At 62.3% G+C, this 113,863-nt stretch carries 105 protein-coding genes, 2 tRNA genes and 1 pseudogene (2 of these 108 cut by a window edge); 52 read left to right on the top strand and 56 right to left on the bottom strand.

Annotated features, from left to right (window positions below):
• Positions 1-234, bottom strand: the 5' end (the start) of a protein-coding gene (locus AC6I6L_RS14245) for an NADP-dependent malic enzyme (protein WP_497918430.1). It extends 2,019 nt beyond the left edge of the window; 234 of the gene's 2,253 nt are visible here — the first part of the coding sequence; it begins with the start codon at positions 232-234; its stop codon lies beyond the left edge, outside the window.
• A 156-nt stretch (positions 235-390) separates the two neighbouring features.
• Between AC6I6L_RS14245 and AC6I6L_RS14240 the strand changes: the two genes are divergently transcribed.
• The gene (locus tag AC6I6L_RS14240; protein ID WP_497918429.1) at positions 391-888 is read left to right on the top strand and encodes a Mov34/MPN/PAD-1 family protein; all 498 of its coding nucleotides are present in this window, start codon (positions 391-393) and stop codon (positions 886-888) included.
• Positions 885-1,316 (top strand): FAD synthase family protein, encoded by a 432-nt coding sequence (locus AC6I6L_RS14235; protein ID WP_497918428.1) that lies wholly within the window; start codon positions 885-887, stop codon positions 1,314-1,316. Before AC6I6L_RS14240 ends, AC6I6L_RS14235 begins: the two co-directional genes overlap by 4 nt.
• A gap of 509 nt (positions 1,317-1,825) precedes the next feature.
• On the opposite strand, the gene AC6I6L_RS14230 is transcribed toward AC6I6L_RS14235, so the two are convergent.
• Complete coding sequence (locus AC6I6L_RS14230; RefSeq protein ID WP_497918427.1) at positions 1,826-2,584, bottom strand: cohesin domain-containing protein; 759 nt, start codon at positions 2,582-2,584, stop codon at positions 1,826-1,828.
• Position 2,585: 1 nt separating this feature from the next.
• Positions 2,586-3,839 (bottom strand): DUF7350 domain-containing protein, encoded by a 1,254-nt coding sequence (locus tag AC6I6L_RS14225; RefSeq protein WP_497918426.1) that lies wholly within the window; start codon positions 3,837-3,839, stop codon positions 2,586-2,588.
• Positions 3,840-4,254: 415 nt separating this feature from the next.
• Here AC6I6L_RS14225 and AC6I6L_RS14220 point away from each other — a divergent pair, with 415 nt between their 5' ends.
• Entirely contained in the window at positions 4,255-5,505 is a 1,251-nt protein-coding gene (locus tag AC6I6L_RS14220; RefSeq protein WP_497918425.1) for a hypothetical protein, read from the top strand.
• A gap of 123 nt (positions 5,506-5,628) precedes the next feature.
• On the opposite strand, the gene AC6I6L_RS14215 is transcribed toward AC6I6L_RS14220, so the two are convergent.
• Positions 5,629-5,784, bottom strand: a complete 156-nt coding sequence (locus AC6I6L_RS14215; protein WP_497918424.1) for a hypothetical protein — start codon at positions 5,782-5,784, stop codon at positions 5,629-5,631.
• A 251-nt stretch (positions 5,785-6,035) separates the two neighbouring features.
• On the opposite strand from AC6I6L_RS14215, the gene ilvD reads away from it, so the two are divergent.
• Entirely contained in the window at positions 6,036-7,775 is a 1,740-nt protein-coding gene (gene ilvD, locus AC6I6L_RS14210) for a dihydroxy-acid dehydratase (RefSeq protein ID WP_497918423.1), read from the top strand.
• A gap of 27 nt (positions 7,776-7,802) precedes the next feature.
• Here the strand turns inward: ilvD and AC6I6L_RS14205 are convergent, their stop codons facing one another.
• The 3 genes from AC6I6L_RS14205 to yqeC all read right to left on the bottom strand — a co-directional run bounded on the left by AC6I6L_RS14205 (position 7,803) and on the right by yqeC (position 9,846).
• On the bottom strand, positions 7,803-8,234 hold the full coding sequence (locus AC6I6L_RS14205) for a universal stress protein (RefSeq protein ID WP_497918422.1): 432 nt from the start codon (positions 8,232-8,234) through the stop codon (positions 7,803-7,805).
• A 127-nt stretch (positions 8,235-8,361) separates the two neighbouring features.
• Positions 8,362-9,000 carry a molybdenum cofactor guanylyltransferase gene (mobA, locus tag AC6I6L_RS14200; protein WP_497918421.1) on the bottom strand — a complete coding sequence of 213 codons (639 nt, stop codon included), beginning with the start codon at positions 8,998-9,000 and terminating at the stop codon, positions 8,362-8,364.
• Positions 9,001-9,081: 81 nt separating this feature from the next.
• A complete protein-coding gene (gene yqeC, locus AC6I6L_RS14195) occupies positions 9,082-9,846 on the bottom strand; it encodes a selenium cofactor biosynthesis protein YqeC (RefSeq protein WP_497918420.1) in 765 nt (254 codons plus the stop codon).
• A 222-nt stretch (positions 9,847-10,068) separates the two neighbouring features.
• Here yqeC and AC6I6L_RS14190 point away from each other — a divergent pair, with 222 nt between their 5' ends.
• The gene (locus AC6I6L_RS14190; RefSeq protein WP_497918419.1) at positions 10,069-11,229 is read left to right on the top strand and encodes a glutathione-independent formaldehyde dehydrogenase; all 1,161 of its coding nucleotides are present in this window, start codon (positions 10,069-10,071) and stop codon (positions 11,227-11,229) included.
• 35 nt (positions 11,230-11,264) lie between these two features.
• Here the strand turns inward: AC6I6L_RS14190 and AC6I6L_RS14185 are convergent, their stop codons facing one another.
• Positions 11,265-11,432 (bottom strand): hypothetical protein, encoded by a 168-nt coding sequence (locus AC6I6L_RS14185; RefSeq protein WP_497918418.1) that lies wholly within the window; start codon positions 11,430-11,432, stop codon positions 11,265-11,267.
• A gap of 167 nt (positions 11,433-11,599) precedes the next feature.
• Here AC6I6L_RS14185 and AC6I6L_RS14180 point away from each other — a divergent pair, with 167 nt between their 5' ends.
• A complete protein-coding gene (locus tag AC6I6L_RS14180) occupies positions 11,600-11,755 on the top strand; it encodes a hypothetical protein (RefSeq protein ID WP_497918417.1) in 156 nt (51 codons plus the stop codon).
• A gap of 60 nt (positions 11,756-11,815) precedes the next feature.
• On the opposite strand, the gene AC6I6L_RS14175 is transcribed toward AC6I6L_RS14180, so the two are convergent.
• Entirely contained in the window at positions 11,816-12,979 is a 1,164-nt protein-coding gene (locus AC6I6L_RS14175) for a CobW family GTP-binding protein (protein ID WP_497918416.1), read from the bottom strand.
• 611 nt (positions 12,980-13,590) lie between these two features.
• Here AC6I6L_RS14175 and AC6I6L_RS14170 point away from each other — a divergent pair.
• On the top strand, positions 13,591-14,124 hold the full coding sequence (locus AC6I6L_RS14170) for an Rrf2 family transcriptional regulator (protein WP_497918415.1): 534 nt from the start codon (positions 13,591-13,593) through the stop codon (positions 14,122-14,124).
• A gap of 241 nt (positions 14,125-14,365) precedes the next feature.
• Here the strand turns inward: AC6I6L_RS14170 and gyrA are convergent, their stop codons facing one another.
• The 3 genes from gyrA to AC6I6L_RS14155 form a co-directional block, all read right to left on the bottom strand.
• Positions 14,366-16,918 (bottom strand): DNA gyrase subunit A, encoded by a 2,553-nt coding sequence (gene gyrA, locus AC6I6L_RS14165; protein ID WP_497918414.1) that lies wholly within the window; start codon positions 16,916-16,918, stop codon positions 14,366-14,368.
• Between the two features lie 18 nt (positions 16,919-16,936).
• The gene (gene gyrB / locus AC6I6L_RS14160) at positions 16,937-18,868 is read right to left on the bottom strand and encodes a DNA topoisomerase (ATP-hydrolyzing) subunit B (RefSeq protein WP_497918413.1); all 1,932 of its coding nucleotides are present in this window, start codon (positions 18,866-18,868) and stop codon (positions 16,937-16,939) included.
• A 200-nt stretch (positions 18,869-19,068) separates the two neighbouring features.
• Positions 19,069-20,433, bottom strand: coding sequence for a class-II fumarase/aspartase family protein (locus AC6I6L_RS14155; protein WP_497918412.1), 1,365 nt, complete (start codon positions 20,431-20,433; stop codon positions 19,069-19,071).
• Positions 20,434-20,689: 256 nt separating this feature from the next.
• Between AC6I6L_RS14155 and AC6I6L_RS14150 the strand changes: the two genes are divergently transcribed.
• The 3 genes from AC6I6L_RS14150 to AC6I6L_RS14140 all read left to right on the top strand — a co-directional run bounded on the left by AC6I6L_RS14150 (position 20,690) and on the right by AC6I6L_RS14140 (position 25,420).
• Complete coding sequence (locus AC6I6L_RS14150) at positions 20,690-21,688, top strand: ion channel (RefSeq protein ID WP_497918411.1); 999 nt, start codon at positions 20,690-20,692, stop codon at positions 21,686-21,688.
• A 145-nt stretch (positions 21,689-21,833) separates the two neighbouring features.
• Positions 21,834-24,332: a DNA topoisomerase VI subunit B gene (locus tag AC6I6L_RS14145; protein ID WP_497918410.1), complete on the top strand. Its 2,499-nt coding sequence runs from the start codon at positions 21,834-21,836 to the stop codon at positions 24,330-24,332.
• A complete protein-coding gene (locus AC6I6L_RS14140; RefSeq protein WP_497918409.1) occupies positions 24,329-25,420 on the top strand; it encodes a DNA topoisomerase IV subunit A in 1,092 nt (363 codons plus the stop codon). Before AC6I6L_RS14145 ends, AC6I6L_RS14140 begins: the two co-directional genes overlap by 4 nt.
• Positions 25,421-25,464: 44 nt before the next feature.
• On the opposite strand, the gene AC6I6L_RS14135 is transcribed toward AC6I6L_RS14140, so the two are convergent.
• Positions 25,465-26,163: an MBL fold metallo-hydrolase gene (locus tag AC6I6L_RS14135; protein WP_497918408.1), complete on the bottom strand. Its 699-nt coding sequence runs from the start codon at positions 26,161-26,163 to the stop codon at positions 25,465-25,467.
• A 181-nt stretch (positions 26,164-26,344) separates the two neighbouring features.
• Positions 26,345-27,082, bottom strand: a complete 738-nt coding sequence (locus tag AC6I6L_RS14130) for a fumarylacetoacetate hydrolase family protein (protein WP_497918407.1) — start codon at positions 27,080-27,082, stop codon at positions 26,345-26,347.
• 191 nt (positions 27,083-27,273) lie between these two features.
• Between AC6I6L_RS14130 and AC6I6L_RS14125 the strand changes: the two genes are divergently transcribed.
• Positions 27,274-27,348, top strand: a tRNA-Glu gene (locus tag AC6I6L_RS14125).
• Between the two features lie 151 nt (positions 27,349-27,499).
• Here AC6I6L_RS14125 and AC6I6L_RS14120 read toward each other — a convergent pair.
• The 4 genes from AC6I6L_RS14120 to AC6I6L_RS14105 are packed head-to-tail and all read right to left on the bottom strand — an operon-like array spanning position 27,500 to position 30,672.
• On the bottom strand, positions 27,500-28,204 hold the full coding sequence (locus AC6I6L_RS14120) for a TOBE domain-containing protein (RefSeq protein ID WP_497918406.1): 705 nt from the start codon (positions 28,202-28,204) through the stop codon (positions 27,500-27,502).
• Between the two features lie 40 nt (positions 28,205-28,244).
• Entirely contained in the window at positions 28,245-29,012 is a 768-nt protein-coding gene (locus AC6I6L_RS14115) for an amino acid ABC transporter ATP-binding protein (protein ID WP_497918405.1), read from the bottom strand.
• Positions 29,009-29,725, bottom strand: coding sequence for an ABC transporter permease (locus AC6I6L_RS14110; protein WP_497918404.1), 717 nt, complete (start codon positions 29,723-29,725; stop codon positions 29,009-29,011). Before AC6I6L_RS14110 ends, AC6I6L_RS14115 begins: the two co-directional genes overlap by 4 nt.
• 11 nt (positions 29,726-29,736) lie before the next feature.
• Entirely contained in the window at positions 29,737-30,672 is a 936-nt protein-coding gene (locus AC6I6L_RS14105; RefSeq protein WP_497918403.1) for an ABC transporter substrate-binding protein, read from the bottom strand.
• 375 nt (positions 30,673-31,047) lie between these two features.
• On the opposite strand from AC6I6L_RS14105, the gene AC6I6L_RS14100 reads away from it, so the two are divergent.
• A complete protein-coding gene (locus AC6I6L_RS14100; protein ID WP_497918402.1) occupies positions 31,048-31,842 on the top strand; it encodes a helix-turn-helix transcriptional regulator in 795 nt (264 codons plus the stop codon).
• A gap of 325 nt (positions 31,843-32,167) precedes the next feature.
• Positions 32,168-32,395 (top strand): DUF5795 family protein, encoded by a 228-nt coding sequence (locus AC6I6L_RS14095; RefSeq protein WP_497918401.1) that lies wholly within the window; start codon positions 32,168-32,170, stop codon positions 32,393-32,395.
• 80 nt (positions 32,396-32,475) lie between these two features.
• On the opposite strand, the gene AC6I6L_RS14090 is transcribed toward AC6I6L_RS14095, so the two are convergent.
• The gene (locus AC6I6L_RS14090) at positions 32,476-33,348 is read right to left on the bottom strand and encodes a UbiA family prenyltransferase (protein ID WP_497918400.1); all 873 of its coding nucleotides are present in this window, start codon (positions 33,346-33,348) and stop codon (positions 32,476-32,478) included.
• 337 nt (positions 33,349-33,685) lie between these two features.
• Positions 33,686-33,805: a phosphohydrolase gene (locus AC6I6L_RS14085; protein WP_497918399.1), complete on the bottom strand. Its 120-nt coding sequence runs from the start codon at positions 33,803-33,805 to the stop codon at positions 33,686-33,688.
• Positions 33,806-34,015: 210 nt separating this feature from the next.
• Here AC6I6L_RS14085 and sucC point away from each other — a divergent pair, with 210 nt between their 5' ends.
• Both sucC and sucD read left to right on the top strand, forming a co-directional pair.
• A complete protein-coding gene (gene sucC, locus AC6I6L_RS14080; protein ID WP_497918398.1) occupies positions 34,016-35,167 on the top strand; it encodes an ADP-forming succinate--CoA ligase subunit beta in 1,152 nt (383 codons plus the stop codon).
• Positions 35,164-36,036 carry a succinate--CoA ligase subunit alpha gene (gene sucD / locus AC6I6L_RS14075; RefSeq protein ID WP_497918397.1) on the top strand — a complete coding sequence of 291 codons (873 nt, stop codon included), beginning with the start codon at positions 35,164-35,166 and terminating at the stop codon, positions 36,034-36,036. Before sucC ends, sucD begins: the two co-directional genes overlap by 4 nt.
• A gap of 198 nt (positions 36,037-36,234) precedes the next feature.
• On the opposite strand, the gene AC6I6L_RS14070 is transcribed toward sucD, so the two are convergent.
• Entirely contained in the window at positions 36,235-38,070 is a 1,836-nt protein-coding gene (locus AC6I6L_RS14070; RefSeq protein WP_497918396.1) for a hypothetical protein, read from the bottom strand.
• A gap of 734 nt (positions 38,071-38,804) precedes the next feature.
• Complete coding sequence (locus AC6I6L_RS14065) at positions 38,805-39,494, bottom strand: hypothetical protein (protein ID WP_497918395.1); 690 nt, start codon at positions 39,492-39,494, stop codon at positions 38,805-38,807.
• Between the two features lie 393 nt (positions 39,495-39,887).
• On the opposite strand from AC6I6L_RS14065, the gene bioB reads away from it, so the two are divergent.
• The 4 genes from bioB (at position 39,888) to bioD (ending at position 44,133) form a co-directional block, all read left to right on the top strand.
• Positions 39,888-41,018: a biotin synthase BioB gene (gene bioB / locus AC6I6L_RS14060; RefSeq protein WP_497918394.1), complete on the top strand. Its 1,131-nt coding sequence runs from the start codon at positions 39,888-39,890 to the stop codon at positions 41,016-41,018.
• Between the two features lie 69 nt (positions 41,019-41,087).
• Positions 41,088-42,146 (top strand): (S)-8-amino-7-oxononanoate synthase BioU, encoded by a 1,059-nt coding sequence (bioU, locus tag AC6I6L_RS14055; protein ID WP_497918393.1) that lies wholly within the window; start codon positions 41,088-41,090, stop codon positions 42,144-42,146.
• An 80-nt stretch (positions 42,147-42,226) separates the two neighbouring features.
• Complete coding sequence (locus AC6I6L_RS14050) at positions 42,227-43,441, top strand: aminotransferase class I/II-fold pyridoxal phosphate-dependent enzyme (RefSeq protein ID WP_497918392.1); 1,215 nt, start codon at positions 42,227-42,229, stop codon at positions 43,439-43,441.
• Positions 43,438-44,133: a dethiobiotin synthase gene (gene bioD / locus AC6I6L_RS14045; protein ID WP_497918391.1), complete on the top strand. Its 696-nt coding sequence runs from the start codon at positions 43,438-43,440 to the stop codon at positions 44,131-44,133. Before AC6I6L_RS14050 ends, bioD begins: the two co-directional genes overlap by 4 nt.
• A 6-nt stretch (positions 44,134-44,139) precedes the next feature.
• Here bioD and AC6I6L_RS14040 read toward each other — a convergent pair whose 3' ends face one another.
• The 3 genes from AC6I6L_RS14040 to AC6I6L_RS14030 all read right to left on the bottom strand — a co-directional run bounded on the left by AC6I6L_RS14040 (position 44,140) and on the right by AC6I6L_RS14030 (position 47,220).
• Positions 44,140-44,343, bottom strand: coding sequence for a hypothetical protein (locus tag AC6I6L_RS14040; RefSeq protein ID WP_497918390.1), 204 nt, complete (start codon positions 44,341-44,343; stop codon positions 44,140-44,142).
• A 135-nt stretch (positions 44,344-44,478) separates the two neighbouring features.
• A complete protein-coding gene (locus tag AC6I6L_RS14035) occupies positions 44,479-46,053 on the bottom strand; it encodes a replication factor C large subunit (protein ID WP_497918389.1) in 1,575 nt (524 codons plus the stop codon).
• Between the two features lie 186 nt (positions 46,054-46,239).
• Positions 46,240-47,220 (bottom strand): isocitrate/isopropylmalate dehydrogenase family protein, encoded by a 981-nt coding sequence (locus AC6I6L_RS14030; RefSeq protein ID WP_497918388.1) that lies wholly within the window; start codon positions 47,218-47,220, stop codon positions 46,240-46,242.
• Positions 47,221-47,443: 223 nt separating this feature from the next.
• On the opposite strand from AC6I6L_RS14030, the gene AC6I6L_RS14025 reads away from it, so the two are divergent.
• A complete protein-coding gene (locus tag AC6I6L_RS14025) occupies positions 47,444-47,788 on the top strand; it encodes a CBS domain-containing protein (RefSeq protein WP_497918611.1) in 345 nt (114 codons plus the stop codon).
• Positions 47,789-47,862: 74 nt separating this feature from the next.
• On the opposite strand, the gene AC6I6L_RS14020 is transcribed toward AC6I6L_RS14025, so the two are convergent.
• Together AC6I6L_RS14020 and AC6I6L_RS14015 are read right to left on the bottom strand one after the other, a co-directional pair.
• On the bottom strand, positions 47,863-48,564 hold the full coding sequence (locus AC6I6L_RS14020) for a glycosyltransferase family 2 protein (RefSeq protein ID WP_497918387.1): 702 nt from the start codon (positions 48,562-48,564) through the stop codon (positions 47,863-47,865).
• An 82-nt stretch (positions 48,565-48,646) separates the two neighbouring features.
• Entirely contained in the window at positions 48,647-49,417 is a 771-nt protein-coding gene (locus AC6I6L_RS14015) for a hypothetical protein (protein WP_497918386.1), read from the bottom strand.
• Between the two features lie 130 nt (positions 49,418-49,547).
• Between AC6I6L_RS14015 and AC6I6L_RS14010 the strand changes: the two genes are divergently transcribed.
• The 8 genes from AC6I6L_RS14010 (at position 49,548) to ddfA (ending at position 55,143) form a co-directional block, all read left to right on the top strand.
• On the top strand, positions 49,548-50,534 hold the full coding sequence (locus tag AC6I6L_RS14010; RefSeq protein WP_497918385.1) for a beta-ribofuranosylaminobenzene 5'-phosphate synthase family protein: 987 nt from the start codon (positions 49,548-49,550) through the stop codon (positions 50,532-50,534).
• A 99-nt stretch (positions 50,535-50,633) separates the two neighbouring features.
• Entirely contained in the window at positions 50,634-51,470 is an 837-nt protein-coding gene (locus AC6I6L_RS14005) for an RAD55 family ATPase (protein WP_497918384.1), read from the top strand.
• Between the two features lie 117 nt (positions 51,471-51,587).
• Positions 51,588-52,532 carry a hypothetical protein gene (locus AC6I6L_RS14000; RefSeq protein WP_497918383.1) on the top strand — a complete coding sequence of 315 codons (945 nt, stop codon included), beginning with the start codon at positions 51,588-51,590 and terminating at the stop codon, positions 52,530-52,532.
• Entirely contained in the window at positions 52,529-53,119 is a 591-nt protein-coding gene (locus AC6I6L_RS13995; protein WP_497918382.1) for a DUF8135 domain-containing protein, read from the top strand. Before AC6I6L_RS14000 ends, AC6I6L_RS13995 begins: the two co-directional genes overlap by 4 nt.
• 75 nt (positions 53,120-53,194) lie before the next feature.
• Entirely contained in the window at positions 53,195-53,518 is a 324-nt protein-coding gene (locus AC6I6L_RS13990; RefSeq protein WP_497918381.1) for a transcription factor S, read from the top strand.
• Positions 53,519-53,614: 96 nt separating this feature from the next.
• Positions 53,615-54,121 (top strand): GNAT family N-acetyltransferase, encoded by a 507-nt coding sequence (locus AC6I6L_RS13985; RefSeq protein WP_497918380.1) that lies wholly within the window; start codon positions 53,615-53,617, stop codon positions 54,119-54,121.
• Between the two features lie 12 nt (positions 54,122-54,133).
• Positions 54,134-54,207 (top strand) — tRNA-Thr (locus AC6I6L_RS13980).
• Positions 54,208-54,849: 642 nt separating this feature from the next.
• Entirely contained in the window at positions 54,850-55,143 is a 294-nt protein-coding gene (gene ddfA, locus AC6I6L_RS13975) for a DdfA family disk-determining factor (protein WP_497918379.1), read from the top strand.
• A 61-nt stretch (positions 55,144-55,204) separates the two neighbouring features.
• Here the strand turns inward: ddfA and AC6I6L_RS13970 are convergent, their stop codons facing one another.
• The 4 genes from AC6I6L_RS13970 to AC6I6L_RS13955 form a co-directional block, all read right to left on the bottom strand.
• Positions 55,205-55,603, bottom strand: a complete 399-nt coding sequence (locus AC6I6L_RS13970) for an acyl-CoA thioesterase (protein ID WP_497918378.1) — start codon at positions 55,601-55,603, stop codon at positions 55,205-55,207.
• A gap of 119 nt (positions 55,604-55,722) precedes the next feature.
• Positions 55,723-56,475: a ribonuclease H-like domain-containing protein gene (locus AC6I6L_RS13965; protein ID WP_497918377.1), complete on the bottom strand. Its 753-nt coding sequence runs from the start codon at positions 56,473-56,475 to the stop codon at positions 55,723-55,725.
• A 182-nt stretch (positions 56,476-56,657) separates the two neighbouring features.
• Positions 56,658-58,403 (bottom strand): AAA family ATPase, encoded by a 1,746-nt coding sequence (locus AC6I6L_RS13960; RefSeq protein WP_497918376.1) that lies wholly within the window; start codon positions 58,401-58,403, stop codon positions 56,658-56,660.
• 232 nt (positions 58,404-58,635) lie between these two features.
• On the bottom strand, positions 58,636-59,349 hold the full coding sequence (locus AC6I6L_RS13955) for a DUF7504 family protein (protein WP_497918375.1): 714 nt from the start codon (positions 59,347-59,349) through the stop codon (positions 58,636-58,638).
• 140 nt (positions 59,350-59,489) lie between these two features.
• Here AC6I6L_RS13955 and AC6I6L_RS13950 point away from each other — a divergent pair, with 140 nt between their 5' ends.
• On the top strand, positions 59,490-60,356 hold the full coding sequence (locus AC6I6L_RS13950) for a DUF7547 family protein (RefSeq protein WP_497918374.1): 867 nt from the start codon (positions 59,490-59,492) through the stop codon (positions 60,354-60,356).
• On the opposite strand, the gene AC6I6L_RS13945 is transcribed toward AC6I6L_RS13950, so the two are convergent.
• The 3 genes from AC6I6L_RS13945 to hflX all read right to left on the bottom strand — a co-directional run bounded on the left by AC6I6L_RS13945 (position 60,353) and on the right by hflX (position 63,308).
• Complete coding sequence (locus tag AC6I6L_RS13945) at positions 60,353-60,760, bottom strand: nucleic acid-binding protein (RefSeq protein ID WP_497918373.1); 408 nt, start codon at positions 60,758-60,760, stop codon at positions 60,353-60,355. The two genes, AC6I6L_RS13950 and AC6I6L_RS13945, sit on opposite strands and share 4 nt — an antisense overlap.
• Positions 60,757-61,914 carry a thiolase family protein gene (locus tag AC6I6L_RS13940; RefSeq protein ID WP_497918372.1) on the bottom strand — a complete coding sequence of 386 codons (1,158 nt, stop codon included), beginning with the start codon at positions 61,912-61,914 and terminating at the stop codon, positions 60,757-60,759. Before AC6I6L_RS13940 ends, AC6I6L_RS13945 begins: the two co-directional genes overlap by 4 nt.
• A gap of 92 nt (positions 61,915-62,006) precedes the next feature.
• Positions 62,007-63,308 (bottom strand): GTPase HflX, encoded by a 1,302-nt coding sequence (gene hflX / locus AC6I6L_RS13935; RefSeq protein WP_497918371.1) that lies wholly within the window; start codon positions 63,306-63,308, stop codon positions 62,007-62,009.
• 332 nt (positions 63,309-63,640) lie between these two features.
• Here hflX and AC6I6L_RS13930 point away from each other — a divergent pair, with 332 nt between their 5' ends.
• Positions 63,641-63,955: an FUN14 domain-containing protein gene (locus AC6I6L_RS13930; protein ID WP_497918370.1), complete on the top strand. Its 315-nt coding sequence runs from the start codon at positions 63,641-63,643 to the stop codon at positions 63,953-63,955.
• 39 nt (positions 63,956-63,994) lie between these two features.
• On the opposite strand, the gene AC6I6L_RS13925 is transcribed toward AC6I6L_RS13930, so the two are convergent.
• The 7 genes and pseudogenes from AC6I6L_RS13925 to AC6I6L_RS13895 all read right to left on the bottom strand — a co-directional run bounded on the left by AC6I6L_RS13925 (position 63,995) and on the right by AC6I6L_RS13895 (position 71,310).
• Positions 63,995-64,720, bottom strand: coding sequence for a ribosome assembly factor SBDS (locus AC6I6L_RS13925; protein WP_497918369.1), 726 nt, complete (start codon positions 64,718-64,720; stop codon positions 63,995-63,997).
• A gap of 159 nt (positions 64,721-64,879) precedes the next feature.
• A complete protein-coding gene (psmA, locus tag AC6I6L_RS13920) occupies positions 64,880-65,635 on the bottom strand; it encodes an archaeal proteasome endopeptidase complex subunit alpha (RefSeq protein WP_497918368.1) in 756 nt (251 codons plus the stop codon).
• A 451-nt stretch (positions 65,636-66,086) separates the two neighbouring features.
• Positions 66,087-66,428 (bottom strand): annotated as a pseudogene (locus AC6I6L_RS13915) (Rpp14/Pop5 family protein); the annotation flags it as partial.
• Positions 66,428-67,060, bottom strand: a complete 633-nt coding sequence (locus AC6I6L_RS13910; RefSeq protein WP_497918367.1) for a class I SAM-dependent methyltransferase — start codon at positions 67,058-67,060, stop codon at positions 66,428-66,430. The pseudogene AC6I6L_RS13915 and the gene AC6I6L_RS13910, both read right to left, overlap by 1 nt.
• Complete coding sequence (locus AC6I6L_RS13905) at positions 67,044-67,748, bottom strand: RNase P subunit p30 family protein (protein ID WP_497918366.1); 705 nt, start codon at positions 67,746-67,748, stop codon at positions 67,044-67,046. Before AC6I6L_RS13905 ends, AC6I6L_RS13910 begins: the two co-directional genes overlap by 17 nt.
• 177 nt (positions 67,749-67,925) lie before the next feature.
• Complete coding sequence (gene tbsP / locus AC6I6L_RS13900; protein WP_497918365.1) at positions 67,926-68,744, bottom strand: transcriptional regulator TbsP; 819 nt, start codon at positions 68,742-68,744, stop codon at positions 67,926-67,928.
• 478 nt (positions 68,745-69,222) lie between these two features.
• Positions 69,223-71,310 carry a hypothetical protein gene (locus AC6I6L_RS13895; protein WP_497918364.1) on the bottom strand — a complete coding sequence of 696 codons (2,088 nt, stop codon included), beginning with the start codon at positions 71,308-71,310 and terminating at the stop codon, positions 69,223-69,225.
• A gap of 316 nt (positions 71,311-71,626) precedes the next feature.
• Between AC6I6L_RS13895 and glyA the strand changes: the two genes are divergently transcribed.
• Complete coding sequence (gene glyA / locus AC6I6L_RS13890) at positions 71,627-72,874, top strand: serine hydroxymethyltransferase (RefSeq protein WP_497918363.1); 1,248 nt, start codon at positions 71,627-71,629, stop codon at positions 72,872-72,874.
• A gap of 221 nt (positions 72,875-73,095) precedes the next feature.
• A complete protein-coding gene (locus AC6I6L_RS13885) occupies positions 73,096-73,989 on the top strand; it encodes a bifunctional methylenetetrahydrofolate dehydrogenase/methenyltetrahydrofolate cyclohydrolase (protein WP_497918362.1) in 894 nt (297 codons plus the stop codon).
• 114 nt (positions 73,990-74,103) lie between these two features.
• Here the strand turns inward: AC6I6L_RS13885 and AC6I6L_RS13880 are convergent, their stop codons facing one another.
• Both AC6I6L_RS13880 and AC6I6L_RS13875 read right to left on the bottom strand, forming a co-directional pair.
• The gene (locus AC6I6L_RS13880; RefSeq protein ID WP_497918361.1) at positions 74,104-74,613 is read right to left on the bottom strand and encodes a hypothetical protein; all 510 of its coding nucleotides are present in this window, start codon (positions 74,611-74,613) and stop codon (positions 74,104-74,106) included.
• A 1-nt stretch (position 74,614) separates the two neighbouring features.
• On the bottom strand, positions 74,615-75,337 hold the full coding sequence (locus tag AC6I6L_RS13875) for a DUF7117 family protein (protein WP_497918360.1): 723 nt from the start codon (positions 75,335-75,337) through the stop codon (positions 74,615-74,617).
• A 437-nt stretch (positions 75,338-75,774) separates the two neighbouring features.
• Here AC6I6L_RS13875 and AC6I6L_RS13870 point away from each other — a divergent pair, with 437 nt between their 5' ends.
• The 12 genes from AC6I6L_RS13870 to AC6I6L_RS13815 all read left to right on the top strand — a co-directional run bounded on the left by AC6I6L_RS13870 (position 75,775) and on the right by AC6I6L_RS13815 (position 87,945).
• Entirely contained in the window at positions 75,775-75,921 is a 147-nt protein-coding gene (locus AC6I6L_RS13870; protein ID WP_497918359.1) for a DUF8555 family protein, read from the top strand.
• 447 nt (positions 75,922-76,368) lie between these two features.
• Positions 76,369-76,644, top strand: a complete 276-nt coding sequence (locus AC6I6L_RS13865) for a PadR family transcriptional regulator (RefSeq protein ID WP_008164003.1) — start codon at positions 76,369-76,371, stop codon at positions 76,642-76,644.
• 194 nt (positions 76,645-76,838) lie between these two features.
• Positions 76,839-77,996 (top strand): YihY/virulence factor BrkB family protein, encoded by a 1,158-nt coding sequence (locus AC6I6L_RS13860; protein ID WP_497918358.1) that lies wholly within the window; start codon positions 76,839-76,841, stop codon positions 77,994-77,996.
• A gap of 139 nt (positions 77,997-78,135) precedes the next feature.
• Entirely contained in the window at positions 78,136-78,546 is a 411-nt protein-coding gene (locus AC6I6L_RS13855; protein ID WP_497918357.1) for a DUF7988 family protein, read from the top strand.
• A 71-nt stretch (positions 78,547-78,617) separates the two neighbouring features.
• Positions 78,618-79,094 (top strand): YbaK/EbsC family protein, encoded by a 477-nt coding sequence (locus tag AC6I6L_RS13850; protein ID WP_497918356.1) that lies wholly within the window; start codon positions 78,618-78,620, stop codon positions 79,092-79,094.
• Positions 79,095-79,213: 119 nt separating this feature from the next.
• Positions 79,214-79,954, top strand: coding sequence for a hypothetical protein (locus tag AC6I6L_RS13845; RefSeq protein WP_497918355.1), 741 nt, complete (start codon positions 79,214-79,216; stop codon positions 79,952-79,954).
• 254 nt (positions 79,955-80,208) lie between these two features.
• Positions 80,209-81,150, top strand: a complete 942-nt coding sequence (locus AC6I6L_RS13840) for a metal ABC transporter substrate-binding protein (RefSeq protein ID WP_497918354.1) — start codon at positions 80,209-80,211, stop codon at positions 81,148-81,150.
• 102 nt (positions 81,151-81,252) lie between these two features.
• A complete protein-coding gene (locus tag AC6I6L_RS13835; RefSeq protein ID WP_497918353.1) occupies positions 81,253-81,993 on the top strand; it encodes a metal ABC transporter ATP-binding protein in 741 nt (246 codons plus the stop codon).
• Positions 81,993-83,009 carry a metal ABC transporter permease gene (locus tag AC6I6L_RS13830; protein ID WP_497918352.1) on the top strand — a complete coding sequence of 339 codons (1,017 nt, stop codon included), beginning with the start codon at positions 81,993-81,995 and terminating at the stop codon, positions 83,007-83,009. Before AC6I6L_RS13835 ends, AC6I6L_RS13830 begins: the two co-directional genes overlap by 1 nt.
• A 102-nt stretch (positions 83,010-83,111) precedes the next feature.
• Positions 83,112-85,208: an acetate--CoA ligase family protein gene (locus AC6I6L_RS13825; RefSeq protein ID WP_497918351.1), complete on the top strand. Its 2,097-nt coding sequence runs from the start codon at positions 83,112-83,114 to the stop codon at positions 85,206-85,208.
• Positions 85,205-86,374, top strand: coding sequence for a phosphotransacetylase family protein (locus tag AC6I6L_RS13820; RefSeq protein WP_497918350.1), 1,170 nt, complete (start codon positions 85,205-85,207; stop codon positions 86,372-86,374). The genes AC6I6L_RS13825 and AC6I6L_RS13820 overlap by 4 nt, the downstream gene beginning before the upstream one ends.
• Before the next feature lie 323 nt (positions 86,375-86,697).
• Positions 86,698-87,945 (top strand): carboxylate--amine ligase, encoded by a 1,248-nt coding sequence (locus tag AC6I6L_RS13815; RefSeq protein ID WP_497918349.1) that lies wholly within the window; start codon positions 86,698-86,700, stop codon positions 87,943-87,945.
• Between the two features lie 98 nt (positions 87,946-88,043).
• Here the strand turns inward: AC6I6L_RS13815 and glmS are convergent, their stop codons facing one another.
• Both glmS and AC6I6L_RS13805 read right to left on the bottom strand, forming a co-directional pair.
• Positions 88,044-89,840 carry a glutamine--fructose-6-phosphate transaminase (isomerizing) gene (gene glmS, locus AC6I6L_RS13810; RefSeq protein WP_497918348.1) on the bottom strand — a complete coding sequence of 599 codons (1,797 nt, stop codon included), beginning with the start codon at positions 89,838-89,840 and terminating at the stop codon, positions 88,044-88,046.
• Positions 89,840-91,045, bottom strand: coding sequence for a sugar phosphate nucleotidyltransferase (locus AC6I6L_RS13805; protein WP_497918610.1), 1,206 nt, complete (start codon positions 91,043-91,045; stop codon positions 89,840-89,842). Before AC6I6L_RS13805 ends, glmS begins: the two co-directional genes overlap by 1 nt.
• A 1,193-nt stretch (positions 91,046-92,238) precedes the next feature.
• Here AC6I6L_RS13805 and AC6I6L_RS13800 point away from each other — a divergent pair.
• On the top strand, positions 92,239-93,357 hold the full coding sequence (locus AC6I6L_RS13800; RefSeq protein WP_497918347.1) for a right-handed parallel beta-helix repeat-containing protein: 1,119 nt from the start codon (positions 92,239-92,241) through the stop codon (positions 93,355-93,357).
• A gap of 46 nt (positions 93,358-93,403) precedes the next feature.
• On the opposite strand, the gene AC6I6L_RS13795 is transcribed toward AC6I6L_RS13800, so the two are convergent.
• The 5 genes from AC6I6L_RS13795 to AC6I6L_RS13775 are packed head-to-tail and all read right to left on the bottom strand — an operon-like array spanning position 93,404 to position 98,095.
• Positions 93,404-94,447, bottom strand: a complete 1,044-nt coding sequence (locus AC6I6L_RS13795; protein ID WP_497918346.1) for a glycosyltransferase family 2 protein — start codon at positions 94,445-94,447, stop codon at positions 93,404-93,406.
• Between the two features lies 1 nt (position 94,448).
• Positions 94,449-95,897, bottom strand: a complete 1,449-nt coding sequence (locus AC6I6L_RS13790; RefSeq protein ID WP_497918345.1) for a nucleotide sugar dehydrogenase — start codon at positions 95,895-95,897, stop codon at positions 94,449-94,451.
• Positions 95,894-96,877 carry a Gfo/Idh/MocA family oxidoreductase gene (locus AC6I6L_RS13785; protein ID WP_497918344.1) on the bottom strand — a complete coding sequence of 328 codons (984 nt, stop codon included), beginning with the start codon at positions 96,875-96,877 and terminating at the stop codon, positions 95,894-95,896. The genes AC6I6L_RS13790 and AC6I6L_RS13785 overlap by 4 nt, the downstream gene beginning before the upstream one ends.
• On the bottom strand, positions 96,867-97,940 hold the full coding sequence (locus tag AC6I6L_RS13780; protein WP_497918343.1) for a DegT/DnrJ/EryC1/StrS family aminotransferase: 1,074 nt from the start codon (positions 97,938-97,940) through the stop codon (positions 96,867-96,869). Before AC6I6L_RS13780 ends, AC6I6L_RS13785 begins: the two co-directional genes overlap by 11 nt.
• The gene (locus AC6I6L_RS13775) at positions 97,937-98,095 is read right to left on the bottom strand and encodes a hypothetical protein (RefSeq protein WP_497918342.1); all 159 of its coding nucleotides are present in this window, start codon (positions 98,093-98,095) and stop codon (positions 97,937-97,939) included. Before AC6I6L_RS13775 ends, AC6I6L_RS13780 begins: the two co-directional genes overlap by 4 nt.
• Before the next feature lie 685 nt (positions 98,096-98,780).
• On the opposite strand from AC6I6L_RS13775, the gene AC6I6L_RS13770 reads away from it, so the two are divergent.
• The 3 genes from AC6I6L_RS13770 to AC6I6L_RS13760 all read left to right on the top strand — a co-directional run bounded on the left by AC6I6L_RS13770 (position 98,781) and on the right by AC6I6L_RS13760 (position 102,174).
• The gene (locus tag AC6I6L_RS13770) at positions 98,781-99,656 is read left to right on the top strand and encodes a DUF7982 domain-containing protein (protein WP_497918341.1); all 876 of its coding nucleotides are present in this window, start codon (positions 98,781-98,783) and stop codon (positions 99,654-99,656) included.
• 130 nt (positions 99,657-99,786) lie between these two features.
• Positions 99,787-100,818 carry a GNAT family N-acetyltransferase gene (locus AC6I6L_RS13765; protein WP_497918340.1) on the top strand — a complete coding sequence of 344 codons (1,032 nt, stop codon included), beginning with the start codon at positions 99,787-99,789 and terminating at the stop codon, positions 100,816-100,818.
• Positions 100,819-101,142: 324 nt separating this feature from the next.
• Entirely contained in the window at positions 101,143-102,174 is a 1,032-nt protein-coding gene (locus AC6I6L_RS13760) for a GNAT family N-acetyltransferase (protein ID WP_497918339.1), read from the top strand.
• Between the two features lie 45 nt (positions 102,175-102,219).
• On the opposite strand, the gene AC6I6L_RS13755 is transcribed toward AC6I6L_RS13760, so the two are convergent.
• The 5 genes from AC6I6L_RS13755 to AC6I6L_RS13735 form a co-directional block, all read right to left on the bottom strand.
• Positions 102,220-102,594 carry a hypothetical protein gene (locus tag AC6I6L_RS13755; RefSeq protein ID WP_497918338.1) on the bottom strand — a complete coding sequence of 125 codons (375 nt, stop codon included), beginning with the start codon at positions 102,592-102,594 and terminating at the stop codon, positions 102,220-102,222.
• A gap of 430 nt (positions 102,595-103,024) precedes the next feature.
• Positions 103,025-103,303: a DUF8044 family membrane protein gene (locus tag AC6I6L_RS13750; protein ID WP_497918337.1), complete on the bottom strand. Its 279-nt coding sequence runs from the start codon at positions 103,301-103,303 to the stop codon at positions 103,025-103,027.
• Positions 103,304-103,422: 119 nt separating this feature from the next.
• Positions 103,423-103,959 (bottom strand): metal-dependent hydrolase, encoded by a 537-nt coding sequence (locus tag AC6I6L_RS13745; protein ID WP_497918336.1) that lies wholly within the window; start codon positions 103,957-103,959, stop codon positions 103,423-103,425.
• Between the two features lie 142 nt (positions 103,960-104,101).
• Positions 104,102-105,163 (bottom strand): lipid II:glycine glycyltransferase FemX, encoded by a 1,062-nt coding sequence (locus AC6I6L_RS13740; RefSeq protein WP_497918335.1) that lies wholly within the window; start codon positions 105,161-105,163, stop codon positions 104,102-104,104.
• A gap of 76 nt (positions 105,164-105,239) precedes the next feature.
• Positions 105,240-106,220 (bottom strand): polysaccharide deacetylase family protein, encoded by a 981-nt coding sequence (locus AC6I6L_RS13735; protein ID WP_497918334.1) that lies wholly within the window; start codon positions 106,218-106,220, stop codon positions 105,240-105,242.
• Positions 106,221-106,755: 535 nt separating this feature from the next.
• Here AC6I6L_RS13735 and AC6I6L_RS13730 point away from each other — a divergent pair.
• From AC6I6L_RS13730 to AC6I6L_RS13715, 4 genes are all read left to right on the top strand, one after another.
• Entirely contained in the window at positions 106,756-108,261 is a 1,506-nt protein-coding gene (locus AC6I6L_RS13730) for a right-handed parallel beta-helix repeat-containing protein (protein ID WP_497918333.1), read from the top strand.
• A 355-nt stretch (positions 108,262-108,616) separates the two neighbouring features.
• Positions 108,617-110,365 (top strand): hypothetical protein, encoded by a 1,749-nt coding sequence (locus tag AC6I6L_RS13725; protein ID WP_497918332.1) that lies wholly within the window; start codon positions 108,617-108,619, stop codon positions 110,363-110,365.
• A 150-nt stretch (positions 110,366-110,515) separates the two neighbouring features.
• Positions 110,516-111,595 (top strand): glycosyltransferase, encoded by a 1,080-nt coding sequence (locus AC6I6L_RS13720; RefSeq protein WP_497918331.1) that lies wholly within the window; start codon positions 110,516-110,518, stop codon positions 111,593-111,595.
• Positions 111,596-111,608: 13 nt separating this feature from the next.
• A complete protein-coding gene (locus AC6I6L_RS13715) occupies positions 111,609-113,066 on the top strand; it encodes a flippase (RefSeq protein WP_497918330.1) in 1,458 nt (485 codons plus the stop codon).
• A 22-nt stretch (positions 113,067-113,088) separates the two neighbouring features.
• Here AC6I6L_RS13715 and AC6I6L_RS13710 read toward each other — a convergent pair whose 3' ends face one another.
• A protein-coding gene (locus AC6I6L_RS13710) for a glycosyltransferase (RefSeq protein WP_497918329.1) crosses the window boundary here: on the bottom strand, positions 113,089-113,863 show its 3' portion. The gene runs 350 nt beyond the window's last position; 775 of the gene's 1,125 nt are visible here — the last part of the coding sequence; its start codon lies off the right edge, out of view — the gene reads right to left on this strand; the stop codon is at positions 113,089-113,091.

The following is a 113,863-nucleotide window of genomic DNA, read 5'->3' as shown; positions in this document are numbered from 1 at the left end:
TCCGAGGCCGAGCACGGCGGAGCCGTTCGAGACGACGCCGACGAGATTCCCCTTCGCGGTGTACCGGTAGGCGTCGGTCGGGTCGGCTGCAATCGCCCGACACGGTGCTGCGACGCCCGGCGAGTACGCGAGCGAGAGGTCGCGCTGCGTGCTCGTCGATTTCGTCGTTCTAATTTCGAGTTTTCCCGCTGGATCCTCGCTGTGATACGCCAGCGATTCATCGTCGAGTGACATACCACCCGCTTCACACACCGCCCGCAAAAACGCCTAGCTAGTACAGCTAGAACTGAGCTAAAGTACCACGGGTCGGAAGATCCGTGGCGGCGTGGTGTCCGGCGGTGGAGGGCCCCTTTCGGAACGTTTAGCAACCGCAAGCCCACAGGTAGGGGTATGGGGCTGCTCGACGCGTTGTTTCGCTCGAACGAGATCCTCGGGATCGCCGAGGAGACTCTCCAGTTCGCCCTCGAATCCTCCGACGCCTCCCACCCGAACGAGTACATGGGCTTTCTCCGGGGAACCGAGGCGGATCGACTGGGTCTCGACACAGACGGCCTCGTCATCACGGACGTCCTCGTCGTGCCTGGAACGGAGGCAAACAGCGTCAGCGCGACCGTCAGAACGAGTCAGATTCCGAACGACGTGAAGGCACTCGGGAGCGTCCACTCCCACCCAAACGGCGTCATCCGGCCGAGCAGCGCGGACCTAGAAACGTTCGGACGGGGAAGCGTCCACATCATCATCGGCGCGCCCTACCGCCGAACCGACTGGAAAGCATTCGATTCGCAAGGTCGGCCGACGACCCTGAACGTGATCGACGTCGACCTTCCGGATACCGAGGAGTTCTTCGATTTCACGCAGGCGGACATCGACGAGGATCTCCGACGATGACGCGGACGGTTATCGCCCAGGGGACGTTCGACATTCTCCACCCCGGACACGTCCACTACCTCGAAGAGGCCGCGGCGATGGGCGACGAACTGATCGTCATCGTCGCCCGCAAGGCGAACGTCGATCACAAGGAGACGCCCATCTGCCCGTCGACACAGCGTCGGGACGTCGTCGCCGCACTCGAGGCCGTCGACGACGCCATCCTCGGCCACCAGAAGGATATCTTCGTCCCGATCGAGGAGATCGACCCCGACGTGATCGCGCTGGGCCACGACCAACACCACGACGCCGGGGCGATCGAAGCCGAACTCGATCGTCGCGGGATCGACTGTACGGTCGAACGCGCGAGCGCCCGCGAACCGAGCGACGAGACCGAAATACTCTCGACGCGGCTCATCATCGATCGAATTCTCGAACAGCGCGGGTGATGTGACCGGCTTCGGCTCGATCGATCAGGGGCACCGCCTTCGGTCCGATCGGTCACAGACCACCCGTTGCCAGAAGATAACGATTCTGTGCTATCGAAATCCGTTGGTACGGACGGATACTAACCGGCGAAAACGGGGGATGAGTGCAACACGACGTCGTTGTATGGGTGGAACGCTCAGAATACGTAGTGAGCAATTCCTTCCCAGTTACAGTTCGGACATTCACTCACGTCTTTCTCGAATTTCTCGCCGCAATTTCGACACTCGTACAGCTCTCTACCGCCACCTCTTTGCAAACACTCACGAACTGTCATTTTTCATCCCGTGAATGACCGTTCCAGAGCCAGCTACGTAACGGAATCTACTGACGCGATTTCAGGAGGTGACCTCGGAGCGCTCGGTGAGCGGTTCGCACGACCGACTCGGCATATGTTGATTCAGCGTCGAGCTTTCCCTTCCTGGCACCGACCCGCGTCGTCGACAGATTGCGGCTTTCTGCGTCCCAACCATCAATCGTCCCGGCCCGCGATCGACCTGACGACCGCGAGCGCGACGAGCGCCGCAAGTGCCGCCGGGACCCCGAAACCGGGTATCGGATCGTCCGCTTCCACGGGCGCGTCATCGTCTACCGGCTCGTCCGCTCCGGTTGCGGTCTCCTCGGACGCCGCCTCGGGTTCAGTCGTGTAATCGGGACTTCGGTCGGGTGACGAAGCGCCGACGACGTCCGAACTTCCGTCGACGGAGACGCTGCCGTTGTGCGTAAACGCGTATTGGGGCCAATCGTTGGTCAGGTCCGTTTCGACCGCCGTCAGGTTCACCGGCGACGTTTCGCCGTCGGCATCTTCGGCAACTGAGAACGTGACCGTCGCCGCCCGATCGCTGCCGGCGGCACCGCCTTCGGCCGGGTCACGGTACTGTTCGATCGTGGCGGTACCGGCGTCGTCGTCGACGTCGATCTCGGTGACGATCTCGGTGTCGTCGCCCTGTTCGAGCCACGGGCCGCGGGTGATCTCCTCGACCGTCAGTACGTCGCTGTCGTACTCGATCCCGAAGGCGACTCGTTCGACGCCGACGCCGCCGTAGCCGCCGTCGTTTAACATATCGATCGCGACGTGGATCCGCTCGCCGGGCGGTGCGACGGCGTCTTCGGGCCCGACTTCGAGGATCGTCGCGCTGTCCCCGGCACCCGCGATTCCTACGGCACCGACTGTCGCGACGCTTGCGACCACGACGAAGGCGATCGCGAGAGAGAGTGTCATTCGGGTCATATTACAGGTTTTCGATCTGGATCGACAGGTCGCCGGTCTCCTGGAACGCCGTTTCGTATCCCTGGTGGCGCGAGACTTGCGGCGGCGCGTCCACCGAAACGACGAGTTCGTCGCCCGCCTGTGGCTGCTCGATCGGGGTTCCGTAGTGGAAGTTTAGTTCGTGATCGAGCGTGGCCGCGAGCGGCGACCCGTCGATCGTCTCGCCGTCTCGCAGGAGTTCCATCGAGAGAGACTGCTGTGGGAGGACACAACGGTTGTACGGCGTTCGGGGCGAGACCGCGAGATAGGAGTCCTCGCCGTCCCCGAACCGTGACTCGGAACCGAGAAGCGTCGTCGCATACACGGCGTCAGCGTGGGTCGGTTCGCCCAGAAGCGTTCCGGGAAGATCCGCAGTCGGTGGGAGCGACGAGTACGGCATCACGTGGTCGTGATCGCCGTGACCGTGATGATCGTCGCCGTCCTCGTGATCGTGGTGGTCGTCGCCGTCCTCGTGATCTCCGTTTTCCTCGTGTTCCCCGTGTTCACCGTCTCCGTGATCGTCGTGCTCGCTGTGATCCATCGGGGCCACCGCGCCGCGTTCGCCCCACCGGTCTTCCTCGAAGAACTCGACGCCCTCGACGAGAGACCTGCGCGCAGCGTCGTCGATCTCGAACTCGAACGTCGCCGTTTCGCGGTTCTCGAAGCGTCCCTCGAAGCTCCCCATCAGCCGGACGTCCGCGATCGGGCTGATCGTGATGGTCGCGGTGTAGGTGCCGTTGCCGTCGATCGGGACGTTGTCCCCGAGATGGAACCCCATGTCCTGGGAGATCATCGTCCAGGGGGCGCGCTCGGAGACGAACTCGCCGTCTTTCGATAACTCGATCGTCGATCCGGCGTCGACCGGGAGGACGATTCCGGTTTCCGGGTCCCAGACGGTCGCCATCAGGTGGATGGCGTCGTCCGTCGGCGGATCGACCTCCTCTGGTCCCGGCATGATCCAGAAGAAATGGGGAATCGAGAGCATCGGTGAAACGGCGACGTCGCCGGCTTCGATCGTCTCGAACATCACCATCCCGTCGCGGTGGGACGGGCGGTAGACCGCGTCCGGCGGGTTTTCGACTCGAGGAAGCGCGTCGAACCCGCTGTCTTCGCCGTTCTCCCCGCCCCCGTTCCCGTCATCGCCCTCGGGGTCGCCGTCGTCGCCGCCGAGGCAGCCGGCGGCGCCGGCCGCCGCACCGACCGCAACACTCGAGGCCAAAAATCGTCGACGCTTCATTGGTTTCGTTCCTAACTGGGAGCTACGATCAATTATACCCCGTGATCGCCGCCGAACCTACCGGAAGGCCCGATCGATCGGCTGTGGTCCGGACCGGGTAACGGAAAAACTGCCGTACATCGATTGCGCTCGCTCGGCAGCTCCCAGAGCGTCGTCTTACTCGATGATTTCTCGCTAGACGGTGCTATCGCGCGATCGAGCGTCCTACGTCCTACCCGTCGATCGCGAGGTTCGCGGTGCTAACGGGACGGGCCCGTCGCGTCCGACCGCCAGTTGTGTCATAGGTATCGGCCAGTATTGCACTTATTGCTGACAATTCCAAAAATTGCCGCAATCTACGTCAAATCGCCACATCTGCCAGTCTCACGGCCTCAGAACGAAGGTGTTTTAATCAATTGATCGCCACTTGTTGGACATGACAGAACGAAAAACTCGGCGTCGGTTCCTGCAGACGAGCACCGTTGCCGGTGCGATCGCGCTCGCGGGATGTGCGGGAAGCGATGACGAAGACGGGGAGAACGGCGGCGAGAACGGCGACGAGAACGGTGCGGAAAACGGCGACGAAAACGGCGACGAAAACGGCGACGAAAACGGAGGGGAAGAGCCGGCCTTTGCCAGTGCCAGCCCAGTCTGTCACGATTACTCCCACAGCGGCGAGGCGTGGGTAACGCTCGGACCGGGGTACGGCGACGCCGGATTCCTCGTCTTCGATCCCGACGCGTTCGAGATCGTCGAAGAGTTCCCGGACGTTCCCGCAAACTGCGGAACGATCGCTCACCCCGACGAGAACAAGATGTACTTGAACGGCGGCGTTGCCGACACCGAGGAGACCGATCCCGCCGGCGAGTGGTGGGCCTTCGACACCGAGAGCTACGAGGAACTCGTCAACGAGGACAGTAACGGCTACGATACCCACGGCGTCTGGTTCACCCCAGACACCGAGGAGCTGTGGATGGTCAACCGGGATACCGACGACGCGTTCGTTCTCGACCCCGAAACGGACGAGGTCATCGACGAAATCGACTTCGTCGGCGAGTCGCCCGACATCATGACCATCTCGCCCGACGGCCAGTACGCCTACGTTACGACCCGCGGTCCCGAGCCGCGATCCGGTCCCCACGTCATCGAAGGGAGTACGCCGGGCGTTGCAGTCGTCGACGTCGAGTCGCGCGAACACGTCAAGACGTTCCAGCCCGACGAGGGCAACGACGCGAGCGACTTCCACGGCATCGGCCTCGTCCCCGGCGACAGTGACGACGACTACGAACTGTGGGCGGTCGACCAGGGGACCGCAGTGCTGTACGTCCTCGAACCGACGGGAGACGGCGGGCTCACGATCGCAGAAGAGATCGATCTCGGTGACGGCGAGCAGGAGACCCCGCACATGGTCGACTTCGACTCCGAGTACCAGTACGCCGCGATCCCGAGCACCAGCGGCGGCAAGACGCTGATCCTCCGCGTCGAGGACTACGAGATCGTCGCGGAACTCGACACCGGTGCCGGCTCGCACTTCGCCGGCTTCAACCCCGACGACGAGTCGATCCTCGTCGACGTCATCGGCGGCGAGAAGTTCGTCGAGATCGTCGCGGACCTCGAGAACGAGGAGTTCGAACTCGGCCAGGAACTCGTCCTCTCGGAACTCGACCAGTTCCCCGGCGGCGAGTAAGCGCTTCCGGCCGCACTCGGACCGATCGGCTCTGAAAACGAGGCGCGCTGTGGCTGCCGGTTGCGGCCGGTCCACCGCGTAATCGTCCCGTTCGAGTTGGTCGAGTTGGTGCCAACGAGGGAGTCAGTTTTCGGCAATAACGGGTGGGAGGGGGCGCAGCGAGTCGACCGTGTGCCCCGTTTCGACGAAGTGTTCGATAACCCGTTTCGACACCTCCCGTTCGGTGTACCCGTCGTTCGTGCTGATTTCCCAGCGACACTCCAGACAGTATTTATGCATACGTAGCGCTCGTTTTCAGATCCGTGACCAGCCACCGAAAGCCCCATGCAGGACAGCGAAAGCCACGATCTGTGTGAGATTTGGTCGTTCGAGCAATAGCCCACGACGACGGTTGCCGTGACCAGTCGGGACCGCCAGTCGCAGTCGAAATTGCACCGTGGCCGACAACCCGATGTTGTTCGGTACTGAGTTCATACGGGTCGGCAACGCTATCCGAGGCTTTTAAGCGCCGAGGTTGCGACTCTCCGGATATGAGCCAACAGCCCGACCAGCGATCGGCCGACGGGGGCAAACCCGACGACCTGCCGAGCAACGAGGTCACGGAGGGGACCGAACGGGCCCCCCACCGGGCGATGTTCCGTGCGATGGGATACGACGACGAGGACTTTTCCTCGCCGATGATCGGTCTCGCCAATCCGGCCGCCGACATCACTCCCTGTAACGTGCACCTCGACGATGTCGCCCAGACGGCCTACGACGGGATCGACGAGGCCGGCGGGATGCCGATCGAGTTCGGGACCATCACCATTTCGGACGCGATCTCGATGGGGACCGAGGGGATGAAAGCCTCGCTCATCTCGCGGGAAGTTATCGCAGACTCTGTGGAACTGGTCGCCTTCGGTGAGCGCATGGACGGCCTCGTGACGATCGGCGGCTGTGACAAGAACATGCCCGGAATGATGATGGCCTCGATCCGGACAGATCTGCCGAGCGTCTTCCTCTACGGCGGCTCGATCATGCCCGGCGAGCACGACGGTCGGGAGATCACCATCCAGAACGTCTTCGAGGGCGTCGGAGCCGTCGCTGACGGCGAGATGACCGAAGAGGAACTCGACGAGATGGAGCACAACGCCTGCCCCGGCGCGGGTTCCTGTGGCGGAATGTTCACCGCCAACACGATGGCCTCAGTTGCCGAGGCGCTCGGTTTCTCCCCGCTCGGCGCGGCATCGCCGCCGGCAGAGGACGACTCTCGATACGACGAGGCCCGCCGCGCCGGCGAACTCGCCGTCGAGGCCGTCGAAGCGCGACGCAAACCGTCCGATTTCCTCTCGAAAGAATCCTTCGAGAACGCGATCGCCCTGCAGGTCGCGATCGGCGGTTCGACCAACGCCGTCCTTCACCTGCTCGCGCTGGCCGCCGAAGCGGGTATCGACCTCGAGATCGAGGAGTTCGACGAGATCAGCCGGCACACTCCGAAAATCGCGGATCTTCAGCCAGGCGGCGAACGCGTCATGAACGACCTCCACGAGGTCGGCGGCGTGCCCGTTATCCTGGCCGCCCTCTACGAGGCCGACCTGCTCCACGGCGACGCGCTGACGGTCACGGGCAACACGATCGCCGAGGAACTCGAGCGGATCGACCCGCCGTCGATCGAGGAGTTAGACGAGGACTACCTCTACACCGTCGAGGAGCCAAAAAACGAGCAGGGCGCGATCCGCATCCTGACGGGCAACCTCGCGCCCGGCGGGGCCGTGCTCAAGATCACCGGGGACGACGACCTCCACCACGAGGGGCCCGTCCGCGTCTTCGAGACCGAAGAGAACGCCATGGCCTACGTCCAGGAGGGCCACGTCGATACCGGCGACGTGATCGTCATTCGCAACGAGGGGCCACAGGGAGGGCCAGGGATGCGCGAAATGCTCGGCGTGACTTCGGCTGTCGCCGGCCAGGGCCACTCCGAGGACGTCGCGTTGATCACCGACGGTCGCTTCTCCGGCGCGACGCGGGGGCTTTCGATCGGTCACGTCGCCCCCGAGGCGGCCGTCGACGGTCCGATCGGTGCCATCGAAGACGGCGACACGGTGACGATCGATATCGCGGAACGCGAACTCTCCGTCGACCTCACCGACGAAGAGATCGAACAGCGTCTCGAGGCCCGCGACAAGCCCGACCCGACGTACACGTCGGGCGTGCTGGCGAAGTACGGCGACGCGTTCGGCTCCGCGGCCAACGGTGCCGTGTCGAACCCCGGCGCGAAAAAGAATCAGTAACGCATCCAGTCGCGTTCCTCGGGCGATTCACTTGATAATCGTCACCGGAACCGTCGCCTTGTCGACGACCGATTTTGCCACGCTGCCGACCACCTGTTCGCGCGTCTCCGAGAGGCCGCGATGGCCGACGTAAATGCCGTGAACGTCCGCCGAATCGGCGTACTCCGCGATCGCTTCTGCCGGTCTGCCGGCTAACAGTTCGGTCGTAATCTCGATCGTCTCGCTGCGATCGGCCGCGGTTTCGGCCGCGTGGGCTTTCGCCTGCTGGAGCGTCCGTTCGCCCTGTTCCATCGCCTCCGCTTCCCCGGGGAGGACGAGATTGCCGTCGACGAGTTCCGTCTCGGGTGTCAGGACGTGTACGATCTCGAGGGGAAGATCCCACGCGCCGGCCTCCCGGGTGGCGTATTCGATCGCCGTTTCGCTGACATTGGAGCCATCGGTTGCCACGAGAATCCTCATACGAGACGCTACTCGTGAGACGGCTATATCACTATCAGTCGTTCTTACGTGTTGGGAACTGATCGATTCGAAAATAGTCCGACTGCTGTGAAAATACCGACAGAGAAGACACGTCACGAGAGCCGACTTACTGCTCGAATTCCCGTTCGGCCGCGGCCAGCGCGTCCTGCGTATCGATGCTCTCGAAGGTCGCCGCATCGATATCGTCGAGTTCGGACTCTTCGACGGTGACAACGTCGATTCGGTCGATCGCGGCGACGATTCTCCGGTCGTCCGAATCGAGGGCTGCCTCGCAGGCCTCGGCCATCGCATCTGCCCGGTAGACCGCCTGAGTCGTCTGATACCATCCCTCTTCGAGCTGGACGACCGCCCCGTCGTGGCTCTGCGCTCGCTCGGCCAGATATGCGAGCAGATCCGGGTCGACGAAGGGCATGTCACAGGCCACGACGGCCGCGTACTCGCGATCGACCTTCTCCAGACCGATCTGGATACCCGCGAGTGGTCCCTGATCGGGAATCGGATCGATCGCGAACCGAACGTCGAGCGCACAGTCCGATAGCGCGTCCGCGATCGCTTCGCGCTGGTCGTCCCGACAGTTGATCACGACATCGTCCGCGACCATCCCAAGTCGATCGACCACGTGGTGGACCATCGGCGTGCCGGCGAGGGGGGCGACCGCCTTGTCGGCGTCGCCAAAGCGCGTCGAGTAGCCGCCGGCGAGGACGACGCCGCCGAGCGAATCGATCGCCGTGTCGGTAGCAGTCATATGGACACGGATAGGACGAGACGGTTTATAAGAGTCCGGCGTGGGACACTCGCGAACCACCCAAAAATCCGCTCGACTCGCTCATTCGAGGACGGCTACCAGCGGTTCCTCGGCGATCATACTCGTCAGAACAACTCGGGAGACGCGCCCGTGGGACTTGTCGCTACGATCGAGGATCCGGCGTGCGATCTCCCGCCCCACGGCTAGATCGTCCTCGTCGTCGACCATGTTGAGCAGCGGAACGTACGTCGCGTCGGCGGGCACGTTTTTTAGGCCACCGTCGGGACTCGTCAGCACGGTCGCCACGTCTGCCGACTCGATCGGCTCGCCAGGAGTCCGTCCCGTGACCGCGGCGACGCGGTCGGGCCGGTGGACGACGCGCTCGTCGAGAGGTTCGCCTACGGCGTGGACGCTGGCGATCGCGAGGACGGTATCGGTCGATCGGGGAAGCTGTGGTTCCTGGTCGTCGGGAGCTTTGAGCCATCGCGTTCGCGCTCCGTCGGCTTTAACGAGAACGTGGTCCGGGACGTCCGAGGCCCCAATTTCGTCGACGACTGACGGCTCGTAGCCGACGTACCGATCGTCGCCCTCGCGGTCTGCGACCAGTCCGAGGGGCCACTCCTCGTTCCCGTCGGTACGCCGCTCGGGTGCGGCCAGCGCGCCGACGGGGTCGTCCGTCACGTCGACTGCGGCGACCTGGCGATCGAAAATCGGAATTCGAACGGTGGCCGTGAGAACCGCCCGATCGAGTCGGCCGGCGAGTTCGTACAGCGTCGATTTCTTCCCTCCAGCGCCGACGACGCAAGTGATTCTGGCGTCCGCACCGAGGGCTCGCGAAAGCTCCATAGCCGGTAGTATTCGCCCGTGCTATTTGAATATCCACCGACCCCGCCACGAACGACTTCGCGTTCCGGACCACCGCATGAATTACTCGCTTTTGAGGGGTCTCACGCGTAACTGACCGTCGTCGAAGCCGATAACAATGGCTAGTAATCTCGGGGAAGAAATCCACAACAAGTTTTAAACTAACAATGGTGGTGGAACCCTCTGGTGCGTGACCCAATGTCAATGAACGCTGTCGTATACAAAGGCCCACACGACGTCGCCGTCGAAGAAGTAGACGAACCCGAACTGCAACATCCCAACGACGTCCTCGTCGACATCACGACGTCCTGTATCTGTGGCTCTGACCTCCACATGTACGAAGGACGAACCGCCGCTGATCCGGGGATCGTCTTCGGACACGAGAACATGGGGATCGTCTCCGAAGTGGGTGACGCCGTCACCACGCTCGAGGAGGGCGATCGGGTCGTCATGCCCTTTAACGTCGCCTGTGGCTTCTGTCAGAACTGTGAAGACGGCTATACCGGGTTCTGTACCAACGTCAACCCCGGTTTCGCCGGCGGGGCGTACGGCTACGTCGCGATGGGACCGTACAAGGGTGGACAAGCCGAAAAGCTCCGGGTACCCTACGCCGACTTCAACGCGCTCAAACTGCCGGAAGGTGACCAGCACGAGGACTCGTTCGCGCTGCTCGCGGATATTTTCCCGACGGGCTGGCACGGCACTCGACTCGCCAACCTGCAACCCGGCGAGTCGATCGCCATCTACGGGGCCGGTCCGGTCGGACTGATGGCCGCCTACAGCGCGAAGATCCAGGGTGCCTCCGAGATCTACGTGGTCGATCGCGTCCCCAGCCGTCTCGAAATGGCCGAAGACCACTGTGACGCCCACGCGATCGACTTCGAGGAGGGCGATCCGGTCGACCAGATCGTCGACGAACACGGCGACGAGGTCGACAAGGGCGTCGACGCCGTCGGCTATCAGGCGATCGACCCCGAAACCGATCCGGGCGACGACGCCTACGACCCGGCTCGCGAGAACCCGGCCGTCGTGCTCAATCAGCTAATCCAGACGGTGCGCCCGACCGGCGAAATCGGCGTTCCGGGACTGTACGTCCCCTCCGACCCCGGCGCACCGGACGAGATGTCTGCTCAGGGTCGACTCGGCATCGACTTCGGGAAGCTCTTCGAGAAGGGCCACAAGTTCGGCACCGGCCAGTGTAACGTCAAGCAGTACAATCGACAGCTTCGGGACATGATCATCGAGGGCCGGGCTGACCCGAGCTGGGTCGTCTCCCACCGGGTCGACCTCGAGGAGGCCCCCGAGATGTACGAGCGCTTCGACGATCGCGAGGAGGGCGTCGTCAAGGTGCTGCTCGAGCCCTGAACCGGGACCGATTCGCTTTTTTCCCGCGGTCGATGCTACCGCCGAAGCCACACTTTCGGATGGTCCGCTCGGAGGTGGTCCTGGTATCGCTTGATGAGATCGGGGTAGGTATCGTCGACCGCGTACCAGTCGCAGTGATCGCAGGATCGTTCGACCACGTCTGTCGCACTGCCAACGTACGCGCCGTTTCGTTTCGGGTTCATAATCGTTCTCTCGGTTGTAATCGTCAGTGAGAGCCTTCGACGGGGGACCGTTATGGGTCTGTTGGCCGTCGCAGTCTACCACGCCGACGATCGGGATCGATCGTCTCGAGCGAGCGCGAACGCGGGCGACGGAAAAGCGTATAGTGGCGACGGTGCTACCCGGCGGTATGTGCCAGTACTGCAACTACTCGTTTTCCGACGGCTGGGGACGGCTGCTCGAGTACGACGACGTCTACCAGAACGCCACCGCGCAGGCGACCACCCAGTCGACCCACGGCTTTCACGAGTCCTGGGACGAACTCAGCGACGAACTCGAATCGTAGCCAGCGACGGACGCTGACCGTCGTCCCCACGACTCAGATCGTCGGGGCGACGGACTCGAATCACAGCGGGAACGGCTCCGCCCACTCCTCGTTCTCCTCGGCGGTCTCCGGGTCGACGGTCATCGCCTCGAGTTCTGCTCGGATGCGCTCTTGGTCCATCCCACTGCCGATGAACACCAGTTGTGTCCGTCGATCGTCCTCGGGTCGCCACTCACCGATCGGCCCTGCCTGCACCGACGGTCCTGCCTGACTGACTCCAATTACTGTGTCGTGACCGGCGACGTAACAGACGCCTTTCGCACGGATGATCGAGCCGTCCCACTCTCTGAGCCAGTCGACCAGTTCGGTGGGTCGAAACGGGGCGTCGGACCGAAAGACGAACGACGAGACGCCGTGTATATCTGCGGCCCGCTGTCCGCGATCGTGTGCGTGGCTGTGTTCGTGTCCGTTCCCGTGCTCGCTGTCACGGGTGTCACCGTGGCCGTGCTTGTGGCCCTCGCCCCGGAGTTCGCGTTTCCATCCCTGCGATCGCGTCGCGTCCTCGAAGTCGAACCGGCCGGTGTCGAGGACGAGGTTCGGATCGACCTCGCTGTAGGTCGTTCGGACCCGCTCGGCCCGCGGCTGGAGTCGATCGACGACGGTTTCGATCTCGTCGAGGACATCGTCGGGGACCATATCGGCCTTGTTCAACAGGAGGACGTCACAGAACTCGATGCTCTCGACGAGAACTTCGCTCAGTGGCCGTTGCTCGTCCGGCTGGGCGTGTTCGGGTAGCGACTCGCCGGCGTCGAACTCCTTCCAGAAGCCGTAGGTGTCGAGGACGGTCACCATCGTATCCAGCCGAAACAGCTCCGTCGGGTCGATCTCGCTCGCGTCGGTTCCCTCGGTGAACACCCGTGCGACGGGAATCGGTTCGCTGATACCCGAGGATTCGACCAGCAGGTAATCGAACTCCCGTTGCTCGGCGAGGCGATCGGCCTCCGAGAGCAGATCACCTTGCAGCCGACAGCAGATACAGCCGTTCGAGAGGTCGATGATTCCCTCGTCTTCGTTCTCTCGAGCGATCAGGTCCGCGTCGATGTTCACCTCACCCATATCGTTGACGATGACCGCAATTTCGCGGTCCCTGGGGTTCGACAGGAGGTGATTGACGAGCGTGGTCTTGCCGGCACCGAGATAGCCGCTGACCACCGTCACCGGAATCCGATCGTCGTCTCGTGTCATGCGGTACGGCAGGCCACCACAGGGAGGATAGTAAAGAGCGGGGTCGGCAAGGAACGGGAGAAGTCGACGGGAGTCAATCCGAGAGTAACAGATTAGCCACTGACCGTCACTGTACACCAGATCGTACGACTGGAGCGTGGGCCGGAGTGAGCGAGGACCATGGATACCGACCGGAGAACGCAGTGATCCGTGAGCGGTCGATGCGCGCGGGAATCGCGGACAGTGCGATCAGTGTGCAACTCGTGTCAGTTGTCGCGGTCGTTCGGCGCCCGTCGGCTATAGTTCGGCGGCCCTCGCGGTGAGTACTGACTGCTGTTCGTCGGGCAACGGATCGTAGCGCAGCGGCGTAGCCTTTCCCCGCCCGATTTCGTCGTGGTCAACGTATCTTGGTGAACCGCTTCGGGGGCAAGCCCCGAGGCACTCGGCCTGCTCCGCCTGTAGATTGATCACCGGTGTGGCGGCCGGCAACCGTTCTGACTAGTGAGGGTCACGTTTGGCCGCGAAAACGCGGAAAAAGGAAACTGATTACTATCCGTGGCGCGGTCGTCAACACGAAAGAACTCTCCGGCGTACCCGTCGGGTTTAAGGAAGTCAATTGCGAACAATTCACTATGTCATCCATTGAACTCACACCGAGCCAGAAGAAAATACTTCGTGCGCTGACGAACCTCCACAAGGAGTCCGAGGACGCGATCAAAGGCGAAGATATCGCCGAACAGGTCGATCGAAACCCCGGCACGATTCGCAACCAGATGCAGAGCCTCAAGGCCTTACAGCTGGTAGAGGGGGTTCCCGGACCGAAGGGTGGATATAAACCAACGGCCGCCGCCTACGAGGCCCTCGAAATCCAGCAGATGGACGATCCGGCCTCGGTTCCGCTGACGCACAGGGGCGACCCGGTCGATGACGTCATCGTCGAGGAAATCGACCTCTCGAGCGTTCACCATCCCGAACTCTGTCGAGCGGAGATTCACATCCAGGGATCGCTCGGCGGCATTAGAGAGGGCGACTCCGTCACCGTCGGCCCGACGCCGCTGTCGAAACTCGTCGTCGAAGGAACCCTCGACGGTAAAGACGATACGAACAACATCCTCATTTTGCGTATCGACGATATGATCGCTCCGGCAGAAGAACCCGACCACTAAGTCGATCGATACCTCGGGACAGACGAGACGTACGTGCGACACCGTGTCACTGGAGCAGGTGTCAACGGACGGTCCGTTCACGATTCGAAAACGTGTGCGTTAGCATCGGGCGACGGACTACCCACAGCGGTTTCTGACGTGTGGATATTCGTCGTCTTCTCGCCTGACGACTTCTTTGCCATCGTTCCTCCTTCATCGCTCTCTTCTTACCTCCGTCGGACCCTCGAAAAAGAGAGCGGGCTCAGTTGGCCGCTGACCCGTCGTCTACACCCACCGTCTCGTCGTCCGGGCTCGCTGACTCCTCCGGGTGATCGCCTGAGTTCTCTTCTTCCGGCGTTTCGGCCGTCGCTGCCGGAATCACGTCGACGCTCGCGACCGCGTCGTTGTCTGGGACGTCCATTACGATCACGCCCATCGTGTTGCGTCCGACCGCCGAGATCTCGTCGACGCGGGTACGGACGATCTGGCCGCGTTCGCTCATCATCACGAGTTGGTCGTCGTCCGAAACGGCCATGGCCGCCGTCACGGGACCGTTTCGATCGCCCGTCTTGATGTCGATCAGCCCCTTGCCGTAGCGGGACTGCGTCCGATACTCCGAGAGGCGGGTCCGTTTGCCGTAGCCGTTCCGGGTAACAGTAAGCAGGGCCTGCCCGTCGTCCTCGTCGGTCGCGACGAGGCCCGCGACGGCGTCGTCTTCTTGCAGTTTGATCCCGTTGACGCCGCGAGCGTTTCGCCCCATCGCGCGCACTTCGTCCTCGTCGAATCGAATCGTCATCCCGCCTTCCGTCGCGATGACAAGGTCCTGGGTGCCGTCTGTCACTTCGACGTCGACGAGTTCGTCGCCCTCCTCGAGATCCGCAGCGATGATCCCGGTCGATCGGATGTTGTCGAACTCCTCGCCGGCTGTTCGCTTGACGTAGCCGTTCCGGGTGGCCATCGTCACGAACTCGTCATCGCTGAAGGCGTCGGTGTCGACGATCGCGGTGATGTCCTCGCCGGGATCGAGGTCGAGGATGTTGACCGCCGACTTGCCGCGGGCGGTCCGACCCATCTCGGGGATCTCGTAGGTCTTTAGCTGGTAGACCTTGCCATGGTTAGTGAAACAGAGGAGATAGTCGTGGGTGTTCGCCCGGAACACCGTCGAGACGCGATCGTCCTCCTTGACGTCCGCACCGATGATCCCCTTGCCGCCACGACCCTGGGGGTCGAACTGGTCGATCGGCATCCGCTTGACGTAGTCGTCTTCGGTCATGACGACGAACACCTCCTCCTCGGGGATGAGGTCCTCGTGGGTGACCGTCCCCTGATCCTCGACGATCGAGGTGCGGCGTTCGTCGGCGTATTCGTCTTTGATCTCCCGCAGTTCGTCTTTGATGACGCCGAGCAGTTCGGTCTCGCTGTCGAGAACTTCGGTCAGGCGCTCGATTTCGGCCTGGACCTCCTCGTATTCGTCTTCGATCTCGACGGTTTCCATCGACGTGAGACTGCCCAGTTGCATCCGAACGATGTGTTCGGCTTGCGCCATCGAGAAGTCGTAGGCCTCCTGCAACGCGGCTTTCGCGGCCGATCGGTCCTCGCTGTTGCGAATCAGGTCGACGACGTCCTCGGCGTTCTCGACGGCTTTCAGCCGGCCTTCGAGGATGTGAGCGCGCTCTTCGGCCTCCGTGAGGTCGTACTCGCTGCGGCGGCGGATGACTTCGCGGCGGTGGGAGACGTACTCCTCTAGGGTCTCTCTGAGCGAGAGGACTTGCGGCTGACCGTCGACCAGCGCGAGATTGATCACGCCGAACGTTCGCTCTAAGTGATTTTCGAGCAGTTTGTTCTTCACCACCTCGACGTTGGCTCCGCGTTTGCACTCGACGACGATGCGGACGCCCTCCCGATCGGACTCGTCGCGCAGATCGGAGATGCCTTCGATTTCGCCTTCGGTGACGTCCTCTGCGATTCGCTCGACCAGTCGCGCCTTGTTCGCCTGGTAGGGCAGTTCCGTGATAACGATGCGCTCGCGATCGTTTTTCCACTCCTCGACCTCGAACTCCGCGCGAACGCGGATGCGCCCGCGGCCGGTTTTGTACGCCGAGTAGATAGCGTCGCGGCCGACGATGTTGGCACCGGTCGGAAAGTCGGGACCCTTCACGTGGTCCATTAAGTCCTCGACTGTCGCGTCGGGGTTGTCGATTAGTTCGATCGTCGCGTCGATCACCTCGCCGAGATTGTGCGGCGGGATGTTCGTCGACATTCCGACGGCGATCCCCGAGGAGCCGTTCACGAGAAGGTTCGGGAAGGCTGCGGGGAGTACGTCGGGTTCTTGCAGTCGATCGTCATAGTTCGCTGAGAAGTCTACCGTGTCCTTCTCGATATCCTCGAGCAGTTCTTCGGAGAGGGGAGCCATCCGAGCCTCAGTGTACCGGGGCGCGGCGGCTGGATCGCCATCCATCGAACCGAAGTTCCCCTGGCCGTCGACGAGGGGATACCGCATCGAGAAGTCCTGGGCCATCCGGACCAGCGTGTCGTAGATCGCGCTGTCGCCGTGTGGGTGGTAATCACCCATCGTCTCCCCGACGATCGAGGAGGACTTCCGGTGGCTGCTGCCGGAGGAGACGCCCATCTCGTGCATCGCGTACAGGATGCGCCGGTGGACCGGTTTGAGCCCGTCACGGACGTCTGGGAGGGCACGACCTGCGATAACGCTCATCGCGTAGTCGATGTAGCTCTGTTCCATCTCGTCCTCGATGCGGACGTTCTCTACCGCTCGTGCCGCTACGTCGGTCGGATCGGGTACGTCTGAACTCATGTAGTAACCTCACCTCAACTATATGTCGATCCACTCTGCTTCCGGCGCGTGATCCTTGATGAACTGTTTCCGGGGTTCGACGGCGTCGCCCATCAGCACGGAGAACATCTTGTCGGCTGCAGCCGCGTCCTCGATCGTGATCTGTTTGAGAATGCGGTTGTCGGGGTTCATCGTCGTCTCCCAGAGCTGTTCGGGGTTCATTTCACCGAGTCCCTTGAACCGCTGGACTTGCGTCGGATTGCCGTCGCACTTCTCCGCGACGATCTGATCGCGTTCGGCGTCGGTCATCGCATCGTAGGTTTCACCGCGGTAGCGGATGCGATACAGCGGCGGCTGGGTCGCGTAGACGTAGCCACCTTCGAGCAGCGGGCGCATGTGTCGGTAGAAGAACGTCAGCATGAGCGTCCGGATGTGTGCGCCGTCGACGTCGGCGTCCGTCGCCATGATGATCTTGTTGTACCGGACGTCGTCGACGTCGAACTCGTCGCCGATCCCCGCGCCGATCGCGGTGATCATGTTCCGGATCTCGTCGTTTTCGAGAATGCGATCGAGTCGGTGTTTCTCGACGTTCAGGATCTTCCCCTTGATCGGAAGGACGGCCTGGAACTCGGGGTTACGGGCCTGTTTTGCGCTGCCGCCCGCGGAGTCTCCCTCCGCGATGAACAGTTCGGCCTCGTCGGGATCTTTGGTCTGGCAGTCCGCGAGTTTGCCCGGCAGCGAGGTCGATTCGAGCGCGGACTTGCGGCGGGTCAGTTCCTCCGCCTTCTTGGCCGCCTTGCGCGCTTTGGCCGCCTCGACGGCTTTCGCGACGATCGCTTCCGCAGTGTCGGGGTGTTCCTCGAAGTAGGTTCCGAGTCCTTCGTGCATTGCGCTTTCGACGATACCCCGGACTTCGCTGTTGCCGAGTTTCGTCTTCGTCTGGCCCTCGAACTGCGGATCGGGGTGTTTGATAGAGATAACCGCCGTCAGCCCCTCGCGGATGTCCTCGCCTTTGAGGTTCTCGTCGAGGTCAGACAGCAGATCGTTACTGTCGGCGTAGTCGTTGACGGTGCGCGTGAGCGCGGTCTTGAATCCCGTGAGGTGGGTCCCACCCTCGCGTGTGTTGATGTTGTTCGCGAAGGCGTGGATTGAGCCCTGAAGCTCCTCGGTGGCTTGCATTGCCACCTCGACCTGGATATTCTGGTCTTCGTCTTCGAGGTAGATGATCTCCTCGTGCATCGCCGAACGAGTCTCGTTCAGATACTCGACGAATTCTCGGATCCCGCCCTCGTACTGGTAGGCTTCTACGGCATACTCGCCCTCTTCGTCGGTCTCGCGCTCGTCGCGGAGCGCGATGCGGACGCCGGAGTTGAGGAAGGCGAGTTCCCGAAGCCGATTCGACAGCGTCGAGAAGGCAAAGTCGTCCGTCTCGAAGATGCCGTCGTCGGGCCAGAACCGGATTTCGGTTCCGGTTTCCTCGCCGGGTTCCATATCGCGAACCCGCTCCATGTCACCGACGGGTTCGCCCCGCTCAAAGGCGTGGCGGAAGACGCCACCGTCGCGTTTGACCTCCGCCTCGAGTCGCTTCGAGAGCGCGTTGACCACGCTCACGCCGACGCCGTGGAGTCCGCCGGATACCTGGTAAGACTTGTTGTCGAATTTCCCACCGGCGTGGAGAACGGTGAGAATGACCTCGAGTGCGGGTCGATCGTACTCCTCGTGGGTGTCGACGGGGATCCCGCGTCCGTCGTCGGCGACGCTCACCGACCCGTCGTCGTGGATCGTCACCTCGATTTCGTCACAGTACCCCGCCAGCGCCTCGTCGATCGAGTTGTCCACCACTTCGTAGACGAGATGGTGAAGCCCTCGAGAATCCGTAGAGCCGATATACATCGCCGGCCGCTTTCGGACGGCCTCCAGGCCTTCCAAGACCTGAATCTGCCCGGCACCGTACTCGCTTTCCTGGGACATGTAAAACCTGTTTGTGGGTAGCGCCTGCCGCCCTATAAAGGTTCACGTACGCGCGCGAGCGCGAATCGCAATCATCCGAAAACGGTGATCACAATGACTGAACACGCATCGTAACAATCACGGAACACGTACAGATGGCGGGTCGATGACGGCTTTTGGACGACAAATTAGTTCCCTGATCGAGCGATCACCGGTACCAATTACAACAGACCGTCTGAGACGTCGGTTCCACGCGCATCGAGGACGCGATTCGTAAACTCGGTAGACAGTCCAACGTACGCCATCGGATCGGTCAGGGAGTCGATCGTCGACGCGTCGAGATGAGCCGTGACTCGCGGATCGTCGGCCAGGGACTCCTCGAAGGACTGGGTCCCATCGAGCGCCCTCATCGCAGCCTCGTGAACGATCTCGTGGGCGGTCTGTCGGCCGGTCGTCTCTGCGAGCGCCATCATGACCGCCTCCGACGCGATCAACGGTCCGGAGCGACGGATGTTCCGTTCGATCGCATCGGTGTCGACATCGATTCCCTCCAGATTCTCGCGCGTGTTTACTAACGCACGGTGGAGGTAGCCGGCCGCTTCGGGGATGACGGCGAATTCGACGAACCACGCCGATCGATCCCGCTCGTCGAACGGTTCTAACAGTTGATTCATGACTGCCGCGTGTCCCCGAACCAGCCGCGCGATTCCGAGTGTGTGCTGGGATAGTACCGGATTTCGCTTGTGAGGGTTCGTGCTGCTTCCCAGTTCGTCCTCGGGAACGGTCTCCGCCACCTCTCCGATCTCGGGACGGTTCAACAGCAGCACTTGCTGTGCGATCCGTGCGAGCGTCCCGGCGATCAGCGCAAACAGATTCAGCGTTTCAGCGAACCGATCGCGCGTCGCGGTCCACCCGATCGTCGGCACGCCAAGATCGAGTTCCGCCGCGAATCGCTCTAGAATCTCGATTCCGTCGTCACCGACGGCTGCTAGCGTTCCGGATGCACCGGCGAACTCGACGACGTACAGTCGGTCTTCGAGTTGCTCCAATCGGAGCAGGTGACGCTCGATCTCGTCGAGCCAGGTCGCGAATTTAAATCCAAGAGTGATGGGCGGCGCGTTGACGTGTTGGGTCCGTCCGATCATCGGCGTTTCCCGGTGTTCGACCGCGAGAGACCGGAGACGATCCCGTACGCTGAGGAGGGACTCGCCGATTGCCTCGATCGCATCGCGAAGTTGCAAGACGACGACCGTGTCGGAGATATCCTGCGTCGAGGCACCCCAGTGAACGTACTCTCCCGCACCGCCGAGTTCCTCCTTCCAGGCTTCGATGATACTCATCGAGAACAGTCCGATCTCGTCAACGTACGCCTCGATTCGCGACAATTCGACGCTTTCGAGATCGGCGTTCGAGGTGATCGTGTCGCTGGCCCACTCTGGGATAACGTCTACCGACGCTTCCGCTCGGGCGAGTGCAGCTTCGACCGCCAGAAAACGGGCAATAAACGATCGCTCACTGAAAATATCACGCATCTTTTCGGTTCCGAAAACGTCTCGAAACAGAACCCCGCCCGTGTGGAACGACATACTGCCAACAGTTCTCGAACGATGAATATAAGTGTTGGTCACCGACCCTCGAATTCGGAGTCACGACACTCGGTCACGACACCCTCCGCTCAACTAGACTCCGACTACAGGCGGTGGATTGCGCCTCCCACGGGTACGTCGTGGGCCACCGGTCGGAACGGTTTCAGGCGCGCGAACAGAGTCCTATCCCTATCGTAAAAACCCGTGTCAGTACCCTGGCCACGATTGACGGGCGTCGAGACGATAGAACGAGGAAATGCAACCGCTGTATCTCGCAATCGGAGTCGTCGTACTCGCCGCCGTCGTGGTCGACATCATCTGGACAACGCTCTGGGTCGATGGGGGGTCCGGACCACTGTCCGAGCGGTTGACAACCTGGACCTGGCGCGGGCTTCGGTTCGCGAGTCGGGACGAGTCGTGGGCGCTCAGTATCGCCGGGCCGCTCATCCTGACGCTCACGCTCGCGATGTGGATCGCCCTGCTGTGGCTCGGCTGGACACTCCTGTTCGCCGGCGGCGAGACGGCCCTCGTCAGCGCCCAGACCGGTGCGCCGGCCGACTGGGCCGGTCGGTTCTACTACGTCGCGTACACGATGTTCACGAGCGGAAACGGCGACTACTCCCCGAGAACAGCGACCTGGGAGATCGCCAGTTCGTTCACGACCGCGACGGGAATGGCATTCGTCACGCTGGGGGTCTCCTACATATTGACCGTTCTCGGAGCCGTCTCCGAGAAGCGATCGTTCGCCAGCAGCGTGACAGGACTTGGCGAGCGTAGCGAAGCGTTCGTCAGGATCGGCTGGGCCGGCGACGCGTTCGACGGTCTCGAGCTTCCGATCGAGACGCTGGCAGAACAACTCTCCTTGCTCGCTGACCAGCACAAGGCCTATCCGATTCTCCACTACTACCACAGCGAACAGGCCTCCCGCGCCTCCGCGATCGCCGTCCCGATTTTCGACGAGGCGACCACCATCTTCCGTCACGGCGTCGACGACGACGCCCAACTCGATCCCGCCCTCGTCGAAAACGCCCGATCGGCGACCGAGAGCTACCTCGATACGCTCGAGACGGCGTTTATCGATCCCGCTGAGGAGGTGCCGCCACCGCCAGAACTCGATCGGCTGCGGGCCGACGGCATCCCGACCGTCGACGACGAGGAGTTCGAGGACGCGCTCGCGGCCCGGAGTGAGCGACGCCGAAAGCTGCTTGGGGTGACGCGGGCCGACGCGTGGCACTGGCCGCCGATCGAGGACTGACCCGTCCGCTGGCCGCCGATCGAGGACTGACCCGCCCGTCTGAAATGGTCGGGGTTGTGGCGTGTCATCGAGGGTCTGTCTGCCGTCGTCCACTTTCACTCCGGTAGCACACACCTTTTAGCCTCGCCGTTAGTACAAGGGAACGATGACGTCGTTCCAGTCGACACTCGGTGACGAGCCGGGGATCGCCGAGGAGCTGGCCGAAAACCAGCAGGCGATCTCGATCGCCGAGTTCTTCGAGAAGAACAAGCATATGCTCGGCTTCGACAGCGGTGCTCGGGGCCTCGTCACGGCTGTTAAGGAAGCCGTCGACAACGCCCTGGACGCTGCAGAAGAGGCCAGCATTCTCCCGGATATCTACGTCGAGATTCAGGAAGACGGCGACTACTACCGCCTGATCGTCGAGGACAACGGGCCGGGAATCACGAAAGAATCGCTACCGAAAGTATTCGGAAAACTACTCTATGGCTCTCGCTTTCACGCCCGCGAACAGTCGCGCGGCCAGCAGGGAATCGGCATCTCTGCGGCCGTTCTTTACTCGCAACTGACCAGCGGGAAGCCGGCGAAGATCACCAGCCGAACCCAGGGGGCAAGCGAGGCGGAGTACTTCGAACTGATCGTCGATACTGACTCCAACGAACCCGAGATCAGCGTCGAGGAAACGACCTCGTGGGACCGCCCCCACGGAACGCGCATCGAACTCGAGATGGAAGGAAACATGCGCGCCCGCCAGCAGCTTCACGACTATATCAAACACACGGCGGTCGTCAATCCTCACGCACGACTCGAACTCCGCGAACCCAAGGCCCACTTCAAATTCGAGCGTGCGACCGACCAGCTTCCCGAAGAAACCGAGGAGATTCGACCACACCCACACGGCGTCGAACTCGGCACCGTGATGAAGATGCTTTCTGCGACGGACTCCCAGACGATGTCCGGCTTCCTTCAGGAGGAGTTCACCCGCGTCGGGAAGAAAACCGCGGAGTCGGTCATCGACGCGTTCCGCGATCGCCATTACGGCCGCGAGATGCGCTGGCGGCCGCCACAGGCCCACGAATCGATCGATCTCGAGGCTGCCGTAACGGCCGCGACCGCGAACAAAGGCCAGGACGCGACGGCCGCCTTCGCAAGTCGAATTGCCGAGGCCGTCGAGGAATCCGATCGAATCGCCCACCACGAACTCCTCGCCGTCGTCGACGACGCTGCGGCGGCGGTCGAAGCCGACCACGGAACGACGTTTGGCGACACGGTCCAAGAGAACGCCGTCGACGTGGTCTGGCGCGCGCTGATCGATGCGTCCGAAGGGGATGGGCAGGATACCGACGCCAGCAGCGAGCCGGATGCGGGCAGCGGGCCTGTCGACGAGTCGCGTCTCGTTGCCGACCTCTATGAACTCGCGGACGAGGCGACGAGCACCCGCAAGGACGACGAGATCATCCACGCCTTCGCCGAGCGACTCGGTGGCCGGTTCGTAGACGAAACCGAGGCGGACGACGATCCTCGCCACAGACTCACCCACGATCGACTCAGAGACCACGTCGATCGCGCCGCGGAACTCACCGAGGAGTACGACGACGTCGCGTTCGGGGAGACGGCCCGCGAGAACGTCACGGCGGCGATCTGGGGCGTGATGGCGACCGTTCCCGACGACCCGCCATTGGTGCGAGAACTCGACGACGATCGCGACGCCACGAGCAATCTCGTCGACGGGATGCGTGCAACGGATATTATGGCCCCGCCGACGCGGTGTCTGGCACCGATTACCGACGACCTCATCCAGGCTGGTCTCGAAAAGGAGTTCGACGCCGACTTCTATTCGGCGGCGACCCGTGACGCGGAAGTCTCGGGCGGCGATCCGTTCATCGTCGAGGCCGGCATCGCCTACGGCGGCGAGATCGAAGCTGAGGGGAGCGCGGATGTCCTGCGCTTTGCGAACCGCGTCCCGCTGGTCTACCAGCGCGGTGCGTGTGCGACGACCGACGTGGTCAAGTCGATCGGCTGGCGCAACTACGGTCTCGACCAGCCCGGCGGCTCGGGGCTGCCAAACGGCCCGGCCGTCATCATGGTTCACGTCGCTTCGACGAACGTTCCGTTCACCAGCGAATCGAAAGACGCGGTCGCGAACGTCCCCGAAATCGAAGACGAGATCGAACTCGCCATCCGGGAAGCGGCCCGCGAACTCAAGAGCTACCTGAACAAGCGCCGATCGATGCAACAGCGCCGGAAGAAACAGAACGTCCTCGGGACGATCCTCCCGGAGATGGCCCAGAAGGTCGCCGAGGTGACCGAACGCGAGGAACCCGACATCGACGACGCGATCGCCCGGATTATGAACAACGTCCTCGTCGAGCGCCGTATCGAGGCGAACGGCGACGGACAGGCCGTTTCAGTAGTGGTCGAGAACCACTCGGGAACGACCGAATCGCTCGAAGTAACCGACATCGTCTCGGCGGAGCCACGAAACCTCTCCGATGGTGCCACCGTCGTCGAAATGGACGGCGAGTGGTTCGTCAAGTGGGACACCGACGTCTCGAGCGACGGCGAAGCCGCCCTCGAGTACGAGGTCGACGCCGACGCATCGTTCGATCTCGACGTCAAGGGCGTCGAGAGCGAGAAACTCACCGTAACTGACCCAGACCAATGAGCACGGACACCAACGCAGACGCCAGAGCGCAACTGATCGATCTCGCGGCACAGTTTTACGACCAGTTCGAACTGGGCGAGATCCCCCACATGTCCGTTCCGACGCGGACGAAAGCCAACATCGAGTACGACGAAGACAAGAACGTCTGGGTGTACGGCGATCGGGAATCGACTCGATCGGCCAACTCCGTTCGCGGCGCGCGGAAGCTCCTGAAAGCCGTCTATACGATCGAATTCCTCTCGAACCAACTCGAAGAGGATCGATCGTCGACCCTGCGTGAGTTGTACTACCTTTCGGAAAGCTGGGACAACAAGGAAGCCCAGTTCGGCGATCAGGACGAGTCCAACCAGCTGATCGAGGATCTGGAGATCGTCTCGGGTGTCACCCGCGAGGACTTCCACATGCGCCCCGAGGAGTCGGGGGCGACGATCATGGGACCGTTGTACCTCCGCGAACAGACTCGCCGCGGCGAACGGGAGATTCACTGTCAGGAAGACGTCGGGGAGGGCGGCTACCAGATTCCGAACAACCCCGATACGATCGAGTTTCTCGACAGCGATGCCGACTTCATCCTGGCGGTGGAGACCGGTGGCATGCGCGATCGGCTCGTCGAGAACGGGTTCGACGACGAGTACAACGCCCTGATCGTCCACCTCAAGGGTCAGCCCGCGCGGGCGACACGACGAATCATCAAGCGACTCCATGACGAACTCGACCTGCCAGTGACGGTGTTCGCAGACGGTGACCCGTGGTCGTACCGAATCTACGGCTCGGTCGCCTACGGCTCGATCAAATCTGCCCACCTTTCTGAGTACCTCGCGACGCCGGCGGCCCAGTACATCGGCATCCAGCCCGCGGACATCGTCGAGTACGATCTGCCGACCGACCCGCTCAGCGATTCGGATATCAACGCTCTAGAGAGCGAACTCGAAGACCCTCGCTTCCAGACGGATTACTGGGAGGAACAGATCGAACTCCAACTCGACATCGGGAAGAAATCCGAACAGCAGTCGCTTGCAGCACGTGGACTCGACTTCGTGACGGATACGTATCTGCCAGAGCGTCTCGGTGAGATGGGCGTCCTCTAGGTCCACAACCTGAAATCGCGACTACTTGCGACCCAGAATTGCGATTACTCGTCGAGGGCGACCGGAATCGATCGCCGTGCGACGTCGACGACGAACGCGTCTGCATCCGTTTCGAGCGCCTCAAACGTATTGTAGTGGATCGGTACGACGAGTCCCGGAGCCATGCGTTCGGCCAGCGCCGCGGCTTCCCGGCGGTCCATCGTGAACGAGCCGCCGATCGGCGGCAACAGGAGGTCCACGCCAAGTTCCTCGTGGACGGCGAGCGCGTCGGTATCGCCGGGCCAAAACGCGGTTACCCCGTCGATGGTAACCGCGAACCCACAGCCCTCTCCTTCTGGATGACAGGGACGGCCTTGCCCGTCCGTATACGGACCATCGGGGTCGTTGTACGCCGGCGTCGTACAGAGATCGAGCGGGCCGAGAACGAACGACTCGTCCGCACGAACTCGTTCGATCTCGAATGGGAGGTCCTCGGGCTGTTCGTCGACGCGATCGATTTCGTCGGCGTCGATCGACTCGTGGACGAGGACGATCGCATCGTCGTGGGCGACGCGCCGGATGCCGTCTGGGTCGTAGTGGTGGTCGTGGGAGACGAGGATCAGATCGCCGTCGCGGGCGTCGTACTCGTCGAGGACGCCGTAGCGGCCGGGATCCGTATAGATCACCGTCCCCGTTTCGCCTGCGAGGCGAACAGTCGCATAGCCGAGCCAGTCGACGGTTACCGAATCGAAGCGAACGGTCATGCCTGCCCTTCGGTCGGGGATGTGGAAAATCGTTCGGCTCCGTGCGTAACGACTCCGAGATGCGATCGAGGCGCGTCCGATCGGGTTTCGATTGTGGCAGTTTCGATGCGATCGCTGCCGTATCGATTCGGGCCGCCGTGGATTTGTGCCGCCGTGTCGGTTCGTCGCGCGCCGGTGGCGCTCAGGGCCGACGAATCGAATGCGAGAGCGTCCCGACGCCGTCGATTTCGATGTCGACCTCGTCGCCGTCAGAAAGCGGCCCGACGCCCTCCGGCGTTCCCGTCGCGATCACGTCACCCGGTTCGAGGGTCATGTACGTCGTGATCTCCGCGATCAGTTCCGGAACAGAGAAGATGAGTTGCTCGCGAGAGCCGTCCTGTTTCAGTTCGCCGTTGACCCGACTGCGAACGCCCGCGTCGGCCGGCACCTCGTCGGGCGTCGCGAGCACCGGTCCGATCGGAGCCGCGCCGTCGAAGGCCTTCCCGCGAACCCAGTTCTGTTCCTGGCGCTGGTCGTCTCGGTTCGAGATGTCGTTGACGCACGTGAACCCCTCGACGACGTCCATCGCCGACACCTCGGGAACGTGTCGACACTGCTCGCCGATGACGACGCCGAGTTCGGCTTCGTGGTCGATCCGCTCTTTTCCCGCGGGCGCGGTGACCGTGTCGCCGTGGCTCGCGACCGTGTTCGGTGCCTTCAAAAAGAGCAGCGGGCGATCGGGCACGTCCGAACCCATCTCGTCTGCATGTGCGGCGTAGTTGCGCCCGATACAGACGATTTTCGTCGGGTCACACGGCGCGAGGACGTCGATCGCGTCGTCGTCGATCGCGTAGCTCTCGTTTGCAAAGTGGACGTGGCCGTTCTCGAACTCGCCGCGGCGAACGGCACCTGCCGGATCGCGGAAACGAACGTATTTCATGCGCGACCTGTTGTGACGCGCCGACAAAAGGGTTGAGATGACGGCACTCGATTCGGGTCGAGTCGATCGGGGACCGAGACGGGTGCGAACGAACACAACCTGACGGACAGTTGAGCACGTCAGAACGTACCACTACGGGCACGGAACGGAACGCTTTTTACTAGCCCCCAGCAAGCAGTGAATGCGTGATCGCTCCGTTGGTGTAGTCCGGCCAATCATTTCGGCCTTTCGAGCCGATGACCTGGGTTCAAATCCCAGACGGAGCACTCTTCTGAGGAACGAAGTAACGAAGAAAGAAGCGCACGCTCTGGGAATTGAAGTAGAGAAGTCACAGCCCGCACAGCCGAGTGAACCGAGGCGAGCAGGACCGTCTTCGCGTGGTTTGACTTCCCAGACGGAGCAGTTTGCAAACGGCGGTTACTCCCGCAACTCCGTCTCGATCGGAATCGCTCTCGCGGCCGTCGCTTTGAACGAGGCGGTGATCGGTTGGTCGACCGCGAGGGCCAACCGATCGACGCTGGCGTTCGTAATCAAGGCCTGAACCGTCTCCGTCGGGGTGAGCTGGACGGTGACGCGGGTGATCGCGTCACCGGCGTCGATTCGCGCGATCGTACCGGAAAACTGGTTTCTGAGACTCGTCTCGTTCGCGTGGGGCACGTCGTCGGGATCGGCCAAGACGACGGCGTCCGATCGAACGGCGACCTCGACGTCTTGGGGTCCGTCGGGGACCAGCGCGAGGATCGAACCGATGTCGGTGTCGACGGTGGCGAGTTCACCGGTTCGGTCTCGGACCGTCCCCGCGAAGACGGATTCCGTGACTCGTGCAACGCCATCGAGTTCGGCTTCGTGCCGATCGAACTGCCGGCGGAGTTCGCGGGCGGTCTGGGTGAGATCGGTCCCGCCGCCGCCGCGACCCCCGCGCCGTCGCTCCGTGATCGGGCCGACTGCGTCTTCGATTTCCACGACGCGATTCTGGAGGCGAGCGTACGATCGCCCCAGGGTATCGGCCGCCTTGTGCATCGACCCGTGTCGCTCGATCGCATCGAGCATCTCGATGTCGCGTCGTTCGATGGTCACGTCGTCGACGGCGAGTTTCGTGCTGTAGTCCTTTTCGATCGTCATCGTGAGAATCTCGGGAGACGGGGGCGTTCGTCGTCGTTCGCTAGTATATCAGTTCGCCGGCGATAAATTTCCGGGTTCGATCGTCCCGTGGCTCCTCGAAGACCGTCTCCGTGGGACCGACTTCGATGAGTTCGTTCTGAACCAGTACCGCGACGCGGTCTGCGATCCGTTCGGCCTGGTGCATGTCGTGGGTCGCGATCGCGACGCCGATGCCGCGGTTTTTCGCCTCCAGAACGGCGTCTTCGATCACCGCCGTGTTTCGCGGGTCGAGATCCGACGTCGGCTCGTCGAGGAGCAGTATCTCGGGATCGTACGCCAGTGCACGGGCGAACGCCACGCGCTGGGCTTCCCCGCCGGAGAGCGAGGCGGCGTCCTGGCCGGCCTGTGAACCCATTCCGACGGTGTCGAGGGCGTCGATCGCGTCGCCGGTTCCGTTCGTCTTCCCGACGAGACTCCCGAGTTCGTGGCGAAGCCGATCGGTCCACGACTGGCGAACCCGGAGCCCGTACTCGGCGTTGCGACGAACGCTCGCGTCGAAGAGGCTCGCCTCCTGGAACACCATGCCGATTCGGCGGCGGTACTCGAGTCGCCGGTGTTCGGGCAACTGCCAGACGTTTTCAGCCTCGTAGGTGACCGATCCTCGATCTGGCGCGTCGAAGAGCGCGAGCAGGCGAAGCAGCGTCGATTTGCCGACGCCGGAGGGGCCGATGATCCCGACGACTTCTCCCGGCGACACCGAGAGCGAGACGCCGTCGAACACCGTCTCATCGCCGTAGGCGTGATGGACGTCGGTCGCTTCGAGCGTCATCCGTACCGGCCACCTCCGTTCCCGAGACGGACGACGATCGCATTGACGAGCAAGACGAGGGTGACGAGAATCGCGCCGAGGATCATCGCCGTTTCGAAACGACCCTGGCGGGCCTCGAGTTGGATCGCGGTCGTGAGCGTTCGCGTGACCGAGGTGCCGTCCGAGGCGGCGATGTTTCCGCCGACGATGAGGACTGACCCCACCTCGCTGATCGCTCGCCCGAAGCCCGCGAGGACGGCCGTCGCGATACCGTAGCGGGCTTCTTTGATCGTTACTAACCCCACGTCGAGGTGCGTTCCGCCCATCGCGTATGCGGCGTCCCGAACGTTCTGCTCGACGCTGCTGACCGCGGCGAGGCTCACGCCGGTGATGACCGGCGTGGCGAGAACGAACTGCGACATGATCATCGCCTCGGTCGTGAACACGAGGTTCCACGCGCCGAGGGGCCCCTGATTGGACACCGCAAACAACACGACGAGTCCGACGACGACGCTCGGAAAGCCCATCCCGGTGTTGATGAGCGAGGTGAGCAACGTCTTCCCGCGAAACTCCGTGAATCCGACGACGAGTGCAATGGGCAGACTGAACAGCGTACTCAACCCGACCGCGAGGAAGCTCACGTAGAGGGAGACGCGAATGATACTCCGAACGTAGTTCCACTCGAAGGGAAAGTCGACCAGCACCGGGGCCAGCATATCGGGTTCGAGCGGCATACTATTGGATTTTAATCACCGCTGCTTGAGGATTCCCATCCTTCGGGGACGTACTGCTGAAAGTTCGGGTCCTCAGCGAGTGCTTCGACAAAGAACAGTTGTTCGCCCTCCGAGGTATAGCTCTCGATGATTTCTTGCCCCTCGATGCTCGTGATGAATCCGATATACGCCATCGCAAGGTCGTAGTTTACGTGATCGTGGACGGCGGGGTTGACCGCGACGATCCCGTACGGATTCATGAGCGCTTCGGGACCGTCCTCGACGGGGCCCTGAACGTGAATCTCGAGATCGATCTCGCCTTGCATGGAAATGAACGTCCCGCGATCGGCCAGCGTGTAGGCCTCCTGAAGATTCGCCTGGTTCAAAATCTCCCCCATTCCGCCGCCGCCGTCGATGTACCAGTCGCCGAACGTTTCGACGGTCAGTCCGGCCGTCTCCCAGAGTTCGAGTTCTTTCGTGTGGGTCCCCGAGTTGTCGCCTCGAGAGACGAACGACGATTCCGAGTCCGCGATCGTCGTCAGTGCCGCTTCGATGTCGTCCGCTCCGGAGATTCCAGCGGGATCGTCCGGACTTCCGACGACGACGAAGTCGTTGAACATGAGGTTGCGGCGGTTGACTCCGTAGCCGTCCTCCATGAACTCGTCTTCGAGCGATCGAGCGTGGACCATCACGATGTCGGAATCGCCGTTGCGAGCCGTTTCGAGTGCCGCTCCGGTTCCCTGTGCGACGGTATCGACGGTAACGCCGTACCGATCCTCGAACGGTGCGTTGAGTTCGTCGAGAAGCCCGGTGTCGTCCGTACTCGTGGTCGTCGTCAGTGTCAGTGTTTCTCCCTGAATCTCCGGTCCTGTCTCATCGTCGTCCCCACTGAGTGCTGTACACCCCGAGAGCGAGACGGCGGCACTGCCCGCGATCGCAGCGATCACCGCTCGCCGTTGTATCCCCATAGATACTACGAACGGCGCCGAGACAAAATAGCTTCGGGTCCGATTGCAACGACAACCAGTTACTCCCTGTCGGATATCCTCGTGAAACCCGTTGTCGAACCCGTTCAGAAGCTAGTCGTACAACGGTGGAAACCGAAAGTGGTTACCAACCGATGGTGGCGACGAATACCTGGCCGTCAGGATGGTACACGCACGTAGATCGACCTCGCTTCATTCTCGGACGAGACGACAATTCGTCATTTTGGAACTCAAGACACGGAAACCGAACGTGTTCGTTAGGTTATCAATCCTCTACCGAAACGTACCGGTAGCAAACGACCAACCGGGACCGATATTGTAACAATACTCTAGTTACAACGGGAACCGAGTCCTGGAATGACCGACGAGAATCACGATGCACTCGAGACGATCGAGCACGTCGTCAGGTCGCCCTGTAGAGTCCGTATTCTGAACGTGTTCGACGGGGAACCGCAGGTCACGAAAGAGACGTTGCGCGCGTCCGTCGACGTCGTTCGGACGACGTTCCAGCGAAATCTGGACGGGCTCTGCGAGCGAGGACTCGTTCGCGTGGGCACCGAACCCGACACGTACGAGCGGACGCTATCGGGATCGCTCGTCGCTTCGTCGATCGACGACGCGCTGTCGACCGTGGGCACGGCGATCCGGCTTCGGCCGGTCTTCGAGCAGATCCCCTCGTCGTCGATCGACGTCGACCCGGCGTGGCTCGCGGACGCGACGATCGTTCGGGCGACGACGGCGAATCCCTACGGCCCCGTCGAGCGCCACGAACGACGGATCGCGGAGACCGACCACGCGAGGTTAGTTCTCCCCGCTACCGGGGCGGAACCGCTCGAGAAGTCACGAGAAATGGTCGCCGGTGGTGCGGTTCACGACGTGATCGTGACCCCGTCAGTTGCCGCGGCGCTTCGTTCCGACCCGTCGCTGCGCGAGACGTTCGAGGCGCTCTCGGAGTCCGAGACCGTCTCCGTGTCGGTCACCGAGTCGGCGGTTCCGTTCTATCTCGGAATCCTCGATACGGTCGTCCAGATCGGCGTTCAGGACGATACCGGGTTGCCCACAGCCCTCCTCGAGTCCACGGACAAACACCTCCGCGAGTGGGCAGTCGATCGCTTCGAGTCCTACGCGCGACGGGCCGAGTGCGTCGCCTGAGCACAGATCGATCCAGGCCGACAGCGATCGCTCCACGACCGGCCCGTCCTTACTGTCCCGATCGAAGACGAGGGCGTGCACGCCGTGCACGGTCGTCGAGGAGTACACTGAATACCGTCGGCACCCTCCTCGTGAGACGGTAGGTGGTGTGCATCCGCACGGACCGCCGGGGTTCCAGCGTTCCGTCCGCTATTTTGGGTACCGTTCCAGCGGAGCGGTTTTCGGCCGGACGGGATGTTACGAATGGGGGCGTCCCGACGCCGCGTCGCTCGCGAACCCGACGCGAGCGGAAACCCTTAGGGGAATCGCCACTCGATTTCCGGATATGAGTGAAAATCGTGTCGTTCAGGGTCGGATGGTTACGGCGGCTACACTCGCGGAACTGGTCGAGGGAGAGTCCGTCATGGAAGTGGACTCGATCGACGAGGCGGACAGGGAGTGCCCGGACTGTGGCGGCAACGTCCTCACCGTCGGCTACATGCCGTCGGTCACCGAGTTCGTCACCGGCTTTAAGTGTCAGGACTGCGACTGGAGCGAAACTGATCGAGACTGAAGCGGCCGACGGACCGGGACTGAAGCCGCCGAGGAGGACAGTTCGTCTCCGGTCCGATCGGATTCCGGCGGGAGACTGCCTCACCAGACGAGCCACTCGAGGCCGAGCAGAACCGCCGCCAGAAAGACGTGTTCTCCGTCGACGACGAACCCGTAAAATAGCGGTCCCCGATCGGGCATTGCGAACGGAATGTACGCGCCGACGTAGCCGTTGAACGCGAGCACGGCAAGCCAGGCGGTCGGCAGCGTCCCGGTCGCGACCACCCCCAGAAGGGTCGCCGCGACGAGGACGTTGGCGGCCTGCGAGAGAACGCGGGTCCGTCGAGTACCGAGGGTGTTCGGCACCGTCCGAATGCCCGCCGCCCGATCGCCCTCGATGTCCTTGACGTCGAAAATCACCGCGGCGATCGTGATCATCGCGCCCACGTAGACCGCAAGCGCAAGGACCTCGAGTCGCCAGGGGTGACCGAAGTAGTAGCCGGTCCCGAGCGGGACGAGCGCCCACGCCACCCCGACGAACAGGTTCTTGACGAGGAACAGCCGTTTGACGCCGACCGTCGAGTACAGGACCGCCGCGAGCAACGGCAGGATCATGAACCCGACGCCCGGCACGTCGAGGACGACTGCAAGCGCGATCGCCGCGACGTAGAGGACGGTCCCGGACGCCAGCCAGAGCCAGCCGTAGCGTCTGACGAACGCCGCCCGTCGAGGGACGTTCGTCTCGTCTTCCTCGAGGTCGGTAAACCGGTTGACCGTGTAGACGAACACCGTCACCGCGAAGACGATACCAAACGGCCGCGGATCGGGTGGGAAGTCGGCCAGGACGGTCGTCGTCATGACGACGCTCGATGCGGCGAGCGAAATGAAAACATTACTGTGGACCAGTAGCCGGAGGCCCGCGAGGAGTGGATCGGGCCAGTACTGGCCGGATCTTTCTGCGATCGGGGTTCTCACGTCGACCACGCTCCGCGCGGAGGCAAAGCGCCGCGGCGACACCACAGTACGAACTCTCGGGGGACGTTACGCGCCTCGCTCCCGTCGACACCGTGGTGCACTGCTCGTCGCGAAATTGGAACCCGATGGGTTCAAACGCTTCGGTGGTCGGGCACCGATTCGAGTGTCGGACGGCGACCTCCCTGGTACGCGGTACGCTGGTCTCCAAACCGCGATCGACCCTACGGCTCGAAAGAACGCGAAAGCCCACGGTGAGGTGTCGTGGCCGACAGCGGCGACGGGCCGATTGTCACAGCCAGTGCGATCGGCTCGCCGGGCCCCGGGAAAACCGTCTTGATTAAACCTGCGTTTCTCGCCGAGCCTGGTACATCAGTTCCCAGACCGCGTCTTCGATGGAGTCGTCCGTCTGTGCCTTGAGTTTTTCGTACAGGGAGTCGGAGACCGTGACTTCTGGCATCACCTCTTGATATACCGGCCGGGATAATAAATGTACCCTAATACGAAATTGAGTTAATTTTGTGCTGGCCGGCTCGTCCGTCACGACGATTTCGGCCGCCCGGAATCTGAACAACGAAACAGAATACGGCGGGCTATGCCGGAAACCGATCGCCCCGCGATTCCGAACTGGCAGGATTTAAGCAAGGGCGGAACAGCCCCTAGGGTGGCTATGAAATTACACGAGTACCAGGCGAAGCAGGTCTTCGCCGACGCCGGCATTCCGACGCCGGCCTCTCAACTCGCCTCCGACGTCGACGGTGTCGTCACCGCGGCGGATGAGATCGGGTATCCAGTTGCGATCAAAGCGCAGGTACAGGTCGGCGGCCGGGGCAAAGCCGGCGGGATCAAACTCGTCGACGACGCGGACGAAGCGCGCGACGCGGCCGACGAGATTCTGGGGATGGATCTCAAGGGCTACCACGTCGATCGCGTCCTCGTCGAGGAGGCGGTCGACTTCACCGACGAACTCTACGTCGGGATCACGATGGATCGCGGCGAGGGCAAACCCGTCGCGATGGTCTCGACCCGCGGTGGCGTCAACATCGAGGAAGTTGCCGAGGAAGACCCCGATGCGATCGCTCGCGAGCACATCGACCCCGCGTTCGGGATGCACCCGTATCAGGCCCGCAAAGCGGTCTACGACGCCGGCGTCGACCAGTCGATCGCCCGCGACGTCTCGAGCGTCCTCACCACGCTCTATCAGCTCTGGGACGATCGGGACGGTGCCGACGCAGAGATCAACCCGCTGATGGTCACCGGCGACGACGAGGTCATCGCGGCCGACGCCGTGATGAACATCGACGAGGACGCCCTCTTCCGCCAGCCCGAACTGGCCGAGATGGAAGAAGAGGCCGCTGGCGGCGACGAACTCGAGCAGATGGCCGACGAGTACGACTTCGACTACGTCCGCCTGTCGGGCAACGTCGGCATTATCGGCAACGGTGCCGGTCTCGTCATGACCACGCTCGATCTGGTCGACCACTACGGCGGCAAGCCAGCCAACTTCCTCGACGTCGGCGGTGGCGCGAAGGCGGCCCGCATCGCGAACGCGCTCGATATGGTCTTCTCGGACGACAACGTCGACAGCGTCGTCTTCAATATCTTCGGCGGGATCACCCGCGGCGACGAGGTCGCGAAGGGGATCAACGAGGCGCTCGAGCAGTTCGACGAGATTCCCAAGCCGGTCGTCGTCCGACTCGCCGGCACCAACTGGGAGGAAGGGATGGAAATTCTGAACGAAGACCTCGTGACGGTTGAACAGACCCTCGAGGACGCGGTCCAGCGTGCCGTTTCCTACGCTGACGAGGTGAGCGAACAATGAGCGTACTAGTCGACGACGACACGCGCGTCGTGGTACAGGGCATCACCGGCGGGGAAGGCAAGTTCCACGCCGAACAGATGATGGAGTACGGCACGAACGTCGTCGCCGGTGCGGTCCCCGGAAAGGGCGGCCAGGAAGCCGCCGGCGTCCCCGTCTACAACACGGTCGACGAGGCCGTCGAAGCGGAAAACGCCGACACGTCCGTCATCTTCGTCCCACCGGCGTTCGCGGGCGACGCCATTTTCGAGGCGCTGGACACGGACCTCGACCTCGCCGTCGCCATCACCGAAGGCGTTCCGACCCAGGACATGGCGAAGGTGGCCAAGCGACTCACCGAAACCGACACCCGCCTCATCGGTCCGAACTGTCCCGGCCTCATCACGCCCGGCGAGGCGAAACTCGGCATTCTCCCCGGAAACATCTTCTCGGATGGGAACGTCGGCCTCGTCTCCCGATCGGGCACGCTGACCTACCAGGTCGTCGACAACCTGACCAAACGCGGCATCGGGCAGACCACCGCGATCGGTATCGGCGGCGACCCGATTATCGGCACCGACTTCGTCGACGCCCTCGAACTGTTCGAGAACGACGACGAGACGGACGCGATCGTCATGTGCGGCGAGATCGGCGGCGAAGACGAAGAGGAAGCCGCCGCGTTCATCGACGAGCACGTCGACACGCCCGTCGCCGGCTTCATCGCCGGCCGCACCGCCCCGCCGGGCAAGCGTATGGGCCACGCCGGCGCGATCGTCTCCGGTTCCGGGACGGGAACTGCAGAGAGCAAGATTTCAGCGCTCAACGACGCCGGTGTCCCCGTCGGTGACACCCCCGAAGAAGTCGCAGACCACATCGAAGAGTTCCTCTCGTAAGCCGATCGGACGGCGTTTTTTCTTCGGCCGATATCGTCTCCCCGTCGTTCGGGGCCGAGTCTCGTCGGTCGATCCAGCGGTCGTCAGCGTTCGAGAACCGACGTCGTGAGCGGTTGACACAGCGGCTCCGACCGTTCGAGTATCGCAGTCGCAGACCGCCGATCGAATCGCGAATCGCACCGACGAGATGCCCGTCGGCTATTCGCGGGTGACCGCGTGGGTCACACAGCCCTGATCGATGAACGTGCCGTCCACGAACAACCGGGCACAGTTGCGGATGCCGTCGGAGCCGCCGGGGAACCGATCGACCGGAGCGACCTGCACGGTGAGCGTTAGCACAGGCAGACAACTGCCCGGTGCAAGCCCCGACCCGTTCGGGTGGGTCGCGGTGACGGTTCCGCCTGCCGCCGACGCCGTCCAGCCGCTTCCGGCGGCGGAGACGAACGAGATCCCGTCCGGCAACTCGTCGGTCACGGAGACCTTCCCTTCGCACGGGTGCTCGCCCGCGTTACAGACTTCGATCTCGTAGGTCGCCTGCCCGCCGTAGACGAAGTCACTTCCCGTTCGCTTTCGAATCTCGAGTCCGTCGCAGTCCGTGGTCTCCGGACGGACGGGGACCTGAATGCAGTCGCGGTTGTTGTCCGGGTCGGCGTCGTCGTATTTCAGGCTGACACAGTTACGGATCGCGTCCCCAACTTCGTCGATCGAACCGACGGACACCTCGAGCGTCAGGGTCGGGAGGCAATCGCCCGGTCCGAGACCGTTTGTATTCCCGTGCTCGCAAGTAACAGTTCCACCGGTTTCCGTACAGCTCCAGCCGCTTCCGGAGCCGGAGACGAACGAGACGCCCGCCGGGAGCGGATCGATCGCGGTGACCGGACCGCGACAGAGGTCTTCGCCCACGTTACAGACGTCGATCTCGAAGGTGGTCGTCGACCCCGGAGTGACGAAATCGCCGTCGTGGCGCTTGGTGACCGCGAGGTCACAGCCGCCGTGATCGTCACCGGGCCGAACGGGGACGGTGGCGCAATCGGTCTTGTGACTGGCGCTCTCGTCGCCCTGCCTGACGGTGGCGCAGTTGACGAGTTCGTCGGCGTCGTCCGGCACCGCCGTCACCTCGACGGTGAGCTCGATCGGCGGGAGACAGTCGCCCGAGCCCAGACCGCTGTGTGCGTGCTCGAAGGTGACGGTACCACCACTCTCGGTGGCACTCCAGCCGGTGCCGGACCCTGAGACGTACGCGAATCCGGGTGGGAGTTCGTCGACGACCGTCACGGTCCCGCCGCGACACGACCCGCTTCCGTCGTTGCAGACGGTGATCTCGAACGTCGTCGTCTGTCCGGGCACGAGCGGTTCGTCGGCCTCGCCCGTGTGTTCTTTGCGCACCGAGAGGTCACAGACGTCCTCGACCGGCTCTTCGTCACACTCACAGACGAGTTCGGCGTCCATCAGGAGGCCCGTGATCGAGATCCTGTTGTGGACATCGACACGAAGTGTGTACTGGCCGGGACCGACGGACTGGGTTACCGGACCCTTGAGCGTCGAAAACCCGGAGTCCTGTGCGAGCGTCGTCGTCCCGCCGGGTCCCTCGAGTTCGATCGTGGCGTCGTCGTCGACTGCCCACTGGTTGATCCGGAGTTCGCACTCGTCATCGCTCCAGTTGTCAGGTACCTCGAAGTCGATCTCGTAGACGTAATCGCCCTCGGGGTCGTACGGTGCGGGCCAGCCGCCCGTGCCGTAGGGGTCGATCCAGTTGGCGGTCGTCAGCGTGGCCCACTGGGCGACCGGTTCGATACTTATCGCCTGGCCCGTGGTCCCGTCGGGGGAACTGGCGACCCGCCAGTCGGGATCGGTCGTCCCGAACGTGTCCGGGACGCCGTTCGTGGTGCCCGTACTCAGATCAATCGTGAGGTCGCGACAGGGGTCGTCGGAACCGTTTCCGCCGGTTCCGGTACACCCCGCAACGGAGACGGCACCCCCGACGCCGATCGATCGAAGAAGCCGTCTTCGACTGACCGCGCTCTCGTCAGTCATTCGACCCTCGGTGTTGCATCTCGGTACTGTTCGGAATTCGAAGCGGTAGTGTGTCGACCACCCAGTCGTGAACTACCCCACCACTGCTGGTCCGTCTTGTTGAATGTCACGTCCAATCGCACTTCCGAAGTCGTCACGTGATCGCTACAGTAATGACGTACTTCCAGTTATATGAATGTTCATCGAAGAGTAAATACTTTCTTAGAAATGTCTTACAATAGCTACTTGCATGTCATCGCTTTCGTCGGAAAACAGACGTATAGAGGGACTAAGAAGCCACGTATCGATAGCAGGAGGTCAGAAGCTAATATATTTCACACATAATAAATATATGACAGCTGCTGATTTTTGGATGGTCAGTAGCTACATGACAGCAATCATAGAATCGACGCGATTTTCGAGGGTGTCGTGGGATGACGATCGCGAAACCGGCCGAACCGAATCCGATCGTAGAGTCCAGTGTGCGTTGGACTATCCAAACGCGACCACGATGACAGCCCCTGAGAGTGGGTAGCGGCGTTCTCGGGAGCGGGTGTGTGGTCGGTCAGAACTCTGGCAGCGGGTGTCACGGAGAGTTACAAGCGATCCCGGAGCTGTAAGACTGGTCTCTCAGGATGACGTGGGTACCCGTGGTGGAACGAACAACGAGATCGTATCGGTACGGTCGCGAGTGAGGAAACCGAGGAGACGCAGTGACCGCCCGCCTATCGAGTCCAGAGACAGTTCGGCCGACGCTAGAACAGTTTCCCGAGTTTCGATCGGAGCCAGCCGAGAACCCCGGACGGAGACTCATCGTCGGTCGTCGCGAGGGACTGGTCCTCGTCTTTGAGGACCAGCGAGGTTTCGTCGCCGTCGGGTGCGGCGTCCGAATCGTCGCTCTCGTCGATCGGTTCCGCCTCCTCGATGGGACCCGAAGTTGGCTGAGCCCCGACCGACGCGGCATCTGCGTGATCGTCTCCGTCGGCGATGTTTTCGGAGTCAGAATCGGCGGTCGGTTCGGCCGATGGCTCCGTCACCTCATCGACAGCAGTCGCATCCGTGTGGTCTCCGGCGTCCACCCAGAGGAACTCCTCGTCTTTCGTCCGCCCGGTGAGCAACAGGTCTTCGAGGGCAGTTTCGTCGACAAGCAGTGCGTCGTCGACAGCCGGTTCTTCCTCGGGTTCGTCCGCGCTCGCGATGATGTCCTCCGGACTTTCTTCAGCGAGGACGTCCTCGGTATCGTCGCTGACGTCCGAACGAAGCTGGTTGAACACGTCGGCGGCGGTCTGGTCCTCGATCCGATCGGTCGGCGTCGGCGCGTCGGTTGCGTTTCGATCCGTTGGCTCCCCCTCGAACGACTCCTCGATATCACCGAACAGTTCGTCGGCACTCGGTCCCACGTCGAACCCCTCACTCGCGTTTTTATCTGCGGTACTGTCGGTCATTGCACTCGTTCTCTCATAGTGGATTGTCACACACCTTTAATTTTTGGAATGTTTGCTAGTCATGACGACTGATACAACTGAGATATGAACGTGATGGCCGAGCTACCGCTGTGAGAACGATTCGGGTTGACATTTGTTCACTATCAGGACAGATAATTGGCGATTCAATTACCCACATTCCGTGATGATTCTGTCGATTCTGGACTCCATCGGTGGTCGGCCTGTAGCGGTGGTTCCGGCCTCACGGGTCGACTCGGCATCGACTCCCGCATCGGACGGTACGTGATGGACGGCCGTTCTGGCGAGAAACTGTGGGCTGATCGATCGTTCCGGAGTGTTGGTGGGGATGACCCCTCCACAACAATTATAGGTTCGTCAACCACAAATTGAATCGTGGTTTACGAGACGAACAACGAGACGATCGACGACGCGCTCGAGCGAGTGCTGGCCGGCGAGCGACTCGACCGCACCGACGGGCTCGCACTGATGGCCCAGCCGGTCGAGGCGCTCGCAGAAGCCGGGGCGACCGTGCGCGATCACTTTGGCGACGGCACGGTCGACGCCTGCTCGATCGTCAACGCGAAGGCGGGCAACTGCGCCGAGGACTGCGGGTTCTGTGCGCAGTCGGTCCACTTCGATACCGGCATCGACACCTACGACTTCCTCGGACCGGAGAAGATCCTCGAGGCCGCGAAACGCGCCGAGCGCGACGGTGCACAGCGGTTCGGAATCGTCGTCGCCGAAAAAGGCGTCTCGAAAGAACACCGCCCCGAGGAGTGGGACGAGGTTCTCGAGTCCATCCGCCTCGTTCGCGACGAGTGCGACCTCGAAATCGACGCCTCCCTGGGCATCCTCACCGAGGAGGAAGCCGCAATTCTCGCTGCAGAGGGGATCAACCACTACAATCACAACATCGAAACCTCACCGAACTACTTCCCCGAAATCGTCGGCAGCCACAGGTTCGAGGATCGCGTCGAAACGCTCGAGATCGCCAGGGAGGCCGGCATGGACCTCTGTGCCGGCGTCATCCTCGGGATGGGCGAGACGCCGACCGATCGCGTCGACGCGGCGATCGCCCTCCAGGAGATCGGCATCTCCTCGCTCCCGGTGAACGTGTTGAACCCGGTCGCGGGCACGCCGCTGGCCGAGCAGGGCGCGGCCATCTCGACCGAAGAGATCGTCAAGACGGTCGCGGTGTACAAACTGCTCCACCCCGAGTCCCGGGTCCGCCTGACGGGCGGCCGTGAGGTCAATCTCGCGCCCGAGGAACAGCATCTTCCGCTCGAGGCGGGTGCGGACGGACTCCTTACCGGCGACTACCTCACGACGGAGGGCCAGTCCCCCGGCGAAGATATCGAAATCATCGAACGCGCCGGTCTGGAACCCAACATGGAGACCAACGAGTTCGACCCCGAGACGGTCAAGGCCCGCGCTGACGCAGACGATGTGACCGATGTGGAGGGTGTGGCCGACGCGGGGGGCGAATCGACCGCGAGTACGGGTGCGGAACCGGGCGACGACTGACGATCGACGACCCGAACGCGGAACTGCGCGACAACTGACGAGACGAACCCGAAACGAGAGACGCTACACATGGACGAAACGACGTTTGCGGTACTCGGAACCGGCGGTATCGGACGACGAACGCTCGAAGTCAGCCAGCACAAGGACGGACTCGTACCCGTCGCAGCCTGCGATCGACACGGCACCGCGATCGATTTCGACGGTCTCGACGTCGACGAACTGCTCGCGGCGACGGAGGGGAACATCGACAACGAAGTCGCGACTGACGGCGGCGCGACGACGGCAGAAAGCGAACGCGGCGTCAAACAACACGGCGAGGACAGGGGCGTCGTCGCGTCGAGTCAGGCCCGCCCCAGCGAGGACCCCATCCAGGATATCATCGATCACGGCGATCGGATCGACGCCGTTTTGCTCGCACTGCCGAACTACGAGCACGACTTCATTCCGCGCGTGGCCGATCGGTTCGTCGAGGGCGGCTATTCGGGCGTCCTGATCGACGTGCTCAAGCGATCGCGCGTGATCGAGATGCTCGACGATCGCAGCGAGGAACTCGAAAAACGGGGGATTACGTTCATCTGTGGTGCGGGTGCGACTCCCGGATTCCTCACCGGGGCGGCCGCGCTGGCCGCCCAGTCGTTCGTCGAGGTCGAGGCGGTCGACATCTGGTGGGGCGTCGGACTCAAATCCGGCTACGAGGATAATCGGGGGACGGTCCGTGAGGATATCGCCCACCTCCCCGAGTACGATATCGACACCGCGCGCGACCTGTCGGACGAGGAAATCGAGGCGATCATCGACGACCACGACGGCGTCATCGAGTTCGAGGACATGGAACACGCCGACGACGTGTTGCTCGACCGAGCCGGCGTCTGTGACGCCGAGGACGTCACCGTCGGCGGAATTTTAGACGTCAGCAGCGACGAGAAGCCGACCACGACGACGGTCTCCGTGACGGGGACGACGTTCGACGGCGAGACGGCGACGAACACCTTCCAGCTCGACGACGCGACGAGCATGGAGGCGAACGTCAACGGCCCTGCGCTGGGCTACCTCAAAACCGGCGTGCGACGGAATCGAGCCGGCGAGTACGGTGTCTTCGGCCCGGCGGAACTGATGCCTGGATTCTGACACGCCGGCGTTTCCCCGCAATCCCTCCCGCCGAGCGGAATCGTGAGAGTAAAATCGTGCCACTGACTCCGTACACTCGAATGGACGATCGCGATCGTGGGTTCGACCTCGATGGACGGCTCGACGATCTCGAAGCGGCGGAATTGAAGCGAACCCTGTCACCGGTCGATCGGGTAGCCGAGCGAGGCTACTTCGCGGCCCCTTCGGGCGGCGATCTTCCCGTCCTCGATTCCGAGGAAGCGCTCGTGTTCGCGTCGAACAACTATCTCGGATTGACCGACGACCAGCGCGTACAGGACGCGGCCCGACAGGCGGCCGCGACGGTCGGGACCGGCGCGGGTGCGAGCCGACTGGTCACCGGCGACACACTCGTTCATCAGGATCTCGAACGGGTGCTCGCCGAGACGAAGAGAACTGATCGCGCGCTGACCTTTTCGTCGGGGTACGCGGCGAACGTCGGGACGATCGCGGCGCTCGCGCCCGACGTGATCTTCTCGGACGAGCGCAATCACGCGAGTATCATCGACGGCTGTCGGCTGTCGGGAGCCGAGACCGTCGTCTACGATCACTGCGACGTGACGGACCTCCGATCGAAACTCGCCGGCCGAGCCGGTCGCGCCGACTCCGACGCGCAGTCGTGGCTGATCGTCACCGATTCCGTGTTCAGTATGGACGGCACCGTCGCGCCGCTGTCGGAAATTTGTGATGCAGCCGAAGCCTACGGGGCGTGGGTCATGGTCGACGAAGCCCACGCAACCGGGCTCTACGCAGATGGCGGCGGCATCGTTCAGGCGGAGGGCCTCGCTGATCGCGTCCAGATCCAACTGGGAACGCTGTCGAAGGCGCTGGCCAGCCAGGGTGGCTACGTCGCCGGAAACGAGGCCCTGATCGAGTTGCTGATCAACGACGCCCGATCGTTCGTCTTCTCAACCGGGCTGAACCCGCCGGCCGCCGCCGCCGCCAGCGAGGCGTTACATCTCGCTCGCCACAGCGACGCGCGCGAACGGCTCTGGGAGAACGTCGCCCATCTCCGGGACGGTCTCGAGGCGATGGGCTTTCGAGTGCTCGGAGATTCCCAGATTCTCCCGGTGCTCGTCGGTGATCGAACCACCGCACTCGAGTTGGCCGAGGCGGTCCGGGCCAGAGGCGTCGTCGCACCCGCGATCCGGCCGCCGACGGTCCCCGACGGAGCCAGCCGAATTCGGGTCGTTCCGCTCGCAACCCACGATCAGGCGGACATCGTCACCTGTCTCGAGGCGTTTCAGGCCGCCGGGGAGGCGGTCGGCGTGTTATGACGGGGGACGCCAAAGCGCCAATCGCGATCGTCGGCACGGACACAGGCGTCGGCAAGACCGTCGTGACGGCGGCGCTTACGCGCTGGCTCCGCGAGCGGGGGGTCGACGCGAGAGCGATCAAACCCGCCCAGACCGGCCACCCGCCGGACGACGACGCGAGGTTCGTGGGCAAGGCCTGTGGCGACGACGACGCGGCGACCTGTCTCCGGCATCTCGAACCGCCGCTGGCACCGCGCGTCGCCGCCGCGGAATCCGGCGAGACGCTCTCTTACGACGCCATTTTCGAGGACTGCCGGGATGCTATCGACGCAACCCCGGCCCCAATCATCGAGGGTGTCGGCGGACTCAGAGTGCCACTGGCCGGCGACAGGGAGGTGCTCGATCTCGTGGTCGATTGCGCCCCGGCGGCGATCGTCGTCACGCGATCGGGGCTGGGAACGCTGAACCACACGGCGCTCACGGTCTCGGCGCTCGAGCGTCGCGGCGTCTCCGTTCGCGCAGTCGTCTGCAACGAGTACGAGGGGACGACGGTCGCCGAACGGACGAATCCGGCAGAACTCGAACGCATGACCGACCTCCCGGTCGAAACGGTCCCGCCGCTTCCGGGAACTGAACCGCGGACGCTCGCAGCGGGGGTCTGTGATGCGTTGTCGCAGGCTTTTCTCGACCGGTTCTCGGCGGAAGAAGGATAACCGCGATCAGGCCGGCGGGAGGGGCGGTTCGTCCTCGACGGGTCGGCGATCGTCGTCGGCGCTCGACCCGGTATGGGTGATCGTGTCGTCGAGTCGATCGACGAGGTGCGACACGATATCGGACTTGCGGTGTTCCACTTCGAGATGGACGTGGAGGTCCGTCTCCTCGCCGTACGTGTCCGCACACAGGGGGCAATTGTAGTCGCTCATGGGGGAATTCTCACTGATGAGTACGACACCGCTCACCACCGTAATAGTGTCGATCGTTCTATAGGTTGATACTTTTTGTTCTGTTCCCATCACACGAGAAACCGATACGCGGCAGCGAACGTGGTCGAGAACGGCTTACAGGAAATCCGACAAACCTGATTGATCATCGTCAGGTTCCTCAGTCTGTGGCTCCTCGGTCGACGATTCTTCGGCCGATTCCTCAGCACCGATAGCCACCGATTCGTCGGTCGACCCCTCGGCGTCTGAAGCCGGCTCGGTCGTCGCGGTAAGCGATTGCTGGCCACCGGCAGTTGCTTCACTCGCGTCCGTCTCCGCCGCGTCGCTCTGTGTCGCATCCGACTCCTCCGTTCCACCGTCAGAGCCTTCCACAACCGTCTCGGGCTGGAAAAAGGCGTTTTCGGCGTGGGCGACCGCCTGGTCGGACTGCAACTCGTCGGCGTCCTCGACGATCGACTGGACCTTGTTGGTATCATTGCCGCTGCCGGTGACAAACGAGACGTCCCCCTCGTCGAGGTCGTAGATGGCGGCCATGCGAACCGTCAGGTCGCGGTTCGTACAGTGGTGGGTCATCGCAGCGAGAAACGGCATGATCTCGCGGCGAGCCGTTGCGACGCTCGTCCCCTCGCGCTCAGCAATTCGCTCGGCGATCGAGTCGCGAGTGTTTCGCGTTCCCTTGGTTCTCCCGAGTTTCGACCAGTAACTCGGCGGACCGTACCGGGTCCAGCCGCCTTTCGGCTCGCGGCGCGAGGCAGCGACGCCGGCGGTCATGTTGTCGGTCGCGTATCGCCAGTAGGAGTAGTTCTGCGTCGATCGAACGCGGCCGAGCCAGCGATCGGCGTTCGCGAGATAGCCGTAGGCGTCGGCCAGTTCCGCCCCCTCGTAGTCTTTCGGGACGTTGTCCTCGATCCAGTTTAACAGTTCGTCCGGCGTTTCGTCGACGTCGTAGGACGCCCGAAGCGCCCCTTCGGCGTCTTCCTCTTTGATCAGCGCGTCGAGGTAGTCGAAGATCCCCTCGGTCGTGTCCCGATCGCCCGTGACCACGTCGTCGACGGTCAGCCGCTCGGCCTCTTCGGCGACCGCCTGGAGGTCGTTGACCGCCGATCGGAGGTCGCCGCTCGTGGCTTCGGCAATCTTGGTCAGCGCGTCCTCCTCGTATTCGATTCCCTCCCGGCGGCAAATGTCCCGTAACACGGGGACGATCGATCGCTTCGAGATGTCACGGAACTCGATCGTCTCGCAGGCGCTGCGAAGCGACTGGCTCATGTCGTAGAACTCGTTTGCGAGGAGGACGATCGGCTGGTTGGCGTCTTTGACGACGCGGGTCACCTCCCGCGAACCGCCGTAGTCGGCGTTGCCGTGGAAGTTGTCCGCCTCGTCCAGAATGACCAGCCGGCGGCCGGCCCCACCAGCGGTGAGGGTGCCGCTCTTTGCGGCTTCGCCCGCGATGCGCTCGATGACGTCGGCTCCGCGGCTGTCGCTGGCGTTGAGTTCCATCACGGGCCAGCCCATATCGTTTGCCAGCGCGTGGGCCGCGGAGGTCTTCCCGACGCCGGGGCTCCCGTGAACGATCACCGATTTTCGGTGGTCCTCCCAGCTCCGTGCCCACTCCTCGAGCTGATCACGGGCCTTGTTGTTCCCCCGCACCTCCGACAGCGTCGTCGGGCGGTACGTTTCGGTCCAGTCGCTCATTGCACCGTGATAGGGACGAGTCGCGTTTAGTGGTTGCGGAGCGTCGTTCCTCGTCGACGGATCTACGATAGACGAGACCTGACGCCTTCGTACCTGTGTCCTCAGTCAAGACGAGGGGGTCGCTCGCAGCAACTGCTCTCGTTCTCCATTGGACCAACCCGCCGAAAGCCGTCTTTGAAAACGTGTCTACAGCTGATCGATAATCGCGTCGGTCACGTCGTCGGTCGAGGCGTCGCCGCCCAGGTCCGGCGTTCTGGGACCGTCTGCGAGCGTTTCCTCGACCGCATCGTGGACCGCATCAGCCTCCTCGTCGTAGCCGAGGTGCTCGAGCAACATGGCCGCGGAGATGATCGCCGCGGCCGGGTTCGCGACGCCCTCGCCCGCGATGTCGGGCGCGGTGCCGTGAACCGGCTCGAAGAGGGCGCGATCGGGACCGATGTTCGCGCTGGGGAGTAGTCCGAGGCCGCCGACGAGGCCGGCTGCGAGGTCCGAGAGCACGTCGCCCGCGAGGTTCGGACAGACGACGACATCGAACTGGGTCGGGTCGAGACAGACCCGCGTCGCGAAGGCGTCCATCAGCACTTCGTCGGCGTCGACGCCGTGTTCGGCCGCGACCGCGGCGACCGTATCGCGGAACAGACCGTCAGTCTCGCGCATCACGTTGGCCTTGTGGGCGATCGTAAAGCCGTCGTGAGCGTCGTCGGAAACGTACTCACAGGCGAACTCCGCGAGGTTTCGCGAGGCTGACTCGGTGACGACGCGGGTCAGCGTCGAGACGTCCTCGGTTAGCCGGTTCTCGTGACCCGCGTAGACGCCCTCGGTGTTCTCCCGGAGGAAGACCAGATCGGTCTCGGGGCGGACCGCGTCGATACCCGGATACGCCTTGGCCGGACGAACGTTGACGAACGACTCGACGGCCGATCGGAGCGGGAGGATCACGTCGGCAGCGGTCTCGCCTGCAGCGCCGAACAGCGTCGCGTCGGCCGACGCCGCGAGGTCGTACGTTTCCTGGGGCAGCGCCTCACCCGTTTGCTCTTTCACCGCGTCACCCGCGTCCGCCTCGACGAATTCGAATTCGATATCGAGCGCGCTGAGAACGGCAACCGCAGCGGGTGTCACTTCCTGTCCGATCCCGTCGCCCGGAATGACGGCGATTTCGTGAGTCATACCCTATCTCTCTGCGGCCCCGAAAAGAGCGTATCGATGTGGCGACCCGGGGGCAGGTACTAGGGACGGTCGCCGCCATCCGTTCGGCCTCGCTTCATCCCGTTCCGATGTCTTTAATTGAAAACGGTGAACATAAGCAACCAGAGTATTCCGTACCTCAATATAGTCGACTCTCGTAGCACAATCTATGAGTTCGAACACCAGAACCCGAGTCGACGAAGTAATGTCGACGCCGTTAGAGACGATCTCCACGGACGCGACCGTTCAGGAAGCCGCAACGCGGATGCGCGACAAGGAAATCAACGCGCTGGTCGTCACAACCCACCCGCCGTCGATCGTCACCAGCACCGACGTACTCGCGGTCGCCGCCGACGGCCGCAATCCCGCGGAAGTTCCGGTCACCGACATTATGACGAAGTCCGTCGAAACCGTGCCACAGGACATCTACCTCGAAGAGATCGCCGCGATGATGACCAGTTTCGGGATCAAGCACCTCCCCGTCGTTGACGAGGACGACGAGTACGTCGGCATGGTCTCCTCCAGCGACGTTACTGCACAACTCTCTTAACAGTCGAAACGGTTCGATCGGATTCGGATAAATCAGTTATGACTGTCGCTGATCGGAGCGAATGCGACGGTCGATCAAAAGTACGCTCGTGCCGGCTCAGTTCCGGGCACCACGTACCGGAGATAGCCCACGAGATAGACGAGAAAGAGACCGACGTATCCGTCTCGCTCCTGTCGCCGTGGCGAGGTTACTACCGGGCAGGTTCGGTCGTAGACGACCACCCCCTCTCGCTTGAGCCGCAGCGAGAGATCTGTATCCTCGAGAAACGGAAGCGACTCGTCGAAGCCGCCGATCGACTCGAATGCCGATCGCCGGACGCTGCAGTTCGGTCCCGGTTGCTGGACGAACCCGAGCGGCCAGCTGAGTCGGTACCACCAGTCAGAAAAGACGTGAAACGCGATCCGGTGTCGCCGGTCGTCTGTGCAGGGACCGAGCGGACCGCCGACGCCGACGACTAACGGGGTGGCGTAGTGGCGGTAATGACGTCGAACCCACGTCGGCGGGACGACCGTGTCCGCGTCGGTAAAACAGAGCACCTCGCCGCTGGCGACGGCTGCGCCGCGGTTGCGGGCCGGTCCGGGTCCGTCGCGCCGGTCGTCGACCAGGACGCGATCGGCACAGTCGTGCGTTTCTGCGATCGTCAGCGTCGATCGGTCGCACGCGACGACGAGCACCTCGATCGTGCCCGCAAACTGCTGGTCCGCAAGCGAGTCGAGGGTTCGCTCGAGTCGGTCGTCCTCCTCGCAAGCGGGGATCACAACCGAAACGTCTGCCATCGTTCGGGAGTGTCGGTTCGAGCAGTAAAATGACGCCGATCGTCGGATTCGATCGGACCCCGATCACTGCCCACGTGGGGCATCACGCAGTGGCGACCGTCTCCGCTTGAGGGCCCTCAACGATCGTCGACCGACGGTAGAGGTAGAACAGCCCGACAAGAATGTGAACGAACGGGATGATGAACCCGAACATCCAGAGGCGGGTTCTCGGTGACCACTCCGTGCGGGATCGGACGAACCGCAGATCGCAGTAAGCGACGGTCGGGAGGGCGAGCAGACTGACGAATAGCGCCGACGTGACGTAGACGCTGGGGCCGGTGTCAACGAGCACGAACGCAAGAATCGAGACACCGACCGCACCGATCAGTTCGGATCGCCAACTGTCGACGATCTCCCGTTTGAGAACGGTCGTGAATCCGGTCACCGCCATACCCACGCCGCCGAAGAACGTGGCATAAAAGCCGGTGTGGTATTCGTACACGTTGTTCGCCTCGAGCATTCCGGACTCGAATGCAAAGGCCCACAGCAGGTGACCGACCAGTCCGAGGCTCTCCTCACCGAGTATCGAATCGAAAAACTGCGTCGGGAGCCCCAGCAGTATCGCCCCGCAAAGGAACGCTGCGAGGGCGGTTCGACCGTCCCATGGACGATAATATGCGACCGCGGCGACCACTCCGACGAGCACTAGCACCAGGTTTCCGTGCGTCGTCCCGCTGCCGGAGAAGGTGACGGTATCGATCGTGATCCACGACATGAATACTCCGAGTGCCGCGAGGAGGCCACAGAGAAGGACGATCGTTTCACCGGTCACTGTTTCACGATCCGCCAGTACTGACCACGACGTGTGAGTCATTTCGTTGTCCTTTCGATCCAGAACACATCAACGTACCTGTTACGTATCGTCGACATATTCCGATCGCTGCCACCGCTATTGCCACCGTCGAAACTCCCTTTTGACGTGGTTGCCTACCGCCGACATCTCCATGACGACGGTCACAGTTAGTGCGGGCGCGCGGCTCCACGTTGGATTTCAGAACCTCTCGCTCGCTCGCCAGCGTCTCTACGGGGGGATCGGAATCGGTCTCGCGGAGCCGCGCGTGACTGTCACCGCCCGGCCGGCCGCCGCGATCGAAACTGACGACCCTCTCGTTCGGGAGTACGCCCGCCGCGCCGTCGAGGTACTGGACGTTGCCGGGATCGAGATTTCGGTCGACGAGCGGCTACCCCGCCACGTCGGACTCGGCAGCGGCACGCAACTCGCCCTCTCCGTACTGGAGGCGACCGGGCGCGCCTACGGCCAGTTACCGGCGATCCGTGATCGCGCGCCGGCGATGGGACGAGGTGGCCGCAGCGGCGTCGGCGTCGCGACCTTCGAAGACGGCGGCTTCGTCATCGACGCGGGACACCCGACGAACCGGTTTACTACGGAGCCGCCGGCCGAAGGCGACTGGACGGTCCCGCCGGTCGTCGCTCGCCACGACCTGCCCTCGGAGTGGCGGTTTCTTGTCGTCGTTCCCGACGCGGATCCCGGACGCAGCGGGGACGATGAGGACGCGAGCATGCGCGCCGTCGTCGAACGTGCCGACCCCGCGATCGCGGACGAGATCGCAAGCGTCGTCACCCGGAAACTGCTGCCGGCTGCTGCGGAGGGCCGCCTCGAAGCGTTCGGCGAAGCGATCGCCGAGATCGGACGCAAAAACGGCGCGTGGTACGCGGACGCCCAGGGCGGCGTCTTTCGCCCGCCCGCGGGGATCCTCGTCGAAACCCTCGAGGACTGTCCAGTGCTGACCGGGGTTGGCCAGTCGTCGTGGGGACCCGTCGTCTACGGCGTGACCGACGCGACCCACGCCACTGAGGCGGTGACCGCAGCACAGGATGCGCTCGCGAATCGCTACCTCAATGGCAATATAATACTCGCACGCGCCGCAACGGAGGGCGTACGGGTTCGCGAGGAGTTCTCCGAGGACTAAGCGTGCGCCCGGACCCGGAGGTCGCCTTCGAACTTCGCCGTGGTACCGGCAATCAGACGGTGCCACAACAGGTAAGCGGCCTCGCACGAAGGGGGGCGTATGGAGCGGATGCCCCTCGGCGTATCCCGGCTGGATCAGGTAATGGGCGGCGGGGCACCGGCCGGCAGCGTCGTGTTGCTCGCCGGCGAATCGGGTGCCGGCGCGCGCGAATTTTGCTACACTAGCGCGGTACTGAACGGGATCGCGTCGGCAGATCCGGATCAGTTCGATCTCTACTACGGCGATCTGGATGCGAACGCGACGATGCCGACGGATATCCACTACATTTCCTTCACCGACGAGCGTCGCGCGGTCCGCGACGAGATGGCGTTCGTCCTCGAGGACGACCTCGTCGACGCGGGACTGTCGGCGGTCGAATTCGTCGAATTATCCGAGGAGTATTTCCAGCTGACGCCGGTTCCGACGGCGTGGTACAGCGAGCGAGCGACTGATATTACGGGGCTTGGCAACCAGACCGGTCGAACCGACGTGCTCGAAGCCTTCGGCGACTACCTCACCGACAACGCCGAAAACGGGTTGATCGTCGTCGACTCGGTGACGGACCTGATCGCGGCGTCCGACGATCGATTCGGGTGGCCAGAACTGACCGCCTTGCTCAAGGGACTCGCACGGGCCTCTCACCGCTGGGGCGGCATCATCTTGCTTCTCGTCAACACCGAGGTGTTGACCCCGACGGAACTCGGCCGTCTCAAGGAGGCCGCGGACGGGACCCTTCGCTTCGAGTGGGAAAGCGGCGGCTCGGAGCGCGCCCGGACGCTCGTCGTCGAACAGTTCCGGGGCGTTCTCTCGCGACTCGAAGGCGAGAATATCGTTCGCTTCGAGACCGAGATCCACGACGGCGGCTTCGACGTCAGCAACGTTCGGAAGATTCGGTGACACCCCAGCAACACCGTCCGACTGATCCGGTGAACGCCCGGCGCGTTCGCAGGCATCAGGACTCAGCGACTGAGTCTGCAACAATCCTTATGAGAACATCGTCCGAACGTGGAGTACATGGCGAGCGAGGATCACGACGACGGTGGGGTCTCGTTCGCGCTGCCGGCCGACGTCGACGACTGGGTAACCGACACGGCCGACCGGCGCGACGAGTCGCGCGACGACGTCTGTCGACGCCTCGTAACAGCAGCACACGCGATCGGCAGCGACGAGGGGATCGAGCCGGTCGATCGGGACGACGTCGACGACCTACAGGGGCAACTCGACGCCCAACGCGAGGAGTTCGTCACACTCCTCGAAGACGTTCGATCGCGGGTGATCCAGGTCAAGCGCGAAACGGACGCGAAAGCGCCGGCCGATCACGACCACGACGAGTACGCCACCGACGATCGCCTCGACGCGGTTGCGGACGACGTGGCCGCACTCGACGCCGAACTCGACGCCATCGAAGCGGATCTCACCGACGGGTTCGATAACTTCGAGGACCTTCTCGAACACCTTCTCGACCGCACTGACGACCTCGACGATCGGTCGACGGTTCTCGCGAAGGCGATCCTCGACCTCAGGGACCGACGCGACGCGAGCGCCGAACGCGAACGACGACGGGCAGAAGCCGATCGGTTGAAACTTGCGGCGAACCGGCTCGGCGTTCGCAAGGCGGGCTGCGATGCGTGTGGTTCCGGCGTCGACCTCGCGTTGCTGACCGAACCGGAGTGTCCCCACTGCGGGACCCCGATCGCAGACGTCAGTGCCAAGTCGTCTATATTCGGCTCGCACACGCTGGAGACCGGTGAACCGCCGGCGCTCGAGGGACACGTCGAAACCGTCGTCGAGTCGACACCCGACGAGGTTTTCGAGGCGGTCGAAGCAGACGCCGATGGGGACGCCGACGCAGATCGGAACGCCGACGCCAACGCAGACACCGAGGGGACGGGAGACGGCGAACGCGACGGGCCGGAATCGAATCGAACCAGCAGGAAGAAGACGGAGGCGAGTCGATGACGGATCCCGACGATGTGGCCGACGACTCGGAGCCAACGTCCCGAACCGACGATCCAAGTTCACCCTCGACGAAGTCACCCGCCGTCTGGTCAGCCTCCGACGCCAGTAAACCGACGGCCGGCAAGTCCGATAGCGATCGCGAGGATGCCACCGACAACGGCGACGACGCCGACGGCCCGCGGATTGTTCGGTACGACGAGCGCGACAACGAGTCGACAGATTCCGGCCGAACCGGGCCACTCAGCGATCTTGCCGCGGAAATCGACGCCGATCGGGAGCGATCGGGTGAGCGAGAATTTGGTGACTTATTTGAGCAAGAAGACGTGGCCGAAATCGATCGGGACCGGCTCTGGGACCGGATCGAGGCCGACCAACAGGCGTCGGAGGCAGTCATTGGTGATAGTCGTGAGATCCGTGAAATCTCGACGCGAACGTACTGCCACCAGTGTGAGCATTTTACGTCGCCACCCGAGGTCGGCTGTACGCGCGAGGGAACCGAAATCATCGAGATGCCGTCACTCGGGACTTTTCGCGTCGCGGACTGTCCTATCGTCCTCGAAGACGAAGATCTCGAACGTCGGTACTAGTTCCCTTCTAAGCGTCGACCAGACCCGAGGACCTCGAAGGTGCGTTTTTTGCGTTCCGAACTCGTACCGACCGGTATGAAATTTTGCGACGACTGCGGTTCGATGATGAAAGCGGACGGCGATCGGATGGTCTGTACCGGTTGTGGCGCATCCACTGACCGCGATCGCGATCTGGAAGACGCGTTCGTCACGACCGAGTCTCAGACCGACGACGAAGTGATCGAGTCCTCCGAGGAGGCGAACTTCGAGGGGAAGCCGAAGGCGACGGACGTAATCTGTGACGAGTGCGGAACGCAAGAGGCATGGTACACCCTCAAGCAGACGGCGTCGGCCGACGAACCGCCGACGCGGTTTTTCAAGTGCACCGAGTGCGGGTATCGCTGGCGGGGGTATAATTGACCCTCAAATGGAGCGAACGTGTGCGAACTGGCCCTATGTCAGCGTCGATCTCGTCTCCGCGAACTCCTCTCCGTTCGGTCGTACTGGAATTCATAAATGACGCGTGAACCGACGATCGAACCGGCGACACAAGACGACCTCGAGGTGATCGCGAACCAGTGGGTTCGGCTGGCTCGCGGTCAGCGCGAGTGGGGATCAGCCGTTCGTGGCGAATCGAACCGCGATGCGATGCGGGAAACTCTCGCCGCACACCTCCACACCGGTGGTCTCTTCGTCGCAAGGGAGCGCACAACACCAATCGGATTCGTCTCGTTCTCGATCGAACGCGGCACGCTGGCGCTCGATCGGACGAGAGGCGTGGTCTCGAACCTGTACGTCGAACCGGCCCACCGGGGTCAGGGTATCGGAACCGCGCTGCTCGAAGCCGCCGAGCAAGCACTCGCTGAACGGGGCGCGACGACCCTGCTGCTCGAGGTGATGGCCGAGAACGAACCGGCCCGTCGATTCTACCGCAAACGGGGGTACGACAGCAACAGAATCCGAATGCAGCGATCGATCACCGATCGATCGGAAAACGACACACACTCAAAGGAGGACGGATAATCATCAGCCAGCGCCAGGGGAGCATGGGCGGTTCATGCACTCGACTTGTAATCGAGACTTCGTGGGTTCAAATCCCACCCCTGGCTTGGTGGCGCGATCGATTTTTGTGCGCCCGTAACGCCGACTGGGAGCTGAACCACGATCGTTTCGCTACGGCTCACTCTCTGGTTCACCTCCCTCTCTGATACGGATTCGTGTCCGTAGTTACCGCCGATCGGCCACGACGGTTCTCTGATCGGCGGTAATTGATGACACGAATCCGTATGACTCGTTCTGGAAAAACGGACGAGAGGAGCAATACGGTCTGTTATAATCTGTTCCTGGCGATCGCTGCTCCGGTCGAGCGATCGCCGGGAGCCGTTACGACGATCCGTATGAGAGAGCGGTAGGGCTAAAAAAGACGAGACACACAGCGAGACGAGCAGTTCTGGCGTCGTTCACAATCCCTCCCGGCCTACGGCGGTCCCGTGCGTTTCGAGTGCCACCGACGGTCCCGGTGGAGCCGGCACAAACCGGAATCGATCGGTCGGAACGCTACAACCCTTGCCTGCGGTCCGAATATTACTCCTTGAACTGTTCTGTAAATATAAATAGTCATAATATTATGAGAGATGGGATACCCAAAATAACCGTGATTGTGTGTATGTGGTTTTCAGTGTATATATTCATACATCAACTTCGGGTTGAGGCCAGTGGATTTATAGCCATCCACAGAATGGCTCCGATCAATGCTACTCTCACTCGATCGGTCGGATGGTGACGAGGCCACAGCACTCAGTTACGAAGTCATCGCAGCGGTCGCTGAGCGAGAAGGGATCGATCCCGTCGAACTCGAACCACCCGAGTACGATGCGCTCTACGACGTGGTTAATCCCGAGGCACTCGACGCCCTCTTTGCGCCGCGACAGACCGGACACGATCGATCGGCGGGCCTGGTCGAATTCCCTTTCTGTGGCTACGACATTACCGTAACGAGCGACGGAACCGTAGAGCTTTCAGAGCGAACACCGATACGTAAGTAACACGGGCTCCAGCACCCAGGAAGGGACCAATATCCCGGAGAGCACTACTGCTCCCGGGATTTCAGCGGCATTCGTTCGAAAGTCGCTCTCGCCAGGCCGATGGTATCGGCGCCGATCCGCCGGTCTCCCTATCGATAACCACCTGGACGGTCCGAGCCGTCGCCGCTACCTCGCCGTCCGCGCGAATCTCGTACTCCATCGGAATGCTCGCGTTCCCGATTTCGGGGATCCGTAACGCGACCGTGACGGTCTGGTCGACCTCGATCGGCCGACTGTAGTCGATTTCCAGGTTCGCAAGGACCGTATCCGCTTCGGCCAGCGAGACGCCCACGACGTCCATAAAGAAGTGCTGTCTCGCCTGCTCGAGATAGGACGCGTAAACGGCGTTGTTCACGTGGCCCATGAAATCGATGTCGCGCAATCGCGGCTCGATTTCGGTTTCGTATGTGTACTCGCTCATCTCGCGGAGCTACGAAGGCAGCCAGGGTATATGTACGTGGTTCGACCGCCGCCGACGATCGCCCTGCACCACTTCCGGGTAAGCCGCAGACGCCCCTCGAGTGGTCCCGAACGCTCGGGTCACTCCGAATTCAGCGTCGCCTCGAAAACGGTCTCGTGGAGTCGGTCGGCCACGATCTCCATCAGCGGCTCCATGTTCTCCGTGTCCGCGCGATTGTATTCGACGAGTGTCTCGAGGGATTCGTCGTCGCCGCGTTCGTACTCGTGCCAGAGGCGAACGGCGTCGCGGCCGCTGAGATCCGGCATGTCCCGATCGATGCCCAGTTTTCGTTCGATCGACTTTAGCCCGCCGTCCAGTCCCAGCCGCTTGCAGGGATACATGAGATCGACGTGTGGCACCGTGACGTCGATGTCGAAGCAGGTTTCGAGAAACGGAACGTCGAACCGCTGGCCGTTGAACGTCACCAGCAGCGACGCCGCCTCGAGTTCGGTTTCGAGCCGACGACCGGTGAGATCACGACCGTTCACGAACGTCTTCGTCTCTTCGCCACGATAACAGCTAACGGTCGTCACGTCCTCGCAACTGGGGTCGAGCCCGGTCGTCTCGATGTCCAGAAAGCACGTGTTCTCTCTGACGTTCTCGTAGAGCCGCCACCGACTCGAGGCCGGGAGTGCCGCCGCAAACGGGGCAACGTCGCCGCGGGCCAGGTGGTCTCGACCCTCGTCGATGAACGTCTCGATCCGATCGGCGGTCGTCGGTCCGACGACGCTGCCGTCGAATGCGTCCCAGTGTGTAATTCCGTGTTCCCACAGCCGTCGTTCGGTAACCTCACCGACGCCCTGGACGGGAATGAAACTGTTCTCGATTCGCACACAAGAATCGGCGCACGGCGACGATAAAAACGCTTGGATCACCGACGAGTGTCGTCGACACACGACCGCTATGGCCACCCGGCCTCTCAACCGTCCCGCACTAGTACCACCGATACTGGGTGCAGACCGATCGCATGACCGCTATGCGATCGTGGTACTCTATCGGTCAGTGGCGAAATCGATCACTCGTCGCTGCTGTTGTCCGAGAGATACAGCGTCCGATCGATGATGCTGACAGCGGCTTCGCCCCAGTGCTGGATCGCGGTACCGTCCGAGTCGGGGATTTCGATGACGATCCGCCGCTGACCGATCGAGACCTCGCCGTCGGGCGTCGATTCTTGGTCGGCAAAACTCTGCATCTGGTACTGGAGGAGTCGTTCGGTCGACCCGCCGAGATCGACGGTGTCGGTATCGAACTCGAAGGTCAGGACGGCGCTGCCGTCGTCGACTACCGTAGCCGTCACGTCGAACTGGTGGCCCGACAGCTCCGGAACCGGCGCGTCCTCGTTCATCGACGTGACGGCATCGTCGACGCTCAGGTCCGCGCTCTCGTCGTCGAACTCGAACTCGGAACCGCTGACGCTCGGTGGCTGCGTCGGCTCGTCCTCGTCGGCATCGCCGTCGGCCGGCGTGTCGGATGCGTCGGTGTCAGCCGTCACCGATTCGTCGTTCGTCTCGTAATCGGTCTCGTCCGTCTCGGAGTCGATCGATTGTTCGGATTCCTCTCGGCTCTCCGTGTCGTCTGCCTTCTCGGGATCGATCGCGTCTTCGGAGTCGTCCGGTTCGATCCCGTTAGTTTCGGCAGCTTCACTATCGTCGGTCTCGGTTGCGGGATGTTCTTCGCCGTCGTCAGGCTCTTCGTAGGACAGCAGTTCGTCGCCGTCGGTTGACTCGTCAGCAGCCGTTTCGGCCGCCAACGCTGGCTCGTCTTCGTCGACGGAGCGCGCCCCCTCGTCGCTGTCGCCGCCCGCAGTTTCGGTGGCTGTGTCGTCTCCGTCGACTGTGTCTTCACTGTCCGACTTCTCGACATCGATCGACGACGCGGACGCGGCGGCGGTATCGGTCTCGTCGGCTGTCTCTGACCGGTCACGTCGAGCGGTGTCCTCGGCAGTCGCCGCTTCCTCGTGGCCCGATCTCGAGGCGTTCGATTCGAGTGCCGAACCAGTCGCCGGCCCTGCCGCGATAATCTCCGACTCGTCGATTTCGTGTTCGGAGCCGTCGGTGAGTTCGCCGGCGATCGGCGGTCGGGCCATCGCCTCCCGGTCGATCGTCGTCGCGTACCAGGGGGTGCGATCGTCCGACGTCACGAATCGGTCCCGGTTTCGTTCTATCCGGGGGTCGTCTTCGGTCTGTGATGTGCCTGCGTCGGTCTCGTCGTCGTGATCGTCGTCCGACGCAGTGGATTCCTCGGGCGTCTCCACGTCGTCGGTCGCGGTGTCGTCGGCTGGTTCCCGCTCCGGTTCGGCGGCCGGTTCCGGAGGTTCGTCTTCTGGTGCGGTCGCTTCCGTGGGGGTGCGTCCTTCCTGTTGCTCCCGATCGGATTGGTACCGGGGTGGTCCCTGCGGCGGTACCTCCTGTGGTGCCCGCGTTTCCTGTTCCTGTGCATGTTGTGCCGGCTCGGCCCGCGGCTGGTGGGCGGGTCGGTGGGGCTGTTGTGGTGCCTGTGACTGGCCTCCCGCGCCAGAACTGATCGTCCCGCCACCGTTGAGGTGAAGTTGCGTGCCGCCGGTTCCTCCCGAAACGCCGTCGAGTGTGTGGTTGATCTCCGTCAGATCACCGTCGACACTGTCCTCTAACTTGTCGATCTTGTCACCGACGCTTCGTAACGCCAGGGCGACATCCCAGAGGACGACGACGCCAAAGAACATGAGTGCAAGAAATACGGTCACGGCAGTCCCGACGAGAAGCTGAACGTCAACGTCGACCATGTGTTACTCTTTAATTCGATAGGTCGTTCAATATATAATACTTATGCCGTAACACCAATACTGCTGGAGCGATACCGTCAGCAGACGGGTCAAAAACGGTATTTTCGAGTCGTATGGGTCGTATTATTGACAATAGAGATAGACGACGAGAGTCCACTGGTCAGAGAGGACGAGTAAGCAATATCGACGCGATCGGTAGCAGCCATTCCCGCCGACACCGGCGCGATTGACCTCAGGCAGTACCGTCGACGGGAAGCCACGCAGTCGTCGAGTTCCGTTTGCGAAGGTCCCAGCGCTGTTCGTAGGACTTCTGGTGCGATCGCACTTCGACGATTGCGTCGAACAGCGGTTCGAGGAGGGTAACGGCACCGTGATCGCGATCGAGCGGGAGATGAAAGTGGCCGATGCCGTTGACCTGACTGATCTGGGATGACAGCATGTGGAGCAACCGAAACACGTTCTCCCAGCGATGGTTCCCGAGTAAGGGGGTGATCGAGTCGACGCAAACGCGGAGTTCCGACGGATCGAGACCGTCGGCTTTCCGGTCGAATTCGTCGATCGTGCCGATGATTTCGATGCCGAGTGCACCCAACGAGGGTTGGGCCGCGGTCTGTTGGTCTCCGGGAGTCGACAGGTCCGTCGCTGAACAATCCGTCGCCGAGTACTCCATTGTCGAATAGTCGATCGTGCGAGCTCGTCGTGCGTCCGCGTCCGTCTCGTGTGGGGATTCGGTGCCCTTCTCGCTCCGGCAGTTACCGTTCGTGACGAATACGCGGTACCGAGGGTGGCGACCGCCATCACCCAGCAGTCGGTGGCAAACGGCGTCGTGAGCCCCGACAGTGTCGGTGCCAACGAGCAACACGTTGGCACCGGTCTGCTTGAGCGTCTCAAGCGTCTCTACGAATGTTGCACGCTCGGACGCGGTCGGTTCCGGATCCCGTTCCATTCTTTAATACAAATCCTTGCCACACAATAAATATTGTGACTGTTGGTCCCGATAGCAACAGCGCCCAGCACCCACTACGGCGCTATCGGACCGGTAGCCCGATCGGCCGGCTTTTGAGAACGGGGACCGTACCGTCGAGTATGGACGATCACGACGACGAACTCGCGGCGGCGATTCGCGATCTGGCGCGAACGATCGACGAACTTCGATCGGAGCTCGACGATTCGCGTCGGCGATCGTCGCCCCGGCTACCGATTCCTCGCCCGCCGTCACCCGAGGAGTTTCTGCGCCTGACCGACGAGGTCGCGGTGCCAGCGCTACTGGCCGCACTCGAGGCCAGCGTTCGGACGCTGGAAGCGTTCCAGCGCGGCCTCAAACTCGTTCGGACCGAGCGAGAAGTCCGCGATCAGGTCCGAGAGACAACCGAGAGAGTCGGCACCAGCGATCGGGCGAACGAGCTACGCCGAACGACGCTGTCACAGCTCGATACCGTGCTCTCGGAACTGCAGCGTGCTGTCTCCGAGGGGTCCCTGCCGGCCGACGAGGAGGCCCGCAACCTGCTCTCGGAAGCGCGCGAGTTGCGCGACGACGTCGACAGCCGGCTGCGAACGGCCGGAGCCGGCACCGAGCCCACACTCAAGGGAGACGAGGATGAGACGAGCGAGCACAAGACGATCGAAATCGAGATCGACGACGCGGACGAACGCGAGTCAGACGACGACCGTGCCGATGAGAACGCCGACACGAACCCATCGGTCGACGTGGACGCCGAACTCGAAACCCTGAAAGATCGATACTCGTCAGATGACGACGGGTCGGATACCGATCTTGCAGGTGAGCGTGATGCGAATAAGACCAGGGACGATCCCGCCGAGATCGACGATGATGTGGACACCGACAACGGACAGCACGCTGTCGATAGCGACGACTCGGAGGCGAGTTCCGACGATCGCGAGAACGAAAACGGCGTCGGTACGGACGAAGACGACGATACTGCCGGGAACTAGACCGGCTCGAACCGGTAGCCGTCCCACGCCTGGCTCTCGGGTTCTCTGATGCCCGCGCCCGGTTCGCGAAGTTCGTCGACGGATACTGGCTCGACCTCGTCGCCCGTCTCGACATCGCCGGTCGTGAGTTGGACGATCGCCCTGACCGATTCATCCTCGTCGCCGGACTGCGTCCGGCTGCTCGAGGCGTCTGACGACGCCTCGCTGATGTCGAACTCGACGATCGCGAGGTGATTAGGCTCGCGTACGCCCGGCGGCGTCGCCGTGCTCGTCGTCCACGTCACGACCTCGGCGGTGTACCCACTGAGATCGATCGTTTCCACCGGCTCCGAGCCGTTCGGACCGCGCGGGTGGCCTGGGTAGCTGATCGAACCGTCTGCGTAGCGTGTCGCTTCCATCGTCATTGTGCTGTCTCCATGATAGTCGTGATGACGCAGTTGCCGAACCCGCCGACGTTACAGCACAGCCCAACGTCGGCCTCGATCTGTCGCGGGCCGGCCTCGCCGACGAGTTGTTCGTAGATTTCGACCGCCTGTGCGACGCCGCTGGCCCCGAGCGGGTGTCCTTTCGATTTGAGCCCGCCGGACGTGTTGACCGGCAGTTCGCCAGTGTCGCGTTCGGTGTAGCCCTCTTCGACGAGTTCCCAGGCCGCACCTTGCTCGGCGAAGCCGAGGCCCTCCATCTGGAGGAACTCGAGGATGGTGAACATATCGTGGAGTTCGGCCACGTCGATATCCTCGGGCCCGCGGCCGCTCATCTCGTAGGCCCCGTTGCCGCTCTCGACGACGCCGCCCATGACCGTCGGGTCTTCGCGCTCGTGGACGACGTGCGTGTCCGTCGCGCCGTCGATTCCCGTGATGAGCGCGTACTCGTCGGTGTACTCTTTGGCGACCGATTCCGGACAGAGCATCAACGCCGCCGACCCGTCCGTAATCGGACAGAAATCGTACAGTCGAAGCGGGTCGGCGACGATCGGAGACTCCAGGACCGTCTCGAGGTCGACTTCCTTCTGGAACTGCGCGTTGGGGTTGTCGACGCCGTTTTTATGATTTTTGACGGCGACCTTGCCCAGACTCTCACGCGGCGCATCGAACCGCTCGAGGTAGTGGCGGGCGGTCAGTCCGGCGAACGAAGGCAGCGTGACGCCCGTTTTGTACTCTACCGGGTGGGTCAGCGACGCGATCACGTCGGTGGCCTCCCCGGTCGTCTTGTGGGTCATCTTCTCGCCGCCGACCAGCATCGTCATCTCGCTGGCTCCGCTCGCGACCGACTGCCAGGCGGCGTATATCCCCGCGCCGCCGCTCGAACTGGTCTGGTCGATTCGCTGCGTGTAGGCGGGAATCGCGTCGAGGTCGTGTGCCAGTCCGTTCATGACGCCGGTCTGGCCTTCGAACTCCCCGCTCGCCATGTTCGAGACGTACAAATGCTCGACGTCCGCAGCATCGACCCCCGCGTCCGCGAGACAGTCGATCCCGGCCTCCGCCAGGAGGTCCTGAATCCACCCATCGCGTTGCCCGAACTGGGTCATGGATGCCCCGATGATTGCAACTGGTTCCATAGCTGACCGGACTCACGTCAAGAGGTTAAATGGAGGGGATCGAGGCAGCGGTCAGTCTCTCCGGGTGCGAGACTGTCGGGTCCAGATCCCACTCACGCGGACTCTGCAGTGGTCGCCTCCAGCTCGCTCGCACGCGATCGTGCCTGCGAGATCACCGCCGGACGCGCCTCGAAGGAGACGAGAACGTCCTCGTCGCCGTACGTAACCTCATCGACGTTTGCGTTGTCGTGAATCCACGAGACGACGGACATCGTCTCGTCAGTCATCGGTAACACGAGTCGCTCGTCTTCCCACTCTGGAAGTTCGGCGTCGATGCGATCGAAGAGCGCGTCGATGTTCGTTCCCTCTCGGGCGCTGACCGAGACGGGGTTCGGTGCGAGCGCCGAGATGGCGGCCTTCTTTTCGTCGAGTTCCTCCTCGTCGATCGCGTCGATCTTGTTCAGGACCGTCACGATCGGTGCCTCGTTGCGCTCGTAGAGGGTGTCGTGACAGGTGACGAGCTTTTCGTGAATCTCGTCGATCTCCTCGCTGACGTCGACGACGAGCAAGACGAGATCAGCCCGGTAGACCGAATCGAGCGTCGACTTGAACGACTCGACGAGCCAGTGGGGGAGATCGCTAATGAAGCCGACGGTGTCAGTCACGAGGACGTTTCGCGGCTCGATATCGGCCCGCCGCGTCGTCGTCCCGAGCGTCGTAAACAGGTTGTCCTCGGATTCGGCCGTCGGATCGAGATCCGGATGCAACTCGTCGTTTTCCTCGACCGCGAGGTCGTCGGCCAGTTGGCGCAACAGGGTCGACTTGCCGGCGTTCGTGTATCCTGCGAGTGCGACGAGATCGAACCCGGAGTCGCGACGGCGCGCACGTCGCTGTTCTTCGGTCTGCTCGATCCGATCGAGTTCGTCCCTGATCCGGCTGATCTGGTTTTTAATATCCTGTTCGCGACTCTCGTCGTACTCGCCCAGCCCCATGAAGCCTGGATGCTCGTCGCGTTTGGCCAGACTCGTTTTGGCCTCCGCCCGCGGGAGTTCGTACCGGAGTTCGGCGAGTTCGACCTGCAGCTGTGCCTTCCGGGTCTGGGCGCGTTGACCGAAGATCTCGAGGATCAGCGTGAACCGATCGATCACCTCGACGCCGTCGGGGAGCAACTGTCCGAGGTTGTACGTCTGGTAGGGACCGAGTCGATTGTCGAAGATGACGGTCGTGGCACCCGTCCGTACGACAAGGTCGGCGAGCTCCTCGGCTTTCCCCTCGCCCAACTGGAGTGCCGCATCGGCCTTTCGAGACTGGGTCACCTCACCAACGACATCGTAGCCGGCGGCGACCGCGAGGTCCCGAATCTCGCTCGTATCCGGCCGTCCGGAATCGACCCGTTTTGCAATGACCGCCTTCACGATCGATTACCTCGAGGTGAGGACGGCAGCGATCGCTGTGCGAACCACTGGCCGACACCGAATTCGAGTTCGGGGGTCATCCGATGAGGTCGGCTTCGTGCCACGGGAGTGCGTTCACGAACGATGCCTGCCGGTCACCTCCATTGAACGACTGCGAGTCATACGTTCCCGTACGCGTTCAACCGTCTTGAATCCCGTGTACGGGGCAGCCACTTCGGCTCTGCCCCGAAACGGTTTCCGAATCTAGCGAAACGCGTGGTTCGACTGACAGCAGTCCGTGTCAGTCACGCGATCACAACAGTCATTATCGCCGTCGCGAATCAACTCTCGTAATGATCGACGTGGACCCGACGACGCTAGCCCTCGAGTTTCTCGGCGGCGCAGCGATCGGCGGCATTATCGGATTTGCGACGAAACGCATCGCCAAGCTCCTCGCTATCATCGTCGGCGTCCAGCTAATGGGGGTTCGGTATCTCGAGTCCCAGGGCATCGTGATGATCGATTGGCATCGACTCTCCGCCGGACTCTTCGGGTCGGAAACCGTTACAATTGGCGTCGATACGCACTGGCTCGAATCGATCGTCGCGACGCTCCCGATCGGACTCGGCTTCGTCAGCGGATTTTTGATCGGCTACCACCGCGGATAGACGTGGTGTGCGTGCGATGAGTTCGAGTCACGCCCGTCGCTATCGCGTTTTCAAGTCGTCTTTGTCCTTGATAATCTCCGTCTCGACCTGCCCGCTCGTGTGCTCGTTGACGGTATCGTAGAAGTCGTTTTGCATCCCCGCAGGGAACGTCATAACGCCGATCCAGGAACCGTCGGGTTGCCACTCTTCGCGCTCGAGATCGCCGTAGCCGCGAATCTGTGCCTGTGCGCTGCCGGCGTGTTCCGGCGGGATCTGAACCGCGATCGTCACCTCCTCGAAGCGGATCGGGATCACCGGCCGCAACTGCTCGAGCGCGTCGTCGACCTGTTCCTCGACGGGTTCCATCGGATCGATAGTAAAGCCGGCCTCTTCGAGTGCGTTCTCGATCCGCTCGGGCGGATGCGGCGCGTTGTCCATCTGGGGGTTGACCGCGTTGCGCGCGATCGTCTCGATAAGCTGTTTTCGCTTTTTGTCCTGCATCTCACGGCGCTGGTCCGCCGTAATCTGGATCTCTCCTCGTTTGATCACTTCGGGGATAATCTCGAGCGGATCGGTCGTGTCGAAGACCTTCTCGAGGTCGTTCTCCGCGGGTCGATCGCCGCGGGAGGCGTCCTCGAACACGTCCTCTGCAGCGATCACGTCTTCGAGTTCGCCGTCGAACTCGTCGCGCTTGATCGCGAGGGCCGCATCAGGATCGACCAGTACCTCGAATCGCGCTCCGTGGGATTCGAGTCGCGCCGTCACCGCCTCGTCGAGCGATATCATAGGTGATGATTTCGCCGCCAATGAAAAGAGTGTTTCCCGAGATCAGAGGTTCGTGTCGACGATGCGCCGTGATCGAACGCGCGGGTAGAGCCAGCGCTCCGCGACCGAACGATCGCAACGACAGAAGTTAGAGAGCCGGTTCCGATTCGGCCAGTCGGATTACTCCTGCGTGTCGTCTTCGCCGGTGTCGAGGAGGTCGTTCTCCTCGAGATGGGTCTGAATCTTGTCGGCGTCGAACTGCTCGAAGGATTCGGACTCCGCGTCGATCGTCGCGAGACCGACCTCGCTGGGCAGGAGCGAGCCCTCGTTGACCGATGCGAGCGCGTCGAGTGCCAGCGCAATGCCGCCGTCTAAGTCCGCTTCTTCGTCGTAGTTCTCTTCTAAGTACTCCTGGAGGTCGCCGCGATCGGAGCCGACGGCGAGGGCCTTCCACTCGTAGGGCGTCCCCGACGGGTCGGTCTCGAACAGGCGCGGTTCGCCGTTTTCGACGCCGCCGACGATCAACGCGACGCCGAAGGGGCGTGCGCCGCCGACCTGCGTGTACTGCTGGATGTGGTCGGTGACTTCCTTGGTCAGCGTCTCGACGCCGATCGGTTCGCCGTAGCGCAGGTGGTTGACCTGACTCTGGCGGCGAGCGAAGTCGATTAGCTGGCGGGCGTCGGCGACGTGGCCGGCGCTCGCGATGCCGATGTGGTCGTCGGCTTTGTGAATTTTCTCGACGCTCGAGTCCTCGAGCAGCGGGGAGGGGACTCGTTTGTCGACGGCGAGAACGACGCCGTCGCTCGTTCTGACGCCGATACTCGCTGTACCTCGTTTGACCGCCTCGCGGGCGTACTCGACCTGATAGAGTCGGCCGTCCGGCGAGAAGATCGTGATACCTCGGTCGTATGCCTGCTGTTGTTGTTGTCCCTGCATCGTCTCACACGAAATTGTAATCGAGGTCTGTCACGTCCGTGAACGCCTCATCGAGTCGCGCGTCTGCAGATCCAGTACGCACGACGGCGACTCGGTCTTCGTTCCCGAACACGACGTTTCTCTCGCCCGAAACTTGCCCACGGCGTCCTAAATACTTTTCTTACCGTGGTGGTGGTGTCCGGTAGGATAAGACTCAAGAGTGTCACGGACCGGAACGTACAAAACGCTGTCTGTGGCGGCGGTTTCACGGATAGCACGGAAGGGATAGCACGGAAGATCTAGACGCGCACGTCAGCACGAGCGTTCGCCGTCTGCGACACGAGCAGCAGTACGTCGATTCATACTGTCGGACAGAACTATGTGAAGATCGGTCGCACGGAATAGCCGTCTCTGACGGCCGAATTACCGCGACCGACTTCGCACTGACTTCTGTCCGACAGTATCACCCCTCCAGATGCTTTTCAGTCGCGGCGCGGATCGTGCCGCTGATACCGCGTACCCGCAACCCGATCGCGGTCCCGTCGATTTCGTCGATACAGGCCAGCGCCGCCCGGGCCGGCTCCGTCTCTCCGTGCCGAACTCTGACGATCGCTTCGCCCGCCCCGTCCGAAAACTCGAACCGGAGCACGGTCAGGTCGGCGGCCGCACTCCCCGGGTCGCCCAGCAGGTTCTGTCCGGCGTACCAGAGCTCTCGCTGGAACCCGCGACGATCGATCGCCGCGTCGGGGTGACTCTCGATCCCGACTGCGAGATAGCGCCAGCGTGGCCGGAGGTGTTTCGGCAGGTGCTTCATCAGGGTTCACCGTCGGTCTCGATCGGTTCCGGGGCGCGCTCTGCGACCAGGACGCCGACCTGTTCGTGGACGCGCTCGACGGCAGTGAGCGAAAAGCCCGCATCGGTGAGGGCGTCGGCCAGGACGCCCACGGTCGCCGGATCGTCGACGTCGGGGGAGTAAAACGGTTCGTCGGGATCAGGTTCCCCAAAGAGCATGACATCACCAAGGACGAATCGCCGGGGATCGAGAGCCGCGATCACGTCGATCGCGTCGCGCTTGTGTTCGTCCGAGAGGTGGTGCATGGCGAAGTTCGACGTGACGATCGTTACAGGGCCGTCGTACTCGGGTTCGCGGAAACTACCGTGACCAAATTCGACGTTCTCGAGCCCCCTCTCGTCGGCTTTTGCTCGTGCTTCGTTCATCATCCCCTCGCTGATGTCGCGACCGACGACTCGGTCGGCCATGGGAGCGAGTGCCAGTGCGATCGCACCGGTTCCGGTACCGAGATCGAGCACGGTATCGTCGGCCGAGGGCGCGGCGTGGTCGATCACGAGGTCGACACTGGCGCAGTACTCCGGAGAGTTCGAGTCGTCGTACTCGCTGGCCTTCGTATCGAACCGCGCGGCGTGGTCCTCAGTCTCGTTCGTCATATCCTCCCCGTTCGACACCCGGCTCAATGAAGGAGTCGGACGCAACGTGTCGATTTCGCTCCGCCAGTCGACCCCACTCCGCAAGCCCCTCTCGAACGAACGTCCGAGTGAGACCGATCTGCTCACCGACCGCCTGCAGTTCACGCGGGGCCCGGAGTTCGAAGCGCGAAGTCGGAACGGCGCTGACGACGTAGGGCGCGTCGTAGTAGTCGACGATTTCGTGGAGTTTGCGAAGCGATTGAATCGTCCGGACGCGACGGCCGCCACTCGTCCGAAGCACGCCGGACAGATCGAACTCGAGTCGGACGCCGTTCTCGACAGCGGCTTTGACGAGAACGTGATTGACGTCCCCCTCTCCGGTCATCGGTCCGGCGAGCACGTCGACTTTCTCGTTTTCGACGGCAAAGCGGTTGAGCGCGTTCGTTCCACCCTCGACGGCAACGATCGTCGTCGACGGCCGGTGGTTGCCGACGGCCCCGCCCGCCTGCTGGGGATCGTCCGCCCTGATTTCGATCCCCTCGACGACGTCGATCCCGCTTTCCGCGGCGATCCGACCGGCGTCGTAGACTTCCCGTGCACCGGAGTCGGTGCAGACGACCACGCCTTCGAAGCCGTAGTCGGCCGCCGTAGACGCCATTTCGGCAACCGAACTCGTGGCGTCGGGAGCGGCGTGGACCGCTTCGTACATGTTCCGACCAACTCGGGGCGACGACTTGGGGCTTGCGTCATGCAATGGTAGTGCGATCGAAACAGGCAGCGATCGGTGCAGGGCAGAACTCGATGGCCCAACCCGTCCCAAGGGAGTGAGAGAACAGATGGAAGACGAAGAACAGACGACAGAGACGGTGACCAGACGACCCGGTCGTTAGTTGAGAAGCGACTGTGCGACCGTCGCGAGCTGGCCGTTGTTCGCCTCGCGGAGCCGATCGTCACCGATCTTTAGGCGCAGGCGCGGTCGACCGACGTCGATCGGGACTTTCTCAGTGTCGATCAAGCCCATGTCCTCGAGTTTGGTTTTGGTGCGGCTGAACGTCGCTTTCGAGGCGATGCCGACGTCTTCCCCCCACTTGCTGATGTCGTACAGCAGGGCCTCGTTCTTGGCGGCGACGAGCAGCGAGATCGTCACTTCGTCGAGACCGTCGCCGTCGCCACGAGCTGTCTCGAGCGAGTCGAGGATCGACGAAAAGTCGCTTTCGGCCTCGGGGCTGATCTCCTCGGCCAGCGTGCTTCGGACAGCGCTGATCGGCGGCGTTCGGAGGTTGAACGAATCGGCATCGGCCCATCGGGCCTCGTACGTCTCGTAGGTATCCTCGACGAAACTCTCGTCGTCAGTGATGAGGCCGCCGACGCGGTCGCCGGCGTGAACGACAGCGACGACGCGGTCGTCCGTAATCAGCAGGGAGTTTTCGGGCGCCTCACCGAGGGTTCGGAGGGACAGTGAGCCCTCGCTGATGAGGTCTGCGGCGTTGGATGCCACGATGAAGTCGTCCATGACGTCCTTGAGTGTTCGCTCGTCGGCGAGCATATGAACCGACGGGAGTGAACCTTCGAAAGCGGTTGCGACTGAAATGAACTCTTCGATGGCGTCCCAGGACGGGTTCACCATGTAGACATCCCCGGTCGCTTCTTCGAGAACTGACTCAAGGATATCGTCAATCTGATGATTGAGTAAATTCGAGGTCATGCGTATACAGAAGTAAACGTAATCAGATTACTTAATTTTGTTGGCCGATCGGACGGGACAACTTCTCGTCTTCCGGGGCTACTGGTAATTTTTGCATCCGCAATTATCAAACGAGATTACCGTTCCAGTCACTGTCTAAAATCAAAACGGGTCTGTGTCGACGTAGTCCACTCCAGTTTGGCCATCTCACGACGCGATATAGTGTCTTTCAAGTAACAATAACACCTAAATACAGCCAATTTGTTATTACACGATAATATGGGTGTCAAACACAACCGACTGCGGCGGACACTGGGCAACGTCGTCAACGGGTTCCGGTCCGGTTTGGATCGACCGGGACGACTGCAACTGAAGCGAATTAGTACCTACGGTGGCCCGTAGCCCGGCCGTACGACGATAGCGACGACGTAAGTGAACGAGGCCAGCGCGATCGGAAGGTGTCCGATCGGGGGCGTGATCGACCAGACGCGGCCTCCTCTCAGCAAAATAACTCCGCGAGGTCTGTCGACCAGTAGACGTCGCCATCGTAAATGACTGACAGTTCCGATTCGGTGAGCAACGTCGCGAGTTCGGGTTCGGTGAGGATGAAATTCGACTCGGTGCCACAGAGGTAGGCGTACTCGTTGTTCTCGATGTGGGGGAAGTAGTACGAACCGGTAACCCGCGTCGAGTAGCAGTCGAACGCGACCAGATACTGCGACTCACGGTCCGAATCGATCGGGTCGAGATACAGCGTCGTCGGCGTTCGGTGTTCTCCCTGTGTTAGCGAGTGAGTGCCGTCCCCGACGACCGCGTAATCTTTCCCCATCATAATTCGGCGGCGAGCCAGGCGCATCGCGCGCTCGATGCTGAAGCCGTGGACGAGAAGCCTCGCGAAGGTCGAACCCACCTTGACGGCGTGGTCGTTGAGTACCTTGGTGAAGGTGACGGCACCCGCGACGCTCCCCTTTTCGATCAACGTCCGCCCCTCGTAGAAGGAGCCACAGGCGTTCAAAAAGAACGTCTGGGTGCGACACCGACCGAGACTCGACGCCGAAAGATAGCCGTCGGGACAGCGAAGCCCCTCGGTCTCGCAGTGACCGATGTAGTGAACAAAGTCGTTGTCGTCTTCGAACACGCGAGCAAGTTCGGCCGTCGTGAGCGACTCCGCGACGGTCACGTCCATCGGTAACTCCCGAGCGCGCCGTCGGTAGATTTCGGCGGCATCGTCGTGCTCGCCGGCCATCTCCGGATCGTTTAACACGACACAGATCGAGGTCGAATCGCTCTTTCGTTCGAGATACTCGAGTCGGTTGTGGTAGGCTTCGGGTGCGGATTTGAACACGTCGATCGGAACGCCGTCTGCGAGCCAGCCGTGGACCCGCCCGTTGTGGAGGTGCGGTTTGACGATATCGACCGAGGCGACTTGCCCTGTGCTTGCCCGGTCACAACCACTCGTCTCGCCACCGCGGTAGAAGTCCTCGAGCGATCGCTCGACGAGTTCGTCTCCCGTGAGTTCGGACGTTCGGGGCAAATAAACCATGCTCAGCCGATCGAGCAGGAACGGAAGCGTTTCGACGCGGTCGTACGTTGGGGTTACGTACGTCGACAGATGCCACTCCGGGAGGCGGTGTTCGATGGCAGCGAACGGCACGTCGAGATACCGAGCGAGCCGTTCCTGGGGCGTCGCGTCGTATAGCGCACCAGCGTCGAGTTCGAGTGCATCTAACAGGCTCAGTTCCGAAAGTGCGGTTCCGTACGGACCCGCGTTCCGAATGAGACAATCGAGGAAGAACGTCTTCCGGAGGAGTCGTTCGACGTCCCGTTCGAGGTCCGGCAACCCCTGCAACGTCGTTTCGACCGCGAGCTCGGGAAGCCGAAGTCGAACGGTCGGTCCCTCGTCGACGGTCCGAACCGACGCCTGCAGGTAGTACGCAAGCGGCGCGATGACGAACAGGGACTCGTATTCGGGTGGAACCAGCAGTTCGATGCCGGTGTCGGGTTCGTCCGATCGAACGCAGTCGGTGCTCTCGAGTTCGGATCCGTGTTCGATCAGTGGCGGGTGTCCACGAAGCGTGGGATAGGTCCGGTCCGGCCCGTCGGTCTTGTGCGAGGAGGCCAGATGCGTAATCGCGGTGGCGAGTTCACACGGCGCGTCGGGGACCGTGATCGTCCCAGCCGGGAGTTCGTGACGGCTGCGAAAGCCGAGGATCGTCCGGGTCCGGTTCGGAAACGAGACGATCGTCGATTCGTAGTCGTCGGTTCGCTCGATCGTTGCCGTGCCGGAAAACCGGAGGTACGTTTTAATTTCGGTGTCGACATCGACGACGTACTCGCCAGGAGGAAGCGAAAGCGGCGCGCCCCGTGGATCGAGTTCGTATCGCTCCGACGATCCCAGTGAGAAGGCGTAGACGACGGCGTGGGGAAACCGAAGTTCGTCCGTCGTCACGTCGACCGTTTCGTCGACGGGACGGGGAATGTCCGGTCCCTCGCCGTTGAGCACGAGACCGGTGCCGCGAACCGGCACCTCTGCGTTGTCCGCGTCAGTCACGCGAAGGGTGTCCCCACTAACCGTCCACTCTATCATTCGGTACACTGAATGTTTCTCTGACTAATTAACGTATCGGGTGGCAGCAATAACTTGCCACCACTGTATCGAACGAAAACAATATGTTGTTTGCAACGTGTTCGCACAGCAGAATGCCGTGTTTGGAACGTACCGATAGCCAGAAAGGGGTCCCCTCCGGAACCGAGAGAACGAACCGAAGCGCCCGTAATGTCCCCGGTATCCCGGATCCGCTCGCCGCGGGAGAGCGAACTGACGCCGTCGGCAAACGGTGCGGTACTGACTCCACTTGCCGGGGAAGGGTACACTTATAGAGTCGCCTGCCTCCATATCGATTATGGAACACGAACAGGTCCGGGAGGTCGACCCGGCCGTCGCAGACGCGCTCGAGGGAGAGGTAGACCGTCAGCGAAATTCGCTACAGATGATCGCCAGCGAGAATCACGCCAGCCAGGCGGTTATCGACGCCCAGGGGAGCGCCCTGACCAACAAGTACGCGGAAGGGTATCCGGGTTCGCGCTACTACGGCGGCTGTGAGTACGCCGACGAGGTCGAACAGCTTGCGATCGATCGCGCCACGGAGCTGTTCGGAGCTGAGCACGTCAACGTCCAGCCCCATTCGGGAACGCAAGCCAATCAGGCCGTCTACTTCGCGATGCTCGAACCCGGCGACAAGATTCTCTCGCTCGATCTGACCCATGGCGGTCACCTGAGCCACGGTCATCCCGCGAACTTCGTGGGCCAGTTGTACGACGTCGAGCAGTACGAGGTCGACCCCGAAACGGGGTATCTCGATTATGAGGGGCTTGCGGCACACGCCGAGGAGTTCGAGCCGGATGTCATCGTCTCGGGGTACTCCGCGTATCCGCGCGAGATTGACTGGGAGCGCATTCAGGAGACAGCCGACAGCGTCGACGCGCTCCACCTCGCGGACATCGCCCACATCACGGGACTCGTCGCCGCCGGCGTCCACTCTTCGCCGGTCGGCACCGCCGACTTCGTGACGGGATCGACCCACAAGACGATTCGCGCCGGGCGGGGCGGTATCGTCATGTGCGACGAGGAGTACGCCGACGACATCGACGCCGCGGTCTTCCCCGGCGGACAGGGTGGCCCGCTTATGCACAACATCGCCGGGAAGGCGGTCGGATTCAAGGAAGCGCTCCAGCCCGAGTTCGAGGACTACGCCGAACAGACGGTCGCGAACGCGAAAGCCCTCGGTGAGTCCCTCGTCGAAAATGGCTTTTCGCTCGTCTCCGAAGGAACCGACAACCACCTCGTTCTCGTCGACCTGCGAGAGAGCCACCCCGACACCTCCGGTGGCGACGCCGAGGAAGCGCTCGAAGACGCCGGCATCGTCCTGAACGGGAACACGGTTCCGGGCGAGACCCGATCGGCGTTCGACCCGAGCGGAATCCGCGCGGGGACGCCCGCCCTGACGACCCGTGGCTTCGACGAAGACGACTGTCGGACGGTGGGCGACCTGATCTCCCGCGTCGTCGACGCGCCCGAGGACGAGTCCGTCATCAGCGAGGTCCGCGAGGAAGTCGAAGCCCTCTGTGACGAGAACCCGCTGTACGAGTAGCGATCGCGGGCAGTCAGCGAACCATCTTTTGAGACTACCGGTGAAAGAACAGCCGTGCCTGCGGTCCCAGTGACGGCGGTGATCCGAGACAGAACGGATACTGCGGTGATCGAATCGATTCCGTCCAGTGTATCCACGTCTATGGTCATTCGAACCAGTTTTCGGCTGAAAGTGCGCACGAACCCGAGGCTTGATTAGCCTCGCGGTCAGGCCACTGAGTAATGACCGAGATCATCGACGGCAACGCGGTCGCAAGCGAGATTCGTGACGACCTGACCGATGCGATCGAGACCCTCGCCGACGCGGGTGCGCGTCCGGGACTGGCGACGGTACTGATGGGCGACGACCCTGCCAGCCAGACCTACGTGAACATGAAACAGCGTGACTGCGAGGAAGTCGGTATCGAGAGCCATCACGTCGCCATCGACGGCGACGCCGACGCAGAGACGCTGTACGACGCGATCGCAGATCTCAACGACGATCCCGAGATCCACGGCTACATCGTCCAGGCTCCCGTCCCGGACCACGTCGACTACCGCGAGGTCATCCGCCGGGTCGACCCGGCCAAAGACGTCGACGGCTTCCACCCGGAGAACGTCGGGCGACTCGTCGCCGGCGACGCCCGATTCCGTCCCTGTACGCCCCACGGCGTCCAGAAATTACTCGAGTCCGCGGGGGTCGACACCGAAGGGGCGGACGTGACGATCGTCGGCCGATCGGACATCGTCGGCAAGCCCCTCGCGAACCTGCTCATCCAGAAGGCAGACGACGGCAATGCGACCGTGACGGTCTGTCACTCTCGCACCGACGACCTCGCGGCGAAGACCCGCGAGGCTGATATCGTCGTCGCGGCGGTCGGCGTGCCGGAACTGATCGACGGCTCGATGCTCTCGGAGGACACCGTCGTGATCGATGTTGGGGTCAACCGCGTCGATGCCGACACCGAGAAGGGATACGAACTCGTCGGCGACGTCGAGTTCGAGAGCGCGAAAGCAAAAGCGAGTGCGATCACACCCGTCCCCGGCGGCGTCGGCCCGATGACCCGTGCGATGTTGCTCTACAATACGGTCAAAGCCGCGAGCTTGCAAGCAGACGTCGCTGTCGAATTGCCCTAAACGCAGCTGAGGCTCACCGACTGTAATCAACCGACCGGCATCAGACGATCGATGCCCGACGACCGCTACCCGACGACCGGTACCCGACGACTGCCCCCGTCGTCGCCTGCCGTCTCAGCGCTCGCGTATTCCGGATTCGATCGCCGTTCGCAGTTCGTGTGGCCGTTCCGAGCCGAGAAAGATCGCAGGCCCGTCGTCGCGAACGAGTTCGACGCCCTCGCTCGCGTTCGGTCGGTACTCCCAGCCCCATCTTGTTCGCCGGAGTCCGTACTGGGGGGCGCGACGCTCCCCGAGACGAACGTCCCGCAGTTCCTCGAACCGGATGCACCGAGCCGATCGATGGAACGGCGAATACCTGAAGTACACGCCGTCCCGACGAACCTCGGTTCGAAGCGTAGATCGCCGGAGCAGCGCAATTGGGGCCAGCACGAGCAGCGTGACGACGGCGATACGCAGCGCCGATTCGGCGGTCACGCCGGTCTCGTCGATCGTCGCTGCCGCTGCGACGACGAACGCCGGGATCGAGAGTGCGACCACCGCCGAGACAAGCCACGGTGGGTGGGATTGGCGTTCCTCGAAAGCGATCGATTCCGATGGCGATGCACTCCTCGCGTCGTCGGTCATCTTACTCGTCGCCGAACTCGAGGTCTGCCAGTCGATCCTGGGCCTGCGTAAACGCGAGTTCGTCGCCGCGGAGCCCGTTCGTGAGTTCGCGGGTCGCCTCGATCAGTCGCTCGGCCAGTTCCGGGTCGATGTCGCCGTCCAACATTCGGATGCGCGTGACGTGCTCGCCGAGCGTTTCGAGCGCGCTTCGCTCGGCGTTCGTGAGCGATCGATCGTCGACCCACTTTCGAAGGTCGCGTCGATATTCCTTGACAGCGTTTGCGTACGCGAGACCGCGAGCGTCTCGGAGCGTCGAGGGGACCCCGTCCGGACCCGGACGCATGCCACTGTCAGCGTCGCGCAACAGCGACAGGAAGTACAGTTCCTCGCGGTCCGGAAGATGGCGGTCGCGCCCGACGATATCTGCAACGTGGAGCAGTTCGGCGGCCGCGAGATAGGTGTCGTCGAGTTCGCGAAGATCGCCGCCGGTGACGAACCCGCGGCGTCGCACGTACTCGCGACACGCCTTCCGGGCTTGGGCCGCGAGGTCTTCGACCGGGACGTCGTCGATCGCGTTTCGGACCGGCGTGAGGTCGAAGGCGGCCTGGAGATCGGTGTGTTCGGTTCGATCGTCCAGACCGACGCTTCGGAGGCTGCCACAGGCCGGACAGCCGACGCTACCGGTTTCGTAGTACGACCAGCGGGTACTACACTCCGTACACTCGCGCTCCCCCCGAATTTTCATGCGCGAGCGTACGACGGGACGCCCAAAAGACCCACCGGAACGAGAGCAACCGCTGATACGGACCGGTGTGATTCGGTACCGGTGATTGCCCGACCGGGGCGGCGATCACGATAACACGGTACACCGATTCGGATGACTGTCAGCGCGGCCTCGATCGCACAGCGGGGCCTGCAACGAGGGCAGCCCGACCGCCCGTCGACCGGTTACTGGGATGTCCGCGGACCGACGGTTCGGCGTCGATACGATTCGACCTCGCGTCGGGTCACGGAACTGACTCGCGTTCGTTCACGATCCGTGAACTGTTGTAGGGAACAACCCGCAGTTGTGAGTGAAACGGATCACGACTCCTGCCGGCCGTCAGTCACGACTCGTCCAATGGGTGACTAGCGGTCCGTCTCCCGGGGAGCCTTTTGTATCTCGAACCCCAGTGGAACGGTATGCGCGACGAAGACGAAATCCGCGAGCAGTACGAGTTCCTCACGGACCATCTCGAAAGCGACGAGATGCGCCACGACGGCGTCAAAGAGATGTTTACGTACTACAAGCGCGCACTCGGCTGGGTGCTCGAAGAAGAACACATCTAAACGGGTCAATCACACTGACGTATCGGGTTCCGTGTCGGTACTTTTAAGTACTGTCAGCAAAATCTATCAGTTGACGCTTCGCTTGGAGGGCCGAAGCGTCAGCGGGGACCAATTCAGGGCGGCAAGCGATCGCGTGGCTTTTTCCGCCACGCGATCTGCTTTCCTGTTTACTGTCGTCAATCGTGGAGCCGTCGGCCCATTACTGGCGAGTACTCGAGACCGATAGATGGCTGTCAAGATTTATGACAGTTAAGTGTCCAGAACCGAAACACCCACACTATAAACATGAACTCAGTGTTACGTGTATTTCCACGGCCAATCCATCACTGTTGTTATCATTTGTAGCCGGTCGAATGGAGTCTCGCTAAGAGTAATACCCCAGTTTCGATCGAAACAACCCGATAGCCTTATTAAAATTCGACAGTAAGTGCGAATGGTACTTTCCCAATGTACGACCTGACAGGATTCCAGCGGGACTTGCTGTACGTCATCGCTGGCGAGGAGGAACCCCACGGACTGGCGATCAAAGAAGAACTCGAACAGTACTACGAAAAAGAGATTCATCACGGACGGCTCTACCCGAACCTCGATACGCTCGTCGACAAGGGCCTCGTCGAGAAGGGACGGCGCGATCGGCGGACGAACTTCTACACGCTCACCCGTCGCGGCCGTCGCGAACTCGAAGCCCGCCGCGAGTGGGAAGCCCAGTACGTCGACCTGTAAGACAGCCACTCACGTCGCGGGCGGTCGCGTCGCTCCGCTCGTCTCGTGTACCGGAGATTCCTCGCGAGCGTCGCCGCTTGGAATCGGTTCGCGGTCGACACCCGATTTTCGGTTCGGTGTGGTTCGATATACCGCCGGTTCATAGTGGGACCTGCAAGCCAGTCTGCTATCCGATCGCGTTGCGTTGGGCCGGCATGGACGCACGATCAGACCGCGCCGGACCAGTGCGGGCCGGACCGGTGTCGTTCCTGCGGGCGGTTATCGCCGGAGTACGGGAGAAGAACGTTCCGTTCATGGCCTCGAGCATCGCCTATCAGGCGTTCATTTCGCTCGTTCCCTTGCTCGTTCTGGTCTTTGTTGCCGTTTCGGTTCTCGGTGACGAACAGTTTGCGACCGAAGTCGCGGCCGCGACGGAGGGCGTTCTCCCCGAGAGCGGACAACTGATTCTCGAGAACGCGATCGAAGATTCGCCGGCGACCGCCGGTTCGTCGATCATCGGGCTGGTCGTGGTGCTGTGGGGTTCGTTGAAGATCTTTCGCGGACTGGACACTGCGTTTTCGGAGATTTACGATTCGGGAAGCGAGAACTCGTTCGTCGAACAGATTCGCGACGCGCTGGTCGTCTTCGGCGCGATCGGCATTGCGTTGCTCGCGGCGGCCGCGGCGAGTATCGTGTTCGCATTCTTTCCGGACAGTCTCTTCGTGGGGCTGTTGAATCCGGTATTGCTCGTCGTCGGCTTTACGCTCGCGTTCCTGCCGATGTACTACGTGTTTCCCGACATCGACGTGACGGTTCGGGACGTGGTTCCGGGAGTTGTCGTCGCCGCCGTCGGCTGGGCGGCCCTCCAGTCGCTGTTTCAGGTGTACGTCGCCGTCGCCAGCGGATCGGAGGCCGCCGGTCCGGTCGGCGCAATTTTGCTGGTGCTTACGTGGCTGTACTTCGGGGGCCTGATTCTGCTCGTGGGCGCAGTCGTCAACGCGGTTTACACCGGGCGACTCGATCCCGAGGCGACGGCAGCGATCGAATCCGACGACGCCGAGACGGCGCTCGGAGATCGACAGCCCACACCGGCGGAGCGGGAACGCAACCAGCTCGTAGAGCGAGTTGCCGCCCTCGATCGAGAGCGGAACAAACTCCGGCAGGATCTGGCCGCCCAGCGGGATCGTCGGGACGCCCTCGAAGACCGCGTCGATCGGCTCGAGCGAACGACTCGAACTCTCGAAGGCGAAAACGAGCGGCTTCGCCGGCGACTCGAACGCCGGCACGAACCGGTGTGGCGGCAGGGAGTCCGGAAACTGCTCGCGCGTACGGTGTCGCTTCGTATCGCCTCGATCGAACACCGGGATGGGTGAGTTCGCATCGGCTCGATCGAAAATCGAGGGAAGCACCCGGTCACGACCGAGCAACTGCGCCGCCGCCTCTCGCCGTCGATCGAGGTGACGTGATCGCGCAGTCGGGACAGCTTAGTCACTCGGGCTTCCAGCCAGTATCGTGTCGTATCCCGTTCGAGACGTCCGTCACCGGATTCAGACCGACCACGCCGAGATCGTCGCGGGAATCGATCGCTGCGCCGAGCGCGTCGCTGCCCCGTGGGAGACGGCGCGGACGACCGACCGCGCCCGCGTCGTGGAGACGCTTCGATCGGCGCTCGAATCGGCCGGCCTGCTCGAGCACCTGCCGCTGGTCCTTGTGAATGCAGTCGACGCGACTGGATACACCCTCAGGGCACGCCCAGTGTCGGCACCGCCGTACGTGGTGGTGACGAGTCGCGGCCCGCTGCTGCGGGCGACGATCGATCCCGGTCGACTCGTGATCCGGTTCGACGTGTTCGAGGTGGTCCGCGATCCGGGACCGGCCTACCGGCGACTCGACGGGGTACGCCTCGACGTATCACTCGAATAGCGACATCGCGCCCGCGCGATCGACCGAACGACCGATACGATTTTCCACCGGGAGGACCTCACTGCGAGTCGATGCATCCACGCGCAGCGACGTTTGCCGAGCGGGCATGGGAGCGCTACGGGTTCGATCCCGACGTCGAGGAGTTTCCGGAGGGAACCAAGACTGCGGCGGACGCCGCCGACGCGGTCGGCTGTGCCGTCGGCCAGATCGCGAGTTCGCTGGCGTTCGACGTCGACGGCTCGCTGGTCGTCTCGGTGACGAGCGGGGCAAACCGGGTCAGCGAAGCGGCACTCGGTGACCACTTCGATGCGCCCGTCGATGCCGTTTCGATGGCGGACCCCGATCGAATCAAGGGGACGCTCGGATGGTCGATCGGCGGCGTCCCCCCGTTCTGTCACGAGCAGTCGGTGCCGGTCGTTCTCGACGAGACGTTGCTCGCCTACGAAACCGTCTGGGCGGCCGCCGGAACCCCGGATGCGGTCTTCCCGGTCGATCCCGAGGAGTTGGGACGGTATGCGGACGCAGACCAGATCAGCGTCGTCGGCTAATCGTCGAGAGACCGGTTGCCCGGCCGTGCGAAAGATTGTTATCGGGTTCTGATTTTCTGTGGCCAATTAATAATATCGTCAGCTTCATTAGTAACCCTGCGTAACTGACGGGTATCGCTATGAGTGACAAATCACGTTCGGCCTCCCGTCGAAAGCTTCTCGCATCGTCCGGATCGCTCGCGCTTCTCGGTATCGCCGGCTGTCTCGGCGGTAACGACGATGGCGACGAGAGTGGTGATGGCAACGGTGACGAAAACGGTGACGACGGCGACGACCATAACGAGCTGGACATCGAGACTTTCGAGCTGTACGATCGAAACGCCGAGAACGAAGAAGTCCTCGTCGAGTTACACGACGGCCACTGGGATTACGTTCCCCTGCTAGTCGAGAACGGCAGTCAGCGCGCGTTCGACGCGCACGTTGCAGATGCGGACGGCGACGAAGTACGGCTCGGAGAGGACGAGGAGTACACACTCAACGCCGAGTTTGCCGATATCGACGAAGCGGAAGAACTCATCGAGATGGAGCCACACGGAGATCACCTCGACGTTACCGGCACCGAAACCGGAACCACCTACGTCGTCGTCCAACTCTGGCACGACGATCACGCCGAGTGGGAGTCCCCGACGCTTGAGGTTGAAGTAGTCGAAGACCTGGACGACGATCACGATCACGACGATCACGATCACGACGACGGCCATGACGATGACCACGATCACGACGACGGCCATGACCACGACGACGATCACGATCACGACGACGGCCATGACGATGACCACGATCACGACGACGGCCATGACCACGACGACGACCACGATCACGACGACGGCCATGACCACGACGACGACCACGATCACTGAACGAGCCGATCGATCGCACTGCTGATCGGGTTCTGGGCGGTGACGATCCGTCCTGGCAACGAACGAACTCGGTCGGTACCGGAAGTCGATCCGGTCGTATCCGTTTTTGCGTGTTCAGGCTGGCACCGTTGGGTAATAACCGTGAGTTCGACAGCAACCGAAAACACTAGCAGGCCGGATGCAACTGGGAGTGATTATTAACGATCCACTCTAAAATAATAACCCTTTTATCTGCGCGCATACAGCCATCAGGTATGACGCTGTCACGCCGATCGGTGCTCCAGACCGGTGGTGGAGCGATCGCTCTCAGCACGATCGCCGGCTGTTTGAGCGAACCCGAAACCGAGGAGTCGCCCGAGGCCGAAGGGGGGTACGCCGCGTTTTTTGCCCTGTGGAACTGGACTGAAGCGGTCGTCGGCGGCGAGATGACCGTCGGCAACCCCGTGGATGTCGGGCAGATGGGACACGGATGGGAACCGGATAGCGATCTCCAGCGGGATATCGCCGATTCGGCGTTCTTCGTGTACCTGGATATTGGCGAGTTTCAGTGGGCCCAGGATGTCGCCGCGGACCTCGAGGGCGACGACGGGCAGGTGGTGTTGATCGACGGGATGGACGGATTGGACGATCAGTTGCTTCCCGTCGATAGGCACATCTGGGTCGATCCGGTCATCGTCGCTGACATCGTCGAGACGATCGCCGATGGGATCGGCACGGTCGATCCGGACAACGAGGAGCGCTATCAGGACAACGCCGACGCGTACATCGAGCGAGTCGAGAACGTCGACCAACAGTTCCGAGAGGTGGCCGAGAACGCAACACGGGACGTGGCTGTCTTCGCCGGCCACGACTCGTTCCGATACCTCGAAACCCGGTACGAGTTCGAGTTGCATACGCCGCGGGGCATCTCCCCGGACGAGGTCGAAACCAGCGAAGACATCTCCGAACTTATCGGAGTCGTCGAGGAACACGACATCGACACGATTCTCTACGACCCGTTCGAGATGCAGAATCCGGACGACGACGTTCCGGAGATGGTCGATGTGTTACTCGACGAAACCGACGCCACCGACTACGAACCGCTCACACCCGCTGAAGGAACGACCGAAGAGTGGAACGACCGCGGCTACGGGTGGATCGAACAGATGACTGAAATAAACGTTCCGTCGCTCGAAGCCGCCCTCGGTGTCGAATGACCGGCGTATTCGACGGTGTCAGAACCTACGAAAGCGCGAGAAGAGCGCCCCTGAAATGGAAGATATAAAACGATCCGCGTCGGACTACGGAGTGAACCTGTCGTGACTCCCGTTGCAGATATCGACAACGTGACATTCGCCTACGGCGATACCGTCGCCGTAAGAGATGTCTCGCTGACGATCGAGGAGGGCGACTTTCTCGGACTGATCGGTCCCAACGGCTCCGGCAAAACGACACTGTTGCACCTGATGCTCGGTCTCTACCGCCCGGACAGCGGCTCGATCGAGTTGTTCGGAGAGCCGGTCGACGAGTTCGATCAAGGAAGTCGAATCGGCTACGTCTCCCAGAAAGCGACCAGCCAGGGCGGGACGATGCCAATTACGGTCCGGGAGGCCGTCACGATGGGACGGTTTCCCCACGTCGGCCACGGCCGGTTGTCACAGACGGACCGAGAAATCGTCGCCGACGCGTTGGAGACGGTCGACATCGCAGACCTTGCGGATCGCCGCATCAACCAGCTATCCGGCGGTCAGCGACAGCGGGCCTACATCGCCCGGACGCTGGCTTCCGAGGCGGATCTGCTCGCACTCGACGAGCCGACCGTCGGCGTCGATGCCGAATCGCGCGACGCCTTCTATCAACTGCTGGACTCGCTGAACGAGTCCGGAATTACGATCGTCCTGATCGAACACGACATCGGCGTCGTCACCGATCGGGCGGATCGCATCGCCTGTATTAATAAGCGCCTCTATCACCACGGCGATACCGAATCGTTCGTCGAAAGTGACGCCCTGGAGCGAGCCTACGGCTCGACCGGGCAGGTCGTTCATCACCACCACTGATGAGTCCACGCCCAAGAGAGATCGTCCAGTACGTCGGCATCGCGTGTACCACAGTGCTCGCGGTCGTCATGATCGGTTTCGTGACCCTCGAATGGCTCCGCCAGTCGGTTGCCACCGCCGACCTCCTCTACGACCAGTTTCTGATCGCCGGACAGTGGCTCGACTACTATCTCGGAACGCGCGTCTTCTCTCACGCGTTCGTGTTGCGATCGGTCGCAACGGTCGTTCTCGTCGGGATCGCAGCGCCCCTGGTCGGCACCTACCTCGTCCACCGGGAGATGGCACTGATCGGGGAGACGCTGGCCCACACCGCGTTCGCGGGCGTGGCTATCGGACTCCTGTTCAGTTCGACGACCGGGTGGGGCGGTGAACTCCTGTTCGCCGCGCTCGTCGTGGCGATCATCGGCGCACTTCTCGTCCAGTTTCTTGCCGAACGGACGAACACCTACGGCGACGTTCCGATCGCGATCATGCTGACCGGAAGCTTCGCACTTGGGACACTTATCATCGGATACAGCGGCGGACTGGGCGGCGTCAGCATCGAAGACTACCTCTTCGGGAGCGCTGCCATCGTCCCACGAAGCGGCGCGCGGATGGTCGTCGTTCTCACCCTGGCTGTCGCTGCGGTCGTCGCCGTGACGTACAAACAGCTCCTGTTTATCACGTTCGACGAACAGGCGGCCCGGGTCGCTCGACTCAACGTCACCTGGTACAACGCGATCCTGATCGTGATGACCGCAGTCGTCGTGGTCGGCGCGATGCAGATTCTGGGCGTCATCCTCGTCGCGGGAATGCTCGTGATTCCCGTTGCCGCCGCCTCGCAAATCGCGAACAGTTTCAGAGAAACGCTCGTGTTTTCGATCCTCCTGAGCCAGCTTTCGGTGCTCGGCGGCTTTGGCTTCGCGATCCACCAGAGCCTGCCACCCAGCGGATCGATCATTCTGGTTGCGATCGCACTCTACCTGGTCGCGATCGCCGTCTCCGGCCGTTCTGGGACCGCCATTTCGATGCACTGAGCGCCCGTCCCTGCGTCTCGTGGTAGCTGTTCGCACCGAGTGTCTCCACCGGATGGGAATGCAGCCGTGTGTTTAACACTGCGCCACCGAGACGTTCACACGATGGGACGGTTATCCGAACTATTTGAACCCGAGTCAGTCGCCGTCGTCGGGGCGACCGATCGCGAGGGTGCCGTCGGTCGGGCGATTCTGGAGAATCTGCAGTCCGACTTCGACGGCACCGTCGTCCCGGTCAATCCGACGCGAGACGAAGTGCTCGGGCTGGAATGTTACTCGGACGTGAAGAGTGCACCACCGATCGATCTCGCGGTGGTCGTGGTCCCGCCGAAAGTCGTCATCGAGACGCTGCGCGAGATCGCCAGGGCGGGGACCCGAAACGTCGTCGTGATCACCGCCGGATTTGCCGAAACGGGCGGCGACGGTGCCGAGCGCGAACGACAACTGCGCGACGTCGCAGCCGAATACGATCTGAACGTCGTCGGCCCGAACAGTCTCGGGATCATGTCGACGCCCGTCGGGATGAACGCGACGTTCGGCCCGGAGGGCGCTCGCGAGGGGTCGATCTCCTTTATGAGTCAGTCGGGTGCGTTCATCACCGCGGTTCTCGACTGGGCTAACGAGCAAGGAATCGGATTTCAGGACGTCGTCTCGCTTGGCAACAAGACCGTCCTCGACGAGACGGACTTCATCCGCGAGTGGGGAGACGATCCCGACACCGACGTCATCATCGGCTATCTCGAAGATATCGACGACGGACAGGCGTTCGTCCGTGCGGCCCGGGAGGTCACCGACGAGACCCCGATCGTCCTCGTCAAATCCGGACGCACGGACGCGGGTGCACAGGCCGCATCGTCGCACACCGGGGCGATCGCCGGTAGCGAGCGGGCCTACGAGGCCGGACTCGAACAGGCGGGCGTGATCCGCGCCCGTTCGGTTCAGGAGCTATTCGACTACGCGCGGGCGCTCTCTGGCCTCCCCCAGCCCGAAAGCGACGGCGTCGCCGTCGTCACGAACGCCGGCGGTCCGGGCGTGCTCACGACCGACGCCGTCGGTGATTCGTCGCTCAGCATGGCCGGTTTCACCGACGAGACGATCGACGACCTCACCGAGTCGATGCCCGCGGAAGCGAACGTCTACAACCCGATCGACGTCATCGGGGACGCGGATGTCGATCGATTCGACGAGGCACTCGACACTGCGCTCGCGGACTCGAACGTCGGTAGCGCCGTCGTCGTCAGCGCGCCGACCGCCGTCCTCGAGTACGACAAGCTCGCGGAGACCGTCATCGAAAAGCGAGAGACCCACGGGAAGCCGATCGTCACGAGCCTGATGGGCGGCCAGCGTGGTCGCGCTGCCGAGGAGGTGCTCCGCGAGTTCGGCATTCCGAACTACTTCGATCCCGCGCGGGCCGTCTTGGGTCTCGACGGATTGGCTCGCTATCGCGACATCCGCGAGCGGACGGTAGATGATCCGACCGCGTTCGACGTCGATCGAGACCGCGCCCGCGAGGTATTGAACCGAACGACGAGCCGCGACAGCAACCGCCTCGGTGTCGAGTCCATGGAGTTGCTCGAAGCCTACGGCATCCCGACGCCCGACGGCGAGATCGTCGACGATCCCGATCGCGCCCGCGAAATCGCGGCGGGAATCGACGGGGACGTCGTGATGAAGATCGTCAGCCCCGACATCTCTCACAAGTCGGACATCGGCGGCGTGAAAGTCGGCGTGGCCGACGAGGACGTCTACGACGCCTACGAAGACGTCGTCTCTCGGGCACGTAATTACCAGCCGGACGCGACGATACTCGGCGTTCAGGTTCAGGAGATGCTCGACCTCGAGGAGTCGACCGAAACGATCGTCGGGATGAACCGCGACCCGCAGTTCGGCCCGCTCTTGCTGTTCGGCCTCGGCGGGATCTTCGTCGAGATTCTCGAGGATACGTCCGTTCGGGTCGCCCCGATCGGGGAGGACGAGTCTCGAGCGATGGTCGACGAGATCCGGTCAGCCCCGCTGTTGCGCGGCGCTCGGGGTCGGGAGCCGGCCGACGTCGATGCGATCGTCGAGGCGATTCAGCGACTCTCCCAGCTGGTGACCGACTTCCCGGCGATTCTCGAACTCGACGTGAACCCGCTCGTCGCGGGACCAGACGGCGTACAGGCGATCGACCTCAGACTGACGATCGATCCGGAGGAACTATGACCGATTCACCCACCGACGACACCCAGACAGACACCACGAACGAGCCGACCGAAGAGAGCACCACGAGCGAGCTGACCACCGATCGCGACACCCCGAACGACGCCATACTCGTCAGCTCGCTGGCAGAGAGCACCGGAAAGACGGCCATCACGCTGGCACTTGCCCGGCTTGCCGAAGCCGACGGCGACAGTGTCGGCTACATGAAACCGAAGGGGACGCGACTAGAGAGCAACGTCGGCAAAACCGTTGACGAGGACCCGATGCTCGCGCGCGAACTTCTTGGTCTCGACGCCGAGATGCACGATCTCGAGCCGATCGTCTACTCTCCGACGTTCATCGAGCAGGCGATCCGCGGCCGGGAAACGTCCGCCGAACTCCACGATCGGGTGCGAGAGGCTTTCGAGTCGCTCGCCCAGGGCCGCGATCGGATGTTTCTCGAAGGCGGTGGCCGGTACGACGTCGGCGGCATCGTCGACCTGACCGACGCGGAGGTCGCGGAGCTACTCGACGCTCGCGTCCTGCTCGTCGCGTCCTACGAGGTTCCCGGCGACGTCGACGAGATCCTCGCAGCAGCAGACGCCTTTGGCGACCGACTCGCGGGCGTCTTGTTCAACGACGTGCCGAACGCGGCGTACGACCAGCTCGAAACCGACGTCGTCCCGTTTCTCGAAGGTCGAGACGTGCCAGTCTACGGCGTGATTCCGCGAGAGCGAACGCTCTCGGGAGTAACCGTCGGGGAGCTCGCGACGGAACTCGGTGCGAGGCGTCTCGTCGAGGCGGGCGAAGACGCATACGTCGAGCGGTTCGCCGTCGGTGCGATGGGTGCCGACAGCGCACTCAGACATTTCCGTCGGACGAAAGACGCCGCGGTCATCACCGGCGGCGATCGCGCCGAGATTCATGCGGCCGCCCTCGAAGCGCCGGGCGTCCGCTGTCTCATCCTGACCGGGGGACACCGTCCCTCGGGCGCGATCGTCGGGCAGGCGACCGAAAAGGGCGTTCCGATCCTGTCCGTGGACACGGATACCCTCACGACCGTCGACCGCGCCGAAAACGTCGTCCGGACCGGCCGCACGCGAGACACCGAAACGGTCGATCGGATGGAAACGTTGCTCACCGATCACGCTGCCGTCGATGCCATCCTCGACGCAGAGTCGATCGACTGAGAGGAATTGTTGTACCGGTATGCCGGCGAAGGCGTTCAGCGTCTCACGACGATCGTCGATAACACGTCTATCTCCCGACCGGTTGTCGCCAGTAACCGCTCGGCCGTTCGAGACAGGCGAGAAACCTGATATTGTACCGTCGCGCGACGGTGTTCGCTGAAGACCATTTCCGTCTCGGTCGAAACGCGTCGGAACTGCCCGATACGGGCAGATGTGGCGTCTCAAGTCGAGGATCCGATTCGGGAAAACCGAGAATGATCCGGAAAAGGGACCGAAACGGTCTCCGAACTATAATAACGGGCCACAGGTGTGCTGTTGTATCGATGGTGGGTGACCTCGCGGAGCAACAGTCAGCGCTGATCCCGGCGGCGTTCAGCCCGGCGTGTTATACGTGCGTTCGCTCGCTCGCCTCCCGCGGCGTGCGGACGATCGTCGCTTCGGAACACGGAGACAGTCCGGCTGGCGGCTCACGGTACTGCGACGAGGAAGTGCGGATTCGATCGCCCGAGACCGATCTCGTGGCGTACAAAGACGAACTGGTACGAATCGCCGTCCGCCCGGACGTACGGACGGTGATTCCTGTTCGACCGTTCGATCCGTACGTTCTCGCGGCATACCGTGATGAATTCGAAGACCACGTCTCGGTGATGGTTCCATCGATCGAGACGCTCGAGACGACCAACGACCGACTCGCGCTCTTCGAGGCTGCAGTCGACGCCGGGGTCCCGGTTCCGAAAACCCGCTGTCTCGACGACTGCGATCGGTGGGATGACGACTACATTATCAAGTCTCGGTACAACCTCCTTACGGAAACGCACGCCCCGTCGTTCGCGGAAGGGGAGTCGGGTATCGAAAAGAAAACGTACCATCTCACGGCCGGCAATGAACCAGATCGGGAGGGGGTCGTCTCGACCATGGGACACGAGCCGATCGTCCAGGAGTACGTGCGAAACGAGGCGCAGTACGTCTTTGGCGCGCTGTACGACCACGGGACCGCAGTGGCGACGTTTCAACACCGTCAGCTCCGCGGAACGTCGTATTCCGGTGGCGGCGGCGTCTATCGGGAGTCGATCTACGACCCGGAGCTGGAGGCCGTCGGTCGACGGCTCTTAGAGAGCCTCGACTGGCACGGGATCGCCTGCATCGAGTTCGCGAAAGACGAAGCGACCGGCGAGTACAAACTGCTCGAGATCAATCCGCGGTTCTGGCAGTCGCTGCCGTGTGCCGTTCGTGCCGGCGCGGATTTCCCGGGGTACTACTGGTCGCAGGCGACCGGGAGACCGGAATCGATCGATCCCGGCTACGAAACCGGGGTCAGAAGCCACTTCCTGTACGGCGAGTTTCGCCATCTGCTGAGCGTCCTGCAGGACGATTCCACGCTCGTCGAGCGCCCGTCGCCCCTCCAGACCGCCGCAGCAATCGCCCTCTCGTGTCTGCTGATTCCCCGGTTCGACGTCGCTCGTCTCACCGATCCCGTGCCGTTCCTCCGCGGTCTGGGGCGGGTCGTGAAAACGCAATCTCGGAAACGGTCGAACCGACGGCTTCGGCCGTGGCGCTACGTTACCGGGTGAAACTGGTCACGCGCCGATCCCACATTCGCCGCCCGATCGGGTGGATACTGACGTTCGGAGACGGGGAGGTAGAGACCGGTTTTCAGGGACGAGGACCGTTACTCGACGGTGACGCTTTTGGCGAGGTTCCGGGGTTTGTCGATCGATCGATCGAGGACGTTGGCCAGCCAGTAGGCGATCAGCTGGAGCTGGACGTTCGACAGAATCGGCGTGAGTCGCCAGTGTGTGTCCGGCACCTCGAGGACGTGGTCGACGTGGTGGTCGACGAGTTCGGGCGCGTCCGTAATCGCGACGACCGGCGCTCCCCTGGAGCCGACTTCCCTGATATTCCCGAGCATCGTTTCGGGGTTCGCGCCGCCGGAGACGAGCGCGAACACGGGCGTTCGATCGGTCACCAGCGCCAGCGGGCCGTGTTTCAATTCGCCGGCCGGGAACCCTTCCGCGTGCTTGTAGGTAATCTCTTTCATCTTGAGGGCCCCTTCGAGGGCCACCGGTGCGTCGTATCCCCGGCCGATGACGAAGTACGCGTCCGCGTCGACGTACTGTTTTGCGATCGACTTCGCCGTTGAATCGTCCAGGATCGACTGGATCTGATCCGGAAGCGCTCGCAGCGACTCGATAAACTCGCGCGAACACGCCCCGGTCAGCGCACTCGAAAGCATTGCGAGTGCGACTTGCTGTGAGGCAAAGGTTTTGGTGGCGGCGACGCCGATCTCCGGTCCGGCCCGGATGTACATCACGTGATCCGTTTCGCGCGCAGCCGAGCTACCGACGACGTTCGTTACGGCAAGCGTCTGCGCGCCGACGCTGTTTGCCGACCGGAGCGCTTTCAGCGTATCGGCCGTCTCGCCACTCTGTGTGACGCCGACGACCAGCGTCTCGTCGTCGACGGGGATCGAGTCGGTGTCGTACTCGCTGGCGAGAAACGCGTTCGCGTCGAGACCTCGCTCCCGGAACATTCGCGCGCCGTACAGCGAGGCGTGATAGGACGTTCCACACGAAACGAAGTGGACCCGTTCGGGGACTTCCAGCTCCGCCAGTTCCTCGATCGAGATACTCTGGTCCAGTTCCTGCGGTCGACCACGGAGACACTGGCGAAGCGCGTAGGGCTGTTCGTTGATCTCCTTGAGCATGTAGTGGTCGTAGCCGCTTTTTCCGGTGTCCTCTGCGTCCCAGTCGACCGTCTCGACCGGCATGTCGACGAGGCCACCGCGACCGTCGGTGATTTCGACGCCGGAGGGGCGAATCGAGACGATTTGGCCGTCTTCGAGGTAGACGACGTTGTCGGTGTACTCGAGAAACGCCGGCACGTCGCTCGCGAGATAATAGTCGTCCTCACCGATTCCGAGGACGAGCGGCGACTGGTTGCGCGTGGCGTAGACGGTTTCGTGCTCGGAGAAAACGGCGGCCAGTGCGTAACTCCCATCGATACGATCGACCGCGCGCCGAAACGCGGTTTCGGGGTTATCTCCCTGGTCGAGCGCCGCCTCGATGAGGTGCGGAACGACTTCTGTGTCGGTCTGGCTCTCGAACGCGTGGCCACGCGCTTCGAGGGCCTCGCGAAGTTCCTGATAGTTTTCGATGATCCCGTTGTGAACGACGGCGACCCGACCGTCACAGCCGGTGTGCGGGTGTGCGTTAACGTTCGAAGGGGGACCGTGCGTGCTCCACCGCGTATGCCCGATGCCGGCGAACCCCCTGAGTTCGTTCTGGGGCAGTTCCCGTTTGAGTTCGGAGAGTTCTCCCTTCTGTTTGTAGACGGACAGGGTGCCGTTAGCGATGGCTATCCCGGCCGAATCGTACCCTCGGTACTCGAGACGAGACAATCCGTTCAACAACACTCCGGGTGCGTTACCGTCGGACTGGTTTCCGACGTACCCGATAATCCCGCACATCAGGATCGCACCTCCATCCCGTCCTCGACGGTTCCGCGAACGGTCGTCCCGGGATGGATACTCGCCTGCGGCCCGACGAGCGTGCCGGGGACGTACGTTACGCCGCCGCGGTCGTCAACGCGGTCGGCCAACAGCGCACCGAGTCGCTCGTCCTCGAAGACGCGGTCGCCCACACGGACATCAGCCGGCCCGCCCGGAATCGTCGATCCGGGACCGACTCGTACTCCGGTGCCGGTGACGCACTCGACCACTGTTGCGTTGGCTTCGATCCGCGTGTCCGTATCGACGACGCTGCGCTCGACGACAGCGTTCGAGCCGACCGTCGTATTCTCGCCGAGACACGTATACGGCCCGACCACCGCACCGGGTTCGATCACGCAGTCCCGATCGACGACCACGGGTTCTTGCACCACGACCGACTCGTGTACCGTCGCTTCCTCAGAGACACCCGATGCCTGCCGATCGTCGTCGACGCCGGCGTTCAACAAGGTCGTAGAGAGTGCGAGCAGGTCCCACGGGTAGGTCGCGTCGACCCAGATGCCGCTGGAGACGGCCCCGCGAATCGGTTCGTCCTCCCCGACGAGAGTTTCCAGTCCGTCTACCAGCAGTCGTTCGCCGTTTCGCGGCGACGCCGATCGTACGGCATCGAACACCGTCTGTTCGAGAACGTAGATTCCCGCGTTTAGGTGGTAGTCTCGGTCATCCGAAGGGTTCTCGACGATATGAGAGACGCGATCGCCGTCGAGGAGGACGCCGCCGTACTCCGCGACGTTCGAGCGCTGTAACAGACCGATCGTCGCCGCGGCCCGTTCATCGTGGGCCTCGATCGTGTCGCGGATGATCCGCGACTCGACGATCTGGTCGCCGTTGATCGCGACGAACGAGCCGTCGACGGCGGATTCGGCGGCGAGCAGGGCGTGTCCGGTTCCGAGTTGTTTCTCCTGGGTCGCGTACCGTAGCGGAACGTCTCGATACGACGGCCCGAAATACGACTGGACGCGATCGCGCTTGTAGCCGACCACGACGATGATTTCGGAAATTCCGGCATCGATCAGGTGGTCGAATACGTGCTCCAGTATCGGTTTCGTCACGACCGGCAGCATCGGTTTCGGCCGGTTCCTCGTAAGCGGGTCCAGTCGGTTTCCTTCGCCGGCAGCGAGAACCACCGCAGTCGACGTTCCCGACCGTTGCTCTGCGGACGACATCTCCAGCTGCAGCTTCGAGCGTCGCAATCCGGTGTCTGTCATACTCTCCCCGAAGGCGAGTGCCTATTTTTGAACCATCGACAGTCATAGCAGTTCAATTATCAATATCACGGATACGTATGAGATAGCCGGATGATGATCGTAGAAATAGTTTTTTGCCCGACAACAGAAACGACGCCGGCCGTTGCCGCGGTGTTTTTGCGAGTGATGAGACGACGGCGACGGAATCGATCGCCTACTTGCCGCCGAGTAGTGGACAATTTGCTGCGGTCATCGAACCATACCGGTGAGCCGAGATCGCCGGCGAACGCGATCCGGCCGGGTTGGTTGCTACCGTCCGTCTCGACGATCGACGCGGGTCGACTCGCCCGGTGATTCGTGAGTGTGTCATCTCGATCCGCCACGATGGAGACTCGTCTCGCCCTCTGAAATCTGAACCCGACGCCAGGCAGTGTCTCTCCCGAAGCGTACGCTATCCGCCGGTGGATTACCAGTCCGCCACCGATCGAACACTTCGCTGGATGAGACACATCGGTCACCGCTGTTCAACGGCGTTCGGGCGACTGCGAGACCGACGGCTGGAAGGAACGACGGCTGGAACGGCCGCCAGCAGGGCACCGAACCGGACGACGTCGCCCCAGCCGTCGCGCCGACGGTAAACTCCAGTCGCGTCTCGCAGTGAACTCCAGTCGCGTCTCGTTCTCGTAAGCGGACGAGAGACCCGATCGCAGAGTCGTCGGCATCCGGCGCGTGGAGTGAGTCATACCCGTGACGCGGTGGATACTGACCCACTCCTGGCGCGGTCCATCGTCGACAAAGAGCGGTTGGGACAACGTGGGACTCGGGGCAAACGGGTAGTCGGCGGCTGTTGCTGGCACGTTGCTTGCCCAGATCGACCGTAATTCGGTACTGATCGACGTAATCGACGATTTCGACACGCTTCGTCCGGTCTCTCGCGACAGTCTCGAGACCGGTGGTCGCAGGTTACCCTCGGTCGGTAGTGGGACGTTTGTTCGGGTAAGAACGGATTTTACGCCGTCGATTTCGGTTTTGTTTCCCCGTCTGCGGTCGTAACGTGTAGGCATGACCGTCGTATCTTCTGATGCATTCTGGATATTGTAGAAGTGATTACGATAATTTAACCAGTTCTGCAAGGAAAAGTTTATGAGCGTAAGCTGGAGTTGCGCAACTGCATGGCGAAAAACCTCCGTTCGTCCGAAGAAGACTCCCCGCAGACGACCGGCCGTAAGCCGCGATTATCCCGCCGAACCTACGTGCGATCGATCGGGACCGTGGCAACAGCGGCAGTCGCCGCGGGCGCTGCCGGTACCGTCGCAGGCGACGAGGACGATCGCGACGACAGCGTGGTCGTCGATACCGACGGGTCGACCGTCGAAGCCGAGACGCCTGACGGCGCGACGCGCTCGGCCGGCGACGTCGGCGAACTCGTTAATACCGTCATGGACGACGGGTATCGGGATATTACGATCGAGGGTGGAACGTACTCACTCGACACGCAGATCCGAGCGCGGGATGAGATGTCGCTACGCGGGCGCGACGAGCCGACGTTCGAGATCACGTGGGAGAACACCACGGTCACACACCAGGGCACGGCGTTCGACATCGCCGTGTTCACGAATCCGCCGACGAGCGACGTGCTGATCGACGGCATCTCGTTCGACGCGGTCGAGAAGCCGGTTCACGACAGCGAGAGCCAGATCATCGGTGACCCTCGAAACATCACGACGAAATACAACTGGACGATCAGGAACTGTACGTTCGATCACATTCCGAAGTACGCGATCAACGTCGACAACCACAGGAACGTCGTGATCGAGGGCTGTTCGTTCTCCAACGGCTCTCACTGGTGGGATGGAATCCCGCTCAGACTCCACACGACGAGGTCGGCGCGCGTGGTCGACTGCGACTTCGATCGCAACGAGAACCCGAGTTCCTTCCCCGCGCTTCGACTCGACGGCTGGGACTCGACGGTCCGCGGCTGTACGTTCGAGGATATTTACGCCGCCGGCATCGACGTCGTCGACGACCACGTCAATCACGGCATCTCGTTTTCGGTGAGCGACTGCGAGTTCAGCGGAACCGGCGGCGCGAGCGGCATCACGGTCGATCACGCGGGGGCCGCTGACAACGAGATCGATGAGAACACGTTCGCGGACCTCGACCACGGCATCCAGGAAATTTCCGGCGGAGGGACCCGCGTCACCGAGAACCGGTTCGACAACGTCGGGACGGAACTGGCACTCGCCGCCACCTCGGTTTCGACGGGCAACACGCGCATCGTCCGCAACTAGCCCGTCGAGTCCGTGTACTCGATCGATTCGCCCCGATCGAGTCGCGTCACTCGTCTTTCGCCACCAGCGACTCGTTGGCCTGTCTGTCGAGGGCCATCGCGACGACCAGCGAGAGACAGCCGAAGACGAACGTCAGGAGACTCACGTCGGATCGCAGAACTGGCGGCGTCTCGTCTCCGTCTCGGGTGCCCGGAAGCAGCGACCGAACGCCGCCGAGCAGTGCCCCGAGGAGGCCGCCGATCGACGCGATCGCCCCGAGACCGTAAAACACGATCAGTGGATGGAAATCGTAGCCGAGGTGTCGCACACCGAGTCGCCACCAGAAGTTTCGCAACAGCATCCACGAGACCCGTTTGATGAACGTGGGATACGTAATGCTCGACTCCTCGTTGCCGTACCGGGCGGGCATCGGTACGTCCGCAATCCGTATTTTGGCGGCACTGAGTTTCACCAGCAGATCGTTTGGATAGCCGTAATACTCGTAGAGTCCCTCGATATCGACGCGGCGCAAGGCTTCGAGCGAAATCGCCGTGTAGCCGTTCTGCGGATCGGACATACGCCAGTAGCCGGAAGCGATCCGCGTTAGCATCGTCAGTATCGTGTTTCCGAGCAGTCGGAATCGGGGCATTCCCCTGCGGAACTCGCCGGAGTGTAAGCGATTCCCCTTCGTGTACTCAGCCCGACCCTCGACGATGGGATCGAGAAACCGCGGCAGAATGTCGGGGTCCATCTGCCCGTCGCCGGCGATCACCGTCGTGATGTCGATCTCGTCTTCGCGCGCGTGGCGGTACCCGGTCTTGATAGCGCCCCCGACGCCGCGGTTCGTCTCGTGGCGAATCGGGACGATGCGCCGATCGAATTTCGACTCCGCTTCAGTGGCGATCGACGACCCGGTCCCGTCGGCGACCGTCGCCCGTTCGTTTTCCCGCGCGGCGGCGCGTCGGATTTCGCTCCAGGTGTCGTCGGTCGACCGGTCGTCGACGACGTACGCGCGATCGACGTACGCCGGGAGCGTCTCGATCACCTCGCCCACGAACCCCGACTCGTTGTAGGCAGGGACGACGACGCCGATCGAGTGGTCTCGATACACGTCACTCACCCCCCGTCCCGAGCGTGTACCAGCGGTGCTCGTCCGGGAGCGCCGCCCGATCGAGTGCGTCTCGACCGTCGATGACGATCAGCGCCCCATCTCCCTGCTCCCCGCCCCGAGATTCGAGTTCGTCCCACCGGATCGTCTCGAACTCCTCGTGTGGGGTAACGAGAACGACGCCATCGAACGGCCGATCGTAGATTTCCTCGAGTTCGAGCGACGTCAGCCCGCGAGCCTCGAACTCCTCGACAGATTCGAGGATCGGATCGACGCCGTAGACCTCGGCGCCGGCGGCTGCCAGTTCCTCGGTGATCGCGAGTGAGGGGGACGCACGAATCTCTTCGACGCCGGGGCGGTACGTCAATCCGAGCAGCAGGATCGATCGATCCGCGAGCGACGATCGGGCCGGCCCCAGTTCCTCGCGGAGTGTGGCGACGGTGTACGCCGGCATCGCGTCGTTGACCTCCCGTGCCGTACGCAACAGTGGAGCGTCGGTCTCGAACGGGCTGATGACGAAGTAGGGATAGAACGGGATGCAGTGGCCGCCGACGCCGGGGCCGGGGTCGTGGATGTCACAGAACGGCTGGGTGTTCGCGACGTCGATCGCCTCGCGAACGTCGATTCCGAACTCGTCTGTGAACGTCGCCAGTTCGTTGGCCAGCGCGATGTTGACGTCGCGGTACAGCCCCTCGAACACCTTCACCGCCTCCGCCGTGGTCGCATCTGAAACCGCGATCACGCCAGCCTCGGTGATCGTCTCGTAGATTGCCTCGGCGACGTGCGTGCTGTCGTCGGAGACACCGCCGACGACTTTCGGATACGCGCCGCGGATGTCCTCGATCGCGCGTCCGCTCGAGGTTCGTTCGGGACAGAACGCCAGCCGAAACGCCTCCGGCGACAGCCCCGACGCCTGGGCGAGCGCTGGTCGAATCCGGTCTACGGTTGTCCGCGGCGGGACGGTACATTCGATCAGCACCGTATCGCCGGGGTCGAGGCCCGCCCCGATCTCTTCGATGGCGGCGTCGAGTACGGCGAGATCAGGCTCGCGATCGTCGGTGATCGGCGTGGGGACGATCACGACGTGAATCGCGGCGGCGGTGGCGGCTTCCTTCGGACTGGTCGTCGCTTCGAGCGCGCCGTCGGCGACGGTCTCGGCGACGAGGTCGTCCAGGCCGGGCTCTCGTTTGACGTGTGAGTCGCCCGCGTTGACTGCGGAGACGACGCGCGGATCGACGTCCGCACCGACGACGTTTCCCGTTCGCTCCGCGAACACCGCCGCAAGCGGTAGCCCCATTTTCCCCAGGCCGTACACCGCGACGGGGAAGGATCCGTTCAACAGGGCCTCCTGCAGTTCCGCGACATCGCCAGAGAGGCGATCAGTTCCGCCCGACTTGCCGTCGCGATCGGCTTCGCTCTCGACGCGCTGGCCAGAACGGTGCTGATCAGTCATCGGCGGCCTCCGTTACTCGGGTGTCGATTGCTGGTCCCGCCGTTCTCGATTCGGCGGGCGATTTCGAGCGCCGCAAGCCCGTCGTCGATCGTCACTTTTGGCGCTTCGTTCGAGGCGACCGCCTCGAGAAACGAGACGAGTTCGTTGCGGAGCGGTTCCTCGTTGGGAATGTGTGGTCGCTCGACGAGACTCTCGTGTCTGAATCGAACGTCGCCGTTTTGTGCGACGTACTCCGGAACCGACTGGCGGTGGATCTCGATCGACTGATCGAGGAAGTCCAGTTCGATCAGTCCCTCTTCGGCGGTCACTTCCAGGGTTCGAACTTTTCGCTGCGTGAGCCGGCTCGCGGTCAGCGACGCCATCCTGTCGGACTCGAAGGTGAACAACGACGAGACGTGGCGGTTGTCGGCCACTCCCGTGCTCTGGACCCGGATCGGCTCCGCACCGAGGAGCGAACAGACGAGATCGATATCGTGGATCATCAGGTCGAGGACCGCGGTGTCCGCGATACGGCGATCCGGAGGCGGTCCGAGGCGTCGAGAGGTCATATTGATCACGGAGAACTCGTCGAGGATGGACTCGAGCGTGCTCACGGCAGGGTTGAACCGTTCGACGTGACCGACCTGTACCGGCACCTCCTGATCGGCCGCGATCGCTTTCAGCTTCTTTCCCTCTTCGAGCGTTTCGACGACGGGTTTCTCGATGAGCGTCGCGACGCTGGCATCTAGACACCGCGTCGCCATCTCGAAGTGTGAAAACGTCGGGGCGGCGATCGACACCGCGTCGACGGATTCGAGCAACGCATCGAGGTTCAGCACGGAGGCGTCGTGGCGTCGTGCGACGTCCCGTGCGCGCTCCTCGTCGACGTCGAACACGCCGACGAGGTTCGCCTCGGAGAGACCGTCGTACACTCGCGCGTGGTGTTCGCCCATCGAACCGACACCGATGACGCCGACGTCGATGCAATCTTCAGCCCGCATACGAACCGATCACCTCCACGAGACGGTCGCGGTCGTCGGCGTCGATGTTCGGGTGAACCGGCAGGGATAGCACCTCCGCGGACGCCCGTTCTGCGACCGGTGCGGTGTGCGTGACGTTGCTGTAGGCCGGCTGTTCGTGAATCGGTCTGGGGTAGTAGATGCCGGTCCCGATGTCGTGTGCGTCGAGGTATCCGGCCAACGCCGTACGGTCCTCCGCTCGGAGCGTGTACTGGTGGTAGACGTGTCGGCTGTGGGCGGGTTCAACTGGTACCGTCAGATTCGTCTCGGACAGCGAGTCCGTGAGGACGGCCGCGTTCTCTCTGCGGCGATCGATAAACGCGGGCAATCGCTCGAGCTGGACGCGCCCGATCGCGGCGGCAAGGTTGGTCAGCCGGAAGTTGTGGCCGACGGTTTCGTGCGTGTAGCCGTCGACGCGGCCGTGATCGACGAACCGGGTGGCGCGCTCGGCAACGTCCGCTCGGTCGGTGGTGATCATCCCGCCCTCCCCGGTCGTCATATTCTTCGTCGGGTAAAAGGAGAAACACGCCGCGTCGCCAAAGGAGCCGACGCGGTCGCCGCGGTAGGTTCCGCCGTGGGCTTGCGCGCAATCTTCGATCAGCGGGATGGAGAGATCCTCCGCAACCGCCTCGAATGCGTCCATTTCCGCCGGCAGCCCGTAGAGGTGAACGACGAGAATCGCGTCGACCGACTCTTCGATCGCGGCCTCGCGCGCCTGCGCGGGATCAAGATTGTACGTGGCGGGATCGATATCGGCGAACACCGGCTCTGCGCCGACGTGTCGAATCGCGTTCGCCGTCGCGACGAACGAAAACGGCGTGGTGAGCACGCGATCGCCGGCTCCGATGTCGAGGGCGACGAGTGCCGCGTGCAGCGCCGTCGTTCCGTTCGAGGTCGCGACGCCGTGGTCGGTGTCACAGTAGTCAGCGAATTCGCGTTCGAAGGCCCGAACCTCCTCACCGTCAGCGATCATTCCGCTTTCGATGACCGATGTGACCCGCTCGGTTTCGGCTTCGCCGAGGTCGGGGCTTGCGATCGGGATCATCGCTCGTCGGTCCCCCCGTCGATTACGGCGTCGGTTCCGCCGAGAACGTCGTCACTGATCTCGGACCGCCTGCGACCCATCGCCCCCCTTTCCGCCGACAACCGGTCGCCGATAACCGCGTCGTTGCCGATCGATCCGGGTCTGTCGGTCGCCACGAAACCGACGACGGGTCTTCCCGTCTCCGTTCGACAGTCGCGTCCGTTCTGGCTCGGTATCGGTAGTCCGTTAATTGATACGTACACGTCCATCTTCTCTGAGTATCGGAGATGAATCGGAAAAGACGCAGAGACCGTTCCACCGATTAATGTACTCGAAAGCAGCCCCACGACGAGGTGGCTCGACGGGTCGATCGAACGGTAGCGGGACGACAATCTCGATGCGTCACGACGGGACGGGGTCGGCCCTTGGCGCCTGATCCGACGTCGGTGGTGGACGGCGTCCTCCCCTGCTTCCGGGACCGCCACGGCGAGACGGTGGTGGGCTATCGTGAGACCCGTCCGTGGGGTTCTTACTCGCTGTGGGGGTTCTGCTCGCCGTCCTGTCTTCGGTCCGTCTCTCGTGGTGGGGTTTCGGACGGAATGATCGTCTGGAAGAAGACACCGCAGGAGACCGTCTTCTGTAATAGAATTTTTCCAGCCCTACTATTAAATATTTGTAACTGAAGTACCGATACATGAACCCAGAGTGGACGCGGACAGCGGCGAGTCCGAAGCAACGCCGTGGCGGCGAGCCGAGTGCGTGTTCCCGTTCATTGAACGGCTTCGAGACGTAACCAGCGATCGACCGGCGGCGAAGGACCGTCTAGCGTACTGACAACGTGCCTGTGTCACTGGAGTATCTATGCCACCAAATAATCACGACGGTGAAACGGAGACGGAAGCGATGGTGAACGATGCCGGGGACGGGGACTCCGGGGTGTGGGCCGCCCTGGCAGAACGGCCGGGGGCTGGGGCTGAAGAGCGCTACGAGACTGTTGTGGGATCGGCATCTACCGGCACGTACAATCGGGTCGCCGCCGGGCTTGCGCTCCTCGGGATCGTCGCTGCGACAGGGGGAGTGATTTTCTCCGCACAACGGGGGCTGCTCTTTGCGTTCGCCGCGACCGGGCTGTTCGGCGGCGTCCTCGCCTACGCGCTGTTCGACGATCGGTTCGTGCCGGCGATCGTTCCCGCACACATCTACACCGCGGCCGCCGCCAACGAGGCCGCGATCGTCACCGAACTCGCGACGGAGGACGACCCCGTCTACGTTCCGAACGAAGCGACGCAGTCGGCCAAACTCGTCGTTCCGCGACGAGTCGCCCCCAACCGGCACGACGGACAGCCATCCCCGGTTTCAGCGCCGATCGACACCCAGAACCTCGTCTTCGAGCCACTGGGTGCCGGGCTCTTCGAACAGTGTAAGCGGGCTCTCGTCTCCGATCTTGCATCGAGGCCAGTTGCGCTCACGATGCAGCTTACGGACGGTCTCGTCGAGCAGTTCGGACTGGTCCAGGTCGAGACGACCGACGTCGACCCGGACGCCGGTCGCGCATCGATTACCGTTACCGACAGCGCCCTCGGTTCGATCGATCGGTTCGACCACCCCGTCGCGTCCTTCCTGGCGGTCGGCTACGCCGTCGGACTCGGCCGATCGATCGGAGTTGAAATTACGGGTGACGAGGAAAGAGGTGAATGGACGGTTACGTGTCGATGGCGTGGTGACGGGAGTCACTGAGTAATCCGCTGAGACCGACGGTGGCCACAGGACATGGTTCAATTACCCCCTCAGTTTTTTTCGTCGTTTCGTCAAATGTAGAGTCTGAGTAACAATGACTCGGTCTCCTCTATAAAAGCATCCCTCAGTTATGGAGATCAAAGAGTTTACTCTTTCAGAATGGGCGGACGCACTTCCGGACACCGGATTCGACGTTTTTCATACCCAAGACGCTTTGCGCGTTCTCAACCGCTATGAACCGGGTGAGTTGCGGCTTTTCGGTGGATATCGAGGCGAAAAACTGGCTGGCATGCTCCCAGTGTTCGTTCGAGAGCTACCATTTGCGACCGTCACTGTCTCACCGCCACCGGGGACGAGCGTCCATAGAATGGGACCGATCCTGATGACGTCGAGTCCAAAGCGAAGCAAACAGGAGAAGGTAAACAAGGCGTTCACAGAAGCGGTTCTCGAATCGATGGATTCGAGTAAGACATTTTCTCCGTTCTGGATGGTCTGTGATCCAACGTATTCCGACCCACGACCCTACGAGTGGGAAGGGTACGACATCGATACACGCTTTGTTTATAAGATCGAACTCGAGAACCAGACCGAGGACGACGTTATTATGTCGTTCAGCAAAGACGTTCGCAAAAACATTCGAGACGCTGAGAAGTCAGATGTCGAGATACGGAAACGGGGTATTGAGGCTGCCGGACAGATCTACGATAAGTATCGTGACCGACTAGCAGAACAAGACATTCACTTCTCGACCTCGCGAAACTACGTCCAGGACCTCGTTGCTGAACTCGACGATCGTGCTCGAGTGTATGCCATCGAGAATCCGGATGGTGAGCTTCTCGGTGGAGAAATAGTTCTCTACTCTAACGAAGTGGCGTACGCGTGGATCGGTGGAATGGCGGTATACTACGACGACGTGAATATAAACAGTTTGATGGACTGGCAAGTTATCAAGGATATCCTGACAGACCCATCTCTGAACTCCGTTCACCAGTACGATCTAGGCAACGCAAATATCGAACACCTCTCGCAGTACAAGAGCAAATACAATCCCGACCTCGTTCCACATTACGAGGTCAAATCGGGAGCAGTGACGACATTCGCAAAACGAACCTACCAGATAGTCTCACAAAACCAAACGTTTGATCGACTAATTAATCGGTGACCCGATATCGTGAGCGCACGACGTTCTGGATGCCACACACCACGATATCTCTGAGCGGGTATGTGAGGATTATGAGCGCTACGTACTACGATCTGTTCGTCTCTCAAATTACGAACGCCAGTCGCTCTCCCCCACTTTCTCTATTGGCTATATCTACGTATCAAATCGGTGCTCAGGCACACTAAAATAGTAATACAGACATACTTTGTTCATACTAATTTGTAGTAAAATCAATTAATTTGATACGTAGGTATAGCCACTTCCTCGCGCCTGTACGAACTCGCTAACAATGACCTGGTTTCGGCAACCGATACTATCCCTACTATGGAGATAGAAGAATTCACACTGACAGAATGGGAGAACGCACTCCCGGATACGGGGTTCGAGGTGTTTCATACTAAAAATGCACTCGAGATTCTCAACCAGTATGAGCGAGGGGAACTACGCCTGTTCGGGGGATATCGGGGCGAAAAACTGGTCGGGATGCTCCCAATATTTGTTCGGAAGTTGCCCGTCGCAAACGTCATCACTGCGCCACCTCCCGGGTTGAGCGTGCCCAGAATGGGACCGATCCTGATGACGTCGAGTCCAAAGCGAAGCAAACAGGAGAAGGTAAACAAGGCGTTCACAGAAGCGGTTCTCGAATCGATGGATTCGAGTAAGCAATTCATGCTGTTCGGGATGGTATGTAGTCCGTCATACTCGGACCCGCGGCCTTACAAATGGGAAGGTTTCGATATAGATACTAGATTCACATATCAAATAAGTTTCGAAGGTCAGACCGAAGAGGATGTCCGTATGTCGTTCAGTAGTAACGCCCGACGAGCAATCAGGGACGCCGAAGAACTCGGTATTGAGGTAGAAAAGAAGGGCACTGAGGCAGCGATAAAAGTTCATGATGATTATCGGGACCGTCTAGCGGAACAAGGCATCCACTTTGGGACGCCGCGAAACTACACACGTGACCTCGTGGCTGCTCTCGACGATCGCGCACGGGTATATGTCGCCAAAACACCGGAGGGGAAATTGCTTGGCGGTCGTATAGTGCTATACTCTAACGAAACGGCATACTTCTGGATAGGAGGGGCACCCGCATATTACGAGGGCGTAAGTGCTAATAATCTGATAGACTGGGAAATCATTACAGATATTTTCACTGATCCGGCCTTGGATTCCATCACCCGATATGATTTGGGAAACGCGAACATCGAACACCTCTCACGGTACAAGAGTAAGTACGACCCCGAACTCGTTCCCCACTACGAAATCAGATCAGGAGCCTTGATGAAACTCGCAAAGCAAACGTACCTGACGGTCACGCAAAATCCGGCTTTCGGTCGACTGACCGGCGATTAGGGCCGTATTTTGCGGTCGCGGGCCTCCAGTCTCTACGCTCGGAGGCTACAGTCGATTGAGGATTCGCTCTGCGGTTCTGGATTTCGCTTCGTCCGACACTCGGCCCTCCTCGGGAAGTGGGGGGTGTGGCGTCTCCCAGTTCCACCTGCCGACCGCCGTGACGTGCGAGGGGAGATATCCAACCCGGTAGGTGACCACCGCTCCGGCGGCTTCGAAGCCGAGTGAAACCATCAAAAAGCGGGAGACGTTGTCAGTATCGGCGTCGATAGAGATCGACGCGTCCGGATCGCGCTGGTACACCCGCCGGAGTCGCTCCGCGAGCAGGAACTTGTGCCAGCCCTGCCGTCTGTACGCCGGGTTCGTCTCGTCGCCGAACAGCCAGTCCAAATCGAGATCGCCGATCCAGCCGGGGAGATGCACCGGAACGGAGTCCGTTTCCGGCGTCGAGAGCCAACCGTAGGTGAGTCACTCCCCATCGCGGTGGGCGATCAATCCATCGTATCCCGCCTCCAGCAGGTTTTCGAACGTGTCTTTTCGACGGTCTGAGCCCAGTAGCCGGTCTACCAGTTCGGTGGTGACCCAATCGATCGAGAGTGGGTCACTCGGGGGCGAGACCTGCGGCGGGTCGGCGGCGTATCGGTACACCACCGAATCCGTCCGCACGTTGTCGACGGTCTAGCGGACGAACGCAATGCCCGGACACCGGGCGTGACCGCGCGAGCGCTTCGCCAGCCTGGTGAGGTCGACGACCCTCATCAACCCGCCTCGCTGTGGAGTTGTCCTCCCGTCTCGCCGTTGCGCCTGCGTCCGTGTACGCACCGTTTCGCGCCCGATCGATCGCGTCGTGTCGTCACCACGGAAGCACCTCCGGTGGCACGATCACGAGGATCCGCCGGAAGCTGATCACCGCGAATCCGAGGAGTCCGAGCACGATACCGACTCGAACAGTGCGGCGCCAGGCTGGCGAGACTGTTTTCGGACCGGTCAGCTCGGCCACAACCAGAAAGATGAGAAGCGTGCCCACGAAAAACAGTTCGACCGAAAGGGCACCCAGTAGCGAGAGCACGAGCGTCATCACGATCGTGGCGGCTACGTGACCGGTCACGAACTGGACGCGTCGATGAGTCATCATCGCTCCCGCGTTACGACGAGACCGGAAGTAAAACCAGCCTACCGTCCGCTCGGTATTCTCGGTCAAATTTCAGGTATTCTCGGATTGTGCCGTCGGGGACTCGACGGCGCGATCGATCAGGCTGTCGTTTCGCCGCGACCGACGAACGCTCGAACCGACTCGAGCGGCGGCAATCCGTCGCGATACCAGACGACGGAGGCGATGACGAACGCCGCGAGTTGCGTCCACAGGTACAGTTGACGGACCGTTTCGCTGGACCCGTACGCGTCGTAAGCGGACTGCTCGACGAGCGGCCAGAACAGAAACGCAGCGCCCGACGGATCGCCAACCACAACGCCGGGCGGAATATCCAGCAGGAGGTGTGAAACGTGGCCAATTCCGAACGCGACGACGACATCGATGCGATCGAACCGGACCGCGATGACGGATGCGACGGTGAGAAGAGCCACTGCGGTAAATACGGAGTGTGTGAGGGTCCGGCCGCCGGGAAGAACGCCGAAGTGCCAGCCCAGCGGTTTGTCGATCAGATCGGGAAACTGCGAGCCTACCACGAGGGCGACCGCCGGAAGGCTTCGGGGCGGCCGTCCATACCGGGCGCGGGCGAACAGCGTATACAGGAGATAGGCGATACCGAGGTGGCCCCAGGGCATCATCGGGTTCTGGCCTCCCCGAGATGACCACTCCACGAGAGATGGTCGCGGCGGGAATCGATCTTCCGCGAGAGATGGTCGCGGCGGCATCGATTCGCCGGACGAAACGGCGCTCTCTCAGGTTGCGGCCCGATCGAGTTCGGGTTCAAATCGATACCCTGCTCCGGAGGTGCGGTCCGATGTACTCGGTGGCTTTCGGCGGTAGTTTGCCCCAGATCGATTTGTACAGGTCGTTTCCGTCGTCAGGGTCGGGCGGATTCTCGATGCCGCCCGGCGCGTAGTAGTGGTCGACCAACTCGACGGGGTCACCGATACTCTTTTTGTACTGATAGACGCCGGTGTCTGCTCTCGTTCGGCCCAGATCGAACGTCGAGAACCCTCGCTCACAGGCGTCGGATATCGCCTCCCAGAGCAACAGACTGCCGCCGTTTAGGTTGCGATACTCGTAATCGGAGACGCCAGTCCAGTATATCGCGGTGTTCCCGTGGAAAAACGCCGTGACGCCGTTTACCGGGTGGCCGCTCTCGTCGTAAGCGAGGTACAACTCGAAGCGATCGCGCTCCCCGAGCAACCGATCGACGTTCCGGAACAGCTGCCGGGAGTACGGCGGCGTCCCGTAGTAGTGCATGTTGTCGATGTACATGTCATAATACGCTGCAAATGCTTCCTCGTCGAACCCGCGCTCGACGCGCAGGTCGTTCTTTCTGGCCTTCCGGACGCCGCGTCGGAACCGAGAGCTGACGGTCTCCCAGGCCTCGTCGGCTCCGTCTCGGAGATCGACTTCGAACGTGACGAAATCGGCAGTCGACGTATAGTCCGGGTCGTCGATCGCTCCATCGTATCCCCGGATGCTCGCTTGCTCCGCGTTCAACTCGTCAGTGAGCGTTTTCACGTCCGTCAGGAGGCGTCGTCTGTGCTCGTCCGGATCGGCAGCGTCCTCTCGGACCAGCACCGAGCCGTAGGGTGCGTAGGGCATGGAAACGAGTTTTCTGCCGAACAGTCGGCTCGGGTTGTACATCAGCGGGACGCCAGCTACCAGTTCGCCGTCGGACTCGATTCCGAGGTAGTACCGTCGGTGGCCGAACTCCTCGCAGACGGTACCCCACTCCCAGGTGCCGTAGACCGTCTCGGCGTGGTCGTGCAGGTCCGCCCACTGCTCTCGTGACTCTACTCGAATCGATCGATCGATCGCGTTGATTGCGTTCATGGATGTCGTGTGTCTCCTCTCCGTTCGTGCCGATTCCCGCCGCCGCTCTCGGCGCGTGTTCGCTCGTCGTCGCTCGTCATCGTTCTCGAATTCTCGACTCCGGTCTGCGCTCACCGTACCGATCCGCGATCGCTCCGCAGGTCGTGAGCCGGCTTGCCGAAACCGTCTCGAGCAGTCTGCGGATGCGTCGCTCCGCGGGTTCGCCCTTGAACGCCCAGTAAGCCGGCCGTCGTCGGACGTTTCCGACCTTCGGAAACGATCGTCTGGCGATGTCCATCGGGTGGAAATAGAACACGGTGTCGCCGTCACTGAGACTCTGTTCTATCCCTGCCTGAACGAGTCGGCGGCCAAAAAACCGGATCGTCGGCCCGCCTGCGGTTGGAAGCGCGACCACCGAGAGATCGTAGTTCGGCCACGGAATTTCGACGAACGCGCCGTCGCCGCCGGGCGTCAACTGCCCCGGACGTGGGCTGTACGGGCTCGTGCCGACCCCGTCGAGGGACTGATCCGTCTTGTTGTACAGCGAGTTCCGCGCGACGGAAGAGTCGTACTCGAACCCGACCTCCCGCAACACGTCGAGAACCCAGCCGCCGATATAGACGTTCGGGGCGCGAAAGCCCCGTACCCGCTGACCCGAGGCATCTTCCAGCAGCCGTTTTGCCCGTTCGAGGCGTTCGCGATACTCCTCGCGGGTAAAGCGCGGTTCCTTCGTCTCGGGATGAATGATGCACTCGTGGTGTAACCCGTGACACTCGATTTCGTGGCCGCGGGCGGCGATCTCTTCGACCAGTCCGGGATACGTCTCGACGATCCCGGCGACGACGAAGAACGTCGCGGTCAGGTCGTAGTCGTCGAGGAGGTCGAGCGTCCGGTATGTCGGGCGCGTGAGGTAGTCGTACTCGCCCGTCCAGTCCTCGAAGAAGTCCTGAACGGTGTCGTACCGGGCAAACGGCGAGCCGGTGACTGCGGGGACGTGATACCAGTCTTCGAGATCGATCGACAGCGCCAGCTCGTTGGGTGTTCCACCGGATCTCCCGAGCACGTGACGACTACGCATACATCTCGACCCCGTCGATTCGCCGCGATCGATTGCCTCCGGTTCGCGCTGCGGTGCTCTCGTCGTCGGTCCCGTTACGCTCGTCGTCGGCCCTGCACTTCACACCGGACTGAAGCGCCACTCGCTCGGACGCGAATCGGGGGACGATAGCGCGTCGCTCCGGAGTCGGTCGCTCGTGTGATTCATCTCGAACGTCTGTGGGTCGGTCTATCCAGTTCATCGGTTACTCGAGCGTCTCGCGGCACTCGCGAGAGCGACAGTTCGAGTCCGGTCGCTGGCCAGCGGTGCCGGCTCGCGTGGTACCCGCAGGGAGTGGAACTGATAGCATAAACGGCACATACCGTTAGTCGGATTAATCACGCACTTCGCAGCCGTAACGTTCGTCGTGCGATACCGTTCGAGAGACCGATCGATCCGACGGGAACGACCGGATTCCGACCCCGATCGTCAATCCGCCGGTGATCTCAGCGTGCGGGAGAAAGTCACCGAAATCGCTGGAATCGTATAAGTGACCCCCGTCCGAACGAGTAGCCGAATGCGCAGACGCCACCTTCTTGCGCTCGGAGCCGCGTCCGTAGCCGCGGTGAGCGGCTGTTCAATGCCCGAAGAACGAGAAGAGCCGGTGGACGAGGTCGACGTTCGGGGCGATCCGGACGTGGTCGTTCTCGAGTCCGAAGCAGACTACGTCGCCTACAAGGACGGGACGGAGTTCACTCGTGACACCAACGGCGAACCGGTTCTTCAATCTGCGATCGACGCGTGTCCCCAGGGCGGTGTCGTCTTCGGGTCCGGCGCTCTGGGCGTAACCGATTCGTCGATTCGACTCGACGACGGCAAAACCCTTCTCGGGGATTTGACGCTCCAAAACGAGTTACCCCAGGCACCGTGTCTCTCGATACTGGGATCTCACAGCGGGACGCGGGAACTGACTCGAGACGCATCCAGCGGTGATCTGTCGATCGAACTCGTGGACGCGTCCCCGGTCACGCCCGGCGACTCTATTATCCTCGAACGGGACGAGGAGTTCCACCCGGAGAGTAACGGAAACAGGGGTGAGCTTCACCAGGTGAACGAGGTCGACGACGCGACCGGCGAGGTCACGTTTTACCAGCCCCTGTACTTCGACTACCCGATCGATGACGCCGCCAGAGCGGAACACATCGATCCGACATCCGCGCACGTTGAGGAGATTACGATCGAGGGGAACGGGTCTGAAAACGGGCAACACGGGATCGCAATCAGGCGGGCGACCGACTCCAGCGTAACCGGCGTCACGATCACTCGCTGTGGAACGCGCGGCGTCTTCGTTTCGGAATCGTACAACGTCCACGTCACCGACGCGAACATCACCCACGCCAACAGGTCCGGAATCGGGTACGGGGTCGCGTTTAGTAACGGCGTCGCTCACTGTAGCGTTTCCGACTGCGACATTCGGGAGTGTCGACACTGCGTGGCACACGACTCGGGACCGGACTGGTTCGGCGCGCCGCGGGAGACGACGATCCAGAATAACTACCTCGTTTCGGGGAAAGAACAACCGATCGACGCACACGAGAACGTCATTTCGACGGCCTGGCGGAACAACGAAGTGCACACCCACACACAGGCGTTTCTCACTGGTGCACTCGAGACGGAGATTACCGACAACGTCGCCTACGGCGGCGGTGCGCTCGCAGATCGCGGAAACAATGACGCACGGACGCTGGTCGTCGACGGCAACGAGTTCGTCGAGACCGAACGCATCCATCTCTACAACTTCTCGAACGTCCGATCGCTCACGATAACCGACAATACGCTCGAAAACGTCGGCGGCGACCCGATCTACATCGAAGTCGACTGCGATCGCGTCACCCTGACCAACAACCTCCTTACGCACGACCCCGAAACCGAGACGGGCGACAGATACGCGATCCAGTTTACTCGACCGATCGGTGATGCGACGATCGAAGAAAACAGCGTTCGGGGACCGTGGGACGACGTGTACTCCGTTCCTACCCAGTCCGAAATCACGGCGACGGGGAACTCGATCACGACCGAATGACTGAGAATGATCGGACACGATAACGCGGGTATTCGGGAACGATAACCCAGATTCGGTGCGGTGTCCCGACTCCGCTGGTCGCGATCCGCCGCCGTCAGCCGCTCCGAGATTGTTCTCTTCCCGATCGCACTGGTGGAAATCGTATCATGCGTGTTGAGACTCCGGGGGACCATACTGCGGTTTTATGTTCGGGATTGGAAAACCGTGGCAGTACCTTCACCACAGCCGACGGAGGCGCTGCCGATCGATCTCGAGGCGGTCTCAAGGCGATTCTCGCCACGGCCACGAACCCGCGGTCCGGCGGGTGCTCACGAACCGACAGACGATCGCGATTCAGAAGACGACCAGCCCAGCTATGAGAGGTCACAACTTCCACCGACTGTTCTCGCCGCGATCGCTTACGGTCCAGTGTATTCTCCTCTTCGTCGCGTTTTCGGTCGCGGTGGTCGTGACCGCCCGGTCGCCGGTCACCAGTTACGAACTGTCTGTCTACGGCGAAACGCCGACCGTGTTCTGGGTCGGAACGATGCCACTGCTCGTGTACGGGGCGGCGATCGCCCTGTTGCGCCGCGATCGGTTTCGGTGGATCGGCTTCCTCGGAGCGACTCTCGTCGTCTTGACGATCGTGTTGTTGCCGCTCGTCCGGGGGTACTACTTTTACGGACCCGACGACGCCCTGCTTCACCTCGGAACCATTCGGGATATCGCTAGCGGACAGCAAGATCCGCGCGGGTTTTTCTATCCGGCGCTGTTTTTACTGGCGACGTCGATCGCGTTCCTCGCGGACATCTCGCCGCGAGTGGCGCTCATGGGCGTGTCGCTGATCGCTCCGCTCGTCTGGGTCGGCTCGATTTCGCTGGTGGTCAGAGAGCTGACCGCGGACAGGAGGGCGACCATAATCGCCGCGCTCTGTGCGCTGTTTCTGGCACCGCTGAACCCGCTCAACATTATTCTTCAGCCCCATCCCTCGTCGACGGCGATCTTTTTCGCACCGGTCGTTCTGTACGCCTTCTTCCGACTCACCCGCACGGCCGCCCCTCGGGAGGTGGCCTGTTTCGGCGTCACGTTTCTCGCGCTGTACTTTTATCATCCCCAACAAGCGCTCAATTTTCTGCTGGTCATGTTCGCGTTGATCTACGTCCATCGAAAGCGCTTTCGCACCCGGTTCGGCCACCGTGGGCTTCGTCGCGTCCCGTCGCCCATTCTGTTCGCTGGCGGCGTGGCCACGACGACGCTCCTCCTCTCGACGGAACAGTTCACCGACGTCTTCAGGTTCGTCGTACAGAGCCTGGTGACCGGAACCGGGGCAGGCGGCATCGAGGGGCGAACCGGCGCGCTGGGGGCGCTCGACGTGAACCTCCCGCTGTTGCTCCTCAAATCCGGACTGAAAAACGCCGTGCTCGCGATCGGTGGTCTCCTCGCACTCGCGTTCTGGTGGCGATACCGGCGGAACGATCAGATTCCCCTGTTGATCGGCGGTGTCGTTCCGGTGCTCGGCTTCATCGCGATCTTCGGTGCCGTCAGCATGTTCAATCAACTCGTCCGATACGTCGCGGTGCTGGCCGTTATCGGGACGATTATCGGGGCGATCGGGTTTGCAAACTACCTCGAACCGCCCGGACGACAGTCGCTTCGGTCGGTCGCGATCGTCTTCCTCCTGTGTGCCGGACTGGTCGCGGCCGTCCCGATAATACACCCCGACCCGTACACCGAGCGGCCAAACGCGCACGTCCCGCAATCACACCACGACGCGTTCGAGACCCAGTTCGAACACGCCAGCGAGGACGGGCAGTTCCTCCGAATTCGATCGGCTCCGTATCGATACCACTACGCAATCTACGGAATCGAAGGTGACGACACTGACCTCCTACTCGACGAAGAGTTAGAGCCGGTTCCGGACCAGTTTGCGTTCGACGAACTCGACGAGGACGTCGATGGCCAGTATTACCTCCCCGTTACCGAGTACGACCAGCGAACCGACGCCGAACTGTACCGCGGGTTCAGATACAGCCAGGAATCGTTCGACGAACTCGACCGCGACGCCGACCTCGTGCGCCAGTACGACAACGACGGAGTCGTCTTCTATACGAACGTCGATGACTGAGCGGTAACCGCCCTGAGCGGCGATCGCTGACGGCGCGTATCCCCGTGCTAACGCACGGGGTTTTGAGCCTACACACCTCATAACGATAGCTTACCGAACGGATGTTCGGCACCATTTACTTCGCTCTCTCACGGTGTGTGGACCACCCGGATGGAGATCGTTCACCTGATCAATACGCTGGAAAACGCCGGTGCCGAGCGCTTGGTCGCTGATATCGTCTCACAGACCCCCAACGAAGACGCGTCAGTCTCGGTAATTCAACTGGGAGGTGGGGATGCGCTGCGTTCGACCGTCGAAGGCGCGGGGTGTCCCGTCGTCGATCTCGAGGGATCGCTTCGCCCGCGCGGCGTGGCTCGTCTCATCGTCGACGCCCGTCGGGCACTGTCGCGGATCGATCCCGATATCCTCCATACGCACCTGCCACTCGGTCACGTCGTCGGGCGCGTTGCGGGCACGAGCTGTGGCGTCCCCACAATCGTCTCGACGTATCACAGCATGCCGGCACACAAGGGGCGACTGAAAGTGCGTGCCGAACGGGTGACCGAGCCACTCGCCGACGTGATCGTGACGATTTCCGCGGGCGTCCGCGAAGCCTACGGCTCGCCGGCCGGCTGGCAAGTTATCTACAACGGCATCGACGTCGACGCGTTCAACGACCGCACGCACGGCGTCTCGTCGGACCTGTCGCTCCCGACCGACGGGCCGCTTCTGGTGAACGTCGGTCGGTGCGTCGACGCGAAACGACAGGTGGATCTGATCGACGCAATGCGCTACATCCGTCGCGAGCGCCCGGCAACCCACCTCGCGATCGTCGGCGGTGGGCCGCTCGAGTCCGATCTCCGCGAGGCGACGCGCGCCGCCGGACTCGACGACCACGTGACGCTTCTCGGGTACAAACCCGATCCAGCGCCGTACTACGCCGCCGCCGACGCGTTCGTCTCTGCCGCGAGCCACGAGGGACTGCCGACAACCCACCTCGAAGCCATGGCCGCGGAGTTGCCGATCGTCTCGACGGACATTCCCGGCGTTCGCGAGGTCGTCCGCGACGGCGAAACCGGGTATCTGGTTCCGCCGAAGCGGCCGTCGCTGCTCGCCGCACGCATTCTCGACGTTCTCGACGACGATCGCGGGTTCGGCGCGCGCGGTCACCGGCTGGCTCGAGCGGAGTTTACCCTCGAAAAAACGATCGCGGATCACGTGCAACTGTACCGGACGCTCTGTCAGGAGTGATTTGGAGGGTACCATGCCCGAAACGAGTCTCCTCTCCCGGTTCAAAGCGAGTCTGGCCGGCCAGATCGTCTCCGGAATCTCCGCCGGTCTCCTGACCGTTATCCTCGCCAGGATTCTTACCAACGAGGCCTACGGAACACTATTTCTCGCGCTGGCGGTCCTCTCCATATTCGAGATCGGGAGTCGGATGGGGTTTGCCAAATCCGCCGCCAGGTACGTGACGAACTACCGGAAGACCGATCCGGCGCAGCTTCGCAATATCGTTCGAATTTCGGCCAGGTACAACGCGATCGCGGCGGTCGCCGCCGTCGTCTTGCTGGTCGCGTCCGCGCCGCTCGTCGCCAAGCTCCTCGGTGAACCGGAACTGACGCCGTTCTTGCTCCTCGGTGGGGTGTACCTCGTCGCGAGCACCGCGACGTTTTACGTTCGGTTCGTCCTCCAGGGATTCGAACACATCGCCGCGAGTTCGTACATTCACGGGGGCGCGAACCTGATCATTCTCGTCGGTTCGGTCGGACTCGTCGCGCTCGGCTTCGAGGCCTTCGGTGCCTTCGCGGGGTACGTTTTCGGGTACACCGTCGCGGCCGTCGTCGCCGTCGTGTACTTCCTCTCGGTGGTGTCTGATCTGGACGTCGCGGCCTCGAACGCGGGCGATCTCAAGACGCGCATTCTGCGCTACAATCTTCCGCTCACGTTGACCGACACGGCGGATACGCTGGACAAACAGATCGACACGGTTCTCGTCGGCTTCTTCCTCGGACCCGTCGCCGTCAGCTTCTACGTCATCGCAAAGCAGATCGAACGGTTCCTCGAGATACCGGTCACGGCGCTCGGCTTTACCGTCGCCCCGTCGTACTCGTCGTCGGTTTCCGCCGGCGACACAGACGCCGCCGCGTCGCTCTATCGGATGGCCGTCGAGCGCACGTTTTTGTTGTACTTTCCGATCGCGGTCGGCCTGTGGCTGGTGGCTGACCCGATGGTTCCGCTCGTCTTCGGTGACAGCTACGAACCGGCGGTACCGGTCGTCCAGTTGTTCGCGCTGTACCTGCTCTTGCGGGCGTTCGTCTCCGTCACCGACAACGGCCTCGACTACCTGGGTCGGGCGACGGCTCGATCGGTGACGATCGCCGGGAGCGCGGTCGTCAACATCGCACTGAACGTCGCCCTGATTCCGGTGTACGGGATCGTCGGAGCCGTCCTCGCGACGCTGATCGCACAGCTGTTGTACGCCCTGGTCAACGCCTATCTCATCGCCTCCGAACTGTCGATCGACGTGTCCGCGATCGGGGCACGACTGACCGCCTTCGCCGGGCTCTCGCTGTTGATGGTCCCGCCGGTTCTCCTGATCGCCTCGCTCCTCGACGGCTGGTCGGGGCTGGCCTCGATGGTCGCCATCGGTGCGGGAACGTGGGCGATCGTCAGCTATCGGTTCGGGATGCTCACGGAACTGTACGCGGGCGCGTTCGAGTGACCGGGCGTCGGACCGATCGCGTTTACCGACCGCGGTGGTCGGAAATGACGTCGTCGTAGACCTCGAGTAACTGCTCTCCCATTCGCGCCCGTCCGAGCTCCCGGACGTGTGCCCGGCCGTTCGATCGGGTGCCCGATCGAAGCACGTCTTCGGTTCGGTCGACCAGTTCGTCGACGGAGTCACAGACGGAGGACGGATCGACCCCCCGAAGCCGCTGTTCGACGTCGCCGACGTTCCGCGAGACGATCGGGAGGGAACACGCCATCGCCTCTTTGACCGTGTTGGGTGAGCCTTCGTGGTCAGAGGTGATCAGCATCACGTCCGCGGCGTTCATGTACAGCGGCATCTCGTCGTGGGGCACGTCACAGACGACCTTGAACGAGACGGGGGCGTCGAGCCGTTCGTCGACCGCGTCGGCAACCCTCCTGGCCAGGTCGACGTTCTTTTCCTCGCGAATCGGGTCGTAGGGGAACAGGACGTTCGCCTCGTGTTCGTTCCACCCGACTCGATCGATCGCCGTGGCGCGGTCGATCGGCCTGAATTTCTCCGTGTCGACGCCGTGGGGGATGACGTAACACGCTCCGTCGAGTTCGGCGGCCATCTCGTCGCTCATCACGATCGTCGCGTCGGCGGAGCGTGCACAGCGCTTACTGATTGTCGGAAAGAGACCGGAGAGATAGCCGCCGAGGAGGTCGGATCCCCAGAACGAGATCACGATCGGCCGCTGGGGCTGGAGAAACGCGAAGGGGGCCATCAGCCCGGAGTTGACGTGGACGAGGTCGTAGTCGTTGCGCACC

The organism is Halosolutus sp. DAT137 (assembly GCF_059736405.1).
Note: the sequence above shows the minus strand (reverse complement) of the source record. Positions and strands in the feature narration are given on the sequence as shown.

Excerpts from the sequence above, each read along its gene's own strand:
- AC6I6L_RS14170 (WP_497918415.1), top strand. The coding sequence starts at position 13,591 with ATGTCATCCATTGAACTCACACCGAGCCAGAAGAAAATACTTCGTGCG.
- AC6I6L_RS14105 (WP_497918403.1), bottom strand. The coding sequence starts at position 30,672 with ATGGGGATACAACGGCGAGCGGTGATCGCTGCGATCGCGGGCAGTGCC.
- AC6I6L_RS13770 (WP_497918341.1), top strand. The coding sequence starts at position 98,781 with ATGCCACCAAATAATCACGACGGTGAAACGGAGACGGAAGCGATGGTG.
- AC6I6L_RS14005 (WP_497918384.1), top strand. The coding sequence starts at position 50,634 with ATGGAGCGGATGCCCCTCGGCGTATCCCGGCTGGATCAGGTAATGGGC.
- AC6I6L_RS14155 (WP_497918412.1), bottom strand. The coding sequence starts at position 20,433 with ATGTCGTTCCACACGGGCGGGGTTCTGTTTCGAGACGTTTTCGGAACC.
- AC6I6L_RS14115 (WP_497918405.1), bottom strand. The coding sequence starts at position 29,012 with ATGACGCTCGAAGCGACCGACGTCCATCACGCCTACGGCGATGAGACG.
- AC6I6L_RS13950 (WP_497918374.1), top strand. The coding sequence starts at position 59,490 with ATGGACGATCACGACGACGAACTCGCGGCGGCGATTCGCGATCTGGCG.
- AC6I6L_RS13985 (WP_497918380.1), top strand. The coding sequence starts at position 53,615 with ATGACGCGTGAACCGACGATCGAACCGGCGACACAAGACGACCTCGAG.
- AC6I6L_RS13910 (WP_497918367.1), bottom strand. The coding sequence starts at position 67,060 with ATGACGAACGAGACTGAGGACCACGCCGCGCGGTTCGATACGAAGGCC.
- AC6I6L_RS13820 (WP_497918350.1), top strand. The coding sequence starts at position 85,205 with ATGACCGATTCACCCACCGACGACACCCAGACAGACACCACGAACGAG.
- AC6I6L_RS14140 (WP_497918409.1), top strand. The coding sequence starts at position 24,329 with ATGAGCACGGACACCAACGCAGACGCCAGAGCGCAACTGATCGATCTC.
- AC6I6L_RS14100 (WP_497918402.1), top strand. The coding sequence starts at position 31,048 with ATGACCGACGAGAATCACGATGCACTCGAGACGATCGAGCACGTCGTC.
- AC6I6L_RS13905 (WP_497918366.1), bottom strand. The coding sequence starts at position 67,748 with ATGTACGAAGCGGTCCACGCCGCTCCCGACGCCACGAGTTCGGTTGCC.
- AC6I6L_RS14190 (WP_497918419.1), top strand. The coding sequence starts at position 10,069 with ATGAACGCTGTCGTATACAAAGGCCCACACGACGTCGCCGTCGAAGAA.
- AC6I6L_RS13995 (WP_497918382.1), top strand. The coding sequence starts at position 52,529 with ATGACGGATCCCGACGATGTGGCCGACGACTCGGAGCCAACGTCCCGA.
- AC6I6L_RS13715 (WP_497918330.1), top strand. The coding sequence starts at position 111,609 with ATGCCCGAAACGAGTCTCCTCTCCCGGTTCAAAGCGAGTCTGGCCGGC.
- AC6I6L_RS14095 (WP_497918401.1), top strand. The coding sequence starts at position 32,168 with ATGAGTGAAAATCGTGTCGTTCAGGGTCGGATGGTTACGGCGGCTACA.
- psmA (WP_497918368.1), bottom strand. The coding sequence starts at position 65,635 with ATGCAGGGACAACAACAACAGCAGGCATACGACCGAGGTATCACGATC.
- glyA (WP_497918363.1), top strand. The coding sequence starts at position 71,627 with ATGGAACACGAACAGGTCCGGGAGGTCGACCCGGCCGTCGCAGACGCG.
- AC6I6L_RS14010 (WP_497918385.1), top strand. The coding sequence starts at position 49,548 with ATGACGACGGTCACAGTTAGTGCGGGCGCGCGGCTCCACGTTGGATTT.
- AC6I6L_RS14050 (WP_497918392.1), top strand. The coding sequence starts at position 42,227 with ATGGACGATCGCGATCGTGGGTTCGACCTCGATGGACGGCTCGACGAT.
- AC6I6L_RS14040 (WP_497918390.1), bottom strand. The coding sequence starts at position 44,343 with ATGAGCGACTACAATTGCCCCCTGTGTGCGGACACGTACGGCGAGGAG.
- AC6I6L_RS14025 (WP_497918611.1), top strand. The coding sequence starts at position 47,444 with ATGTCGACGCCGTTAGAGACGATCTCCACGGACGCGACCGTTCAGGAA.
- AC6I6L_RS13990 (WP_497918381.1), top strand. The coding sequence starts at position 53,195 with ATGAAATTTTGCGACGACTGCGGTTCGATGATGAAAGCGGACGGCGAT.
- AC6I6L_RS14150 (WP_497918411.1), top strand. The coding sequence starts at position 20,690 with ATGCAACCGCTGTATCTCGCAATCGGAGTCGTCGTACTCGCCGCCGTC.
- AC6I6L_RS13720 (WP_497918331.1), top strand. The coding sequence starts at position 110,516 with ATGGAGATCGTTCACCTGATCAATACGCTGGAAAACGCCGGTGCCGAG.
- AC6I6L_RS13960 (WP_497918376.1), bottom strand. The coding sequence starts at position 58,403 with ATGGTCGACGTTGACGTTCAGCTTCTCGTCGGGACTGCCGTGACCGTA.
- AC6I6L_RS13725 (WP_497918332.1), top strand. The coding sequence starts at position 108,617 with ATGAGAGGTCACAACTTCCACCGACTGTTCTCGCCGCGATCGCTTACG.
- AC6I6L_RS13830 (WP_497918352.1), top strand. The coding sequence starts at position 81,993 with ATGAGTCCACGCCCAAGAGAGATCGTCCAGTACGTCGGCATCGCGTGT.
- AC6I6L_RS13760 (WP_497918339.1), top strand. The coding sequence starts at position 101,143 with ATGGAGATAGAAGAATTCACACTGACAGAATGGGAGAACGCACTCCCG.
- AC6I6L_RS13780 (WP_497918343.1), bottom strand. The coding sequence starts at position 97,940 with ATGATCCCGATCGCAAGCCCCGACCTCGGCGAAGCCGAAACCGAGCGG.
- AC6I6L_RS13955 (WP_497918375.1), bottom strand. The coding sequence starts at position 59,349 with ATGGAACGGGATCCGGAACCGACCGCGTCCGAGCGTGCAACATTCGTA.
- AC6I6L_RS13940 (WP_497918372.1), bottom strand. The coding sequence starts at position 61,914 with ATGGAACCAGTTGCAATCATCGGGGCATCCATGACCCAGTTCGGGCAA.
- bioD (WP_497918391.1), top strand. The coding sequence starts at position 43,438 with ATGACGGGGGACGCCAAAGCGCCAATCGCGATCGTCGGCACGGACACA.
- AC6I6L_RS14085 (WP_497918399.1), bottom strand. The coding sequence starts at position 33,805 with ATGCCAGAAGTCACGGTCTCCGACTCCCTGTACGAAAAACTCAAGGCA.
- ddfA (WP_497918379.1), top strand. The coding sequence starts at position 54,850 with ATGCTACTCTCACTCGATCGGTCGGATGGTGACGAGGCCACAGCACTC.
- AC6I6L_RS13785 (WP_497918344.1), bottom strand. The coding sequence starts at position 96,877 with ATGCGGGCTGAAGATTGCATCGACGTCGGCGTCATCGGTGTCGGTTCG.
- AC6I6L_RS13850 (WP_497918356.1), top strand. The coding sequence starts at position 78,618 with ATGCATCCACGCGCAGCGACGTTTGCCGAGCGGGCATGGGAGCGCTAC.
- AC6I6L_RS14110 (WP_497918404.1), bottom strand. The coding sequence starts at position 29,725 with ATGCCGCTCGAACCCGATATGCTGGCCCCGGTGCTGGTCGACTTTCCC.
- AC6I6L_RS13930 (WP_497918370.1), top strand. The coding sequence starts at position 63,641 with ATGATCGACGTGGACCCGACGACGCTAGCCCTCGAGTTTCTCGGCGGC.
- AC6I6L_RS14030 (WP_497918388.1), bottom strand. The coding sequence starts at position 47,220 with ATGACTCACGAAATCGCCGTCATTCCGGGCGACGGGATCGGACAGGAA.
- AC6I6L_RS14205 (WP_497918422.1), bottom strand. The coding sequence starts at position 8,234 with ATGAGGATTCTCGTGGCAACCGATGGCTCCAATGTCAGCGAAACGGCG.
- mobA (WP_497918421.1), bottom strand. The coding sequence starts at position 9,000 with ATGACTGCTACCGACACGGCGATCGATTCGCTCGGCGGCGTCGTCCTC.
- AC6I6L_RS13925 (WP_497918369.1), bottom strand. The coding sequence starts at position 64,720 with ATGATATCGCTCGACGAGGCGGTGACGGCGCGACTCGAATCCCACGGA.
- AC6I6L_RS13845 (WP_497918355.1), top strand. The coding sequence starts at position 79,214 with ATGAGTGACAAATCACGTTCGGCCTCCCGTCGAAAGCTTCTCGCATCG.
- AC6I6L_RS14180 (WP_497918417.1), top strand. The coding sequence starts at position 11,600 with ATGTGCCAGTACTGCAACTACTCGTTTTCCGACGGCTGGGGACGGCTG.
- AC6I6L_RS13765 (WP_497918340.1), top strand. The coding sequence starts at position 99,787 with ATGGAGATCAAAGAGTTTACTCTTTCAGAATGGGCGGACGCACTTCCG.
- AC6I6L_RS14000 (WP_497918383.1), top strand. The coding sequence starts at position 51,588 with ATGGCGAGCGAGGATCACGACGACGGTGGGGTCTCGTTCGCGCTGCCG.
- AC6I6L_RS14175 (WP_497918416.1), bottom strand. The coding sequence starts at position 12,979 with ATGACACGAGACGACGATCGGATTCCGGTGACGGTGGTCAGCGGCTAT.
- AC6I6L_RS14015 (WP_497918386.1), bottom strand. The coding sequence starts at position 49,417 with ATGACTCACACGTCGTGGTCAGTACTGGCGGATCGTGAAACAGTGACC.
- AC6I6L_RS13815 (WP_497918349.1), top strand. The coding sequence starts at position 86,698 with ATGGTGGGTGACCTCGCGGAGCAACAGTCAGCGCTGATCCCGGCGGCG.
- AC6I6L_RS13805 (WP_497918610.1), bottom strand. The coding sequence starts at position 91,045 with ATGTCGTCCGCAGAGCAACGGTCGGGAACGTCGACTGCGGTGGTTCTC.
- AC6I6L_RS13860 (WP_497918358.1), top strand. The coding sequence starts at position 76,839 with ATGGACGCACGATCAGACCGCGCCGGACCAGTGCGGGCCGGACCGGTG.
- AC6I6L_RS13800 (WP_497918347.1), top strand. The coding sequence starts at position 92,239 with ATGGCGAAAAACCTCCGTTCGTCCGAAGAAGACTCCCCGCAGACGACC.
- AC6I6L_RS14220 (WP_497918425.1), top strand. The coding sequence starts at position 4,255 with ATGACAGAACGAAAAACTCGGCGTCGGTTCCTGCAGACGAGCACCGTT.
- sucD (WP_497918397.1), top strand. The coding sequence starts at position 35,164 with ATGAGCGTACTAGTCGACGACGACACGCGCGTCGTGGTACAGGGCATC.
- AC6I6L_RS14035 (WP_497918389.1), bottom strand. The coding sequence starts at position 46,053 with ATGAGCGACTGGACCGAAACGTACCGCCCGACGACGCTGTCGGAGGTG.
- AC6I6L_RS14185 (WP_497918418.1), bottom strand. The coding sequence starts at position 11,432 with ATGAACCCGAAACGAAACGGCGCGTACGTTGGCAGTGCGACAGACGTG.
- ilvD (WP_497918423.1), top strand. The coding sequence starts at position 6,036 with ATGAGCCAACAGCCCGACCAGCGATCGGCCGACGGGGGCAAACCCGAC.
- AC6I6L_RS13735 (WP_497918334.1), bottom strand. The coding sequence starts at position 106,220 with ATGCGTAGTCGTCACGTGCTCGGGAGATCCGGTGGAACACCCAACGAG.
- AC6I6L_RS14240 (WP_497918429.1), top strand. The coding sequence starts at position 391 with ATGGGGCTGCTCGACGCGTTGTTTCGCTCGAACGAGATCCTCGGGATC.
- AC6I6L_RS14215 (WP_497918424.1), bottom strand. The coding sequence starts at position 5,784 with ATGCATAAATACTGTCTGGAGTGTCGCTGGGAAATCAGCACGAACGAC.
- AC6I6L_RS14020 (WP_497918387.1), bottom strand. The coding sequence starts at position 48,564 with ATGGCAGACGTTTCGGTTGTGATCCCCGCTTGCGAGGAGGACGACCGA.
- sucC (WP_497918398.1), top strand. The coding sequence starts at position 34,016 with ATGAAATTACACGAGTACCAGGCGAAGCAGGTCTTCGCCGACGCCGGC.
- AC6I6L_RS13865 (WP_008164003.1), top strand. The coding sequence starts at position 76,369 with ATGTACGACCTGACAGGATTCCAGCGGGACTTGCTGTACGTCATCGCT.
- yqeC (WP_497918420.1), bottom strand. The coding sequence starts at position 9,846 with ATGGAGCTTTCGCGAGCCCTCGGTGCGGACGCCAGAATCACTTGCGTC.
- AC6I6L_RS13750 (WP_497918337.1), bottom strand. The coding sequence starts at position 103,303 with ATGACTCATCGACGCGTCCAGTTCGTGACCGGTCACGTAGCCGCCACG.
- AC6I6L_RS13790 (WP_497918345.1), bottom strand. The coding sequence starts at position 95,897 with ATGACTGATCAGCACCGTTCTGGCCAGCGCGTCGAGAGCGAAGCCGAT.
- AC6I6L_RS13740 (WP_497918335.1), bottom strand. The coding sequence starts at position 105,163 with ATGAACGCAATCAACGCGATCGATCGATCGATTCGAGTAGAGTCACGA.
- AC6I6L_RS13945 (WP_497918373.1), bottom strand. The coding sequence starts at position 60,760 with ATGACGATGGAAGCGACACGCTACGCAGACGGTTCGATCAGCTACCCA.
- gyrA (WP_497918414.1), bottom strand. The coding sequence starts at position 16,918 with ATGAGTTCAGACGTACCCGATCCGACCGACGTAGCGGCACGAGCGGTA.
- AC6I6L_RS13825 (WP_497918351.1), top strand. The coding sequence starts at position 83,112 with ATGGGACGGTTATCCGAACTATTTGAACCCGAGTCAGTCGCCGTCGTC.
- AC6I6L_RS14130 (WP_497918407.1), bottom strand. The coding sequence starts at position 27,082 with ATGAAATACGTTCGTTTCCGCGATCCGGCAGGTGCCGTTCGCCGCGGC.
- AC6I6L_RS13880 (WP_497918361.1), bottom strand. The coding sequence starts at position 74,613 with ATGACCGACGACGCGAGGAGTGCATCGCCATCGGAATCGATCGCTTTC.
- AC6I6L_RS13870 (WP_497918359.1), top strand. The coding sequence starts at position 75,775 with ATGCGCGACGAAGACGAAATCCGCGAGCAGTACGAGTTCCTCACGGAC.
- AC6I6L_RS13895 (WP_497918364.1), bottom strand. The coding sequence starts at position 71,310 with ATGATAGAGTGGACGGTTAGTGGGGACACCCTTCGCGTGACTGACGCG.
- glmS (WP_497918348.1), bottom strand. The coding sequence starts at position 89,840 with ATGTGCGGGATTATCGGGTACGTCGGAAACCAGTCCGACGGTAACGCA.
- AC6I6L_RS14145 (WP_497918410.1), top strand. The coding sequence starts at position 21,834 with ATGACGTCGTTCCAGTCGACACTCGGTGACGAGCCGGGGATCGCCGAG.
- AC6I6L_RS14120 (WP_497918406.1), bottom strand. The coding sequence starts at position 28,204 with ATGACGATCGAAAAGGACTACAGCACGAAACTCGCCGTCGACGACGTG.
- AC6I6L_RS14135 (WP_497918408.1), bottom strand. The coding sequence starts at position 26,163 with ATGACCGTTCGCTTCGATTCGGTAACCGTCGACTGGCTCGGCTATGCG.
- AC6I6L_RS14070 (WP_497918396.1), bottom strand. The coding sequence starts at position 38,070 with ATGACTGACGAGAGCGCGGTCAGTCGAAGACGGCTTCTTCGATCGATC.
- AC6I6L_RS14230 (WP_497918427.1), bottom strand. The coding sequence starts at position 2,584 with ATGACCCGAATGACACTCTCTCTCGCGATCGCCTTCGTCGTGGTCGCA.
- AC6I6L_RS13970 (WP_497918378.1), bottom strand. The coding sequence starts at position 55,603 with ATGAGCGAGTACACATACGAAACCGAAATCGAGCCGCGATTGCGCGAC.
- gyrB (WP_497918413.1), bottom strand. The coding sequence starts at position 18,868 with ATGTCCCAGGAAAGCGAGTACGGTGCCGGGCAGATTCAGGTCTTGGAA.
- AC6I6L_RS14225 (WP_497918426.1), bottom strand. The coding sequence starts at position 3,839 with ATGAAGCGTCGACGATTTTTGGCCTCGAGTGTTGCGGTCGGTGCGGCG.
- AC6I6L_RS13730 (WP_497918333.1), top strand. The coding sequence starts at position 106,756 with ATGCGCAGACGCCACCTTCTTGCGCTCGGAGCCGCGTCCGTAGCCGCG.
- AC6I6L_RS14235 (WP_497918428.1), top strand. The coding sequence starts at position 885 with ATGACGCGGACGGTTATCGCCCAGGGGACGTTCGACATTCTCCACCCC.
- AC6I6L_RS13885 (WP_497918362.1), top strand. The coding sequence starts at position 73,096 with ATGACCGAGATCATCGACGGCAACGCGGTCGCAAGCGAGATTCGTGAC.
- AC6I6L_RS13875 (WP_497918360.1), bottom strand. The coding sequence starts at position 75,337 with ATGAAAATTCGGGGGGAGCGCGAGTGTACGGAGTGTAGTACCCGCTGG.
- bioU (WP_497918393.1), top strand. The coding sequence starts at position 41,088 with ATGGACGAAACGACGTTTGCGGTACTCGGAACCGGCGGTATCGGACGA.
- AC6I6L_RS13840 (WP_497918354.1), top strand. The coding sequence starts at position 80,209 with ATGACGCTGTCACGCCGATCGGTGCTCCAGACCGGTGGTGGAGCGATC.
- AC6I6L_RS14065 (WP_497918395.1), bottom strand. The coding sequence starts at position 39,494 with ATGACCGACAGTACCGCAGATAAAAACGCGAGTGAGGGGTTCGACGTG.
- tbsP (WP_497918365.1), bottom strand. The coding sequence starts at position 68,744 with ATGACCTCGAATTTACTCAATCATCAGATTGACGATATCCTTGAGTCA.
- AC6I6L_RS13745 (WP_497918336.1), bottom strand. The coding sequence starts at position 103,959 with ATGATGCCCTGGGGCCACCTCGGTATCGCCTATCTCCTGTATACGCTG.